Genomic DNA, 113,024 nt, shown 5'->3' with positions numbered 1-113,024 from the left:
GCGCACCAGCGCTTCAGCATGCCGCGGTAGTCGACGCTCTGGAACGCCTTGCTGGTGTTGAGCAGGCCGAGCCCGACGTTGGACGTCCCGTCGCCGACGCCGAACACCCAGCCGTAGCCGGGCAGCAGGCGCTGGCCGTCCCACAGCTCCAGCCACGCCTCCATGAACGCGTCGTCGTGGCGGGGGCTCTGGAAGTAGCGGCGGACCGCGACGCCCATCGGGCGGTCCTCGCGCCGGCGCAGTCCCATGGCGAGCGACAGCCGCGTCGAGTTGCCGTCGGCGGCGACGACGAGCGGCGCGCGGAACTCGATCTCGTCGCCGCCGTACTCGGCGGTGACGCCGACGATGCGGTCGGTGCGCTCGTCCAGGATCGGGCCGGTGACGGTGCAGCCCTGCAGGAGCTTGGCGCCGGCCTTGGCGGCGTGCTCGGCGAGGAGCTGGTCGAGGTCGGTGCGCTTGCGGACGAGCCCGTAGTCGGGGAAGGACGCGAGCTCCGGCCAGGGCAGCTCGACCTTCACGCCGCCGCCGTAGATGCGCAGGCCCTTGTTGCGCCCCCAGCCCGGGTCGTTGACGTCGACGCCCATGCCGATGAGGGCGCGCACGGCCCGCGGGGTGAGGCCGTCGCCGCAGATCTTGTCGCGCGGGAAGGTGGCCTTCTCCAGCAGCTGGACTTCCAGTCCGGCCTGCGCGAGCCAGTAGGCGGTCGACGATCCGGCGGGGCCCGCCCCGACGACGATGGCATCCGCGTGTCGGGTGGAGTCGGTCACGATGGTCCTCTTCGCTCGTTCGCTTGTGAAGTACTTCACAAGGATCCGTTGGGGAGTCTATTCCTTTATCACGACTGGTGGGTACTTCTGGGGCGGTCCGAGTTTGGAGCGGTCCGAGCCCACCGGCCCGTCACCGGGTCGAGGGGGCCTCAGCCGGGCTTGACGGCGTGGTGCAGCGCGGCCACCCCGAACGTGAGATCGCGCCAGCGCACCTCGCCCCAGCCCGCGTCCTGGATCAGCCGCGCCAGCGCCGCCTGGTCCGGCCAGGCCAGCGTCGACTCGGCGAGGTAGCGGTAGGAGTCGGGGTTGGAGCTGACCCGTGCCAGCAGCGGCAGCCCGTACCGCAGATGCGCCCGGTGGCCGAGCGCCAGCACCGCGTTCGGGGGGTGGCTCACCTCGCAGACCAGCAGCCGCCCGCCCGGTCTGGTCACCCTGCGCAGCTCGCGCAGCCCGCGTCCGGTGTCGGCGACGTTGCGCAGCCCGAAGGAGATGGTGACGGCGTCGAAGGAGGCGTCCGCGAAAGGGAGGCGCAGCGCGTCACCCGCCACGAAGCTCAGCCCCCGGACGCCGCCCGGCCGCCCCCGGCCGTGCCGGCGCACCCCGACGCGCAGCATGCCGAGCGAGAAGTCGCACGCCACCGTGTCGGCGCCGGCCTCGGCGAACGGCACCGACGAGGTGCCCGTCCCCGCCGCGAGGTCGAGGACGCGCTCACCCGGCTTCGCCGCCAGCGCCCGGACGACCTCCCGCCGCCACCGCCGGTCCTGTCCGCCGGTCATCAGCGTGTTCAGCAGGTCGTACCGCTCCGCGGTGCCGTCGAACATCGCCGCGACGTCGGCGGGCTGCTTGTCGAGTGAGGCGCGGGTCATGCCCCCACCCTAAGAGGCCCCGCGCACCGCCGGGCGCAAGGGGCTCGCGGGTGTCACTCCGCGCGGGAGCGCGCTGTGTCACTCAGCGCGGGGCCGCGCCGTGTCACTCCGCGCGGGGCGTGTCCCGTCCTCCTTGGTGACCGACTTCTCGAAGCGCTCCCGCTGGGCGCGCACGCCCCGGGTGACGGCGGCCGACATCCGGTCCCGCTGGGCGGACAGCAGCACGTAGCTGACGATCCCGCTGATCAGCAGGGCCAGCATCAGGAGCAGGAAACCGCGGGCCCCGAAGAGCGCGAGCACGCCCGCGGTGGCCGCGAAGATCGCGAGCCGCGCGAGGGTGTAGAGCAGGACGGAACGCATGACCCTTCGAGGGTATCCCCGCGATCCGGCGACCCCGGCCCGGGGTCGCCGCCCGGGGTCACGGAGGCGGCTGTCCCCGACCCAGCACCTCCAGCAGGAGGGCGGGGTCCACGTTGCCGCCGGAGAGGATCGACACGTAGGTCCGGCCTTCCGGAAGCTCCGCGCGGTGGTGAAGGTAGGCGGCGGTGGCCACGGCCCCGGCCGGCTCGGCGATGAGGCGCGCCTCGCGGGCGAGGCGGCGCATCGTCCCGCGGATCTCGTCCTCGGTCACGGTGACGATGCCGTCCACGTACGCGCGCATGTGCGCGAACGGCAGGTCGCCGACCTGCTGGACGCGCAGCGCGTCGGCGATCGTGCGGCCGGTCTCCTCCGCCGTCCAGGCGACCGGGCGCCCGGCGGCCATCGACTCGCGGGCGTCCGCGGCCAGCTCCGGCTCGACGCCGATCACCTTCGCCTCGGGGCGCAGCTCCTTCACCGCCGTGGCGACGCCCGCGAGCAGGCCGCCGCCGCTGACCGGGACGAGCACCACGTCCACGTCCGGGCGGTCCTGGACGATCTCCAGCCCGGTGGTGCCCTGGCCCGCGATGATCCGCGCGTCGTCGTAGGGCGGGATCATCGTGAAGCCGTGCGCGGCCTGGAGCTTGCGGGCGGTCTCGACGCGGGCCTGCGACGTCGGCTCGACGTGGACGACCTCGGCGCCGAGCGCGATGCACGCGTCGACCTTCACGCCCGGGGCGGTGTGCGGCATGACGAGGACGGCCCGGATGCCGAGCGCGCGGGCGGCGTAGGCGACGGCCTGCGCGTGGTTGCCGCTGGAGTGCGTCACGACGCCGCGCTCGCGCTCCCGCGGCTCCAGCGACGCGATGGCGGAGTACGCACCGCGGATCTTGAAGGCGCCGATCGGCTGCAGCGACTCGGCCTTCACGAGCAGCGACGGCGCCTCCGCGCCGTCGTCGGCGGGGGCGGGGTCGCGGGGAAAGGGGACGAGCGGCGTCCGGACGGCGACGCCCGCGATGCGCTCGGCGGCGCGCTCGATATCCGGTGGCGAAACGAGATCCGACATGTCCGGGAGACTACTTCGGGCGCCGTTCCGGACGATCCGCCGGGGACGGCCTTCCGGGACGTGTCTCGGGCGTGACTTGGCAGGTCAAACGGGGTCAGCGTGATCTCTGTGGCCCATGCCGCGATTACCGTTCGTCATCGCGCCAGCTCGGCGAACTACGGTCGGTGATCTTTTGCGAAAACAAGGGAGAAATCGGTCTTGACCCGCCACACTGTAAACAGTCCACCCGCGCCGAGAGCGGGACAAAGGGGGAGAGAAAACGTGGAGAGCACGAGCGAGCGCCTGCTGACCCCTGGGGAGGTCGCCGCCCTCTTCCGGGTCGACCCGAAGACGGTCACCCGGTGGGCCGCCGCGGGCCGGATCAGCAGCATCCGCACTCCGGGAGGCCACCGGCGCTTCCGCGAGTCCGAGGTGCACGCGCTGCTGCGCGGCGAGGAGCCCGTCGCCGAGCATTCGGCCCGCTGACGAGGCCCAGCCGCCCGGATTGCCGCGCCGAAGGCAGTCCCCTCCGCCGGGCGGCCGGGCTCAGTCCTCCCGGTCCCCCGCCTTCCACTCCTCGAACCGGCGCAGCAGCTCAGCGTCCTCGTCCCGCCACCGGCGCCGCCTGTCCTCCAGCTCCTCCTCCGTGAGCGACTCGTCGAGCAGCCGGTCGTAGTCGGGGTCGTCCGGTCCGATCTCGACGTACGCGTCGGCGATGATCCGTCCCTCGCGCGCCTCGTCCCCGGTCTCGTCCCCGTGCCCGCCGGTGTCGGCGAGCACGCTGTGGGGCACCCGGAGCGTGCCGTCGGGGAGCCGGATCACGTACATCGTCGTTCCCCTTCGCTCTGCGCCGCCGCACGGCCTGCCATCGCGGCGTCCTAGATCCCGTACCGGCGGTTGAAGAACAGCATGACCTCCAGGGCCGTCCGGATGTTGCCGGCGAGCATATCCACCAGCGCCGGCCGCTGCCGGGACGAGATCGCGGCGAACGCGTCGGCGAAGAACTCGCGGCGGCCGAGCGCGTCCGGCTGCCGGTGGAACTCGCTCGCGAGGTGCGGGCGGCACTCCTCGTACAGCCTGCGGAAGGCGGGGCTGTCGGAGGTCCACTCGCCGTCGTCGCCGTCGATGTCGTCGAGCGCGTGGCCGACCTCGTGCAGCATCACGTCCGGCGTCGGGGACGGCCGGTCCCCCACGACGATCTTGCGGTCGCCGTACGCGCCGGCGCAGATGTCCCAGGTGGCGCGGCCCGACGGCAGCGGGCGGTCGCGCAGGTGGCCCATGTCGTCCAGCTGCGGGACGCCGCCGGGGCCGACGTAGATGCCGTCCAGCCCGTCCGCGAGCTTCTCCTTCAGCGGCTCCGGCAGCGACGCCAGGCTGTCGACGGCCCCGATCACCTCCGGGGGCGGCGGGCCCTCCCGGACGTCCCACTGCCGGTAGAGGACGCTCTCCAGCACGCCGCAGTGGCGGCGGCCGTCGGCGGCGTGCGGCGTGCCCGGCGGGTACGGCTCCACGCGCAGCCGCTCGTCCTCCAGCTCGAAGTCGCGCCATCGGTAGTCGCCCGCCCGCGGCCGGCCGTGCCCGCGCCGCCCGAACCGGCCGGTCAGCCCGCGCTGCCCGCCCGCCGTGTCGACGGGCGGGGCGGCGTCGGGGCGGTCCCGGCCGAGGGCGTGGTCGTCGTCGCGGCCCGCCTTGCGGAACCGGCCGAACCGGTCGCGCGGCTGGTTGCTGCGCGGCCGCACCTGCCCGGAGTCGGGCGGGGACGACGCGTAGGCGACGTCGTCCGCGGCCGCGTCCGGGCGGTGCCGGCCGCCGCGGAACGCCTCCCGGGGCCTCGGCTCCCGGGTCTTGCGGTGCACGCCTTTGAAGCGCATCGGGCTCCTCTGTCAGCGGGGACCCGCGGGGGTGCCGCACGGCGTCCGCGCGACCGGGTCCCGGAGGAAGGGTAAGCCGGAACCCGACATTCCGTCATCCCGGGGAGTCACGGGACACGGCCGCGCGGCACCCGTCAGGCGTAGGAGTGCAGGCCGGAGAACATGTAGTTCACGCCGAAGAAGTTGAAGAGCAGCGCCGCGAACGCCAGCAGCGACAGGTACGCGGCCTTGCGGCCCCTCCATCCGGCGGTGGCGCGGGCGTGCAGGTAGGCGGCGTAGACGACCCAGGTGATGAAGGACCAGATCTCCTTGGGGTCCCAGCCCCAGTAGCGACCCCACGCCTGGTCGGCCCAGATCGCGCCCATGATGATCGCGGCCGTCCAGATCGGGAACGCGAACATCGTGACCCGCATCGAGAGGCGGTCGAGGCTCTCCACCGACGGGATGCGCGACAGCACGCCGCCCGCGGCGACGCCGCCGCGCGACTCCGCCCGATCCTTGACCAGGTACAGGACGGTGGCGGCGCCCGCCACCGTGAACGAGCCGGTCGCGACGATCGCGGCGGTCACGTGGATGGCGATCCAGTAGGAGTTCAGCGCCGGGCTGACCGGGCCCACCGAGTCGTACAGCCAGATGTTGGCGACGCCGAGCGCGATGGCCGCGGCGGCCATCACGAAAGCGCCGAGGAACCGCGCGTTGTACCGGAGCATCACGACGATGAACGCGGTGACGGCGGCGAACGAGATGGCGGTGAGGAACTCGTACATGTTGCCCCACGGCCACCGGTTCGCGGCCAGCCCGCGGGTCACCAGGACGCCGAGGTGCGCGCCCCAGCCGAGCACGTTCAGCAGGACGGCGAGGCGGACCCAGTCGACCCGGGGACGCTCGGCCGCGTCCTCCTCCGCGTCCGCGTCCATTTCCGCGTCCGCCTTGGCGGGGGCGCCGTCCGGGGCCGCGGCCCCGGCGGAGCCCACCAGCACCTTCGCCCCCGCCTCAGCCGGGACGGCCTCGGCCTCCGCGGCGGCCCCGGCCACCGCGCGGCGGCGGCCGAAGCCCAGGTCGGCGGCGTAGGCGACCAGCGCGATGACGTACATCACCACGGTGGTCAGCATGAGCTTGTCGCTCAGGTTCGCGAGGTCGGCGTTGCTCACCTCGTCACTCCTTCGGTTCGGTCGCCGGCCCGGAGGGGCGGTCGGCGGGCTCGGTCTCGCCGGGCAGGGGGTCGCCGGGCAGGGTGTCGGTCCCGTCTCCTGAACCGGTCCCGTCGTCCGGACCGCGCAGCGCGGCCACGATCTCGTCGAACTCCGGGGTCGGGTTCCCCAGCGTGAGGCCGCCGACCTCCACCACCGTACGCCCGCCCTCTCCGGCGCTCGCACGGACCCACACCCTGCGGCGCCGGACCATGAACGAGGTCGCGACGCCGAGCACCGCGAGGACGGCGGCGATCAGCGCGGGGATGCGTCCCGGGTCGTGGTTGACCGACAGGCTCGTCCACTCCCGGAGCCCGTCGAAGGTGATCGAGCCGGACCCGTCGGGCAGCGTGAACGTCTCCCCCGGCTCCAGCAGCTTCTGGCCGTCCTTGACGGGATGGAGCGTCTTGCCGATGCCCTCCAGCTTGTAGACCGACTGGGGGCTGCCGGAGTCCAGCCCGATGTCGCCCTTGAACGAGGAGATCGTGACGACGGGGCGGATCGGCGCGGGGAACGCCGAGACGATCTGCTTGCCGTCCTCGCTGGCGACCGCGGTCGGCCACAGGATCGCGTAGAAGGCGAGCTGGTCGGGCTGGGCGTCCGGGACCTTGATGACGCCCTCGGACGTCAGGTTCCGCGGCTCCAGTTCCAGGAACGGCACCGAGTCCTGGAACGCCACGTCGCCCTTGGCGTCCCGGACGGTGAACACCGGCGCGTACCCGTGCCCGAGCAGGTACACCTTGGCGCCGCCGACCTCCAGCGGATGGTTCAGCCGCAGGTCGTACCGCTTCTCTCGGCCGTCCGGCGTCGCCCGGTAGCGGATGTGCGCGTCGAACGCGGTGGCCTGGCCGCGCTTGTCGCCCTTGGGCTCGTACTCGGCCTTGAAGTCGTCGAGCGTGACCGTGAACGGGGCGAGCTCGCCGCCCTGGAAGGCCCGTCCGGGCGTGAACTGGTCGTACTGGCTCAGCGAGTTCGCGAACGTCTTGCCCTCGCTGAGCAGGACGTTCCCGCGGTAGCCGAACAGGTTGCCGAGGCCGAGCGCCAACAGCAGGGCGAGCAGCGCCAGGTGGAACAGCAGGTTGCCCGACTCGCCCAGGTAGCCCTTCTCGGCGGACGCCGCGCCGCTGGAGACGTCCACCCGGAACCGGCGCCGGCGCAGGATTTCGCGGGCCTCGGTGAGGACGTCGTCGGGCGCCGCGTCCGTCTCGTAGGTCGCGGACTGCGGCAGCCGCCCCAGGTTGCGCGGAGCCGCCGGGGGCCGCGCCCGCATCGACCTGTAGTGCTTCACGGCGCGCGGGATGACGCAGCCCGCCAGCGACACGAACAGCAGGATGTAGATCGCCGCGAACCAGGGCGCGGCGAACACGTCGAACATCGAGAACCGGTCGAGCCACGGCCCGAGCGTCCTGTGCTCCTCCAGGTAGGCCGCGACCTTCTCGGGGGCCTGCCCGCGCTGCGGCAGGACCGAGCCGGGCACGGCGCCGAGCGCGACCAGGAACAGCAGGATCAGCGCGGTCCGCATCGTGGTGAGCTGCCGCCAGCCCCACCGCAGCCAGCCGAGCGGCCCGATGCCGGAGGGCCGCGGCACCTCCTCCGGCGCCTGCCGCGCGGCCGGAGACCCGGTGGCGGAAGACTCGGTGGCCGGGGCGTCGTGCTCGATCTCAGTCATCTCATATCACCGGTTCGAAGCCGCTGATCCACGACCTCAGCTCGATGGTCAGGTCACCCCACAGGCCGCTCACCAGCAGCACCCCGATGAGGACGAGCATCCCCCCGCCGGTCCGCGTCACCAGGGGGTAGTGGCGCTTCACGGCGCCGAACGCGCCGAGCGCGCGGCGGTAGGCGAGCGCGGTGACGACGAACGGAAGCCCGAGCCCCGCACAGTACGCCAAGGACAGCAGTGCGCCCCGCCCGGCGCTCGCCTCCGTTATGGCGAGGCCCTGGACCGCCCCGAGCGTCGGGCCGATGCACGGCGTCCAGCCCAGCCCGAACAGGACGCCGAGGAGCGGCGCCCCGGCGAGCCCGGCGGCCGGGAGGCGCCCCGACTTCATCGTCCGCTGCAGCCCGGGGACGAGGCCCATGAACGCCAGCCCGAACACGATCGTGACGGCGCCGAGGACGCGGGTGATCGGGTCCTGGTACTCCAGCAGCCACCGGCCGAGCCCGCCGAAGATCACCCCGTAGCTGACGAACACGGCGCTGAACCCCGCGACGAACAGCAGGACGCCGGCGAGGAGCCGCCCGCGCCGCTGCTCGGCCAGGTCGACGCCGGTCATCCCCGTCACGTACGACAGGTAGCCGGGGACGAGCGGCAGGACGCAGGGGGAGGCGAACGAGACCAGCCCGGCGAGGGCCGCCAGCGGCGCCGCCGCCACCAGCGACCCGCTCACGACCGTCTCGCCGAGGGAGCTCACCGCTCTGCGAGGGCCTTGGCGACCAGCGGGTTCAGCTTCGAGTACGTCGTCGCGCCGATGACGCGGGCGGCGACGCGGCCCTGCCGGTCCAGCACCAGCGTGCTCGGGATCGCGCTCGGCGGGACCTCCCGGAACGCCAGCGTGACCTGGCCGTCCGCGTCGAACAGGCTCGGGTAGGTGACCTTGAACTTGCGCTCGAACGCCTGCGCGTTGGGCTTGGAGTCCTTGAAGGCGACGCCGAGGAACTCCACGCCCCTCGCCTTGTTCTCGTCGTAGACGTGCTGGAGGGACGGCGCCTCGCCGCGGCACGGCGCGCACCACGACGCCCAGAAGTTGACGACGACGACCTTGCCCTTGAACTCCGACAGTTCGAACGCCTTGCCGTCGAGGCGCTCCCCGCCGACGTCCCGGACGCTCTTGCGGTCGGCGGGCTTGTACTCCGTCACGTTCCCGTCGCCGGCGATGAAGCGGTTGTCGCCGCCGTCCGGCCCGTTCTCCGCGGCGCCCGTCCCGGCGCAGCCGGCCAGCAGCCCGGACAGCGCGACGGCAGCGGCGGCGGCGCGGAGCGGGGGGTTTCGGCGGGGGTTCAACGGACCCTCCTCCTACTACTACAGGACGTAGTACAACTTACCGGTGCGGTCACGCGCCCGCGACACTGGGGCCCTTCGCGATCCCGGCCGCGGGCTCGCAGTAGGCGACCTCGACCAGCCGGCTGCCCTGGAACGTCAGGCTCGTGAGGCTGGCGAGCGCGCACTCCCGCTTGTTCGGGTGGTGCCAGAGCCGGCGCCGCTCGGCGTGCAGCCGCAGGATCCAGATCGGCAGCTGGTGGCTGACGCACACGGCCTCGTGGCCGCGCGCCGCCTCCCGCGCCCGGATCACGGCGGCGCGCATCCGGGCGGCCAGCTCCCGGTACGGCTCGCCCCACGACGGCCGGAAGGGGTTGACCAGATGCCGCCAGTGCTCGGGGCGGCGCAGCGAGCCGGCCCCGGCGCCGAACGTCAGCCCCTCGAAGTGGTTGTCGGCCTCGATCAGACGATCGTCCACCGTGACGGGCAGGTCCAGCGCGTCGGCCAGCGGCGCGGCCGTCTCCAGCGCCCGCTGCATCGGCGAGGAGAACAGCGCGGCCACGTCCCGGTCGCCGAACCACTTCGCGGCGGCCTTCGCCATGAGGACGCCGTCCTCGCTCAGGCGGTAGCCGGGCAGCCGCCCGTAGAGGATGCCCTCGGGATTGTGCACCTCGCCGTGCCGCAAGAGGTGAACGGTAGTCGTTTCAGTCATCGCGAGGTCAGATTACCCGCGCCACCAGCCGCTCCCGTCCACCGGCCGTGCCCCTGGGACGGGCTCAGCGGCGGCTGGACGCGACGAAGTCGGCGATGCGCTTCGCGGCGCGGTCGAGGTCGGCCTTGGCGGGCCGGCCCTCCTGCACCCCCTGCACGTACCAGTAGGTGAGCGCGGCGGTGCAGATGTCGGCGTTGGCCAGCGGCGCGGTGCAGGAGATCGGCCACGCCACGCCCTTGGTGCCGAGCGTGGACAGCTTGGCCGATACGTACGGGGACGGCGGCGCCTCGCTCGGCGGCTCGGAGACCATCATCGCCAGCACGCCGGGAACCCCGGTCGGGATGTCCTGCCGCCCGGTGACGCCGGAGGTGCAGTCGCCGGCTTCCGCGCGCTCCCGCTCGGCCTGCGGGGAGTCGGGGAAGTACTGGCACAGCGAGCTCCTGATCCCGCCGACCGACCCCTGCCACTCCTGGACGACCAGCGCGGTCCGGACGTCCCCGGCGGTGCTGAGGCCCGAGTTCACGCCCATCGACCCCTCGCACCCGCCGCCCGAGGGGCCGATCACCGGGCCCTGCTGCGTCCAGTAGACGACGGTGTCGCGGGGCATCCGCACCTGGGCGGGGAGCGTCACCTTCGCCGGGCCCGGCGACACGCTGATCGGCCCGCCGCCCGGCCCCGTGACGGGGCAGCTCCGCACGTCCGCCACCGTGGCCGCCGCCCTCGTCACGGTGGGCGTCGGCTCGGGGTCCTGCCGGGTGGCGCGGTCGACGGTGAACGCGGCGGCGCCGACGACCACGACCGTCCCGACGGAGACCGCCGCCAGCCCGGCGCCGCTGCCGAGGAACGCCTTCACCGCGGACGCCCCGGCGACGTTGCCCGCGGTGGACGCCGACGCCGTCCCGGACACCGCGCCCGCGGTGCCCGCCGTGCCGGCCACGGTGCCCGCCGTGCCGACCGCTCCGGCCGCGCCGGGCACCAGCCAGGCGGCGAGCGGGAACAGCACGGCGAGGGCCGCGGCGGACGCGGCGAGGGTCCGGACGCCGCGCGCCTCCCAGTCACCGCCGTACGTCTCGCGGGCGGCGCGTTCGAGGTCGTCGACGAAGGCGGCGGCGCCGTCCGGGCGGTCCTCGGGTGCCTTGGCCATCCCGCGCCGGACCAGGTCGCGGAGCGCCTCCGGCACGTCCTCGACCGGGACGTCACCGGTCAGGTGCGCGCGCATCAGCGCCGCCCGGTCGCCGGTGTAGGGCCGCTCCCCGGTCACGCACTCCACGAACACGCAGGTCGCCGCGTACACGTCGGACGCGGGCGTGGCGACGTGCCGGCTCCACTGCTCGGGCGCCATGTAGTACGGGGTCCCGGCGCCCCCGGCCTCCTCCCCGGCCGGGGTGGCGATGCCGAAGTCGACGAGGCGGCTGCGCCCGTCCGCCGGGACGACGACGTTCGCGGGCTTGTAGTCGCGGTGGACGACGCCGACGGCGTGCGCGGCGGCCAGGCCCAGCAGCGAGCCCTTCAGGACGGCCAGGGACGCCTCCGGGCCGAGCGCCCCGTGCCGCGCCAGCAGCTCCTTGAGGGAGACCCCGTCGACGGCCTCCATGACGATGGCGCTGGTCTCCGGGCCCTCGATGAGCCGGAAGAGCCGCGCGACGTGCGGGCTGTCCGCCTGGCCGAGCATCAGCGCCTCGTGCCGCAGCCGCTCCCGCTCGGCCTCGTCCGCCCCGGCCGGCAGGTACTTGATCGCGACGGGCGTGCCGGACGCCTCGTGCCGGGCGAGCACGACCCGTCCCTGCGCGCCCGACCCGAGCTCCCGCACCTCCGCGAACCCGTCGACCCGCCACTCGCCGTCCACGTGCCCACCGCCGCCGCTCGATCAGGGAAAAACGTCCGATATGACGATCATGCCCCGAATAAGGTTCGGACGGATCAGCCGGGCGCGCCCACCAGCTCCGCGGCATCGGCCGGGACGGCGGCGCGCAGCGCGGTGAGGGCGGCGCGGATCGCGGGACGCCGGGCGGCCTCCTCGCGCCACACCGCGTACACGCGGCGGGACAGCGGTGCGGACAGCGGCACGATCGCCACCCCCGGCGGCACGTCGCAGCGGCCGAGGCGGGGCAGGATCACGTTGCCGAGCCCGGCGGCCACGAGCGACAGCTGCGTCGCGAACTCGTAGGCCATGTGGTCGATGCGGGGTTCGCTGTCGATGGCGCGGAGCGTGCGCAGGAGCCAGTCGCAGCAGATGCTGTCGGGCGAGGAGCTGATCCACGGGTCGCCGGCGAGCTCCTTCAGGTCGATCGTGTCGCGCCCGGCCAGCTCGTGGCCGGACGGCAGCGCCACGTCCGCGACGTCGTCGCAGATGACGCCCTTGTGCAGGCCCTCGGGCAGCGGCAGCGGCTCGTTGTTCCAGTCCTGGACGACGGCCATGTCGAGGTCGCCGCGCAGCACGAGCGGCATGCTCTGCATCGGGTCCTCTTCGCGGAGCAGGACGCGCAGGTCGGGGTGGTCGGTGCGCAGGGTCCGCAGCGCGGCGGGCATGAGCCCGCGGACGGCGGTGGGGAACGCGGCGACGGTGAGCTGCCCGACGACGGAGCCGCGGTGCGCCTCCAGGTCGGCCTGCGCCTGCTCGACCAGCGACAGGATCCGCTCCGCGTGCGCGACGAGCAGTTCGGCCGCGTCGGTGAGGCGGACGCCGCGGCCGTTGCGTTCCAGGAGCTTCTGGCCGGTCTCGCGCTCCAGCTTGGCGAGCTGCTGGGAGACCGCCGAGGTGGTGACGTGCAGGACGTCCGCGGCGGCGCTCACCGAGCCGTAGGTCGCGACGGAGTGCAGGGCGCGCAGCCGTTCCAGATCAAGCATGAAGCAATACTAAAACGAGGTGTCAAGAAGTTCTCGCTTGTCCTAAAGCAAGTGTTTCCTCACGATCGGGATATGAGCTCCCGCCACGTCCTGCTGGCCACCCTGATCGCCGCGCTCTGGGGCTTCAACTTCGTGCCCATCAAGGTGGCGCTGGACGATCTGCCGCCACTGTTGATGGGCGCGGTGCGGTTCACGGCCGCGGCGGTGCCCGCCGTCTTCCTCGTCCGCCGGCCGCCGGTCGCGGCGCGCTGGCTCGTCCTGGTGGGCGTCCCGCTCGGCGTGGGCCAGTTCGGCCTGCTCTTCCTCGGCATGAACCTCGGCATGCCCGCGGGCCTGGCCTCGGTCGTGCTCCAGGTCCAGGCGATCTTCACGGCGCTGTTCGCGTTCCTGCTGCTGCGCGAGCGGCCCGGCGCCCGGCAGATCGCGGGGATGGTCGTGGCGTTCGGCGGCGTGGCGCTGCTCGGCGTGGCGCAGGCGGAGGGCGGCAGCCCGGTGGGCGCGTTCCTGATCAGCCTGGCGGCCGCGGCCAGCTGGGGGCTCGCCAACGTGGCGATGCGCCGGATGAACCAGGCCGCCGGGGAACCGGTCGACGCGTTCGGGTTCATGGTGTGGATGTCGCTCGTCCCGCCCCTCCCGCTCTTCGCGCTGTCGCTGATCTTCGAGGGGCCGGAGGCCGTGCCCGCCGCGGCACGCGACCTGACGCTCCCGGGCGCCGCCTCCATGGCGTTCATCGCCTACGTCTCGACGCTGTTCTGCTTCGGCGTCTGGGGATGGCTGATCCGCCGGTACGAGGCCGGCACGGTCGCCATGTACTCGCTGCTCGTCCCGCCGTTCGGCCTCGCCTCCGCGGCGGTCCTCCTCGGCGAGCACGTGGACGCGGTGCGGCTGGCCGGCGCCGCGCTGATCATCGCGGGGGTCGCGGCGGGCAGCCTCCGCCTGCGGCCCCGCACTCCCGCGGCCGCGGACCTCCCGCCGGCCCCCGGCATCGCTCCGGCACGAACGAGGTGAGACCCATGCACGGAATCCACGCGTCGCTCGTGACGCCGTTCACCCGCTCCGGCGAGGTGGACGCCAAGTCGCTCGAACGCCTCGCCGTCCACTGCCTGGACAACGGCGCGGACGGGCTGGTCGCGCTCGGCACGACCGGCGAGGCCGCCCTGCTGAGCGCCGCCGAGCGGCGGACGGTGCTGGAGGTGTGCCGCGCGGTCTCGCTCGAACACGGAACCCCGCTGACGGTGGGCGCCGGGACGATGGGCACCGAGGACTCGATCCGGCAGGCCCGCGAGCGCGCCCCGCTCGCCGACGCGCTGCTCGTGGTCGTCCCGTACTACCTGCGCCCGTCGGACGAGGGCGTCGTCGACCATTTCGCCGCCGTCGGCGCCGCCGTGGACGTCCCCCTCATCCCCTACAACGTGCCGTACCGGACGGCGAAGCCCCTGGCCGCGGAGGCCCTCCTGCGGATCCTCGACCTCGACTGCGTCGCGGGCATGAAGCACTGCGCGGGAGCGATCGACCAGGACACCCTCGCGGTGCTCGCGTCCCGCCCGGACAAGGCCGTCCTGTGCGGGGACGACGCGTACATCTACCCGATGCTCCAGCTCGGCGCTTCCGGCGGCGTCGCCGCGTGCGCGTGCCTGGCGCCGGCCGCCTACGCCGCGATGGCGGACGCGGCGCGCCACGGGAACGCGGCACGCGCGCTGGCGCTCCACAACGCGCTGCTGCCGATGGCGGTGGCGCTGTTCAGCGAGCCGTCGCCGGCGGTGCTCAAGGCCTGCCTGGCCGAACAGGGCCTGATCGACGACCCCGCGGTGCGCGCACCCCTGCACGCACCGCGTCCCGAGCCGGTCTCCGAAGCGCTGGCGGCATTCCGGGCCGTGCCCCTCTAGGAGGTTGAGGCCGACGCCCGTGCCGCGGCCTTGGCGGCGTGCGGGAGCGCGTCCAGGATCCGCCCCACAGCCTCCTCGTCATGCGCGGACGAGAGGAACCACACCTCGTACGCCGACGGCGGCAGGTACACGCCGCGCTCCAGCGCGGCGTGGAAGAACGCCCCGTAGGCGCCGGAGTCCTGGCGCTGCGCGGCGGCGAAATCGCCCACGACGCCGTCGGTGAAGAAGATCGAGAACAGCGTGCCGGCGGTCTGCAGCGAGTGCGGGACCCCCTCCCGCTCCAGCGCCTCGGACGCGGCCCTCGACACGGTCTCCGCCGCGCGCCCGATCGCGGCGTACACCTCGTCGGTGGCGTGCCGGAGGGTGGCGAGCCCGGCGGCGGTGGCGAGCGGGTTCCCCGACAGGGTGCCGGCCTGGTAGACGGGCCCGGCGGGGGCGAGATGGTCCATGACGTCGGCGCGCCCGCCGAACGCGGCGGCGGGCAGCCCGCCGCCCATCACCTTCCCGAACGTCACCAGGTCGCCCGGCACGCCCTCGATCCCGAACCACCCGGTCCTGGACGCGCGGAACCCGGTGAGCACCTCGTCGATCACCAGCAGCGCGCCGTACCGCTCGCACAGCCGCTTGAGCAGCGCGTTGAACCCGGCGATCGGCGGGACGACGCCCATGTTGCACGGCACCGCCTCGGTGATGACGCAGGCGATGTCGGTGCCGTGCTCGTGGAACGCCGTCTCCACGGCGGCGACGTCGTTGTAGGGCAGGATCAGCGTGTCGGCGGTGGCCGCGCCGGTCACGCCCGGGGTGTCGGGCAGCCCGAACGTGGCGACGCCCGAGCCCGCCGCGGCGAGCAGCGCGTCCACGTGCCCGTGGTAGCACCCCGCGAACTTCACGATCTTGGTGCGGCCGGTGAAGCCGCGGGCCAGCCGGATCGCCGACATCGTCGCCTCGGTCCCGGAGTTGACGAGCCGGACCTTCTCCGCCGGCGTCCGGGCGACGATCTCCTCGGCCAGCGCGACCTCGCCCTCGGTCGGCGCCCCGTAGGAGGTGCCGCGGCCGGCCGCGTCCCGCACGGCCTCCACCACGGCCGGATGGGCGTGCCCGAGGATCAGCGGTCCCCAGGAGCACACCAGGTCGACGTACTCTGTGCCGTCGGCGTCGGTGAGGTACGGGCCCCGCGCGGACGCCACGAAGCGGGGGGTCCCGCCGACGGCTCCGAAGGCCCGCACGGGCGAGTTGACGCCGCCGGGGGTCACCGCGGCGGCGCGGTCGAACAGCTGCCGGGAGCGATCGAAATCAGTCACGGTCGCAGTCTCTCAGTTGCAGTTCGGCGACTTGCCTTGACCTCATGCCGTACGGGCCGATATTCCACCAAGTACGACATCGGAGGGATGGCTTTCACCGTGGTTGACGGCTGGACGGTCCCGGGCTTCACCCACGAGCGGGAGCTGGGTGACGGCGCCGCGGGCCGGGTGGTGCTGGCGGTCGACGATCTCACCAGCACGCGGGTCGCGATCAAGTACCTCGACAGGGCGCTCGGCGCCGACGAGTCCTTTCTGGCGCGGTTCCGGGCGGCGGCCCGGAGCCTGTCCCAGCTCGAGGACCCCAACGTGGTCGACTTCTACGACTTCGTGGAGACCGCGGACGGCACCGCGATCGTGATGCAGTGCGTCGAGGGCGTCAGCCTGCGCCGCGTCCTCGCCGCGCAGGGGCCCACCGGCCCGCTCGCGGCGCTGTCGCTGCTGGGCGGGACGCTCCTCGGGCTCGCCGCGGCGCACGAGCACGACGTGGTGCACGGCTCCATGCGCCCGGCGAACGTGCTCGTGGACGGCGAGGGCAACGCGCGCCTCACCGACTTCGCGACCGCGCCCGCGGGTACCGAGGCGCAGCTCGGTCCGCCGTACGCGGCGCCCGAGCTGTGGGACGGCGCGCCCGCCACCGTCGCCACCGACCTGTACGCGGCCACCGCGATCTTCTACGAGTGCCTCACCGGCCATCCCCCCTACACCGGGCGGAACATGGCGCGGCAGCACCGCGAGGCGCCCGTCCCCGCCGACGAGGTCCCCGGGCCGCTGCGCGAGCTGATCCACCAGGGCCTCGCGAAGGACCCGGAGCGGCGCCCGAAGTCGGCCGCCGACTACCTCGCCGCCCTGGAGGAGGCCGCCGTCTCGGCGTACGGGCCGTCGTGGGAGGCGCAGGGCCGCGGCCGCCTCACCGAGCTCTGCGCGCAGGCCGCGCAGCGGCCGGAGCCGCCGAAGCCGAAGCAGTCCCGCAGCAGCGGCCGCAACGCGATCGTCGCCGGCGGGCAGCCGGGCGGCGGGTCGCGGACGCGCTGGGTCCTCGCCGCCGTCGCCGTCCTGGTGATCGCGGGCGCCGGGGCGGGCGCGGCGGCGGTGCTGAAGAAGGACGACAAGCAGCCGCCCGAGCCGACGCCCGCGCAGAACAGCTCCCCGCAGCCGACGCTGCCGGCCGGCGGCGTCGACCCGGCGCCCCTCGTCGCGCGGATCGACCAGGCCACCGCGCAGGCGCCCGGCGCCGCGTTCAGCTACCGGCAGACGGGCTGCTGCGGCTTCCCCGTCAACGGCCGGGGGACGTTCGGGCTGGCCCAGGGCGGGCAGGCGTCGTACACGCTGACGCTCGCCGGGACGGGCTCGGCCCGCAAGCCCGTGCGGGCCGTCATCGTCCAGGACCGGCTGTACGTGCGCGCCGGCAAGAAGTGGCGGTCCTCGCCGCTCGGCGGGCGCGGCTACGCCGGGGCGGCCGACCAGGTGCGGCAGGGCTCGTCCGTCGGGAACCTGACGGCGCTGCTGCGCGCGGCGACGAAGCTCACCCGGTCCGGTTCGATCTACGAGGGCGAGGCCCCGGCCGCGAAGCTGGCGCAGGCGCCCGGCGTCGGGCCGATGTACGCGCGGATGTCACAGGCGACCGGCGCCCAGCAGATCGCCTTCGCCATCAAGTTCGACTCCGGCTACCGCCCGGTCCGGTTCTGGGTGCGCGCCGGCCCCGAGAAGGGCCGCAACCAGATGCAGCACGGCTCCTACACCAAGTGGGGCCGCAAGCCCGCCGTCAAAGCGCCCCGCTGACGCGAGAGCGCCCCGCTGACCGGCCGGCGGGGCGCTAGGCGTCCTCGCCGTCCTCGCAGGCGTCCGAGAGGACCTCCAGGAGCCGCAGCGGGTCGGGCAGCGGGTCGCGGGACGGCGGGCGCAGCCAGCCCACCTCACGCCCGTACGGGAGGACGGACGGCGCCGCGACGACGTAGCTGTCGCGGCAGTGCCAGCGCATCCCGGGCGTCTCGGTGACATCCTCCGGCAGGGTGTCCAGGTGGCACGACCACCACTCGTCCTCGTCGACGGGGGCGCCGCGCGTCGCGACGAAGAACAGGTGCCGGTCGCCCCCGAACGAAGCGACCGGACCGACGGGGAGGTCGTCCCGCTCGATCCGGTCGAGGGCGATGGTCCCGGCGGCGGCCGGGACGTCGAACACGTCGAATACCCGGCCCGTCGGCAGGATGATGTTGGCCTGCGGGCGCTCCGCCCACCACCGTTTGATCACGTCCGCGTCGACGCTGGCCTGATGGGCCCAGGCCGCCGACACCGGATGCGCGCCCGGGTCCGGACAGCCGATCCGGTCGCACGAACACGCCCGGTCGCCCCCGGCCGGCGAGTGCGCCCCGGGAAAGCAGGGCCAGCCGAGATCCGCGTACTCCCGCGCCGCCGCGGCCATCCGGTCGCGCGCCGCCTTCAGCCGCCTGTTCCCCGAGACCGCCAGCATCTCCGCCCCCCAATACCCAAGGTCGCACGCAGGTTCCTTGGTTATCGATGATGCCCGGCGGCGTGAAGCGCGGACACGGCAACCCCCGGAAAACGACCCTAAGTGACTAGAGGGAGTCCCGGGACAGGTGTGATCAGGAGAGCCTGCGGGCCACCTCCGCGGCCCAGTAGGTGAGGACGATGTCGGCGCCCGCGCGGCGGATCGACAGCAGCGACTCCATGATCGTCCGGTCGCGGTCGATCCAGCCGTTCCCGGCGGCGGCCTCGACCATCGCGTACTCGCCGCTCACCTGGTAGGCGACGACGGGCACGTCCACGGCGTCGCGGACGCGGCGGACGATGTCGAGGTACGGGCCGGCGGGCTTGACCATGACCATGTCGGCGCCCTCGTCGAGGTCGAGGAGCACCTCGCGCAGCGACTCATCGGCGTTCGCCGGGTCCTGCTGGTGGCTGGCGCGGTCACCCGACCGCGGGGCGCACTCGGCGGCCTCGCGGAACGGCCCGTAGAAGGCGGAGGCGTACTTCACCGAGTACCCCATGATCGCGATGTCGGGGTGGCCGGCGCCGTCGAGCGCCGCCCGGATCGCGCCGACCTGGCCGTCCATCATCCCGGACGGGGCGAGCACGGCGGAGCCCGCCTCGGCCTGCGCCCGCGCGATCGACGCGTACCGCTCCAGGGTCGCGTCGTTGTCGATCTCGCCCGCGTCGGTGAGGACGCCGCAGTGCCCGTGGTCGGTGTACTCGTCCAGGCACAGGTCCGAGATGAGCACGGTCGCGTCGCCGAGGTCGGACGCCAGGTCGCGCAGCGCCCGCTGGACGATGCCGTCCGGGTCGTCGGCGGCCGAGCCGGTCGCGTCCTTCACGGCCGGGACGCCGAACAGGATGATGCCGCCGACGCCGGCCTCGACCGCCTCGTGCGCGGCCTTGCGGAGGCTGTCGCGGGTGTGCTGGAACACGCCCGGCATCGACGAGACCGGCTGCGGCTCGGAGATGCCCTCCTTGACGAACATCGGCAGCACGAGGTCGGCCGGGCTGAGCCGGGTCTCGGCGACCAGGCGCCGCATCGCGGGGGTGCGCCGCAGCCGCCGCGGCCGCGCGACGGGGAACTGAGCAGACATGATCCCTCTGGGTTTCCTCGGGTGTGCTATCTCCTGCGCCGGGCCCCCCGGCGCATCTGGCTGGGCTTGCGGAGCGGATCCCCCGCCTCGATCTGGGCCGCCCGCCGCTTGGCACCGTACTCCGCGAGCGCCTCCGCGAGGGCGGATACCGACGGCTTGTCCGCCTCGACGTCCACGCGCAGCCCGTACTCGCGCGCCGTCTTGGCCGTCTGCGGGCCGATCACGGCGATGACCGTGACATTGTGCGGCTTGCCGGCGATCCCGATGAGGTTCTTCACCGTGGAGGACGAGGTGAACAGCACCGCGTCGAACCCGCCGCCCTTGATCGCCTCGCGGATCGGCGCGGGCGGCGGCGCGGCCCGGACGGTCCGGTAGGCGGTCACGTCCTCGCACTCCCAGCCGAGCTCGGTCAGCCGGGCGATGAGCACGTCGGTGGCGATGTCGGCGCGCGGCAGCAGCACCCGGTTGATCGGGTCGAGGTCCTCGTCGTAGGGCGGCCACTCCCGCGCCAGGCCCTCGCCGGACTGCTCGCCGGACGGGGTCAGGTCGGGCTGGACGCCGAACTCGACCAGCGCGGCGGCGGTCTGCTCGCCGACGGCGGCGACCTTGAGGCCGGCGAACGCGCGGGCGTCCAGGCCGTAGTCGGTGAACTTCTCCCGGATCGCCTTCACCGCGTTCGTGGAGGTGAACACGACCCACTCGTAGCGGCCGGTGACGAGGCCCTTCACGGCCCGGTCCATCTGCTGCGGGGTGCGCGGCGGCTCGACGGAGATCGTCGGGACCTCGTCCGGGACGGCCCCGTACCCGCGCAGCTGGTCCGACAGCGACGCGGCCTGCTCCTTCGTCCGCGGCACGAGCACCCGCCAGCCGAACAGCGGCTTGGTCTCGAACCAGGACAGCTTGTCGCGCCAGCTCACCACGTCCCCGACGATGATCAGGGCGGGCGCCTCCATGCCCTTGGTGTCGGACGCGAGCTTCTGCAGCGTGGAGACCACGGTCTCCTGCTCGGTCGTCGTGCCGAGGCTCGTCATCGCGGCCGGGGTGGAGTCGGGGCGCCCGGCGGCGACGAGGCCCTTCGCGACCTCCGCCACCGCGCCCTCGGCGCCGAGGATGACGAGGGTCGCGTCCGGGGCCGCGTAGCGCTCCCAGTCGACGCCGCCCTCGGAGGCGTCCACGATCCGGATCTCGCGGTTCTTGGCGTCCGTCAGCGGGATGCCCGCGTAGCCGGGCACGCCCGTCACCGACGACACGCCGGGCACCACCTCGAACGGGACGCCGGCCTTGGCCAGCGCACCGCCCTCGGCGGCGAAGCTGCACGCCACGCCCGGGTCGCCGCGGAACAGCCGGACCACCCGGCGGCCCGCCTTCGCGGCGCGGGCGGCGAGCTTCACCGGGTCGCCCTCCGCCGTGTCGATGATCTCGGCGTCGGGGCGGCAGTGCGTGAGGATCTCGGCCGGGCAGTGCGCCCGGCTCACGATGACCGTGTCGGCGCGCTCCAGCTCGGCGGCGGCGCGCAGGGTCAGCAGCCCGGGGTCGCCCGGGCCCATGCCGACGATCGCGACCGTGCCCGGGTCGGCCGTCCGGCGGGCGGACGCCGCAACGGCGGCCCGCGTCCGGGCGCCCTTCGCGGCCGTGGCGGTGCTGTCAGCCGTGTGCTTGTCGGTGGGCTTGTCGGTGGTGGTCTTCTCGGCGGCGGTGGACTTCGCGGCGGGGCTCAATCGCGCTCCCCCATCAACTGGTCGGCCCCCTGCGCGAGCAGCCGGGACGCGAGGTCGCGCCCGATCTGCTCTGCGGCGTCCGGGTGGCCGCTTGCGGACAGCCGCACCTGCCGGCTTCCGTCGAACGCCGCGACGGTCGCCGTGAGATGCAGCCTTTCATCTATCTCGGCAGCGTATGTTCCCACGGGCGCGGAGCAGCCCGCCTCCAGCACGGCCAGCACCGTGCGCTCGGCGGTGACGGCCCGCCGGGTCGGCAGGTCGTCGACCGTTCCAAGCAGTTCGCGGAGGTCGTCCCGGTCGGCGCGGCATTCGAGGGCGAGCGAGCCCTGCCCGGGGGCCGGCAGCATATGGTCCGGCTCGAAGACCTCGCCGACCGCGTCCAGCCGGCCGATCCGCTTCAGGCCGGCGTGCGCCAGCACCACGGCGTCCAGCTCGCCGTCGGCGACCTTGCGCAGCCGGGTGTCGGCGTTGCCGCGGATCGGGATGATCTCCAGGTCGGGACGCAGCGCCCGCAGCTGCGCGACGCGGCGCGGCGACCCGGTGCCGATGCGCGCCCCGCGGCGCAGGTCGGCGAGCTTCGCGGGGGCGCACAGGGCGTCGCGCGGGTCGTCGCGGACCGGCGTCGCCGCCAGCGCGATCCCCGGCGTCGCGGACGTCGGAAGGTCCTTCAGCGAGTGCACCGCGAAGTCCACCTCGCCGGAGAGGATCTTGTCGCGGAGCGCGTTGACGAACACGCCGGTCCCGCCGATCTGGGCGAGCAGGGCCTTGGACACATCACCCTGCGTGGTTACCCCGACCAGCTCGACGGCATGCCCCGTCAGCTGCGACAACGCGTCCGCGACGCCCCGGGACTGGGTCATCGCCATCAGGCTCCTGCGGGTGCCCAGCCGGAGCGGGCCCCTGCTCGCCGTACTCACGTCTCGTCTCCTTCACGCCCCGGGACCGTGTCCCGGGCGCTGACCGCCCGGACGCTCGCGGCCTGGGCGTTCACCGTCTCCACGTTCACGCCGTCCGGCGCCGCGGCACTCCCCCGCGGGGGCGCCGGGCTGACGCAGTCGGCCTCCGCGCACCCCGGATCCACCCGGGGCTCCTCCCCGCGCACATCCGTCCCGCGCACATCCGTCCCGCGCACATCCGTCCCGCGCACATCCGTCCCGCGCACGTCCATCTCACGCACGTCCGGCTCGCGCATGTCCGCGCGGGCCACCGCCTCGGGGGCCTTCGGGTCCAGGTCGAACAGCTCGCGCAGCGCGTCGGCGTAGGAGTCGCCGCCCGGCGCCGCCGCCAGCTCCTTGACCCGGACGGTCGGCGCGTGCAGGAGCTTGTCCACGACGCGCCGGACCGTCTGCTCGATCTCCTTGCGGGCCCGGTCGTCCATCCCGGGCACCCGGCCCGTGAGGCGGGACAGCTCGGCCTCGACCACCTCGGCGGCCTTGCTGCGCAGCGCGACGACGGTCGGCGCGACGGCGGCGGCGCGGGCCGCGCTGAGGAACGCCTCGACCTCCTCGCACACGATCCGCCGGACGGCCTCGACCGCCTCCGGGCCGATCGCCTGCGCGGCCTCCTGCGCGGTGCGCAGGTCGTCCAGGCCGGCCAGCTCGACGTCCGGGAGGTCGCCGGCGCTCCGCTCGACGTCGTGCGGCAGCGCCAGGTCGAGGAAGAAGCGGCGCCGGCCGTCCGAGCCGACGCCGCGGGACGTGAGCTGCGCGGTCGTCACCACCAGCCCGGTCGCGCCGGTGCACGACACCACCAGGTCGGCCTCGGCGATCGCCGCGTCCAGGACGGACAGCTCGATCGCGCGGGACGGGACGTCCAGCGACCCGGCGAGGCGCACCGCGTTCTCGTGGGTGCGGTTGGCGACCACGACCTCGCGCGCCCCGGCGCGGCTCAGCGTGGTGGCGGCCAGCGAGCTCATCGATCCGGCGCCGACGACGAGCGCGCGCACGCCGGTGAGCGGCCCGAGGTGCCGGACGGCGATGTCCAGGCCCACGCTGACCAGCGACGCGCCGGCCTTGTCGATGCCGGTCTCGTGGTGGGCGCGCTTGCCGACCCGCAGGGACTGCTGCAGGACGTCGTGCAGGTCGCGGCCGAGCGTGCCCTCGTCCTGGGCGAGCCGGAACGCCTGGCGGATCTGCCCGAGGATCTGGCCCTCGCCGACGACCATCGACTCCAGGCCGCACGCCACCGCGAACACGTGCTGGACGGCGCGCTCCTCGTAGTGCACGTACAGGTGCCGCGACAGGTCGTCCATCGGGACGCCCGAGTGCAGGGCCAGCAGCTCGGAGATCGCCGAGACGCCGCCGTGGAACTTGTCGACGACCGCGTAGATCTCCACCCGGTTGCACGTCGAGACGATCGCGGTCTCGGCGACGTTCGCGCACTCGTGCACCGCGTGCAGCAGCTTGACCAGATCGTCGCCCGCGACCGCCGCACGCTCCAGTACCGCCACGGGCGCGCTCCGGTGGCTGAGGCCCACGACCAGAATGCTCATTTGCCGTCTCCAGCGTCTCCGCTTGCCCGCCTTGCCTCGCTTGCCCGTCCTGCCCGCCTTGCTGCTGTCCGGCTCATAGTTCCACCGTCTCCACGTACTGCGCCGCGCCGGGGGGCTCCTCGGGGCCGGCCAGCGGGGCGACCCCGTCCGGGCCGCCCGCCTTGCGCTGCTCGTGGAACGCGAGGATCTGCAGCTCGATGGAGAGGTCGACCTTGCGCACGTCCACCCCGTCCGGCACCGACAGCACCACCGGGGCGAAGTTCAGGACGCTCGTCACCCCGGCGGCCACGACGCGGTCGCACACGCCCTGGGCGGCGCCCGCCGGGGTCGCGATGACCGCGATGGACACGCCGTGGTCGGCGATGATGTCCTCCAGCCGGTCGATGTGCTCCACCGTCATGCCGGAGATCTCTTGGCCGACGATGGACTCGTCCGCGTCGAGCAGGCCCGCCACGCGGAAGCCGCGGGACGCGAAACCGCCGTAGCCCGCCAGCGCACGGCCCAGGTTACCGACACCGATGATGGCGACGACCCAGTCCTGGGTGAGGCCGAGCTCGCGGGAGATCTGGTAGACGAGGTACTCGACCTCGTAGCCGACGCCGCGCGTCCCGTAGGAGCCGAGGTGGGACAGGTCCTTGCGGAGCTTGGCCGAGTTGACGCCGGCCGCCGCCGCGAGCTCCTCGGAGGAGACGGTCGCGACGCCGCGCTCCTGCAGGCCGGTGAGGGCCCGGAGGTAGACCGGCAGCCGCGCCACGGTGGCTTCGGGGATGCCGCGGCCCGCGCGGTCGCGGTGGCGGTTCTGTCGAGGTGTCACGGCCTGCTCTTCGGGCTCGACGCTGGGAAAGGTCATGGGGATGACCGCCGGCCCTCGGCACGCGCGGGCGGGCGGCGGCCTCACGGCCACGCCCCGGCCGCCCCAGGGCCGTCCACCAGGTTAAGCCTTTGTGAATACACGCACAAAGTCACCCCCCGGTTGTGGGGTCCGCGGGCGTTCCGGCTGATATACGAAAAGCCCGTCTAGCAGGGTCTTCCACCCTAAATCCGGAAAGGCTCGACGGAGCAGGGATGTGACCGACGAGACAAAATTTGTCCTATCGTCCCACGCGCCGTCAGCGGAGCTTCGCGATGGCCGCGCGGAGGCGGGCCTCGTCGACGCGCCAGAAGTCGTGCTGGACGCCGTTGATCAGAGTGACGGGGATCTGCTCCCAGTACTGCTCGGTGTCCCGCTCCGACTTCGTGATGTCGCGCTCCTCCCACGGCACGTCCAGGTCGCGGGCGACGCGCTCGATCACCGCGCGGGCGTCCTCGCACAGGTGGCAGCCGGGCTTGCCGAGCAGCGTGATCATGATCTGCGCCGGCATGTCACCTCCCGGGGAACTCCGGCGCGGGCAGCGGCACCTTGGCCGCGCCGAGCTTCAGCTCGATCACGTTGGTGGCGATCACGTGGGTGCGGGACTCGGCGAGGAAGCGCTGCAGGTGCGGCTGGCGGCGGTGCGCGGCGAACGCCGCCTCGTCCCGGAACAGCTGGTAGAAGATCCGCTGCGTGGGGGCGCCCACCACCTCGTGCGAGGCGAAGATCAGCGTCTCGGGCTCGGCGGCCAGGGCCGCCTTCACCAGGTCGGCGGCGAGCCGGTCGAAGGCGCTCTCGCGCCCGTCCAGCAGCGTGTAGACGGTGATCTGGCCGCACGCGTTCGCCAGCTCCCCGCCGAGCGCGCCCGGCCTGGCGAGACCGGCGAGCGGCGACTGGTCGAGCGCGTTGCCGATCCCGTCGACGGCCGTGGGACCGGCCGGGTTGGGCGCCGGGCTCTCGGGGTAGGCGGGCTGCGCGGGGACCGGGATGCTGGTGTTCTCGGGGAAGCGCAGCTCCTCGGAGGACGGTTCGGGGAAGCGCAGCTCGCCGCGCCGCTGGTCCGGGGGCGGGGTCGGCGCCGGGACGGGCTCCGGCCGGGACGCGGGCGCGTAGCCCTGCTCCTCGTAGCCGGTGGCGGGCTCGTCCTCGTAGTCGTCGTAGCCCTCTTCGTCGTACACCGGGATCGTGCGCATCGCGCCGTACCAGACGAGGCCGGCGGCGGCGCCGAGCGCGATGACGGCGAGCGGCGCGGGCAGGAACCCGCGGGTGCCGCTGACCACCAGCACGCCGGCGAGGGCGACGAGCGCGATCGGGATGAGCAGCTCCGCCGCCTCCTGGTCCTGCTTGCTGGCCAGCCACGCGGTCACACCGGTGCAGCCCGCGAGCGCGAGGACCGCGACGACGTGCGCGCCGTCGATCAGCAGCAGCGGCAGCGCGTCGTAGGTGTCGCCCGGCTTGGGCAGGCTCTTGGACAGCGAGCCCTTGAGCGGGTCGAGGATCAGGATCACGATCGCGACGACCGTGTAGGAGATCGCGAACAGCCAGGCGGCGAACCGGACCTGCACGTACCGCGCGATCAGCTCGATCATGCCGAGCGCGAGCCACACCGGCCCGATCAGCGCCGCGCCGAGCTCCATCACGCGGAACAGCAGGCCGTTGAACCCGGCGAGGAAGCCGACGCCCATGGACAGCAGGGCGAGCGTGAGCCCGACCTGGGTGAACGACCAGGCGATCAGATAGAGCAGCCGGTCCTTGGAGGCGCGCTGAATCAGCAACCCGGTCGCCGCGAGGGCACCAAGGGTCGCCAATAGCGCGAGGAGAGCATCGACCATCGCGCCCCATGGTGCCCGATGCCGGGGGCGGACGGGTAACCGCTCCCGGGAACGCACCATTGCCTTGCGTACCTTTCGGTCTCTAGAGTGGCAGATCACGCCGGAGGTCGCGTACGCCCCGAGGAGAACTGCATGAGCAGCTTGACCCTCGATGCCGGGGTCGTCCCGCTTCCTCGGCCTTCCCGGGGCGGGCTGGTCCGTCCGGCCGGAAGAACCGCGGGCCGCTCCCCCGACCGTGTTGGTGACCGTGCCGGCGACCGTGTTGGTGACCGCGCCGCCGACCGGGCGGGTGACCGTGCCGAGGTCCTGAAGGCGCTGGTGCTGCGGGCGCGGGACGGCGACGCCGAGGCGTTCGGCTCCCTCTACGACCACTACGTCGAGCTCGTCTACCGGTACATCTACTACCGGGTGGGGACGCACTCGCTCACCGAGGACCTGACCAGCGAGACGTTCCTGCGCGCCCTCCGCCGCATCTGCGACTTCCACTGGCAGGGCAAGGACTTCGGCGCCTGGCTGGTGACGATCGCCCGGAACCTCGTCGCCGACCACTTCAAGTCCGGCCGGTACCGGCTGGAGGTCTGCACCGCCGAGCCGGCCGAGCCAGAGCACCACCAGGAAGGGCCGGAGCGGGCCGTCCTGGACGCGATGACCAACCGGACGCTGCTGCTGGCCGTCCGGCAGCTGGGTTCCGAGCAGCAGGAATGCGTGGTGCTGCGGTTCCTGCACGGGCTCACGGTCGCCGAGACCGCCCTGATCATGGACAAGAAGCCGGGCGCGATCAAGGCGCTGCAGTACCGGGCCGTCCGGTCCCTGGCCCGTATGCTCCCGGCCGACCTCCGCGGCTGAGCCCGCCCAGGGGCGCACGCCGGTTTCGGGACACCGGCCCCTTGCGCGACGGCTATTGCATTGTTTATCAATGAACCTTCGGGCCGTAACCCGGCCCGGAGCCCGCTCGTTTTGCGGGCAGGAGCGCGTTCGCGCCTGGAGTCCGCAAGGGAGCGGCCAGTGAGAACCGGGACGTGAAGACGAGGCGGGGAAAGATCGCAGAGCAGGGGAACGTGCTGGGGCGGCTACGGGCGGGCGACCCGAGGCCGGATCCGCGGTTCCGCGCCGTTCTGCGCGAGCGGCTGGTGGCGGCCGCGGGCGACCGGAGTGAGGACGGTCGCAATCACGGCCGTGCGGACGGCCACGGGGAGCCGGTTGACTAGGCTTCGCTCATGCGGCGAATCTGGCAGCGGGACTTCTGGGGCCGCGGCAGGGACGAGGACCACAAGAGCGCCGGAGAGGCCGCCGCCGCGGCGGCCGAACTGGGACCGCTCCCGGCGCCCGACCCCGCGGCGGCGGCGTTCTTCGACGTCGACAACACGATGATGCGCGGCGCGTCCATCTACTACTTCGCGCGCGGGCTCGCCGCCCGCAAGCTGTTCACCATGCGCGACCTCGCCATGTTCGCCTGGGGCCAGGCCGCGTTCCGGCTGCGCGGCACCGAGAACTCCGAGCACATCGGCAGCGCCAAGGAGGCCGCGCTCGCGTTCGTCGCCGGGCAGCGGGTCGACAAGATCGTCAACCTGAGCGAGGAGATCTACGACGAGGTGATGGCCGACCGCATCTGGCACGGCACCCGCTCCCTCGCCCTCCAGCACCTCGACGCGGGCCAGCAGGTGTGGCTCGTCACCGCCACGCCCGTCGAGGTCGCCCGGACGATCGCGCACCGCCTGGGCCTCACCGGTGCGCTCGGCACCGTCGCCGAGACCAGCGACGGCCTCTACACCGGGCGGCTCGTCGGGAACCTGCTGCACGGGCCCGCGAAGGCGGAGGCCGTCCGCGCCCTCGCCCAGCGCGAAGGGCTCGACCTGGCGCGCTGCTCGGCCTACAGCGACTCGATCAACGACCTGCCGATGCTGACCGCCGTCGGCGACCCGCACGCGGTGAACCCCGACGCGGAGCTGCGCGCGCACGCCAGGGACCACGGCTGGCCGATCCACGACTTCCGCACCGGCCGCAAGGTCACGATGGTCGCCCTCCCCGCCGCCGCGGGCGCCGGCGCCATCGCGGGCGGCGTGGCGGCCGGCATCGCCCTCCGCCGCCACTACCGCACGAGCTGACCCGCCCTGACCCGCTCTGAGCCGCCCTGACCCGCCCTGAGCCGCTCCGTCCCGCTCCACCCGGCTCTAGTGTGTCCGTGTGACCGTCGAGCTGAGGCTGTTGTCCCGCGTCGCCTGTCGTGGGCGGGATGTCACGAGTCCTCGGCTGCGGGGTCTTCTCGCGCTGCTCGCGGGTGAGCCGCGCACCGGCGTGTCCGTGGTGCGGCTGGTCGAAGGGTTGTGGCCGGACGGTCGTCCCGAGAACCCGGCCAAAGCCCTCCAGGTCGTCGTCTCGCGGGCGCGGTCCCAGCTCGGCGCCGACGTGATCGCCAGCACGCCCACCGGGTACCGGCTCGGCCTGGACGAGGCCGCCGTGGACACGTCGGCCGTGGTGCTCTCCGCGTCCGCGAGCGCCCGGTGCTCCCGTGACGGCGACCATGCGGGCGCGCTCGCGCACGCCGAGGAAGGGCTCGCGCTGTGGGAGGGGCCGCCGCCGGCCGAGCCGGACGCCGGGGACGATCCGGTGTCCGTCCTGCGGGCGGATCGGGTCTCGACGCACTGGACGCTGATGCGTGCCCGCGCGCTCGCCCTGGCGCGGCTCGGGCGCCACGCGGAGGGGTTCGACGCGCTCACCGGTGTCGTCCGCGAGTACACGCGGGACGAGGAGGTGCTCGCCGAGCTGCTGCGGTGCGAAGTGGCCACGGCGGGTCCTTCGGCCGCGCTGGCCCGGTACGAGTCCTACCGGCGCTCGCTGCGGGACGAGCTGGGCACCGATCCGGGGGCGCCGCTCCAGGACGTCCAGCGGGAGCTGCTGCTGGACGAGGCGCCCGCCGTCCGGCGAGGGGTCGCGCACGAGCCGAACCCGCTGCTCGGCCGCGACGGGGACCTCGCCGCCGTGCTGGGCCTGCTGCGCACGTCCCGCGTCACCTCGATCGTCGGTACGGGTGGTCTGGGCAAGACGCGGCTGGCGAACACCGTCGCGCGGGACGCCCCGCAGCGGGCGGTCCACGTCGTCGCGCTCGCCGGTGTCGCGCGGGACGAGGACGTGGCCGGGGAGGTCGCGTCCGTCCTCGGCGTTGGCGAGTCCCCTCGGGGGCGCGGACGCCTCGGCGGGCCGGCCGACCTGGTCTCCGCGATCGCGGACGTCCTCGGCCCGGAACCGGTGCTGCTCGTCCTGGACAACTGCGAGCACGTCATCGACGGCGCCGCCGGCCTGGCCGGTGCCCTGGTGTCCATGACGCGAGATCTGCGCGTGCTCACCACGAGCCGCGCGCCGCTCGGGCTGTCGTCGGAGTCGGTGTATCCGCTGCCCGCCCTGGACCTGCCGACGGCCGTGGAGCTGTTCCGGCAGCGGGCGCAGGCGGCGCGTCCCGGCGCCGACCTGGCGGACGGGGCCGTCGAGGAGCTGTGCCGCCACCTCGACGGGCTGCCGCTCGCGATCGAGCTGGCGGCGGCGCGCGTCCGGGTCATGTCCGTGCCGGAGATCGCCCGTCGCCTGGACGACCGGTTCGCGCTGCTGCGGGGGAACGCGCGCGACGCGCCGTCCCGGCACCGGACCATGCACGCCGTCGTCGACTGGAGCTGGAACCTGCTCTCCCCCTCGGGACGGGCGGCCATGCGGGCGCTGTCGATCTTCCCCGCCGGGTTCACGGCCGACGCGGCGCGCCACCTGTTGCTCGGTGGCGAAGCCCTGCCGTCCGGTGGCGAAGCCCTGCCGTCCGGTGGCGAAGCCCTGCCGTCCGGTGGCGAAGCCCTGCCGTCCGGTGGCGAAGCCCTGCCGTCCGGTGATGAAGTGTTGGAGGTTTTGGAGGATCTCGTCGACCAGTCATTGCTTGAGGTGGTCGAGGGCGTGCCGGGGACCCGGTTCCGGATGCTGGAGAGCGTCCGCGAGTTCAGCGGGGCCCACCGGGAGGCCGAGGGCGAGACGGAACGCGCGGTCGCCGGGCTGCTCGCGTGGGCTCGCGAGTTCGGGGCGATGCACCACGGGCAGCTCTTCGGCGCCGAGCCGTTCGACTTCGTGGAGCGCGTCCGGGTCGAGCAGGACAACCTGCTGCACGTGCACCGCCACGGGCTCGCCCGGCAGGACGGCGCGGCCGTCGCGGCGGTGGCCGCCGTCCTCGGCGGGATGTGGACGCTGGAATCCGCCTACAGCCGGCTGATCGTCCTGCTGGAGGAGGGGGCGGGGCTGCTGAGCCGGTTCCGACCCGGGCCGGAGGACGTCGAGGTCACCCGGACGGCGCTCGCCCTCAGCGTCCTGATGACGTCCATGCTGAAGGGACCGCGTGCGACGCGCGCTCTCGTCGCGCTGCGGCGTCTCCCGGCACCGCCTCCGACCGACCCCGTCCGGGCCATGGCGCTCATGATGGCCTCGATGCCGGAGATCCTCGGGCCGGACAGTCCCGTTCTCACCGCGATGTGCGCGAGCGACGCCCCCTCGCTCGTCGCCGTCGCGAACTTCGGCGCCGGCTACCTGTACGAGAGGAACGGGGATCTGGACGGCGCGGTCGCGGCCACCGAACGGATGCTCGCAGGGGCCGGTACGTCGCCCGCCCCGTGGCTGCGGCTGCTCGCCCACTCGCGGCTCAGCGAGCTTCTGGCGCAGCTCGACCAGGGCGAGCGTGCCCTGCATCACCTTCACACGTCGCTGGAGCTGATGGAGCGGCACAGGTGGCCTGACACGTTCGGGCTGATGTGGGCGCTCGCCGCCGCGCACATCTCCCTCGGGCAATGCGACGAGGCGGAGCAGTGGCTCGACCGGTCGCTCCTCCAGGGCCCTGGACAGGACGACGAGTACGGCACGGCCACGTTCACTCTCGGTGCGCGCGCGGAGATCGCGATCGCACGCGGCGACGTGGACACCGGGCTGCGGCTGTGGCGGGAAGCGGTGGATCGGCTCTCCCGCGATCCCAACCCGATGGTGGCGTCCGACCTGGACCCGTGGACGCTCGAAGCCCACTGCGTCGCCGTCGTCGCCCACGCCGGGCACGGCCGGCTCGACCTGGTCGAGGACATCGTCGCGGGGCTGCCGGCCAAGCTCGCCGTCCTGCTCTCCGACCGGCAGGAGCCGCTGCCGTCCTTCTTCATGGACCTGCCCGTCTGCGGCGGTCTGCTGCTCGCCCTCGCCGCGGCGGAACTCGCCCGATCCGATGTCGGGTCGGACGGTCGGGCGTGGGCCGCACGCGCGATCGCGCTCGCGGAGCGGCTCCACCACATCCGGGCGTTCCAGCCGACCATGTCGTCCGCGCCCGCTCGCCGCGCCGCCGAGGACGCCGACGGGCCGGCGTATGCCGACGCGGTGTCGGAGTACGCCGGCCTCGGCCGTGAAGAGCTGCGGGACGCGGCCCGCCGACTCATGCGGACCCGCGTCAGCGGGGCGCCTTCCGGTTGAACAGCACCTTCGAGTACACGTAGCCGGCCAGGGCCAGGCCCGAGCACCACGCGAGGGAGAGCATCACGTCGCGCCCGTCCGGCGTCGTCAGGAGCAGGCCCCGCACCGTCTCGATGATCGGCGTGAACGGCTGGTACTCGGCGAACCACCGCACCCCGGCGGGCATCGACTCCGGCGGGACGATCGTGCTGCCGAGGAACGGCATGAACTGGATGATCATCGGCGAGTTGCTCGCGCCCTCCGGGTTCTTCGCCAGCAGCCCCAGCGTGACGGCCACCCAGGTCAGCGCGAACGTGAGCAGCAGCATCAGCCCGATCGCGGCGAGCCAGTCGAGGACGCCGCCGTGCGTCCGGAACCCCATCGCGACCGCGACGGCGATGACCCCCGCCGTGCTGATCACCGTCTGGATCATGCTGCCGACGACGTGCCCGGTCAGCAGCGAGGACCGCGAGATCGCCATCGTCCGGAACCGGTCGACGATGCCCTCGGTCATGTCCATGCAGATGGCGACGGACGTCGCCATGCACCCGGAGGCGATCGCCATCAGGATGATCCCCGGCGACACGTAGTTGATGTAGTCGCCCTTCGCCGCCCCGCCGACGCCCTCGCCGAGCGCGTTGCCGAAGACGCCGACGAAGAGCAGGAGGATCAGGATCGGGACCATCATCCCGGCCAACGTCAGGGATGGGTAGCGGAGCGCGTGCCGCAGGTTGCGGCGCAGCATCGTCGCGGAGTCGGTCGCGGCCTGCGTGAGCGTCGTCATCGCGAACTCACCCTCTCGTCCTGGTTCTCGTGGTCGGTCTCTTGCCCGTGCTCGGTCTGGCCGGTGAGAGCGAGGAAGACGTCGTCCAGATCGGGGGTGTGGACGGAGAGATCGTCCACCTCGATCGACGCGTCCTCCAGGTGGCTGAGCAGCGATCGCAGCGACCGGACGCTGCCGTCACTCGGCACCTGCAAAGCGAGCGCGTCGTGGTCGCGCGTCGTCACGCCGAGCGTCCGCGCCGCTTTGTCCAGCTCGGCCGGATCGGCGAACCGGAGCCGGACGTGCCCGCCCGGGACCAGCCGCTTCAACTCGTCAGCCGTGCCCTCGGCGACCAGCCGGCCTTCGTCCAGTACCGCGATCTTGTCGGCGAGGTGGTCCGCCTCCTCCAGGTACTGGGTGGTGAGGAAGATCGTCACGCCGCCCTGGACCAGCTCCCGGATGATCTCCCACATCGTCCGCCGGCTCCGCGGATCGAGCCCGGTCGTCGGCTCGTCCAGGAAGATGATCTGAGGGTTGCCGATCAGCGTCATCGCGATGTCGAGCCGCCGCCGCATGCCGCCCGAGTACGTGGCGGCCGTCCTGCCCGCCGCGTCCACCAGGTCGAACCGCTCCAGCAGCTCGTCGGCGATCCGGCGGCCGTCGGCCTTGCCGAGGTGGTGCAGGTCCGCCATCAGGATCAGGTTCTCCCGGCCGGTGAGCAGACCGTCGACCGCCGAGTACTGCCCGGTCACCCCGATCGCCCTGCGCACCCCGTCGGGGTCCTTCACCAGATCCCGTCCGGCGATGCGCGCCTCGCCGGCGTCCGCGCGGATCAGTGTGGACAGGATCCGCACCACCGTCGTCTTCCCGGCCCCGTTCGGCCCGAGCAACGAGAAGACCGTCCCGCGCGACACTTCCAGATCGATCCCGTCGAGGACGACCTTCTCCCCGAACGCCTTCCGCAGCCCGGTCGCATGGATGGCCGTCTGCCGTGCTTTCGTTGTCATGCCATGGAGTTTGCATCCTCCAATTTTCAGCGCACTTTCATTCGGGTTTCATCTCTAATCTTGAGAATGAAACCGACATCGAATTTGAGCATCGGAGCGCCATGCATTGTTCGATGTTCGTTCGGCCGTGCGGTGGGGGCGGCGCTGCGTACGGGGCCGCCCCTCCAAAGTCAAGGGCGCCTTCGGCGTCGCTTCGCGATGGGACTCCGTCCCACCCTTGACTTCGGAGCCTCTACGGCCCCTAGGTGCAGCTTTCATCGGGCAGGCTCCGCCTGCCCCTGCCCGACGCGCCGCCCCCACCGCCCTCCAAGAGCCGACAAACCACCAACCCCCAAAGCGAACAATAAGGGCGGAGCGCAAAACCGCCGAGGCCCACACACGCCAATCGCCTGACGGGCGGCATGCGCCTGGAGTCAATGAAGACCGCGCCACAGAGGCAGCAGCCGCCGTCAAACTCCGACGTGTCCGGGGGGTGACAATAATCCAGCCGTCCGCCGGACATTCAAGCCACCGAAATCGCATATCATGAAGTCATGGGCGGGAAAATCGCGGTCGATCTTGAATCGGCGTCCACCATGGAATTGGTGAACGCCGCGTCCGCGATCGCCGCCGAACTCGCCAGGCGCACCCCACCACCATCGGCGCCCGCCTGCATGGAACTCACCGAAACCCTCGCCGCCGCCACCGACATGCACGAAGCCGCCCTCGCCGGACTCATCGGCGTGGTCGACACCGGCCGCGAAGTACAACGGTGGGGCTTCCCCTCCACCCAGTCATGGCTACGCAACCGCCTCGGCATGCGCGACGCCCGCGCCAAGGAACGCCTCACCCTGGCCCGCCAGCACCACCGCCTCCCCCAGGTGGCCGAACAGTGGGCCGCAGGCGAACTGTCGTTCGGCTACGCCGCCACCATCGCAGGCGCCGTCGCCCGCCTGGACGACCACGACTGCGCGACGGCCGAAGAAGTCCTGCTCGACATGGTCGGCAAGGACTTCTCCGCCGGGAAGATCGCCGCCTTCGGCCGCCGCATCCGCGACATCATCACCGAGCGCGACGGCACCGAACCTGCCCCCGACGACACCCGGCGCGGATACGAACGCTCCTGGATCGATTCCACCCGCTCCCTGGACGGCGGCCGCTACATCAAAGGCTGGCTCAACGCCGAAGACGCCGCCATCTGGGACGGCACCCTCGGCCCCCTGGCCAAACCCGCCGGAACCGACGACCACCGCGACCTGGCCGAACGCACGGCGGCAGCGTTGACCTCCGTTCTCTCCCGGCGGCCACCGGGCCACCAAGGTCACCGTCATCTGCGACCTGGACACCCTCACCGGCGGCACCACCCCCGCCCGACTCCCCGACGGCACCCCCATCCCCGCCGAACAAGCCCGCCGCATCGCCCTGTCCGCCGGAGTCTCACCCTTGCTCCTCGGCCAAGGCGGCATCCCGCTCTACCTCGGCCGCACCGAACGCTTCGCCACCCCGGCCCAGCGCCGAGCCCTGGAAGCACTCAACCCCACCTGCGCCGTACACGGCTGCCAAGTCCCCGGCCCCCTGTGCGAAGTCGACCACGTCCACGGCTGGGCCCTCGGAGCCCCCACCGACATCGACCAACTAACCCTCACCTGCGGCTGGCACAACCGCTACAAGGCCACCAACCCCGACAACATCCACATCACCCGAACAACCAACGGCCGCCACATCTACCGCCTCCGCCCCCCAAAACTCCCCGACCTCCCCGACCTCCCCGACCTCCCCGACCGAGAGCCCACCCCCTGGATCATCGACCCCAAGATCACCACCACCTCTCACCCCACCAACACCTCTCATCCCAACACCCTCACCCGACCACCCCCACACCCCCAAGAGCACAACCGCACCCACCGCACCAACCAACCCGGCGCTCCCTAACGCCCCCGCCCCAGCACCGCGCCCCCAATCGAGACGGGGCCGCGACGCGGCCTGCACGAGGGCGCCGACGTCGGGCGCGGGACGCCCGTGGCCCGCACCATGTGCGTCGCCAGCAGCAAAATGCCGCCGCAAGCAGTACCAGGACGTCCCGGCGCTGGCAGGCACCCGCCTCGCGCATCGATCAACCACAGAACCACACTGGCCAGCCTCGGCGATCGCGGCGCATGTCCCCCCGGGGGCACTGACGCCTGCCTGCCCTCACCCACCCGTCACCAGGTGACACACCACGGGCGCGAACGTCCACCGGCGCCTCGGAGCAAGCGGGACGGCGTGGGACGGCGAGGTCGTCTCGGTGAGGCCGTAGATGTCGTGGATGTACTGGCCGAAGATGTCCCGGAACGCCGCGACCGTGCTCGGCGGGATGCTGACAGCGTCCGCCACCAGTGGCCCCCGCACCCCCACCGCCACGGTCCGCCCCGTTGATCGCTAAGAACACTCAGGCGGTCAAATGCGGCCCGTTCGCAGCCGCCCTGCACCTCGTCGGCCTCGTGGACGGGATGACGGCCGTGCTCGCCGAGGATCTGGATGACGGCGACCCGCGCCGGGTGTGCGGCTCCACCGACCATCCAGCGCCGGTCACGCCCGCGATGCGGCGATCCACCTGCGCCGACGAATGCCCCGCCGCCGGTTCGCCCTACTCCCGACCGAGAACCAGGTGGACGGGCCGCAGCAGGCGCACCTGCCGAAGGTCGAGGACGCGCTACCGCGCGCCCTGCGCCGCGTCGACCACCGCGCGCTACCCCGCCGCCTCCACGTCGGCGAGCCGCTCCCCCACACGCAACCGTCAACGCTACGACGAGCGCGCCGTGGGCGGCCGCCACGATCGTTCGACGGCATGACCAAGCTTGTGCCACAGGCGGAAGCGGGCAACGACCTGCACCGCCTGGGGCGCTCCCTGCCGCACACCGCCGGCAAAGCCGCCCCCCGATCCCGGCAGATCACCCCGGGATGGCAGAGCGTAGGGCCAGCCAGGAGGCCAAACATCCCGGACATCGCGGCCATCGCCCAGGTCAACCGGCCGATGGGTCTCCAAATGAATCATGACGGTGCCGCACCAACGCGGATACGCGGATACGAGGTCGCTAACCTTCTAGCTCGTATTAAGACGTCATCTCATTTGGTGAGTCGGCGGTGGCAGATGAGAGTGGCGGCGATGCCGACGAAGGCCAGGAAGTGTTCGGGTTTGCGTTCGTAGCGGCGGTGCAGTCGGCGGCAGCCGCTCAGCCAGGACACCGTCCGTTCCACCACCCAGCGGTAGCGGCCCAGTCGGTCGGAGGACTCGATGCCGCGTCGGGCGATGCGCGGGGTGATGCCCCGCCTGCGTAGCCAACGCCGCAGGTCGGTGTAGTCGTAGCCTTTGTCGCCGTGCAGTTTGGCGGGGCGGCGCCGGCACGGCCCGCGCCGGGAGCGGATCGGCGCGATGCCCCGCACCAGCGGCTCCAGCGGCTCCAGCGGCTCCAGCGGCTCCAGCGGCTCCAGCGCGAGCTTGTCGTGGGTGTTGGCCGCCGAGATCCCGACAGACAGCGGCAGTCCGGCACGATCGACCAGCAGATGGATCTTCGACCCACGTTTGCCGCGGTCGACAGACATCCGATCTTCGTAGTGTGTCAAGCGGCGGCGGCGAGGCGGGGGGCGAAGGCTTGTTGGTCGTTGTAGGGCGTACCAGTTTGGAGGCAGTGGAACAGGCATCCGAGCATGCGGTTGAAGGTGTTGCGCAGGGCGCTGGAGTGGCGGTCGCCGACGTTGCGGCGGTGGTCGTAGTGGGCTCTGGGCCCGGCGGCTTGAAGTGAGGCGAAGGCCCACACATAGCCGGCCGCTGCGAGCCTTTGGTTCTTGACCCTGCGGTGGTGCACCACTGTGGACTTGCCGGACGCGCGGGTGATGGGTGCGGATCCGGCGTAGGCCTTCAGCCGTCTAGCGTCGGCGAAGCGTTCGCGGTCGTCGCCGATCTCGGCCAGGACCCGGGCGCCGGTGAGGTCGGCCAGGCCGGGGAAGCTGGTCACGATCGGGGCGTCGGGATGTTGATGGAAGACCTCGCTGGTGGCCTGGGCGAGTTCATCGGCGGCCTGGCAGGCGGCATCTGTCTGGCGCAGCAGTGCCAGCGTCTGCTTGCCGAAGGCGTTCTCGACCATCGGAAGCTGGCGCATCTGCTCTTCACGGAAGATCGAGTGGAGCCGGTCGGCCCAGGCCTGCAGGTTCCGCTTACGCCCGGCGCGGCGCAGCGCGGTGATGATGCGTGGCTTGGCAAGTTTGGCCGCCTTGGCCGGGGTCGGTGCCAGGGCCAGGACGGCACGGGCTTCGCGGCTGGTCAGCCCGATGTTCTTGACCTGGAAGGCTTTCAGGGCGGCGGGGAGGTACTCGCGCAGCAGGGAACGGAGCTGGTTGGCCAGCTGCTGGCGGCTCCAGACCGCGTCCTGCTGGGCTCGGGCCAGGACCGCGATCGCCTGGACCAGTTCGGAGTCGGCGGGCAGCGGCCGGTGGTGGGCGGCGTCGACCCGCAGGATGTTCGCCAAGGTCATGGCGTCGGCGTGGTCGCTCTTGGACCGGGCGACGGTGTGGCGTTCCCGATAGCGGGCGACGGAGAGCGGGTTGATGGCATAGACCTTGCGGCCAGTGGCTCGCAGGCAGGCGACCAGTAGGCCGCGGCCCGTCTCGATCGCAACAGGGATCGGCTCTTCGGGGGTGTCGCCATGCGCCGCGAACAACTCCAGCAGGGCCTTCCATCCGGCGGCGTCGTCCAGGATGCGCTTGTGTGCGACCAGTTCGCCGTTTTGGTCGAGCAATGCGACGTCGTGGTGTTTCTCGCTCCAGTCGATCCCGCAGGTCACTTTCAAGATCCACCGCTCCTTCGACGGGACTTGGTGCAGGCCGGTGAGCCGTGCAGGGGACACGCCACGCCCTAATGAGAGAGCTCGGGGCTCAACATCCGATCAGCAGTCCGTGACCCCAGCCGACCGCAGGTCCGCCCTCTGCATCAGGGCTCGTGGCCCCCATTCAAGTGAGCGGTGTTCCTGCGGCTGGCTCAGCCCACGATCTTGCTGGTTTCGGAGCCGACTCTGCTGATCGCCGCCCGCCCGGCTCCACTCCGCCAACGTGTCGGCCTGTCGAGGGGAGTCCCATGCTCCTGATTCGGACCAGACATCGACCAACGGTCGGGCCGAGGGGCGGCGATCAGGAGTCATTAGGATTCGGGCCTGTCAGCTCCCCCCTTTGGCGGCGCGGACGCTGACCGAGTCGATCGCGCGCCGCGACCAGTCCAACTCCCTACGCGCGCCCAACTCGTCCAGCACCAGGCGGTGCAGCTTGGCTCACACCCGCGCAGCCGTCCACTCGGCGAAACGCCGGTGCGCAGTAGGGCCCGATGGCCCGAACACCGGCGGCAACTGCTGCCACGTACAGCCCGTGGTCGCCACAAAGATGATCGCCGCCAGCACCTCACGATCCCCGTGCCGACGTCGGCCACCGCCCTGCGGCCGCGTCGGAGCAGGCGGCACCACCCGCTGGAACAGCTCCCACAACTCCTCCGGCACCAACCGCTCCACCATCTCCACGGCCGCAGACTACCGACGCCAAGCCAAATGAGATGACGTCTAAAGGTTGAACGTGATCCGAACCTCCTGCAGAAGGCTGGGGTGCTCGGTACCGAAGGCCGCCGCCGCAGCCCAGAGGGCGTCGAGCGCGGCCTGCAACGGGTCGGATTCGACGGCCCCGAACAGTGCGGGTATGGCGGCGGCCTGCTGGGAGAAGTTGTGGATCTGCCCATGAGGAAGGGTGACCGTCGTACTCGGCACGCGCTCGTCTGCCCATAGCCTCGGCCAGACCTGTTCGAAGTCGTCGAAGGGCGGGGGCAGGTCGCGCCCCTGGTCCATGGCGTGCAGCGCGGGGGCGATCCAATCGATACTCGTGAGACCGGCCACGTCGTAGGCCCGGCGCGCCACCCACCGGGCGACCTCGCGCTGCACCTGCGGATCAGCGGCGGCTATCGCCTCGCCGAGCTCACGGTCGAGCCGCGCCATGGCGCGCGCGTTACCGGACACGCGCCGAAGCCGCTCGCTAGGGAGGTGCCCGCCCCACGAATGTGTCTCGAACCGCAGCTTGGCCCGCTCCCTCTCGCGTTCCTTCTCCAACTCGGCCAGGCGTGCAGCCTCGGCTTGCTCCTCGGGTGTCGGAGCCGGCGGCAGGCCACGCGCGAAGCTGTGCCAATACGCCGCGTGGTCCGTGGTCTGCTTCAGCACGCGGTCGGCCTCGGGCGGGGCGGGCCAGAATTGCAGGAGATAACGGTCGATTTGCGGCTCGTCATCGAGCCTGGTGTCGGCGTCCCTGGCCGCCTGCATGCCGCTCGCGCAGTACCGGACGCGGTAGTCGACCCGATCCAGATCCAGACTCCACGCGGCCTCGCCGGCCCACTGCATCAGCGTCACGTCATCGGTCTCGGGTGTGAACGAGACCTCGACGATCTCCTCCCAGTCCTTGTCGACCGGAGGCGGCTCACTATGCGACTCGACGACGACCCCGACGTCTCCGGTGTGCAACCCGGTGATCAGGTAGAGCGCCCCTGGTGACGCTGCGCCGCACAACCCGTTCTCCTGCCCCAGGAAACAGCCCTGCAGGTCAGATATCAGGTCCGGCGAACTGGTGACGTACAACTGACTGTAGTGAACGTGCACCTCGCCGCTGAACAGTACCTGCATGGCCGCCTCCTCAAGCCCTGAAAGAAGTACCAACACCGAGTCTGTCGCCCTTCACCGACAAACGAGATCTTCAACCTCCGGCACAGCGGCCGAACTACAGCGGCGGCACGCGAGCGGTCGAGCACGCCCGTGCTACACCAGCCCGGATCGACAACGACTGACCTCCCGGCAGATGCCCGGCTAGACGCCGAGAACACCAGGTGGGCACCATCTACGATCGGGCACCATGACGATCTCATCGGGATGCCTGACCTGCGGCAACAATGCACGCCTTAGCTCACTTTCGCCCCGCGAACTCATCGCGGCCGACCAGTACTGGCGGGCAGCGCACGCGTTCGGCACGGGCCTGCCCGGCTGGCTGGTCCTGGTGCCCCTGCGGCACGTGACCACCATCGCCGAGTTGACCGACGCCGAGGCCGCCGTGCTGGGCCAGTGGCAGGTGCGATTGTCACGGGCTCTACATGCCGTCACCGGCTGCACCAAAACCTACGTCGCTCAATTCGCCGAGGCCGAGGGCTTCGCCCACGTCCACTTCCATATCATCGCGCGCATGAACGACTTGGCGGACGAACGGCGCGGGCCCAAGGTATTCACCATGCTCGGCCAACCCGAGGACCGAGACCTCAGCACCGCCCAACGCGACGAAATAGCCATCGAAATCCAGCAGTACCTACAGTCGCCAAAGTAGACGCCCTGATTAATGGTGGCACACCGCCCGCCGCCTGCACATTGCCGAGGCCCAAGTCGCCGAACAATGCGTCGCCGCCGCTCCCACCGACCTCCACAACGGACTAGAGATAGCCATAGCCATTCGCTACCTGTCCCACCACCGCGACGACCTGCGTTGACGGCTAGCGCTCTCCAGCAGGGCTGGCCAACTGCCACTGGCGCGGCCAGGCACCTGATCGATCCCCGACTAGAGATCATTGCCGCAATGCATTTCGCAATGGCGACCTGAAGGGCGTAGTACACCTATCATCTCAATACTACGAGAAGTACCGCGTTCGCCGACCAGCCCACTTGAGAGATCACTGACTTTAATCTCTATTCAGCCCCATTCTCGTCCGATTTAAATCATCCCCCAAAAGGCAGTTGTGGCCTTCGCGAGGCTTGAGTAATACTGTGCCGCGTGGATGATCTCCCAAGGACTCGACGCGTTCACAACAGCAGCCTCCTTTCACTGGTAGTGGAGTTCGCAGCGTCCGGACAACTGGGGCCGGTACGGTGCGGCATGCCTCTGCTGGAGGTCGAGCGGCTCCTTGGCCCGATCGATCCAGACGGCAGATTCCGCCCCTCACCCAAGAAGTTCTTCCACCATCTCTGGGACGACCTCGAACTGATGATCTTCCAAGGCACGGTGCACAACATGGCCGTGCCGCTGCAGAGAACCTCGGTCTCCTTGCCCTTCGCTGTATGCGGCTGGCAGGAGCCACAACCCGCCGATCTTCCCTACGAGCGGGTGATCGCCGAATTGGCCACGACAGGAGTTGCCTGGAAGTCGGCGCCCGAAGTGGTGCTGGACGACGACGCGCTCGGACTGCGTATGGCCGGCACCGACGTCGGGATGCTCTTCGCTCCCGACCTCGACCGCACCGACCATCTGCGCCTGTGGAGGGTGTGGTCCGAGAAAGCCATCGAATGACATCCGAGAAGAATGGTTGCGTCTCTTGCGGACCGCACTCCCACGCGTCTTCCGTGGCCCGGCAATCGGGGCCCTCCGGTCGCAGCGAAAGCCGGCGTCGCGCTTGCCGCCCTCAGCGAGAGTTGTCGCCCACTGCCGAGGGAGTGTCCGTGCCCTGTCTGATCAGCATGACGAGGCGCTCTGCTTGAGTGGCGTCCGTAGCGGTCAGTGCGATCCCGTTGGCCAGGGCCAGTAGTTCCGATGCCTTGAGGTCGGGGCGGACAGCACCGGCGCTTTGCGCCCGGTTCAGTAGTGCGGACGCGGCTGTGTGCATCGAGTCGTGCCAACGGTCGAACAGTGCGGAGCGCTGACCGGCGCGGTCATCGGTGATCGACAGCGCCAGTTCCCGTTTGGTCGCCACGTGTGCGATGAAGTCCTGGAGCCAGCCGAAGAGGGCGTCGCCGGGAGGATCCTCGGCCAGCAGGGACTGGCTCCGGGCGCAGAGCTCGGCCACTTCCCCGGAGTAGACGGCGATGATCAGTTCGCGGCGCGTCGGGAAATGCCGATACATCGTGGCGTTGCCGACACCGGCCCGGCGAGCGATGTCGTCAAGCGGGGCGTCGACGCCGTGCTCGTGGAAGACGTCCCTGGCCGCGGACACGAGCAGGTCGTAGTTGCGCTGAGCGTCCGCGCGAAGACGACGATGGGGTTCCGGACGCTGCGCAGGTCCGGCGCTCGGCGGTGGCATGACCCTCCCTGCGAACTGGGGACTTCCCCAATTACGGTAGCCGAACCCACTGACCGAGGAGTTTCCCACTCACCGCCTCGCTCATCCCCACCAGAGGAGATCCTCATCAGGGAGCAGCAGACACCCCGCACCCCGGACCGGGAGATACACGACGCAGCGTCGAGAGCTACGCCCAAGTCCTGGAAGGCCGGCTCGAAAACGCCCTGAAACTGATCGCCCCCGAGGTCGTCGACCACCGAGGAGGCATAAAAGGCGATCACCGGGGATGGGGCTACGAGGTCCTCAGCATGGAGACGGTCCGCGTCCGCAACGGCCAAATCGTCGAGCACTGGGCCCCGCTCGACACCGACTCGATGAGCAACCAATCGGGGCTGTAAGGAACTCCTGCCGCTGGCGTCCGCCTAACGGGAACCTCGTCCGCTGGCAGGAGACGTTCAACAACCTCACGGGCCACCTGCAGGTCGATTCACCCGCATCAACCCCTGGCGCCGGGTGGAGTCCTGTAGTCCACCGGGTTCAGCGAAGCCCGTGATGTGCCCGGTTCGGCGGGGTCGCGTTACTGGGATCCTCGTGTCTTCGATCATGAGGAGAGCCCCAGATGCCAGAAGTTATCCCCTGAGTTCCGAAGCAAGGTGCTGGACCTGGTTAAGGCCGGCCGTCCGGTAAAGCAGGTTGCCGCGGACCTGCAGATGCCTGGTCAGACCATCTACGTCTGGCTGCGCCAGGACCGCATCGACGCCCGACTGGAGCCGGGGCCGACCTCAGTCGATCACGCCGAACCGGTCGCCGCCCGACGCCGGATCGCCCAGCTAGAGACCGAACTGGCCGCCACTCGCCAGGCTGTGGAGCCCCGAGCTGTCGCGGCGGCGTTCGGGATGGACCCCGAGGGTGTCATGATCTTTTGCTGATCGTGTCGCCCCAGGACGTCTGCTTGACGAGAACTGAGCATCTTCGGGGCATCGGAGTTCACTGGTCAGCCGCGGATGGAACTCCAGAGGGCAGCCGTCTCGGGAGAGAGGCTATAGAGCGCCTCGTCACCGCGCCAATCGACCTGCATCGGCCAGGCAGCGCTGTCGTAGTGCTTTTTCAGGTGGCGAGTGAAGGCGGCCAGGTTCCCGCGCAGCGTGTGGTACTCCATCGGCAGGGCCTCCACCAGGTCCTGCATGTCGTACTGTTTGCCGGGCTCCTGGCAGAGGATGTCGAGAATGCGACTGACCGTGTCGGTATTGCTCAGTTCGGTGCTGGCCAGTCTGGTCAGCTTGTTGGCGTCCCATGCCGCAGGAGCGTCATTCGTTCCGGCGGGCTCGATGTCGGCGCCAGGCTGCTGCTCAAGCTCGGTGAGCAGCCGGTAGACGGCCATGACGTGGCGGGCGGGTACTGCCACTTGAACAAACTCCTGATCGACCGGCGGGGTCATCATCTACCTCATCAGATAGTCCATCTACACTGGTCTCCCCAGCATAGACTCTGCGCTGCCCGGGAACATGTGCGCTTTGCTGAAAGCTTCGTTGGAGGCGATGGCCAGCTGCTCTTCTCCTCGCGCTCAGAACCTGGAACAGCAGGTCGGCGCGGGGGGTGGTCGAGCTCCGTGTATCCCAGCTCATCGATGCAGAGCAGGTCGACGCGGCCGTAACGGGCGATGGTCTTGTTGAGCTGCTTGTTGACGGCGGCCTCGACCAGCTCGTCACCAGCTTGGCGGCCAGGGTGTATTGATCCGGTCTCCGACCGTGGCGGCTTCGGTGCCTAGCGCGATGAGCAGGTGAGATTGCCGGTGCCCGAGGCGCCGATCAGGCATACTCGTTCGCCCCTTCTTCACCCATCAGAGTGTGGATGGTGGCGGGGTCGATGTCGGGGTTGGCTTCGAAGTCGCTCAGCGTGTCCTGGCGGGGAGCGGCGGCGTTCGGAGCGGCGGTCGTCGGCTCGGCCACGAGCGGCTCGGCCCGGAACCCGCGGTAGGTCACCTGGTCGCGGGTGGTGGTCTCGGCGGGCCTTGCGAGCCTCCGGTGCGACCGCGTCGGCGGTGAGCGCGCGGGTCCGCAACGCTGCGGCGATGTGCTTTTGGGTTGTCTGCCGGGTGTGCACGCTGATCTGGCTGCGCCGGTCGACCCGAAGCGAGAAGTGCCGTCTCGCACGCCTCGACCGGTAGCGGCCGTTCGGCGGCGAACAGCTCACCGATCATGCGGGGGCACGACCGGGTCCGCCGAGCCCGTCGGTCAGCCGCCTCGACGAGTCGCTGCAGCACCGGGGTGAGCGTGCGAGTCCGTTCGGCCCGGGCTCGACGGCGCCGGGTCTGCTTGATAGCCACGGACGTCGGTCTCGCTGGGCGGGCAGGGTGCCGCCCGCTTGGCTGCGGTGTGATGCCGCGGGAGTGCAGCCAGCGTTGCAGGACGGCGGGCTACCGCCACCTAATGGGATGGGGTCTAGCGGTTGGGGGTGGGACTGGTGGCTCTTGCGGCTGTGGCTAGGGCTTTGGCGTGGGCTTGCAGGATGCGGTGGTGGACGGGGCAGTCGTCTAGGCGGTCGTGCTCGCAGTCGAGGGCGTGGCGCAGTGCTTTCTGCGCCTGCTGGATCTGGTGGATGCGGTCGTCTAGTTCGCGCAGTTTCGCCGAGGCCGCGTCTCGCCAGTCGGGGGCGGTGCGGCCGGTCGGGCCGACGAGGGCCGCGATTTCCGAGAGACTGAAGCCGGCGCGTTTGAGCAGGTCGATGAGCGCGACCTGTTCGACGGCGTCCTCGTCGTAGATGCGTTTGCCGCCCGCGCGCCTGGTGGCGTGGAGCAGGCCTTTGCGCTCGTAGAACCGCAGGGCCGATGAGGCCAGTCCGGTGCGGGCCCGTAGTTCGGAGATCGACAGCTCGCTCATTGACTTGAACCATAGTTCAACCTGAATGCTTGCCGGGTGGAGATTCAGTACAGGGCGGCTGAAGAGAGCGCGGTGCGCGTCGCCGTGGTGACCGGGGCAGGGCGTGGGATCGGGCTGGCGGCGGTGCGGGCACTGGTCGAAGACGGGTTCGCGGTCGTCGCCGGGAGTCGTACGGTTAGCGACGCACTGCGGGACGCGACACCGGATGCGGTCAAGGTCGATCTGGCCACGGCCGGCGGGCCTGCGCGGCTCGTGCGGTTCGCGGTCGAGCGGCACGGCGGTGTCGATCTGCTGGTCAACAATGTGGCGGGCACCTCGACGCCTGCCGGTGGGTTCCTCGAACTCGACGACGACGCCTGGCGGCATACGTTCGATCTCACGTTGATGGCGGCCGTGCGCGCGACGCGTGCGGCGCTGCCGAGTCTGCTGGACCGCCGCGGCGCGGTGGTCAACATCGGTTCGGTCAACGCGCGGCTGCCACAGCCGCGGTTGGTCGCCCAGTCGGCGGCCAAGGCGGCGCTGGCGAACCTCGGCAGGGCGCTGGCCGAGGAGTTCGGTGGGCGCGGGCTGCGGGTGAACACCATTTCGCCCGGCCCGGTCTGGACGGACGTGTGGACGTCCCCGGGCGGGCCGGGCGATCTGCTCGCCCAGCGCGCGGGTGTCGCGCGGGAGGACTTCGCCGACCGGCTTCCGGCGGTCGTGGGCCTGTCGACCGGGAGGTTCACCGACCCGCAGGAGGTCGCGGCGCTCGTGGTGTTCCTCGCCTCTGGCCGCGTGCCCAACATGAGCGGCTCCGATCTGGTGATCGATGGCGGGATGCTCAAGACGGTCTGAGCGTCCGGTCACCAGGTCAGGGGGAGGGTGTCCAGGCCTAGGACGAGGCTTGCGTGCTCGACGGGTTGTTCGTCCGGCGTGATGCGGTAGTCGGGGATTCGAGCGTGCCATTCGCGCAGGGCTATCTGGAGTTCGAGGCGGGCGAGGTGGGCGCCGAGGCAGCGGTGGGGGCCGGCACCGAAGGCCAGGTGGCGGGTCGGGGGCCGGTCGATGTCGACGGTGGACGGGGCGGACACCGTGCGCGGGTCACGGGCGGCCATGGCGAGCGGGAGCATGACCATGTCCCCGGCCTTCATCGGGCAGCCGTGCATGTCGATGTCGCGGGTGAGTTTGCGCGCGGGGAGGACGAGGGTGTGGACGCGGAGGAACTCCTCGATCGCGTCCGGGATGACGTCCGGCTCGGCGACGAGCCTGGCCCGGTCGGAGTCGTGGCGGGCCAGATGCCAGAAGGTGAAGGACAGCTGGGCGGCGACGGTGTCCAGTCCGGCGAGGAAGAGCAGGATGCACAGTTGCAGGAGCTCGTCGTCGGTGACCGGGCGTCCGTCGACGGCGAAGGTGGTCGCGGCGCTGACCAGGTCCTCGCGCGGTTGGGCCCGGCGGTCCTGGATGAGCTCGGTGAAGCAGTTCGTCAACGCGCCCATGGCCTCGACCCGTCCTGTACCGGAGGGTGGTGGATGCAGGATGGCGTACTCCCACGCCAGGAATTCCTCCAGCCGTTCGGTGGGCAGGCCGAGCAACTCCAGGAAGACGGTCGTTGGGTAGAGGCGGGCGAAATCGGCGACGAAGTCGCAGGAGCCCCGGCTCGCGAGGCCGTCGATCAGCGAGATGCAGTGCTGGGTTATCCGTTTCTCCATCACCGCGGCCGCCACGGGCGAGAACAGGGGGCGCAGCAAACGCCGCCAGGTCGTGTGCAGCGGCGGATCCAGCATGACCGGAATCCACTGGTAGGCGGGGTCGGGATCGATGACGGCGATCGCCCGGCTGGAGAAGGTCTCCGGATCCCGTAACGCGGCGAGGATGTCGTCGTAGCGCGTCAGGACCCAGAATCCGTGTCCGGCATCGCTTCGAAAGGCCGCGTGCTGCTCCCGCAGTTCGTCCAGCTGTGAATGGGCTTCGCCGGCCGCCCTTGCCCCAGCGAACGGGTCGAAGAATACGTGCGGCGCGTTCATGGCGCCTCCATCCTGGTGGCGGGACGAATCCATCTATGATCACACGCGGGCCGTCCCTGGAGCGGCGGCCAGGTAGCCGGGCAGTCAAGGTCGGTGGGACGCCGGGTTGTCGGGCGGGGAGTGACGCTAATGACGCTGCGCTCAGATTTGGCGGCACTGCTGGCTGACGCGGGAATCGTCGACGTGGACATTGGCGAGGCCGCTGAGGACGAGCACGTCCGGTTGGACGCTTATCGCAAGGTCATCGCGGTGATCGCCGCCTCGGGGCGCCGTTTCGACGACCGTGCCGTGGCGGCGATCCTGCGTGACCCCGTCGCGACCGTGTCCAAGACGGCCATTGTCGAACTCGTGGACACGGTCGCGATGGAGACCGCCGACGCGGATGAGTTTCAGCAGTGGGCGGCCGGCCTGGCTTTGTTCGGGAACGATGGCCACGATCGGTTCGTGCGGCGTCGTATCAACGATTGGGCGGTTTACCTGGCCATTCGAGGCGACCGGACGCCGGAGACCGGCTTGTTGATGAGCGTCACCGCCTGGATGCAGCGCATCATTGCCGAAGAGTCCACGGCGCCCTCGGTACTCGGATTTCTCGCCGAGAACGGCAGGACACGAAAGATACGAAACATCGCGAGGCATCGAGCGAGGCACTGCACGGTTCGGCCGTCGCCGTGAACTCGGTCGCTCACTCCGGGTGGTTCGCGGCTATTTCCTGCTCTGACGACACCTTTACCGGTTCCGGCTCGTCGGCCGCCGGCGGCTTCAGGAGGCTGGTCGCCCAGGCTGCCGGGATGGTGAGCACGGTGATGGCCAGGCCGGTGAGGACGACGGACGGGGCGGCGAAGGCGCCGATCGCCAGCCCGCCGGCGAGCGAGCCGCACGCGATGCCCACGTTGGCCGCGGACGCGGGCAGGGCGGACGCCAGCGCGCCGCCGGGGCCGGCGAGGCTCACCACGCGGTACTGGAGCGAGGGCACCATGCCGAAGGAGAACACTCCCCAGGCCGCCAGGACGAGCGCCACCAGCGGTGCGATCGGGCCGACGAGGTAGAGGGCCAGCAGGGAGAACGCGGCGCCGGTGGCGGCGGCGATCGGAGTGCGCGCCGCGTTCGTGTCGGCGAACCTGCCGCCGCCGAACGAGCCCACGGCGGTCGCCACACCGAAGGCCAGGAGGAACACGCTGATCAGCGCGCCGGAGATGCCTGTCTCGTCCTCCAGGAACGGCACGATGTAGGTGAGCGTCGAGTACAGGCCCGTGAACATCAGGAAGGTCACGCCGAGGACGGCCAGCACCCGGGGTGCGAAGGCGTACCTGGCCTGGCCGCCCGCGCCGCCGCCCGTGCTCGGCACCGGCGGGATCAGCGCCAGGGTCGCGACCAGTGCGAGCACGCTGACCGCGACGATGGCCGTGAACGAGCCGCGCCAGCCGAGCGCCTGGCCGGCCAGCGTGCCGAGCGGGACGCCCAGCGCGGCCGAGACCGCGACGCCGGAGACGACCACGGAGATCGCGCGTCCCATGCGTTCCGGCGGGGCCACCGCCATCGCGACGGCGAACGCGACGGCGATGAACAGGCCCTGCAAGGCGCCCGCGGCGGTGCGGGCCGCGAGGAACACGCCGTAGTTCGCGGTCAGGACCGGGACGAGGTTGGCCAGGATGAACAGGACGATCGTGCCGATCAGCGTGAGCCGCTTGTCCAGCCTGATGGTCAGGGCGGTCAGGATCGGACCGCCGGCGGCGAGGCCCAGGGCGTTCGCGGTCACCAGCGCCCCCGCCGCCGGGATGGAGACCCGGAGGTCGGTGGCGATCAGGTTCAGCACGCCGACCACGATCATTTCGGCGCTGCCCGTCACGAACATGCCGAGGAACAGCGTCGCCAGGGCCAGGGTGGTTCCGCGCCGGCTCAGCGTCGGGTGGGGGGTGCTCATGTGCACGTTCCTTGTCTGTGGGTGGAACCCGGCGAGGCCGGATCGCCAGGATGGGTTCAGGACGCGAGCGCGGGTGCCAGGCCGAACGTCGGCACCAGGCTCGGGTCGTTGAACGCCGTGATGCGGGCGACCCGGTCGCCCAGCAGGGTCAGGACCTCGACGCCGTGCGCCTCGTACCGTCCGTCCCTCGCGCGCTCGTAGACCACGACGGCGGGCTGGCCGTTGGCTCCGGCGGGCACCAGCCGGAACCGGTCCCTGCGGAGCACGCGACCGGCCAGGAAGCCGATGACGGCGTCCCGTCCGGTGAACCAGGTCGGGATGGGCGGCATCTCCAGTTCGACGTCGGCCCGCAGCAGGTCCACCAGCGCGGCGGAGTCGGCGCGGGTGAACGCGTCGACGTAGTCGTCGAGCAGCGCTCGCCGGACCGCCTCGTCCGGTTCGGCCAGGTCGTCCTCGACCGGACCGGCCTCGGCGAGGCGGGACCGGGCGCGCCGGAGCGCGCTGTCGACCGCCGCGGTCGTCGTGTCCAGCATCTCGGCGACCTCGGCCGTGCGGAACGCCAGGACGTCGCGCAGCGTCAGCACGGCCCGCTGCCTGGCGGGCAGGAGTTGCAGCGCGGCGATGAAGGCGAGCCGCACGCCGCTGCGTCCGCTCACGATCGCCGCCGGGTCGCCGGTGCCGAGGAGCGCGTCGGGGGCCGGCTGGAGCCAGGCCACCGACGGCTCGCGGGGCGCGACGGCGACGCGGTGGTCGTCCGAGGGGGCGCCGAGTCCCGAGGGAAGCGGGCGGCGGGACCGCGTCTCCAGCGCGGTCAGGCACGCCCTGGTGGCGATCTTGTAGAGCCAGCGCCGCACCGACGAGCGGCCCTCGAACCGGTCGTACGCGCGCCACGCTCGCAGGTAGGTCTCCTGCACCAGGTCCTCGGCGTCGTGGATCGAGCCGAGGATGCGGTAGCAGTGCGCGAGCAGTTCCGGCCGGAACGGCTCGGCCAGCGCGGCGAATTCGGCGTCCACGGCCCCTCCCGGTGTGGCGTCCACTCTAGGATCGGCCGACGGGGCGCGCTCCGGCGCCGCCGACCAGGTATTCCGACGCGCTGCCGGGGTCGCCGGCGATGTCGACCACGGCCTTCGCCACCTGGTCGGGCGTGAGGAGCGGCTGCATGCCTTCGGTGAACGCCTCGGGGGTGACGCTCTGGCGCGCGGCATAGCCGGCGACGGCGAGACGGCCCATGTCCGTGGCCGGGGTCAGCTGCGGGAACAGGGTGACGAACCGGATGTCCGAACCGGCCCGCTTCGTCTCGTCCGCCGCGTAGTTCCGGATGAACCGGATGGCGGCCTTCGCGCTCGCGTACCCGCCGCTCAGCGGCGACCCGCCGAGGGCGGCCCCGCTCGACATGCCGATGACCACGCTGCCCGGGGCCAGCGGTGCCAGCAGCGCCGCCCGGGTCCAGGCGAAGACGTGCCGGGTGTCGGTATGCCAGTTGCGGCTGAAGGTCTCCCACGTCTGCTCATGGACGGGCGCCATGTGCGGCGCGGCGCCCGCGTTGAGGACGAGCAGGCCGGGACGGTGCTCGCGGATCACGTTCTCCGCGAGCGCTTCGCCGGCGGCGTCGGCGGCGAGGGGCGTGAAGCCTTCGCCGAGGTCGTCGCGCACCAGCCGCAGGTCGTGCTCGTCGCGGGCGATGCCGACGACGCCGGTACCGGCGGCGACGAGCGCGGCGGCGATCGCACGCCCGAAGCCGCGGCCGGCTCCGGTGACGACGGCGGTCTGGAAAAGATCGGACATCGGACACTCCGAATCGGTTGTCGGTTCAGTCCGCATCAAGACCGGCCGCCGCCGCGAAATCCGTCGCCGCCACCTAAGTGATGTGCGTCACAGCCTGACCACCTTCCACTCAGCCTTCAGGAAGCGGGTGAGGGATGTGGCGAGAGGGCGGAGCAGCAGGACGGCCATGAGGACGAGGGTCCCCGGAATGCCAAGAACGGAGGCGGCGAGACGGGCCCTCGCCGGCGTGCGCCTCCTCGGTGGCGTGGGCGAGCGCACCGCGCCGGGCCGGACCACCCGCCCCGGGTCAGAAGGGGTACACGGCGGGGTTGACGTAGATCTCCGTGCGTTCGTCGACGGTGCCCGCGGGCAGCCCGTCCTCGGCGATGAGCTGGAACGGCGCGCGGCCCGGCGGAACGTCCCGGAAGCTCTCGATCTGCCCGAGGTCGTCGACGCCGCCGATGATCCGGCCGGAGGCGTCGCGGAAGATGCCCCACACCTTCATGCTCGGCAGCGGCTTGGTGAACCCCGACTCGACGGTGAATCTCAGCGTCGCCTGCGGTTCGGAGGGGAAGTCCCGTTGCGTTCGCACGTCGCTCGCTCGGAGTGCGGTGAACCGGCCTTGTGAACGCTCGGTCGTCCAGACGGACTCGCTGATCTCGACCTCGATGTCGACCACCTTCCCGGGACGGACGAACGGAATCGTGCCGCCCACGCCGTACCGGCTGCCGGGAAGGATCCTCACGTCCGTCAACGTGCGGTCGACTCCTTCGGTCACCGACCGTCCCTGGGCGTCGATGAAGTCCAGGGTGAGCAGCGGAAAAGCGACCGCGCGAGTGTTCAGGTTCTCGAGGATGACGCCGTAGGAAAGCCTCGGGAAGTCACCCTCCTTTTCGATCATGGATAAGCCGCGCTCCACGACGCGTATCTGTCCGTTGTGGCCTGACATCGTGTACGGGGCCTCCGGTGTCGTCGGTGTCGCGGTCGGCGTCTCCGCGACCGGCTCGGACGTACCGCCGCATCCCGCGATCGTGCCGCCCAGGCAGACGACGAGAACCCCCATGGCCGCACGTGGTCGGATCCCAAGCATCGCCTCTCCTCGCATGCCGCTTCGCGTCCGGGTCTCTGACGCGAGCGGCGGAAGGCGGGTTCCGGGACGGCGGGGCCGCCGTCCCGGGCGGTCAGAGGAAGGCGGGGCCGCGGCGGAGGAGCGTCTCGTAGAGCATCTGCTGGATGTTCTCGCGGACGTGGTCGGTGATGTTGAAGACCGTCATGGGGTCGTCGGCGGTGTCCGCGTCGTACTCGTCCAGCGTCATCGGCTCGCCGAACCGGATCACCCACTTGGACGGGAGCGGGACGAGCCCGGCGGGGCCGAGCAGCGGGAACGTCGGGGTGATCGGGAAGTACGGGAGGCCGAGGAGGCGGGCCAGCGGGCGCAGGTCGGCGATCTTGGGGTAGATCTCCTCGGCGCCGACGATGGCGCACGGGACGATCGGCACCCCGGCGCGCAGGGCGGTGCCGACGAAGCCGCCGCGGCCGAAGCGCTGCAGCTTGTAGCGGTCGGCGAACGACTTGCCGACGCCCTTGAAGCCCTCCGGGAAGACGCCGACCAGCTCGCCCTTGGCGAGCAGCCGCGCCGCGTCGGAGTGGCAGGCGAGCGTGTGCCCGGCCTTGCGGGACAGGTGCCCGAGCAGCGGGATCTGGTAGACGAGGTCGGCGCCGAGCAGGCGGACCTGCCGGTCGGCGTGGTCGTGCAGCGCGACCGACAGCATGAGCGCGTCGATCGGGATGGTGCCGGAGTGGTTCGCGACGAGCAGCGCGCCGCCCTCGGGGATGTTGTCGACGCCGTCGAGCTCGACGCGGAACCAGTGCTCGTAGAGGGCGCGGGCGAGCGGCAGGACGACCGCGGCGTTGAACTCGGGGTCGAAGCCGAACTCGTCGACCTCGTACTCGCCGGACAGCCGGCGGCGCAGGAACGCCAGGCCGGAGGCGATGCCGCGCTCCAGCGGGCTTCGCTCGGGCGGGTCCTCGCCGGCGGAGTCCTGGCGGACGGAGGCGAGCCGGATGACCTGCGCGCCCTCCTCGTCCTCTGCCTGGTGGGCGTTCATCATGCCGGCTCCCCTCTCAGGTGCGTCCCAGCAGTCCGGCCAGCCGGCCGTGCCCGTGGCCGAGGCCCTGGGCGGCGGCGAAGTCGGCGAAGGCCGCCTCGGAGCTGTACTTGGGACGCCACGACAGCTCGTTCTCCAGCGCGGTGGTGTCGATGACCCGCCCGTACGTCAGCCAGCGCAGCAGCTCCGGGGAGAAACCGGACAGGCCCGCGAAGCGGCGTCCCATGTCGCCGAGCACCGAGATCGACGGGGACGGCACGGGCAGGTACGGCCGCCCGGCGCGGCGGAGCGCCTGGGAGAGGAGCAGCACGCCGTCCCCGGCGACGTTGAAGCAGCCGGGGTGGTCCTCGGTCGTCATGCGGCGCAGCACCTCGACGCCGTCGTCCTCGTGGACGAACTGGAGCCGCGGGTCGAAGCCCAGCACCGTCGGGACGACCGGCAGGTGCAGGTACCGGGTGAGCGGGGAGTCGACCCCCGGCCCGAGGAAGTTCGCGAACCGCAGCACCGAGACGGCGAGGTCGGAGCGGCGCCGCATCAGGCCGCGGACGTAGCCCTCGACCTCGACGGCGTCCTTGGCGTAGCCGTTCCTCGGCGGCTCGACGGGCTCGTCCCGCTCGGTGAAGACGGCCGGGTCCATCGGCGAGGAGCCGTAGACGGCGGCCGAGGACCGGACGACGAGCTTGCGCATGTCGGGCGAGCGCTGGCAGGCCGCGAGCAGCTGCATCGTCCCGATGACGTTGAGCTCTTTGACCTTGGCCCGCGGGACGGACGAGGAGGTCACGAGGTTGAGGTGCACCACCGTGTCCACCGCCGCCGACGCGATGATCTTCGCGATGCCGGGCGTGCGGATGTCCACCCGGACGAACTCGGTGCGGCCGAGGGACTCGACGGGCGGTACCGTGTCGACCCCGATGACGCGCTCGATGCCCGGGTCGGCCTGCAGGGCGTTCGCGACCCGCGCCCCCAGGAAACGGGAGACGCCCGTGACGAGGACGACACGGGCCGCGGCGGCGGGCATGGAGGACACTGTGCGCCCCACCCCTTACGGCTGAACGGCCGGCGTGATCACTTCTTGTTGCGGCGCTGGATGCGCGTCTTCTTCAGAAGCTTGCGGTGCTTCTTCTTGGCCATCCTCTTGCGACGCTTCTTGATGACAGAGCCCACGGGACCTCGCTCGGCGTATCGGGTGATGTGCAGGAGACGGGCGTGCCGCAGGCGAGCATGATGGCTCTTGGAGAAGCGCGCACGGTCCGCCGACCAAGACTACCGCTCCACCGGTGGAGATCATGCCGCGGCCTGCCCCGCGGTCATGGGCACGGCCGCAGACGCAGCCGTGGACGCAGCCGTGGAGACAGCCGTGGGCACAGCGGTACGGACGGCGGCCGGCACCGCGACTCGCACGGCGCCGGGCACCGTTCCGTCCGGGCGGGCGTGGCCGCCGGCCATCGCCCGTCCGCTCGGTGTCCGGACCGTTCTGCCGGTCCTCGTCCTGCTTCCCCAGCTTCGGGCCGGTCCCTCGGGACCCGCCCGACGCCCCCTGCACGGCCGGGTATGGAGTTCGCGGCGAGGTCATGCCCCGCCCCTACCCGTTATCCGGCTTCGATGTACGCGTCGCGCAGGTAATCGTGAACGGCCTGCTCGGGAACCCGGAACGAGCGTCCCACGCGGATCGCGGGAAGCTCGCCCGAGTGGACGAGACGGTAGACGGTCATCTTGGACACCCGCATCACCGCCGCCACTTCGGCGACGGTCAGGAACCTGACCTCGCTCAGAGGTCGCTCGCCTGAGGTCATCGGACGCCCTCTTCCACACGTGCCGCGCACCGGCCCTTCGGGTGACTTTGATCACGCACGTGTACTTCCTCCAGCGTAAATCGCGTATCGGCAGTCGCAAGAGGGGAGTTCCGCACATTTCTGTATCCGACCTGACCGGGTGGATACAGTCCTGATGCTCTACACAGCGTGGACCTGACGGGACAACGCGTGGCACGACGAACGCTTGTCAACCGGAACCCCCTGTTGACCTGCGGTTCCGCAGTACCCGCAGGCTCCCGGCAAGCCCATGCGCCCCGTTACGGCCGCCCTGTCACACGGAGTGACAGGGCGCACGGCGCCGGAGCCGGCCGGATCGGGGCGCGCCCGGGGGTCAGCCGACGGCGCTCCGGCGTGCGCGATCAAGGATGTAGGCGGTCAGCGGCTCGTAGTGGTGCGCGGAGACGCCGTCGTCGAGCGGGACGACGACGTCGATCTTGCCCTCGGCGGCGCCGGCGAACAGCGCCGGGTCGTTACAGTCCGCGAACCCGACGGTGTCGATGCCCGCCTGGCCGGCGGCGCCGGCCCAGCCGTGATCGGCGATGGCCAGATCCGGCCAGATATCGGGTTTAGCTTCCGTGTCGTCCTCAGAACCGATATCAGCGAGCTCCCGGAGCATGGCCTCCATCGGGTGCGGGTCGTGCGTGTGGTGCGTCCGGAGGTCGCTCCCCTCCAGCATCGCGACGCCGGGGTCGGCGTAGACGATGCGGCGCAGGTCCGAGCCGCCGTAGCCGGTCTCGATCTCGTACGTCCAGCCGGCCGCGGGCGTCAGGATCCGGCAGCCCGCCTCGATCAGCTCCCGCGCGACCGCCTGGTACAGCGGCGTCAGCGTGGCCGGATGGCCGGTCGCGACGACCACGTTCTCCCGGCGGCGGGCGGCGAGGCCGATGCGGTCGCCCATCGCCTCCAGCATGTCGAGCGTGATGTCGGGGTCGATGGTGTCGTCGCCGTACAGGTGGTGGGGATCGGGGTCGACGCCGCAGCGCTCGACCATCATCTCCAGCACGGTCTGCTCCGTCCACGACGGCTTCAGCTCCAGGCCGAGCTGGTAGTAGGGGTTGCCGGCGGCCATCCGCCGGTAGTGCAGCAGGTTGTTCTGGCGCGGCGTGGCCACGTCGCCGGCGATCATCGTCCGGACGAGGTGGGCGCGCAGCTCGTCCCGGGTGGGCGCGGACCTCATCGGCGGCTCACTCGTCCGTCATCGGGTCGAGGCCGTGCTCGGGGAACACCGCCCGCCGCGTCGCCAGCACCGCCTGGTCGACCGGGTTCCCCGGGTCGTAGCCGTCGCCCCACCTGCTGACCTCCACCACGTCGGTTCCGTCCGTCATCCTGCGCGGGGCGACCTCCTCCGTCCGGAGCCGGACGAACTCGCGCCAGTCCTCCGGGGTCGCGGTCCGCGGGGAGATCGGCTCGCCCGCGGCCTCGGCCAGCAGGTGCGTCCACGCCCGCGGGACGACCTGGACCAGCTCGTAGCCGCCGCCCCCGGTGAGCATCCAGCGGCCGCCGGCGGTCTCGTGGGCGAGCCGGTGCAGCCACGCGTAGGCCGTGCGCTGCCCGTCGACGCTGAGCGTCAGGTGCGCGAGCGGGTCGAGCGCGTGGCCGTCGGCGCCCTGCTGGGTGACGAGCACCTCCGGGCGGAACCGGCGCAGCAGCGGCGGGATGATCGCGTCGAACGCCCGCAGCCAGTGCCGGTCGCCGCAGCCGGGCGGCAGCGAGATGTTGACGGAGGTGCCGTCCGCGCCCGTCTCGTCGGGGAAGCCGGTTCCCGGGAACAGCGTCCGCGGCGACTCGTGCAGGCTGATCGTCAGGACGCGGGGGTCGTTGTAGAAGGCCTCCTGGACGCCGTCGCCGTGGTGGACGTCGACGTCGACGTAGGCGACGCGCTCGGCGCCGTTCTCCAGCAGCCACGCGATGGCGATGGCCGGGTCGTTGTAGACGCAGAACCCGCTGGCGGCGCCGCTCAGCGCGTGGTGCAGGCCGCCGGCGATGTTCGCGGCATGCTCGGAGCGTCCCGTCCAGACCGCCTCGGCGGCGGCGACCGAGGCGCCGGTGACCAGGGCGGACGCCTCGTGCATGCCGAGGAAGACCGGGTTGTCGGCGGTGCCGAGGCCGTACCGCGGGTCGGGCAGCCCGGTGGCGCCGGCGTGCTTGACGGCGGCGATGTAGGGCTCCTCGTGGACGAGCCTGAGCAGCTTGTCGTCGGCGGACGCGAACCCGGAGACCGTCACGTTCGGGCGGTCGAGGACGCCGAGCTCCCGGGCCAGCGCCATCGTCAGCTCGACCCGGACGGGGTTCAGGGGATGCCCGGAACCGAAGTCGTAGGAGATGAGCCGCTCGTCCCAGAAGACGTGGAGCCCGCAGTTCTCCGGGCCGGGGGGCGGGGACGGATCGGCACTGCTCATGACCTCACGGTATCGCGCGGGTCACGTGACCTGGCCCACACACAACCCGCACCGCCCCTTTACCGGACCCGGTTCCCGCAACACGCCTGTGACGTGAATTACACGCCGGAAACGGGCATACCGATATCAGGCAGAAATCTCCTATAGGGGGGTAAATGGACGGGCCGAGCGTGCGCAGCCGCGCGATAAGCAACGCGCTTCGCCTGGGCGTTCGTCCGTTCCTGAACTACCTCCCCGGCCCCGGCAGCATCCGCACCGCGCGCTCGACCGTGGACGTCGCGGCGCTGCTGATGCGGCACGGCTCCCGTGTCCGGTTCGACTCGCTGGACGAGCCGCCGCCCGAGGAGGCCGCTGACCGCCCGGTCAGGGGCGAGTGGGTGATCTCCCGGGACGTCGCCGAGGACGACGTGCGGGGCGCCGTCCTCTACCTGCACGGCGGCGGCTACGTCGCCTGCTCGCCGCGCACGCACCGTCCGATCACGTCGCGGCTCGCGCTCGACACGGGCCTGCCCGTCGTCGCCGCCCGGTACCGGCTCGCGCCCGAGCACCAGTTCCCCGCCCCGCTGGAGGACGCCCTCGCCGCCTACCGGTGGCTGCTTGCCCGCGGCGTCCCGGCGGCCGGCATCGTGCTCGCGGGCGACTCGGCCGGCGGGCACCTCGCCGCCGTGCTGGCCGGCGAGATCTGCCGGCTGGGCCTGCCGAAACCGGCCGGCCTGCTCCTGTTCTCCCCCTGGGTGGACCTCACCTGCGAGCTGTCCATCCAGGCGCAGGCCCGCGCGCACGACCCGTACATCAGCGCCGCGTCGGCGCGCCGTGTCGCGCGTCTCGTCGTGGGGCCGGCCGGATTCGACGACCCGCGGCTGGCCCTGCTCTCCTGCGCCTGGGACGGCATCCCGCCCGTCCTCATCCAGGTCGGCGGCGCCGAGGTCCTGCGCACCGAGGCCGAGGCGTTCGCGGAGGCCCTGCAGAGCGCGGGGGCCGACTGCGAACTGGAGATCTGGAACGGGCAGATGCACGTCTTCCAGATCCTCAACCGCGTCCTGCCGGAGGCGGGCGACGCGATGCGCTCCGCCGCCCGCTTCGTCGGGCACGTGACCTCCACCGCGTCCCCGGGGAACACGGCCGCGGCCTAGCGTCCGCGGGTGTCGCGCTTCCGCAGGTTCGCGGCGAGGAGGGCCGCGGCGTGGTCGGCCATGAACCGGGGGACGCGCAGCTTGATCAGCGTGCGGTGCAGGGCGGACGCGGGGAAGGGCAGGTCGTCCGGACGTGCGCGCCGCTCTTCCATCCCCCACCCCCCGGTATCTCAAGATCAACTAAATGATAGGCCGACCGGGCCCGGACCGCCGGGCATTTCATGATCCTTTCCATCGGCCGGGCCGGACGAAGGCCGCGTCCCGGGTCATTCGGCGCGCAGGGCGGTCACCGGGTCGAGGCGGCCGGCGCGGCGGGCCGGGACGACGCCGAAGAACACCCCGACGGCCGCGGACACCGCGAACGCGACCACCGGGGACCACCAGGTGATCGCGGCCGGCACCGGCGACACCGCGGAGATCGTCACGGCGGCCCCGATGCCGAGGGCGATGCCGGCGAGGCCGCCGAGGGTCGTCAGCAGGACCGCCTCCACGAGGAACTGGGCGAGGATGTCGCGCTGCCGGGCGCCGAGGGCCTTGCGCAGGCCGATCTCCCGCGTCCGCTCCCGGACCCCGACGAGCATGATGTTGGAGACCCCCACCCCGCCGACGAGCAGCGAGATCGCGGCGATGGCGGCCAGCACGCCGGTGAGCGCGCCGAGGACGGTGCCGATCGTGCCGAGCAGCTGCGTCTGCGTGATCGCGGAGAACCGCTCGCCCCGGTACCGGGTCTCCAGCGCGTCCACGATCTCGCGCTGGAGGCGCGGGACGGCGTCCTTGCTGGGCGCGCGGACGGCGATGAAGTCGACCCGGTCCACGCCGAAGAGCCGCTGCGCCGTGGTGATCGGCAGGTGCGCCTCGGAGTCGCGGGTCTGCCCGAACGTCGAGCCGATCTCCGCGAGGACGCCGACGACGCGGAACCGGGTGCCGCCCGCGATCGAGACCTGCCGCCCGACCGGGTCGACGTCGCCGAACAGCCGACGGGCGAGGTCGGACCCGAGGACGACGACGCGGCGGCGCGTCTCCACGTCGGTGCGGCTCAGGTATCGGCCGCGGCGCAGCGGCCGGTCGAAGACGTTGCCGTAGTGGTCGTTCGTCCCGACGATGCTGGCGAACATCTCCTCGTGGCCGGCCCGGACCGTCTCGCCGGAGTTGAGGGCGACCGCGATGGCGTTCTCGTCGCCGGTGACGCGGCCGAGGTAGCCGACGTCGTCGAGCCGCATCCGGCTGATCGTGGGCGCCGAGCCGAAGCTCAGCTCGCCGGGCGCGACGAAGATGATGTTGGAGCCGAGGCCCTCGATCTCGGTCCGCACGAGGTCGCGGGCGCCGCTGCCGATCGCGACCAGCACGACGACCGCGGCGACGCCGACGACGACCCCGAACATGGTCAGGACGCTGCGGAGCCGGTTGACGCGCAGCGCGTCCGCCGCGATCCGGAACGACTCCACCGGCCTCATCGGACGTCGCGCTCGATGCGGCCGTCGCGGATGTGGACCTGGCGGCGCGCCCGCTCGGCGATGTCCGGCTCGTGGGTGACGAGGACGACGGCGACGCCGCGCTCGGAGTTGAGCCGGTCGAGCAGGTCCATGACGTCGTGGCCGGTGCGGGTGTCGAGGTTGCCGGTCGGCTCGTCCGCCAGGACGACGCCCGGGTCTCCGACGAGGGCGCGGGCGATCGCGACGCGCTGCTGCTCGCCGCCGGACAGCTGGCCGGGGCGGTGCCCGAGCCGGTGGTCGAGGCCGACGGTGGCGAGGGCCGCGGTGGCGCGGTGGCGCCGCTCGCTCCGCGGCACGCCCCGGTAGACCAGCGGAAGCGCCACGTTGTCGAGCGCGCTCGTGCGGGCCAGGAGGTGGAACGACTGGAAGACGAAACCCACGCGGGCGTTGCGCAGTTCGGCGAGTTCGCCGTCCGAGAGGCGGGAGGCGTCCCTCCCGGAGATGCGCAGCGTTCCGGTCGTCGGGCGGTCCAGGCAGCCGAGCAGGTGCATCAGCGTCGACTTCCCTGAGCCGGACGGTCCGAGGATGGCGACGAACTCGCCCTCGTCTATCCGCAGGCTCACCCCGTGCAGGGCGGTGACGTCGACGCCTTCCATGCGGTACGTGCGGGTGACGTCCACCGCCTCCAGCGCCGCCTCGCTCACCGGCCGAGTTCCTGGCCCTGCTTGACGGAGTCGGCACCGCGGACCACGATGCTCTCCCCTTCGCGGAGGCCGCGCGTTATCTGGACGGTCGCGTCCCCCTCCGCGCCCAAGCCGACCACGCGTCGCTGGGCCCTCCCGTCCGACACCGCCCAGACGACCGATTCGCGCCCGCTGGTGACGATGGCGGACGACGGCACCGACAGGACGTTCCGGACGTCCCGCACCTTCAGGTTCACCACGGCGCTCATGCCCGGCTTCGGCCGCGGGGCCGTCCCGCCGCCCGCGAGGGCTCCACGCCCGAGCGCCAGGGTGACCTTGTAGGTGACGCCGCCGCCGCTGGACTCTTTGGGCGTGACGCCGACCCCGGTCACCTCGGCCTCGTAGGTGCCGCCCTCGACGGCGTCGAACTCGGCCTCGGCCTCCACGCCCTTGGCGACCTGGAGGACGTCCGTCTCGTCCACGTCGGCGGTGAGCGCGAGCGTGGAGACGTCCGTGACCGTGATGACGGCGTCGCCGCCGGAAACGGGCGCGCCGGCCGCGATGGCGGACGCGTCCTTGGCGGCGCCGCCGCCGAGGTTCCCCAGCCCGGTGAGGCCGCCCGCCTGCGACCGCGCGCCCTGCGGGAGCCGGTCGAGGACGTCGCCGAGGCCGGGCGCGCCGCCCGCGGGGCCGCCGAGCCCGGCGATCCCGTCGAAGGGCGCCTTGATCGTCAGGGCGTCCACCGTGCGCCGGGCGGTCCGCACCGCCGCCCGCGTCTGCACCCGCTGCGCCGCCGTGATGGACGAGATCGTCGCGCCCACGCTGCCCAGCCCGGCGTTGAGCCGCGCCACCGCGGTGCGGGCCGCGGCCGACGCCGTCCGGTACTGGCCCTCCGCCCTGGTGATCCCGGCGAGGACGAGCGCGCGCTCCTTCAGGTCCGGGATCCGGAGGGCGATCTTGCGGGCGGCGGCGAACCCGTCCCGGGCGGTCCGGTCCGTCCTGCGCTGGAACTCCGACAGGTCGAGGGCTTCGGGGACGCCGCCCCCGGCCGAGGCCGACCGGTCGGCTTCGAGGGCCTGGGCGAGCTGCTCCCGCGCGCCCGGCGAGCTGATCTTGGCGAGGACGTCGCCCTCGTCCACCGGGTCGCCGTCCGCGACGTACAGCCGCGCGATCGTCCCCTCGGCGGGCGAGCGGAGCACGGCCGTGGCGCGGGCCGACACGGTCGCGGGCGCCTCCACGACCTCGGACACGTCGGCGCGCTCGACCCTGCCGAGCCGGATCCCGCCGTCCCCGCCACCGCCGGTGCAGGCGCTGAGGACGCCCGCGAGCAGCGCGCCGGCCGCGAGCACGGGGACATAACGCCGGGACGCCACGGGGGCATGGTAAGACGATCATCGGACGGATCGGCACGATCGCGCATGAATCGGCCCGATGAGGCCAGTCGTGCGTGTGGGAGCTATGGGGCTCGCTTCAGAAGCTGCCGGCGGGCTCGCGTTCGTAGACCTCGTCGTCCTCGCGGCGCCGGCCGCGTTTCACGGTGAAGAACCCGACCAGCGCGGCCAGGGCGGCGCCGCCCTCACCGGCGAGGCTGACCGTCTTCTCCATGTACCAGACGGGCTCGTACATGTCCGGCAGCGGGCCGAGCGCGCCCATGTCGACGTAGTAGTACAGGACGAGGGCGCCGACCGCGCTCGCCGCGACGAGGAACGCCAGCGCGTAGGACCAGCGGGTCGCGTAGGTGAGGATGATGACGGCGACCACGCCGGCCACCGCGGCCTGGATGCGGAAGAGCAGGTCCCCGTCGATGGACCCGCCCTGGACGAAGGCCATGTCGGGCGCGAACTTCCAGTGCACGATCGCGTCGGCCGCCAGCCCGGCGGCGACGATCAGGCGGAGTATGAGTCCCATATCTCTAACACGAACGGGACCCCGGGGGCGGATCAATGTTCAAAGATGAACTTTCGCCGGTTCTCCGCGCCCGGTTCTCCGCCCGGTTCTCCGCGCCCGGTTCTCCGCCCGGCTCTTCACCCGGTTCTCCGCGCCCGGACGCGGATCAACCGCCCGCGAGCTCCCGCCCCCGGTTCCGGGCGGCCTCGATCGCCTCCAGGACGGCGGCGCGGACCCCGTGCCGCTCCAGCTCCCGGATCGCCGAGATCGTCGTCCCGCCGGGGGACGTGACGGCCTCGCGCAGCAGCACCGGGTGCTCGCCGGAGTCGCGGAGCATGACCGCGGCGCCCACGGCCGACTGGATCACCATCTCCAGCGCGGCGGCGCGCGGCATGCCGAGCAGGATGCCCGCGTCCACCATGGCCTCGACGAGGTAGTAGAAGTACGCGGGCCCGCTGCCGGACAGGGCCGTCGCGCCGTCCTGCAGCGACTCGGGGATGCGCAGCACCTTGCCGACGGGCGACAGCAGCTCCTCCGCCAGCTTCAGGTGCTCCTCGCCGGCGTGCGACCCGGCCGAGATGACGCTCATCGCCTCGTCCACGTGCACGGGCGTGTTCGACATGACGCGGACGACGGGCACGCCCTCCGGCAGCCGCGCCTCGACGAACCCGGTCGTGATCCCGGCCGCCATCGAGATCACCAGCCGTCCCGGCGGGACGTGCGGGCCGACCTCGTCCAGCAGGACGCCCATGTCCTGCGGCTTCACCGCGAGGACCAGCGTCCCGGCCTTCGCGGCGGCCTCCGCGTTCGGCAGGATCTCGATGCCGTACCGCTCGCGCAGCAGCGCCCCGCGCTCCTCCCGGCGCGCGGTCGCCACCAGCTCGGACGGGCGGCGGCCGGCCCGGAGCACCCCGGACAGCAGCGCCTCGCCCATCTTCCCGGCACCCAGAATCGCGATCATCGGCCACCCTCGGATCTCATCTCAGCGACGCGCCCAGCCTAGTCCCGGGCCGGACCGCTTCGAGGCACGCCCTCGGAGGAACGCCTGGTCAGGACCGTCCGGCGAGGGAGCGCATGAAGAAGCGCAGGTTGGCGGGCCGCTCGGCGAGCCGGCGCATGAAGTACTGGTACCACTCGCGGCCGTAGGCGACGTAGACGCGGACCTGCGCGCCCTGCGCGGCCAGCCTGCGCTGCTCCTGCGGACGGATCCCGTAGAGCATCTGGTACTCGAACGTGGAGGCGTCGCGCTCGTGCAGGTCGGACAGCGCGCCCGCGATCTCGATGAGCCGCGGGTCGTGCGTCGCGAGCATCGGATAGCCCTTGCCGGCCATCAAGACCTTCATGCAGCGCACGTACGACCTGTCGACCTCTTCCTTGTCGGTGAAGGCGACCGCCGCCGGTGCCGCATACGCGCCCTTGCACAGCCGCACACGCGAACCCTCGTAGGCCAGTTCCGTGCAGTGTTCCTCAGCGCGGCGCAGGTAGGCCTGGACGACCGCACCCACGTCCGGGAAGTCCCTCCGCAGGTCTTGGACGATCCCCAGCGTCGCATCGACGGTCGTGTGCTCCTCCATGTCGAGGGTGACCGTCGTACTGGACGAACGAGCGGCCTCGCAGACCCGGCGGGCGTTCTCCAAGGCGAGGTCTTCGTCGAGCGTCTGCCCCACCGCGGAGAGCTTCATCGACACCTCGGCGCGCGTGCCGAGCCCGGCGTCACCCAGCCGTTCCAGAAGCTCGACGTAATGCGTGGCGTTCGCCTCCGCGCGGCCCTTGTCGTGGGTGTCCTCCCCCAGGACGTCCAGGGTGACGAGCAGCCCTTCGCCGCTCAGATCCTCCGTGACGCGCAGCGCGTCCTCGATCGTCTCCCCGGCGACGAACCGGCGGACGACGTCGGCGGTGAACGGCGCGGTCTCCACGACCCGGCGCGCGCCGTCACTGCGCGACGCGGCGAGCAACGCCTGACGAAGCACTGTGCGAACCCCTTGTCCGTGCGCGTACCGTCCCAGGTTAAGCCCGGGACGGCCCGGCGATCACGACACCGTGCCGAGGCTGTTCCCCGCGCCGTGCTGCTTGACGTACTCGGCCATCCGCGCGCTCTTGACGGCGTCGAACAGCGCCTTCGCCTTCGTCCCGTCCAGGAACACCACGCTCTGCTTGGCGCGCATTCCCGTGCCCTTGTTCGGCAGTGTCATGAACATGACGTCCGACGCGCGGACGCTGCGCATGCTCAGCGCCAGCGAGCGCAGGTCGCCCGCCGACACGCCCTCGTCCACGCTGATCGACTTGGTGAGCGCGGACAGGAACCGGTCGAGCTTGAGCGGGTTGGTGAGCGTCCCGCGGTCGGCGGCCTGCTTGGCGAGCGCGCCGAGGAACGCCTGCTGCCGCTTGATCCGGTCGAAGTCGCCGTTCGGCAGGTTGTAGCGCTGCCGGACGAACAGCAGCGCCTCCTCGCCGTCGAGCTTCTGCCGGCCCGCCTCCCACTGCTTCTTGCGCGCCGGGTCGTAGACGCTCTGCTTGATGTTGACGGTGACGCCGCCGAGCGCGTCCGTCATCGACTTGAACCCCTCGAAGTCGATGGCGCCGAAGTGGTCGACTCGGATCCCGGTGAGGCTCTCCATCGTCTCGATCAGCAGCTTCGGCCCGCCGAACGAGAACGCCGCGTTGATCTTCTGCCGGCCGTAGCCGGGGATCTCCACCCACGAGTCCCGCGGGAACGAGATGATGTAGGCCTTCTTCCGGTCCGCCGGCAGGTGCAGCAGCATGATCGTGTCGGTGCGCTGCTGCCCCGGCTTCCAGACCTGGTTCCCCTCGCCGGTGGTGGCCTCCGCCCGCGAGTCCGACCCGACCAGCAGCCAGTTCTCGGTGCCGGCGACGTTCGGCCCCGGCCGCTTCGACCCGTCGTCGGGCATCACGCCCTTGATCCGGTCGATGTTGCCGTTGTAGGACGACTGCCGCTGCCACACCAGGCCGCCGAGCCCCGCCACGATCAGCGCCAGGAACACGCCCACCGCGATGAGGATCCGCGGCCACCGCCGCTTGCGCGCGGTCTCCGTCCCGTCCCCGCCGCCCCAGAAGGCGTTCTCGGCATCGCTCCCCGGGGCGGGCGGTGCCTCGGTGGCCTGTGCCCCCGGAGCCGCCTCGGGCCGCTCCGACGCCTGCGAACCGGAAAGATCAGGGGAGGTCATGGCGCGAAGCTACCAGCCTGAACGACCAGGGATGGCCCACTTAGCCCCACCTGTCCGATTAAGGCGGACCTCTTCTCTCCATGTAAACCTCACCCCCACCTCACGGGTCGTCAGGCTGTGCGGCGGCGGAGGGTCACCGCTCCCAGCAGGAGGGCCACCAGGACGAAGGCGGCGATCACGCTGACGTCGACGGTGAGTGTGGTGGTGAAGTCGGGGTCGGCGCTGATCTCCCGCATGCCTTCGACCGCGTACGAGAGGGGCAGGACGTCGGAGATGGCCTGGAGCCAGCCCGCCATGTTCTCGCGCGGGATGATCAGGCCGCAGAGCAGCAGCTGCGGCAGGACGAACGCCGGCATGAACTGGACGGCCTGGAACTCGGTGCGGGCGAACGCGCTGGCGAACAGGCCGAGCGCCATGCCGAGCAGGGCGTCCAGCAGGGAGACGAGGACGAGCGAGCCGAGCGAGCCGTTCAGGTCGAGGTCGAGCCAGGTGAGCGAGACGGCGAGCACGACGGCGACCTGGACGAGCGCGAGGAGCCCGAACGCGAGGGCGTAGCCGAGCAGCAGGTCCAGCTTGCCGAGCGGCATGGTCATCAGCCGTTCGAGGGTGCCGCTGGTCCGTTCGCGGAGGGTGGCGACGCTGGCCACGACGAACATGACGATGAACGGGAACAGGCCGAGCAGCATGGGCCCGATCCGGTCGAAGACCTCCGGCTGGTCGAACACGTACCGCAACAGGATCATCAGCAGCGTCGGGACGGCGATGAGCAGCGCGAGCGTGCGGTGGTCGTGCTTGAGCTGCGCCAGGATGCGGCGCATCGTGGCGAGGGTGATGGCGGCGCTCATGCGGTGCTCCCGGCCTTCTCGGTGATCAGGTGGAGGAACGCCTCCTCGAGGTCGGGCGTCCCGGTGCGCGAGCGCAGCCCGTCCGGCGTCCCGTCGGCGAGGATCATGCCCTCGCGCATCAGCAGGAGCCGGTCGGTGCGTCCCGCCTCGTCCATGACGTGGCTGGACACGACGAGGGTGGCGCCGCGGTCGGCCAGCTCGCGGAACAGCTCCCACAGCTCCTGGCGGAGCACCGGGTCGAGGCCGACGGTCGGCTCGTCCAGGACGAGCAGTTCGGGCGAGCCGAGCAGAGCGACGGCGAGGTTGACGCGGCTGAGCTGCCCGCCGGACAGCGTCGCCGCCGTCTGGTCGCGGCTGCGGCCGAGGCCGACCTCGTCGATGACGCGGTCGACGTCGGAGCGCGGGGCCCGCAGGACGGACGCGAAGTAGCGCAGGTTCTCGGTGACGGTCAGGTCGGCGTAGACGGCGGGGGTCTGCGTGGAGTACCCGACCCGGCGCCGCAGGCCGGGTGATCCGGCGGGTTCGCCGAGGACGGCCACCGTCCCGCTCCGGACGATCTGGACGCCGACGAGCGCCCTCATCAGGGTGGTCTTCCCGCAGCCGCTCGGCCCGAGCAGTCCCACGATCGAGCCGCGCGGGACGTCGAAGGAGAGCCCGTGCAGCACCTCCCTGCCGCCGCGGACGACCCGCAGGTCCCGCACGTTCACCGCCGGCTCGGCCTTTCCCGCCGGACTAGAACTCATCATGTGTTGAATTTATGCCCGCGGAGGGGCCCGGTCAAGGGTGTTCCGGAGGTTCAGGACGTGAGGTACCGCTGGAGGGTCGGCGCCACCAGCTCGATCAGCTCGTCCTCGGTCGCGGACGCCAGCGGCTCGACGCGCAGCACGTACCGCAGGATCATCAGCCCGATCATCTGCCCGGCCGCCGCCTGGATCCCGAGCGACGGCGCGGCCGTGACCTGCTTGGCCCGCCCGAACAGCGCGCTCGTGACGAACTCCCGCAGCAGCGCCGCCGCCCGCTCGTTCGTCATCGCCGAGCGGAGCATCGCCAGCATCGGCGCGCGGCGGTCGGCGTCCCCCCACACGCTCAGGAAGGTGCGCACCATCGTCTCGCCGAGCCGGTCCCGGGGGGCGGCGAGGATCTGGGGCAGCACGACGGCCGGGTCCACCGGGAAGCGCATCGCCTCGATGAACACGCCCTCCTTGTTGCCGAAGAAGTGGTGGACGAGGGCCGGGTCGACCCCGGCGGCGCGGGCGATGGCGCGCAGCGACGCGCCGTCGTACCCCTTCTCGGCGAACAGGTCGCGGGCCTCGGCCAGGATCTTCTCGCGGGTCTCGGTCGGGCCGGGCCGGCGCCCCGGCCCCCGCGTCCGGCCCCGGACGGGTCCGGCGGCGTCCGTCACCGCCGCACGCCCCGGCGGGTGATCTCCCCGGCCGAGGTGACCTCCCAGGTGTGGTCGGCCGCGGCGAGGTGCAGGCGCGCGAACGCCAGGGCCTCGGCGAGGTCCTCCATCCGCTCGGCCCGGTTCGACGCGCGCCGCGTGTTGACCTCCAGGACGATGTGCCCCCGGAAACCGCCCTCGGCGAGGTTCTCCAGCATGGGCCCGCACGGCTGGTTGCCGCGCCCCGGGACGAGGTGCTCGTCCTTGTTCATGACGCCGACGCCGTCGGCGAGGTGGACGTGCCGCAGCCGGTCGCCGAGGCTCCCCGCCATGTCGATGGCGTCGGACCCCGAGACGGCGGTGTGCGACAGGTCGAGCGTCACGTACGGGTAGTCCTGGTCGACGGGGTTCCAGTCGGGCAGGTACATGCCCGCCTCGGCGCCGCGCGCCTTCAGCGGGAACATGTTCTCGACCGCGAACAGCACGTCCGTCTCGTCCTGCATGCGGGCGAGGCCGTCGACGAACTCCTTGGCGTAGTCGCGCTGCCAGCGGAACGGCGGGTGGACGACGACGACCTCCGCCCCCAGTTCCTCGGCGACGTCCTTCGAACGGACCAGCTTGCCCCACGGGTCGCGTCCCCAGACCCGCTGGGTGAGCAGCAGGCAGGGCGCGTGGATCGACTTGATCGGCACCTGGTGGTAGTCCGACAGCCGGCGCAGGACGTTCAGGTCCTGCGACGAGGCGTCCGTGGAGACCATCACCTCGATGCCGTCGTACCCCAGCAGCGCGGCGATCTCGAACGCGCTCGGTACCTTCTCCGGGTAGACCGACGCGGTGGAGAGCGTGATCGGCGCGTCCGGCACGCGGAGCGCGGGTGAAGAGGCACCGTTGTACTGCGGGGTCAAGGCTTCCTCGCCAGGAAAGATCGCTCGGCAGTTGTCATCAGAGACGGGTATGCAAAGGAAAGCCTATGCGGCGACGGCCGTGATGAAACACTCGCCCGGAGTGATCTGGCTTGCCCCGCCCGCCGCGCCGCTACGCTCTGTCCCCGTGGCCGAGATCGCGCCGGGCGCCGTGCCGAGCCCCAACATCTGGAACTCCCCCCAGGTCTACGAACTGGAGAACCGCGCCGTCGACCCCGACGGAGTGCTGGCCGCCGCGATGCGCGCGATCCGGCCGTGGCAGGGCGCCGACGTCCTCGACGTCGGCTGCGGCACCGGCTACCACCTGCCGTTCTTCGCCGCGGACGCGCAGCGGGTGGTCGGCGTCGAACCGCACGCAGGCCTCGCCGAGGTGGCCGCGCGCCGCACCCGGAACCTGCGCAACGTGACCGTCCGCGTCGGCGCCGCCCAGTCGCTGCCGCTCGCGGACGCGTCGATCGACGTCGTCCACGCCCGGTGGGCGTACTTCTTCGGCCCGGGATGCGAGCCGGGGCTGGTCGAACTGAACCGGGTCGTCCGGCGCGGCGGCGCGGTCTTCGTCATCGACAACGACGCGACCCGCTCCACGTTCGGCCGCTGGTTCCAGCGCAGCCTCCCGAAGTACGATCCCGCCGAGGTCGAGCGGTTCTGGACGCGGCACGGCTTCACCCGACAACCCCTGATGATCCGGTGGTCGTTCCAGAACAGGGACGACTTCGCCGCGGTGCTCCGCATCGAGTTCCCACCCGATCTCGCCGATGTCTGCCTGCGCGAACATGCCGAACTCGAGGTGGACTATGCCGTCAATTTGTGGTGGCGTTGCCTCTGAGTTACTGACGAGTCGGAGGGACGGACCATGGGCCGCGCCGCCAAGACGAGCCTTGTCACCTCTGGGGCGACGCCCGCCCAGGCCCGCGGCAGAACGCTCCTGAACATCCTCGCCGTCACCGCCCTCGGCACGGCGGGCGCGGGCGCGGGGCTGGTCGCCCAGCGGCGCGCCATGCGCCGCCTCCAACTCCGGCCGGACCCCTTCGCCGGCGAGCCGTTCGGCTCCCTGCGCGGCCGTCCCGTCCCCGTCCGCGCCGACGACGGGACACGCCTGTACGCCGAGGTCGACGGCGCGGACCGCACCGACCTCGCCGTCGTCTTCTCCCACGGCTGGACGCTCACCCAGGACTCCTGGCACTTCCAGCGCAAGGCCCTGCGCGGCCTCGGCCGGCTCGTCTTCTGGGACCATCGCGGCCACGGCCGCTCCGACGGCGGCGCCCGCGACGGCTACGCCGTCCCCCGCGTCGCCCGCGACCTCGCCGCCGTCATCGACGCGACCGTCCCCGCCGGCACGCCGATCGTCCTCGTCGGCCACTCCATGGGCGGCATGACCATCCTGCGCTACGCCGACGAGAACCCCGGCCTGCTCGGCCGCAGGATCCTCGCGACCGGGCTGCTCTGCACGTCGCCCGGCGGCCTCGGCGAGGTCACGCTCGGCATGCCCGCGCTGATCGCGCGCACCACCCACCGCCTCCTCCCCCGCGCGCTCGGCGCGCTCGGCGCGGGCTCCGGCGCCGTCGAGCGGGTCCGCCACCTCGGCCGCGACGCCGCCACCCTGGTCGAGGACCTCGTCGCCTTCGGCCCCGACGCCAGCCCCGCCGCGGTCGCCTTCGCCGAGCAGATGATGACCGAGACCCGCCTGGACGCCTTCGCCGACTTCTTCCGCTCGATGATCACCACCGAGCCGATCAGCGACTGCGCGTCCCTCCACGGCGCCGACTCCCTCGTCATCGGCGCCGAGCACGACCGGCTCACCCCGGTCGAGCACAGCCTGAAGATCGCGTCCTGCGTCCCGTCCGCGCGCCTGGAGGTCGTCCCCGGCGCCGGCCACATGGCCATGCTCGAACGCCCCGGCACCGTCTCCGACCACCTCGGCGACCTGATCGAAAGAGCCCGCAAAGAAGCCTGACCCCGAACACGACCGGCGCGGGGCCGGCACTGTCACTGCCGGGCTCTACGCTTCCGTCGCATGGCGAAGGCTAAGACCGCGAAGGCGGCCTACCGGTGCTCGGAGTGCGGGTGGCAGACCTCGAAATGGGTGGGGCGTTGCGGGGAGTGCCAGACGTGGGGGACGGTCACCGAGGCGGCGTCGGCGACGCCCGCGCGGGTGGTGTCGGCGGGGCCGGTCAGTGCGCCGGCGCGTCCGATCGGGAAGGTGGACGTCCGGTCGGCGCAGACGCGGCCGACCGGCCTGGACGAGCTGGACCGGGTGCTCGGCGGCGGCATCGTGCCCGGCGCGGTCCTGCTGCTGGCGGGCGAGCCCGGCATCGGGAAGTCGACGCTGCTGCTGGAGGTCGCCGCGCTGGCCTCGACGGCGGACGGGGGCGGGGCGGCGAAGAACGTCCTGTACGTGACGGGTGAGGAGTCGGCCGAGCAGGTGCGGCTGCGCGCCGACCGGGTCGGGGCGATCACCGACGACCTGTACCTGGCGGCGGAGACGGAGCTGTCCGCGATCCTGGGGCATGTCGACGCCGTCGAGCCGGCGCTGCTCGTGGTCGACTCCATCCAGACGATCGGGACGTCCGAGGCCGACGGGGCGCCCGGCGGGGTCACGCAGGTCCGCGAGGTCGCGGCCAACCTGATCAGGGTGGCGAAGGAGCGCGGCATCACGGTCGTGCTGGTCGGGCACGTCACCAAGGACGGCGCGATCGCCGGGCCGCGGCTCCTGGAGCACCTGGTCGACGTCGTCCTGTACTTCGAGGGCGACCGGCACTCCCGCCTCCGCATGATCCGCGCGGTCAAGAACCGGTACGGGCCGACGGACGAACTGGGCTGCTTCGACCTGTCGGAGGTCGGCATCGTGGGCCTGCCCGATCCGAGCGGCCTGTTCCTCACCCGCCGCGAGGAGCCCGTCCCGGGGACGTGCGTGACGGTGACCCTGGAGGGGCGGCGGCCGCTGGTGGCGGAGGTGCAGTCGCTCGTCGCGAAGTCGCACCTGCCGGCGCCGCGGCGCGCCACGTCCGGGCTGGACACGTCCCGCGTCGCGATGGTCCTCGCGGTGCTCGCGCAGCGCTGCAAGATCTCGATGCACGAGCAGGACGTGTACGTCTCGACGGTCGGCGGCGTGCGGCTCACCGAGACGTCGGTCGACCTGGCGCTCGCCCTGGCGGTCGCGGGTTCCACGGTCGAGCAGTCGCTGTCGGGCAGCCTGATCGCGCTCGGCGAGGTCGGCCTCGCCGGGGAGGTGCGGGTCGTGCCGGGCGTCCAGCGGCGGCTCGGCGAGGCGGCGCGGCTCGGGTTCAAGCACGCCGTCGTCCCGCGCGGGTCGCTCGATCTCGCGGACGGGTCCCCGCTGAAACGCGCGGATCCGCAGCTCACCAGCTACGAGGGCATGAAGGTGATGGAAGTGGACAGCCTGCAGCAGGCGCTCCAGGTGGCGTTTACGGCGCCCTGACAGGAGTCACGCCAGAGTATTACTCCACACAACGCACGCTTGCGACCTGGGGAGGAACCAGGACGCGGCCCGCCTCGGTAAACTGACGCCGTCCAGCGACCTCCGGGGGTCAGGTGCCATCACACGACAAGGGTCATGACGAACGACGCCGCGCCACGTTGGCCGCGGTGGCTCCGGGCACCCAGATCCGCGACGGACTCGAACGGATCCTGCGGGGCCACACCGGCGGCCTGATCGTGCTCGGCTACGACAAGACGGTCGAGGAACTGTGCTCGGGCGGCTTCGAGCTCGACGTCCAGTTCTCCGCCACGCGGCTGCGCGAGCTCGCGAAGATGGACGGCGCGATCGTCCTCGACGACAGCCACAGCCGCATCGTCCGCGCCGCCGTCCATCTCGTGCCCGACTCGACCATCCCCACCGAGGAGTCCGGCACCCGCCACCGCACCGCGGAGCGCGTCGCCCGCCAGACCGTCTACCCGGTCATCTCGGTGAGCCAGTCGATGCACATCATCGCGCTGTATCTCGACGGCATCCGCTACGTGCTGGAGGATTCGGCGGCGATCCTGTCCAAGGCGAACCAGGCCCTGGCGACGCTCGAACGGTACAAGCTGCGGCTGGACGAGGTGTCCGGGACGCTCTCCGCGCTGGAGATCGAGGATCTCGTCACCGTGCGGGACGTCAGCGCCGTCGTGCAGCGGCTGGAGATGGTGCGCCGCATCGCCGACGAGATCGAGGGCTACGTCGTCGAGCTCGGCACCGACGGCCGGCTCCTCTCGCTCCAGCTCGACGAGCTGGTCTCCGGCGTGGACGCCGACCGCGAGCTGATCGTCCGCGACTACCCGTCCGACGACACCCGGGCCCGCGGCGTGGACGCCATCCTGTCCGCGCTGGACACGCTGTCGGCGACGGAGCTGCTCGACCTGTCCACGGTGGCCGAGGTGATGGGCTTCGCCGGCCCCGACGCCCTCGACCTGCCCGTCAGCCCGAAGGGCTTCCGCCTTCTCGCGAAGGTGCCGCGCCTGCCGAGCATGGTCGTCGAGCGCCTCGTCGAGCACTTCGGCGGCCTGCAGAAACTCCTCGCCGCCAGCATCGACGATCTCCAGGCGGTCGGCGGCGTGGGCGAGTCCCGCGCCCGCAGCGTCCGCGAGGGCCTGTCCCGCCTGGCCGAATCGTCGATCCTGGAACGCTATGTGTAGTTTTGCTTTTTTCGCCCCCTTCGGGCCTAGCGGCCCTGCCGTGTCCATTGCAGCGCCCTCCTCCTTCGGGCCTTGACCGCCCTGCTGTGTCCATTGCAGCGCCCTCCTCCTTCGGGCCTGGAGGCCCTGCTGTGTCCATTGCAGCGCCCTCCTCCTTCGGGCCTGGAGGCCCTGCTGTGTCCATTGCAGCGCCCTCCTCCTTCGGGCCTAGCGGCCCTCCATCGTCGGGCACCGCGCGCGATCGCTGGCATCGCTCCGGCTCGCTGCGCGATCAGGGTCTCGCTTCGCTCGCCCCTGCCTTCGGACGCGATCGCGACCATTGAGGTTGTCGCGTGGATGCGGCGCCGGCTGAGGTCAGCGCACTAGCGAGTCCAGGCAGCCCCACACCTACGGGTCAATCAATCATTCCGGCACGCTCCAACGACTCACTTCGCGACCTTGCTACCGCTTCACCCGCCTCGCCTTCGAACGCCATCGCGACCATTGAGGTTGTCGCGTGGTGGCAGGGTGGGCGGTCATGGGTCAGCGGAGGCGGAAGATCTGTTTCTTGGCGTCTGTGTCCTTCAGGGCGGCCACGTAGGTGCCGGGGCGGGCCGGGGTGGCGCCCTTGCAGCCGCGTCCGCGGTCCCAGGTGACGTTGTCGACGTACGGGACGCCGCGCTGAAGGATCTTCTTGGGTGCCTCACCGTGGCGGCATTTGGCGGACGACCAGATCCTGTCCGAGCCGGACGTGATGCGGACGTCCAGGGAGCCGGTGTCGAACGTGCAGGCGCCCTTGCCCGCGTTGACGACCGTGATGCGGAACTCGGGCCGCCGCGGGCCCGCGAAGGTGTCCCCGGCGGCCGACATGGTGACCACGAGGTCATCGTCGTCGCAGGGGCCGCCGTCGGCCGGTTCCGCGGCGGGCGTGGTGGTCGTGGTCACGGTCACCGTGGGCATCGCGCTCGGCGGCGGTGGAGGACTCGCGCTGCCCATCGCGCCCGCCTTCTGGACGGGCTCGCCTTCGCCGGTGCCGCCGGAGCACGCCCAGGCCAGCAGGCCGACGGCGCCGAGGACGCCCGCGAGGGCCGCCGCGCGGCGGCGCCAGTATCGATCGGCCCCGGATCCGCTCCAGTCACGTTCAGTGTTCGCCCCCATGCGGTCAGTATGCAATCAGCGCTAGGGAAAGAGGGGACGACCCGCCGCGTGCCACAATGGCGGCGCACATGAACCTGAACTCCGTGTACACCGCTCCGATCCTCGACTGGTACGAGGCGAATGCCCGGGACCTCCCGTGGCGGGCGCCGGACGCGACGCCCTGGGGCGTCCTCGTCAGCGAGATCATGCTCCAGCAGACGCCGGTCGCCCGCGTCCTTCCGGTGTGGGACGCCTGGATGACGCGCTGGCCGGACCCCGCGGCGCTGGCCGCGGAACCGTCCGGGGAGGCCGTTCGGGCCTGGGGACGCCTCGGCTACCCGCGCCGCGCCCTGCGCCTCCACGAGAGCGCCCGCGCGATCACCGAGCGGCACGGCGGCGAGGTGCCGTCCTCGCACGCCGACCTGCTGGCGCTGCCCGGCATCGGCGCCTACACGGCCGCGGCGGTCGCCAGCTTCGCGTTCGGGCAGCGGCACGCCGTCCTCGACACCAACGTCCGGCGCGTCCTGGCCCGCCTCCTGTCGGGGGACGAGTACCCGCCGAAGTCGCAGACCAGGGCCGAGGTCGAGCTGGCCGAGGGCCTGCTGCCGGCCGACCCCGCCACCGCCGCCCGCTGGGCCGTCGCCGTCATGGAGCTGGGCGCGCTGGTCTGCACGGCGCGCACACCACGCTGCGTCGACTGCCCGGTGCTCGATCGCTGCGTCTGGCAGCGCGCGGGCCGCCCCGCCTACGACGGGCCGCCGCGCCGCGGACAGACCTACGCCGGCACCGACCGCCAATGCCGCGGCCGCATCCTCGCCGTCCTCCGCGACGCCGAAGGCCCGGTCGCGAAACCAGCCCTCGACGTCGTCTGGGCCGACGACGTCCAACGAGAACGGGCCCTGGACGCCCTGATAGCGGACGGCCTGGTGGACCCCCTGGAAGACGGCCGCTACGCCCTCCCCGGCTGAGTCACGGCAGAGCAATACCCGACCGCCGGGCCTGCAGTTCGGAGCGGATGAGTTCGAGAAGCCGCCCCACCCAGTTGCGGCCCGTCTCGCCGTGGGTGACCCAATGGTCGGAGTCGACTCCGCCGTACCCTAGCGGCGAGTCACCCGTCCCAAGCAAAACCTCCGCCAGACGGGGGTGCTGGTCGTACTTGGCACGCAGAAGGCCTGCCATGACGGCCGTGCGGGCCTGCGCCCAGTTAGCGACGCGCGGCGCCTCTTCCGCCATTTTCCTCGCGTCGTAGGGCCGCTCGGCCAGACGGATCCACTCCCGCACCCCAGAATCGACCGTGGACAGCGCCCAGTAGGCGTGCGTCACCGACGGATAAACAACGTCTCCGACCTCGATCGGCGCCGGGTAATCGTTCTGCAGAGCATCGATTCCCACATCCTCGGGCCACCCTTTCGGAAACACACGCCCGCCAAAGTGAATCGTCCCACCCACAGGTTCCGACGGATCGTCGGCGGGACGCTTCGAGTCATACTCCGTCCGCTCACGGTCACGGTCGGCAAAGTACTGCAACGCCCATTCACGCATGGCTTCACTGACGACACCATCCTCGAACCAGCCTCCAACCGGGGCCTCACCGATATCGGTGCAGAGATAGACCAGCGGACGATCCTTGTTGTCCATGTCGCCCAGGGAGTAGTGGCGCCTGTGCTCAGGAATCGCCAGGTAGGCGTCCCGGAGCGCGCACCGGTCGACCTCGTCCCGCGTCTCCAGGTACCGGTCCAGCGCCGCGAGACACCGACCTATGGAGTCGGGACGCCCGTTCAGCTTCTCAATGTCGTCGGCCACCTCAGCCAGCAGCATTTCCGGAGTAAGACCGAACATAGGCTCCGCGGCCTTCCAGCGCCCCAACCCGAACGCACTGATCTCCCCACCCTCGGGAACCTCAGCAACCACCCAGCCACATTCGAGCTTCTCCCGCAGACCATCCAGATCAACCCATTCCCAACAGTGAATGGCCCCATCTGCATAAACAAGCAGGTTCGTAAGATGATAAGAAAAGTTGTGAATAAAAACGGGGCGAGCAACGCCCTTAATGCGCCGACCATCCTCGACGCGATGAATACGATTCAACACAGCACTCACGCACTCCTCCAGGGCCGCCAGCCAATCAGCTGAACTTCAACCATCTCAACGTCCAATCATGCACGTACCAAGCACCCCCAGCACACGCGGCCAGGGCAGACGCTTGGCAGCCGGGGCAGACGTTGCGGCCAGGGCAGACGTTGGCGGCCAGGGCAGGCGCTCACCGCCCGGCAAATCCTTGCGGCCGGGGTAGGCGGTTGGCAGCCAGCGCAAATGCTTGGCGGCCAGGGCAGACGTTGGTGGCCGGGGCAGGGCTCACCGCCCGGCAAATGCTTGGTGGCCGGGGTAGGCGGTTGGCGGCCGAATCATGGTTGCGGTGGGCCGCTTGGTGGACGCGAATATTGGTTGGCCGACCCGGTCGGCGGGCCCGTACCGTACGGCCGTGCGTGATCTGCTGACTCTGCCCAAGGCCCACCTGCACGTCCATCTGGAAAGCACCGTGCGCTGGTCGACGCTCCGCGAGATCGGCAGGGCCAATCAGGTGCAGGTGCCCGACGAGGCAGGCGCGTTCGGGGACTTCGCCTCCTTCTTCGCGCAGAACGACCTCGTCCGCGCTTGCCTTCGACGGCCCGCCGACTTCCGGCGGATCGCCTACGAGTTCTGCGAGGACGAGGCCGCCGAAGGCACCCGCTACGCCGAGGTCTCCTTCACGGCCGCCGCGCACGGTGAGCGCCTCGGCGACCTCGATATGCCTCTCACGGCCGTTCTGGAAGGCCTGGAGGCCGGTCAGGAGGCCTTCGGGATCGAGTGCCGCCTCATCCTCGACCACTCCCGCCGCCGGTCCGTCGAGCGCGCCTGGCGGACCGTCGACCTGGCCCGCCGCCACGACCGCGTGGTCGCCGTTGGGCTTGCCGGCGACGAGGCCCACCCCGCGGACCCGTTCACCGAGGTCTTCGCCGCCGCCCGCGACTCCGGCCTCCACGTCGTCCACCACGCGGGCGAGGGCGAAGGCCCCGCCAGCATCCGGGAGGCGCTCGGCCCCGGCCGCACCGAGCGCCTGGGCCACGGCATCCGCGTCCTGGACGACCCCGACCTCGTGGCAGAGGTACGGGAGCGCCGCATCCCGCTCGAAGTGTGCCCGTCCTCCAACGTCGCCCTGGGCTTCGCCCCGACCCTCGAAGCCCACCCGCTGCCCCGCCTCCGCGAAGCGGGCCTGATCGTCACCCTCAACACCGATATCCCCGCCTTGATCGGCACCCCGCTCACCGCCGAGTACACACGGGTCCGCGACGCCTTCAACTATGACGACGCGATCCTCGCCGATCTGGCCCATGCGGCCGCCGACGCCTCCTTCGCCCCGTCATCGACCAAGACTCGCCTCCACACGGAGATCGACGCCTGGCTGGCCACCTCTGCCTGACATTCCCGGCCCGGCCGCACGAGAGGCCGGGGCGGTACGTCAGAGCCTGGTCAGGTGGCCGGTGCGGATCTCACGGAGGAAGGGATCGGTGTCGTCCTGCCACTGGTGCGGCGTGCGGACCACCGGATGGACCGGGAGGCCCAGCCGGGCGGCCGCCTCCTGGGCCGCGTCGAAGGCGAGGTCGGGGCCGATCTCGCCGATCGCCAGAACCTCGACGTCGGTGGGTGGGGTGCCGGGGACGCCGTCGTAGCGCTCCGCCCACGCGCCGAACAGGTAGATCTCGCGGACCGCGGGAAACCGCCCGAACTCCTCCGCCACCACCGCGGCGGGTCCAAAGGTCAGCATCAGGAGGCGGGCGAGCGGCTCGTACAGCGGGCTGCTCGTGTCGCGCGTCACCACCCGTCCGGCCATGGTGCGGCGCAGCACGAGGAGGCCTGCCCGCGCCAGCCTCTCCACCTCGCGCATCACGGATGCCAGGTCGGTGCGGAGCATCACCGCGAGGTCGAGCATGGAGATCTCGCGGCCGGGCCCCAGCAGCAGGCGCGCGAGCAACTCGCCCTGCAGCCGCGACCGGAAGATGGGGAACTGCTCCGGCGCACGGGCCCGCACATCCCGCCGGAACGCGTCCGCCACCCGCGCCTCGCCCGCCGGCATGCGCGCCTTCCGCCGCCGAAACTCCGCCGCCGCCCCGACCGCACTCGATCGCATGTTCGAACACTATTCCTCGCCTCCGACATCTCAGGGGGTCCACTGAGATGCTCCAGGACGACGGAGAAGCCAGGCGCTAGAACCCCATTCTGTGGAAAACGCTCCGCTGCCAAGCCCTCTCCGCGGTCCCAGAAACGCCTGCGCCGCTCGACGACGCCACGTACGGGCTAGCCGTCTAGGACCGGGCGGCGAGGAGAACAGGCGGTCCACGGCCGATCGCGCCCGGTACCGCAGAGGCCACCCCGCCCGCACAGCCCCCGCGCATGCGAGAGGCCCGCGGCGGATTTCTCCGCTGCGGGCCTCTGGCGGGACGTCAGTCCTTGTTGAAGTTGACCGCGCCCTCGATGGGGGGCGGGCTGTCCGGGACGGTCGACGGCTTCGGCACGCCCTTGAAGGTGAACTTGGCGTTCTCCACCGAGTCCTTGTTCTCGGGGTCGAAGCCCTCCGTGCCGACGATCACGATCTGGCCGGGCTTGAGCTCGTTGTACAGGATCTTCTCGGACAGGCTGTCCTCGATCTCCCGCTGGATCGTGCGGCGCAGCGGCCGGGCGCCGAGGACCGGGTCGTAGCCCCGCAGGGCCAGCAGGTCCTTGGCCTCCTGCCGCAGCTCGATGCCCATGTCGCGGTCGCGCAGCCGCTCGTCCACCTTGGCGATCATCAGGTCGACGATCTGGATGATCTCCTTCGGGGTGAGCTGGTGGAACACCACCGTGTCGTCGACGCGGTTCAGGAACTCGGGGCGGAAGTGCTGCTTGAGCTCCTCCGACACCTTCGCCTTCATCCGCTCGTACGAGCCCTGCTCGTCGTTCTGGCGGGCGAAGCCCATCGAGACGCCCTTGGAGATGTCCTTGGACCCCAGGTTCGTCGTCATGATGATGACGGTGTTCTTGAAGTCCACGACGCGGCCCTGCGCGTCGGTGAGGCGGCCGTCCTCCAGGATCTGCAGGAGCGAGTTGAAGATGTCCTGGTGGGCCTTCTCGATCTCGTCGAACAGGACGACCGAGAACGGCTTGCGGCGCACCTTCTCGGTTAGCTGGCCGCCCTCCTCGTACCCGACGTAGCCGGGCGGGGAGCCGAACAGCCGCGAGACGGTGTGCTTCTCCATGAACTCGGACATGTCGAGCTGGATCAGCGCGTCCTCGTCCCCGAACAGGAACTCGGCGAGCGTCTTGGACAGCTCGGTCTTACCGACGCCGGACGGGCCGGCGAAGATGAACGAGCCGCCGGGACGCTTCGGGTCCTTCAGGCCGGCGCGGGTGCGGCGGATCGACTGGGAGAGCGCCTTGATGGCGTCCTCCTGGCCGATGACGCGCTTGTGGAGCTCGTCCTCCATGCGCAGCAGCCGGGTCGACTCCTCCTCGGTCAGCTTGAAGACCGGGATGCCGGTGGCGGTGGCGAGGACCTCGGCGATCAGCTCGTCGGTGACCTCGGCGACGACGTCCATGTCGCCGGCCTTCCACTCCTTCTCCCGCTGCGCCTTCTGGCCGAGCAGCTGCTTCTCGGAGTCGCGCAGCGCCGCGGCCTTCTCGAAGTCCTGCGCGTCGATCGCGGACTCCTTGTCGCGCCGGACGTCGGCGATCTTCTCGTCGTACTCGCGCAGGTCCGGCGGCGCGGTCATGCGGCGGATGCGCATCCGCGAGCCGGCCTCGTCGATCAGGTCGATCGCCTTGTCGGGCAGGAACCGGTCGCTGATGTAGCGGTCGGCGAGCTGCGCGGCGGCGACGAGCGCGCTGTCGGTGATCGACACGCGGTGGTGCGCCTCGTAGCGGTCCCGCAGGCCCTTGAGGATCTCGATCGTGTGGGACAGCGACGGCTCGGCGACCTGGATCGGCTGGAAGCGGCGCTCCAGCGCGGCGTCCTTCTCCAGATGCTTGCGGTACTCGTCCAGCGTGGTCGCGCCGATGGTCTGCAGCTCGCCGCGCGCCAGCATCGGCTTGAGGATGGACGCGGCGTCGATCGCGCCCTCGGCGGCGCCCGCGCCGACGAGCGTGTGCAGCTCGTCGATGAACAGGATGATGTCGCCGCGGGTGCGGATCTCCTTCAGCACCTTCTTGAGGCGTTCCTCGAAGTCGCCACGGTACCGGGAGCCGGCGACCAGCGCGCCGAGGTCAAGGGTGTAGAGCTGCTTGTCCTTGAGCGTCTCGGGCACCTCGCCCTTGACGATCTTCTGCGCGAGGCCCTCGACGACGGCGGTCTTGCCGACGCCGGGCTCGCCCACGAGGACGGGGTTGTTCTTGGTGCGGCGGGACAGCACCTGCATGACCCGCTCGATCTCCTTGTCCCGCCCGATGACCGGGTCGAGCTTGCCCTCCCGCGCGGCCTGCGTCAGGTTGCGGCCGAACTGGTCGAGCACAAGGGAGGTGGACGGAGCCGACTCCGAGGGACCGCCGGAGGCGGCCGGCTCCTTGCCCTGGTAGCCGTGCAGCAACTGGATGACCTGCTGGCGGACCCGGTTCAGGTCGGCGCCGAGCTTCACCAACACCTGGGCGGCGACGCCCTCACCCTCGCGGATCAGCCCGAGCAGGATGTGCTCGGTGCCGATGTAGTTGTGGCCGAGCTGCAACGCCTCGCGCAGCGACAGCTCAAGGACCTTCTTGGCACGCGGAGTGAACGGGATGTGGCCCGACGGCGCCTGCTGGCCCTGGCCGATGATCTCCTCGACCTGCTGGCGGACCGCCTCAAGGCTGATCCCCAGGCTCTCCAAGGCCTTGGCAGCGACGCCCTCACCCTCGTGGATCAGACCCAGGAGGATGTGCTCGGTGCCGATGTAGTTGTGGTTGAGCATCCTGGCCTCTTCCTGAGCCAGGACGACAACGCGCCGCGCGCGGTCGGTGAACCTCTCGAACATCTCGTCGCTCCTCACAGAGCGGTTGGGCAGAGTCCGGAACGTCCGGAACTGTCCTTCCGCATGCTAGCCCGCCCCGAGGAGGCCGCCCGGTGCACTCCCACCAGGAGACGTTCCCCAGCTATGCGCTGTTCAGTCTCATCCAACTACCGCATCGGTGCGTCATGTTCCCGCTACGCCCCAAGCGAACGGGGGGCTTTTCGCAGGTAGGCCAAGGCGCGGGCCGAGAGTGCCGAATGGGGATGGTGTTTCCACCCGCGCGCCCTGTGTACCTCACCGCGGGCGCGCCGAACCGCACCCGCGCTACGCCACAAGCGAACGGCCCGTCTCACGATCGGAGACGGGCCGCGGAGGACGGGCGGGTCAGTTGGCCGCCTCGTACTGCTCGATCACGTGGGCGGGGATCCGGCCGCGCTCATTCACCTTGATGCCATTGTTCTTGGCCCAGGCACGGATCTCCGCACTGCGCTCCCGGCTGGACGCGCCCCGCTGCCGGCGGCGGCGCGAGGGCGTGCCCGCCTTACGGGACTTCTCGACGAACGGCTGCAGCGATTCCCGCAGCTTCGTCGCGTTGGCGCCACTGAGGTCGATCTCGTAGGAGGCGCCGTCGATCGAGAACGCTACGGTCTCGTCCGCCTCGCCACCGTCGAGGTCGTCGACGAGAAGCACCTGAACCTTCTGTGCCATGGGGACAGACCTTTCGGCTGGAGCAAACTTCAATCGGTTGACAAAGATATACCGAGAACTTCGCCGATGACAATTCCAACACTCACGATGAACCGGCGCGGACGCGAAGTCGCCGTACCGGCCATGAACCGGCACTGGCGGCGAAGTCGCGTTGCCACGCACCGGCCGTAATCAGGGTCGTCGTTTCCGGTGCGGGCCGGACGGCGGGCGGGCCGCTCCGGCGGGCCCGGCCCCAAGAATTCCCGGCGCGGGCGGACCGGTCCGAGGTTTTGGGACGTGACCCGCGTCACGGCTCGCCGCGCTGACCTGGGCGGTCGTTCGCGGATTGGCTCGGGTTTGCGGAGGGCGCCACCGCCGTTGGCGTTTAACCCTGACGTAACGGCACTAAGCACGCCACCCGGTGGTAATGCGCCGGTGGCGCGCCGTGGCTGATCAGGCTCTGACCGGCCGATGTGGAGGGATAACGAGGAACGAGCCGCCGTCGAAATCTGTTGCCATGTCGTGGTCGCGGGAAGTTGCGGACCGGGATCCACCGCGCGGAACCCGGCCTGCCGTGGTTCATCTGGAATCGGGAGATCAAGGCACAATCCCACCGCCCGTCCCACTTCTTCGACCGGGCACCAAGACCCGGCGTCGCCACACCCCGGTCCCGCTCCCCCCTCACGACGGGCATGTCACGCGAAAGGTCCGTTCAGAGTGAGACGGCGTCCCATCCGAAGTAAGTCCACTACCGCCTAACAAGCGGCACGTGGGGCGTTCCCGCAACGGTGCGCACGGCAACTTCCAAACGGAGGGAGCGTCCGGGACGAGACACATCCCGCTTCGATTCGGGTCCGTAACCGGAACGAGCCCGCGGGACGGCCGGGCAAGATCTTCCAGGCGCTTCGGAGAGGCCGTCAGAAGGCCGGGGAATCGGAGTCCGGGCGTTTCACCACGAGCGTCCCCGCGAGCCTGTCATGGACGGCCTGGCGGCGCGTGCCTTCGAACAGCATCCCCGCGTTCCCGACCCAGAAGATGCTCGCGAGCAGACCGAGAACGGGAATCGGGCGCAGCGCGATCGGCAGCGAATAGACCGCGGCACGGACAACGGCATGCATAACGTCCAGGCGCGCGCCGGCGGGCACGCTCTCCCCGGACGGGACGCCGCCTCCTTCGGCCGGGCCTTCGCCTCCCGACGAGGCCGCCGTGGGCACGAATCCGGGCACGGACGCGGGGATCAAAGGCGCCGGGCCGGGCTCCGCGTCGCCCGCACCCCCTGGCGGGCCCTGATCGGCCTCCTGGGGCGTCGCGGCGACGACTTCGATGCCGGCGACGCGCTTGCCGAGCGTCCGCCCCCAGAGGGCGAGCTGGACGGCCTCGTACACCAGCATGCATCCGGCGAGGGCGGGTGGAGCGACGGCGTCCACCGTGGGGCCGGAGACGAACGCGCGCACGACGAGGATCACGGGGACGCCGACGACGAGCGTGTCGACGACACGCGCCAGGAGGCGCTGGCCTGGCTCGGCGAGCGGGGCCGCCATCGCGGTCTTACTCCGCGTACTCGGAGTACTCGTCGTATCCGACCCGCTCATCGATGACGAGCGTGCCGGCGAAGCGGTCGTGCAGTGACTGGTGCAGGGGCTGGTCCCAGATCGCCCACAGGTAGGCCATCAGCGCACCCGCCCAGACCAGCACCATCCCGTATGCGGCGTAGTCCCACACCATCACCGCCAACACGAGGAAGAAGAAGACACCGAGCTGGTAGCCGATGTGGGTGATACCGGCCCGCCAAACCGCCTGCGTCGTCGTCAGGGGGCTACCCGCCGGACGCGCCTGGACGATTCCCAGCCCCAGGACGCGCTTTCCGAGCGTCCGTCCCCACATGGACAGTTGGACGGCCTCGTAGATGAACGGCAACAGCGACAGGACGCAGAACAGGGTGAAGATGATGGGCCAGTTCCACACACCCCCCTCGTCCTCGGTTTTACTGCCCGGCTTGCCCAGGCCGAAAGCACCGATCGTCACCGGCAGGACGAGCGCGAAGCCGAACACCGCGACGAGCGCGTTGTCCATGATCCGTGCGCCCGCGCGCCGGTAAATGGGGGCCAGCGCCAGGTCGCCGCCGCCATGGGCGCCGTACTCGTCGTAGGGGGCCTCGTAAGTCTGCTGGTCCCACTGCTGCTGGGGCTGCTGCTGCCACTGCTGTTGCTGCGGCTGTTGCCACTGCTGCTGGGGTTGCTGCCTCTGGGGACTCTGGTACGGGGGCGGGGGGCCGTACGAACCCTGGCCCTGCTGGGGCCGGTAAGGCCGCCCGCGGTGAGGGGAATCGCTCATTTGGGTCAGTCCTCCAGGCGAAGCAACATCCGGGTGTTGCCCAACGTATTCGGCTTGACCCGGTCGAGGTCCAAGAACTCTGCCACGCCATCGTCGTAGGAGCGGAGAAGTTCTTCGTACACCTCCGGCGCGACCGGAGTTCCCAGTATCTGCTCGAAGCCGTGGCGGGCAAAGAAGTCCACCTCGAAGGTAAGGCAGAACACCCTCCGGACGCCGAGTTCTCTGGCGGTCTGGAGAAGGCGCGTCACGATCCGGTGCCCGATTCCGCGTCCGCCGCATCCCTTGTCCACGGCGACCGAGCGGACCTCCGCCAGGTCCTCCCACATCACGTGCAGGGCGCCGCAGCCGATGATGCGTCCCGGTGCCCCGTGCTGGACGTCCTCGGCGACCCAGAACTCCTGTACGTCCTCGTACAGCTTGACGGTCGTCTTCTTCAGCAGGCGGCGCCCCGATCCGGCGTACAGATCGACCAGCCTGCGAATTTCCTGGACGTCGGCGGTGCGGGCCCGCCGGATCACGACTTCCACAAGCAAGCGAGATTATCCAACGCCGCGACCGGCCGCCGACCACGGGTGCCGAACCGGTGGATCCACCGGGCGCCACCTCGGCGACCTGGGATTTCGCATGTTCCGGTTGGCATCCAATGCGGGTTCCGTTAGTGTCCTTCGCTGACATCGGCCGACCGCAGAACGGAGGCCGAACCGCCGAGTCCGCGGGCCGCATCCAGCGCCCCGGGGAGCCGGGGACCCACTTTCGGAGCGTTCGGGGGATCGCCCCTGGGCTGACGCCGTCAGGGGTGAATCCGCAGTGCACGGCAGACGTCCGCGCGCTCGCGGAGGGGCTGCTCCGGCCCCAACCCGTCAGCTAACCCGGTAGGCGGATGAGGAGAGGAGAATTCGTGCAGCGATCGCGGTCTGCTTCCCTTTCGCGATTTCGCGGCCGCGCGGCCGCGGTGGCCGGCGCGCTCATCGCCGTCTCGGCCGCTCCGCACGCGATCACCCCGCAGAAGATCGCCGTAGCCCACGCCGATCCCGAGCCGTCCACCAAGGAGCTCCGGGCCAAGGCGCTCAAGCTCGCCGACCAGCTGGAGCAGCTGACCGAGCAGTACAACGGGCTGAGGGTCAAGCTCTCCCAGTCGCAGCGCGCGGCCAAGGTGGCCACCGAGAACGCCGAGCGGCAGGAGAAGTCGCTGGAGGAGCTCAGGCAGAAGGTCGGCGCCCTCGCCGCGACGAGCTACATGCAGGGCGGCTCCGACCCCACGGTCTCCTTCGTCGCCTCCCAAGACCCGCAGGCCGTCCTCGACCAGGCCGCGACCCTCCACTACTTCGCCAAGCAGGACAGCACCCAGGTGCTCGGCCTGATGCAGGCCATGCAGTCCGCCCAGCGCGCCCGCAAGTCCGCCGAGGCGCGCGCCAAGCAGGTCAAGGAGCTGCGGACGCAGCTGGAGTCGCAGCGCAAGAAGGTCACCGAGACCTACGAGAAGGTCCGCAGCAAGCTCGTCGACAAGGACCCCACCCAGCTCGCCAAGCTCCCCGTCGTCGGCACAGGCAAGGCCGCGCAGGCGCTCCGGTACGCGATGGGCAAGATCGGCCGCCCCTACGTGTGGGGCGCCGCGGGCCCGAGCACGTTCGACTGCTCCGGGCTGACGATGTGGGCCTACAAGCAGGTCGGCATCAACCTGCCGCACTACACCGGCAGCCAGTGGAACGCCGGCACTCACGTGTCGCGCGGCCAGCTGCAGGCGGGCGACCTCGTGTTCTTCTACTCCGACCTGCACCACATGGGCATGTACGTCGGCGACGGCAAGATGCTGCACGCTCCCCAGACCGGCGACGTCGTCAAGATCGCCCCCATGGCCGGACGGCCCTTCGCCGGCGGTGTCCGGGTCGCCTGACCCGGTCGCGGGCCCCCACCACCGGCGGCCGAAGGCCATCGGCACCCGAACACCGTCCGCGGCGACGCCTCCTGCAGGGACCTACCTGTCAGGGTTCCGGCGCCGCCGCCGCGGGGTCGGACGGGATTCGAACGTGCCGCCTGATTTCTTGATGACGCTGTGTTCCTTGATGACGCTGGTCGCCGATGCGCTCGCCGTCCCCAGACGAGCGCAAGGGGGTTCGGCTAGATGAGCTGCCTCCGGGCCGCCCACACCACGGCCTCGATAGGGGTGTTGACCTCCAGCCGGTCGCAGATCGTCCGCAACCGGCGCCGCAAGGTCCGTGCGCTCAACTCCAGCTTGCGTGCCGCCACATCGGCGGTGACACCGCTGGCGATCTGGGCGAGCAGCCGGATCTCTTCTTCGCTCAGCCCGAAATCGTCGGTGCCACGACGTGCGAGTGTGGCTGTTTCCACTCCGTCCTCCCTCGTCCGTGGTGATGACCGCGGGGATGCAGCCGTCCGCTGCACAGGCACGGGTTTCGATCTGTACGCGCGTTGGGTTGCCGGGTCCGGAGCCCTTCCGGACTTAGATCATCGGGTTCCTTTGCTGTCTCGCGAGCTTGGCCGGAGGTGGCCGCCTGGCCGATTGCGGGGGTGTACGGGGGAACTCCGGGTGACGATTCAGTCGTTGGCCTGCCGAGGGAGACGGGATGAGGTCGCCAGCCATCCGCACCCGCCCCTTCTCGTCGAAGTCACCGGATCTCCTGCTGAACGAAGATCGTGAATCGTTTCAAGCTACGCTTCGGCTCGGAACGCTAGGCGGCCGGATCCGGCCCGTCAAGCGTCGAACGATGGCACGATGCGCACGTTTGGCCACGGTCCGTGACCGTGCATTCGGCGCGACGCCGTGAAAAACTCCACTACCTGGGAGAACTCCCACGGAGCGGGACGAGGAGCGAGTTGCCACAGACCAGTATTCGCGAAGTCGCGAGGCGGGCTGGAGTCTCAGTTGGGACCGTTTCGAATGTCCTAAACCGGCCAGACCTCGTGGCCGAAGCTACCCGTGACCGCGTTCGCGCGGCGATCGAGGAGCTCGGATTCGTCCGGAACGAGTCCGCGCGGCGGCTCCGCCGCGGCCCGGAACGGACCGCGGGCGAGTTCCACGACCAGCCGCGCCGCGCCTTCGGCATCGTCGTCGAAGACCTCACCAACCCGTACGCGACCGACGTCGCGCGCGGCGCCGAGGCCGCGCTCAACGCGGCTGGCCACGACGCCCTCTGGCTGTCCAGCGACCATTCCGCCGCCAAGGAGCGCCGGTCGCTGGACCTCCTGGTCGAGCAGCGCGCCGCGGGCGTCCTGATCATCCCGGTCGGGATGGGTTCGGGGGACATCTCCCGGCTGCGCGCGGCCGGCATGAGCGTGGTGCTGATCGACCGCGCGTCGTCCGACACGTGCTACGCCCAGGTCGACCATGTCGCGGGCGGCGAGATCGCCGCCGCGTACCTGCTCGGCATCGGCCGCGAGCGCGTCGCGTTCGTGACCGGCGTCCCGGAGCCGCAGCCCTGCGTCGAACGCCGCGACGGCGCGGCCCGCACGATCGTCGAGGCGGGCCTGGGCAAGCCGAGAACCCTGGTCAAGGACGCCCTCAGCCCGACCGAGGGGCAGGCGGCGGCGCACCAGATCATGGCCATGTCACCGCGGCCCGACGGCGTGTTCTGCGCCAACGACCTGCTGGCCATCGGGCTGATCAACGAGCTGACCCGGCTCGGGGTCCGCGTCCCCGAGGACGTCGCCGTGATCGGCTACGACGACATCGAGCTGGCGGCGAGCGCCGCCGTCCCGCTGACCACCGTCCGCCAGCCGCGCCGCGAGCTCGGCTGGGAGGCGGCCGAGCTGGCGATGGCCGAGATCGGCGAGGGCGCGTCCCACCAGCACCGGCAGGTCGTCCAGCGGCCCGAACTCGTGATCCGGGAAAGCGCTTAGCGGATTCCACACCCCGATTCCACACCCCGATTCCACGCCCCGATTCCACGCCCTGTACCCGCTGCCCGTCATCGTGGTCAGCGAGATGCTCGGCGTCCCCGCGGCGGACCGCGACCTGTTCAAGGGCTGGTCGGACAGCCTCGCGCGGGGCCTGGACCCCGACTTCCCGCTGCCCGCGTCCGAGATCGCCCCGCGGGACGAGGCGCGCGAGGAGTTCGCGGCGTACTCCCGGAAACTGGCCGCCGCGCGCCGGGCCGAGCCCCCGGGACGACCTCCTGAGCGCCCTTGTGAGCGTCTCTGACGGCGGAGACGCCCTTTCCGAGGAGGAACTCCTCGCGACGTGCGTCCTGCTGCTTGTGGCGGGCCATGAGACGACCGTGAACCTCATCGGGAACGGCGCCCTGGCACTGCTGCGCGACCCGGCGCAGTTGGAGCTCTTCCGTGAGCGGCTCGGGAACGTCCAGGCGGCCGTGGAGGAACTGCTGCGCTACGACCCGCCGGTCCAGCTCACGCTCCGGTCAGCCCTGGACGACGTGGAGCCGGACGGGACACTCGTGAAGCGCGGCGAGTTCGTCCTGCTGCTGACCGGCGCCGCCAACCGCGACCCGTCCGTTTTCGACGATCCGGACCGGCTCGACCTGACGCGCTACAGCGAGGGGCGCGACATACCGAAGCACCTGTCGTTCGGGCACGGCATCCACTTCTGTCTCGGTGCGCCACTGGCCCGGCTGGAGGGCCAGATCGCGCTCGGGAAACCGTTCGAGCGCGACGTGGCCCTCACTTCCGGCGAGCTCGTCTACCGGGACAACCTCGTCCTGCGCGGGCTACGTGACCTTCCGGTCACTATTCGGGCCGGTCACTATTCGGGCTTGACCAGCGGGAACAGGATCGTCTCCCGGATCCCCTTGCCGGTGAACGCCATGATCATCCGGTCGATGCCGGCGCCCATCCCGCCGGTGGGCGGCATCGCGTACTCCAGGGCGCGCAGGAAGTCCTCGTCCAGCTGCATGGCCTCGGGGTCGCCGCCCGCGGCGAGCAGCGACTGCTCGGTGAGGCGGCGGCGCTGCTCGATCGGGTCGATCAGCTCGGAGTAGGCGGTGCCGAGCTCCGTCCCGAACCCGATGAGGTCCCACTTCTCGGTGAGGAGGGGCTCTTCCCGGTGCTGGCGGGTCAGCGGCGACGTCTCGACCGGGTAGTCCATGACGAACGTCGGCTGGACGAGGGTGTGCTCGACCAGCTCCTCGAAGATCTCCTGGACGAGCCTGCCCTGCCCCCACTTCGGGTCCCAGGAGATCTCGCGGGCGTCCGCGAGCTTGCGCACGGCCTCGATCGGCGTGTGCGGGGTGATCTCCTCGCCGAGCGCCTCCGACACCGACCCGTACAGCGTGATCCGCGGCCATTCGGGCAGCCCGAGGTCGATCTCGGCGCCGTCGTGGACGACCACCGTGGTGCCCAGCGCGGCCACGACGGCCTTCTGGTACATCCGCTGGGTCAGGTCGGCCATGTCGTTGTAGTCGAGGTACGTCCCGTAGGCCTCCAGCATCGTGAACTCCGGGTTGTGCGTGGAGTCCGCGCCCTCGTTCCGGAAGTTCCGGTTGATCTCGAAGACCTTCTCGATCCCGCCGACGACGAGCCGCTTGAGGTACAGCTCGATCGCGATGCGCAGGTAGAGGTCCATGTCGTAGGCGTTGATGTGGTTCGTGAACGGACGCGCCGCCGCACCGCCGTGGATCGGCTGCAGCATCGGCGTCTCGACTTCCAGGTAGCCCTCGTCGTGCCAGAAGTCGCGGACGGCGCGCACGGTGGCGCTGCGGATGCGCGCCATGTTCCGCGCCTCGTCGTTGACGATCAGGTCGACGTACCGCTGCCGGACCCGGGCCTCCGGGTCGGTCAGCCCGGCGTGCTTCTCCGGGAGGGGCCGCAGGCACTTGGACGTGATCGCGAACCGGTCCGCCATGATCGACAGCTCGCCGCGGCGGGACGTGATGATCTCGCCCTCGACGCCGATGTGGTCGCCGAGGTCGACCTCGCGCTTCCAGAAGTCGAGCTGCTCCTGCCCGACCTTCGCCAGCGACAGCATGATCTGGAGGTCGCCGGATCCGTCCCGGATGGTGGCGAAGCAGAGCTTCCCGGTGTTGCGGATCAGCATGACGCGCCCGGTGACGCCGGCCTTCTCGCCCGTCTCGGTGCCCGGCTCCAGATCGCCGTGTTTCTCGCGGATCTCGGCGATCGTCGCCGTGCGCGGGAAGGTCACCGGGTAGGGGTCGATCCCGCTCTCGCGGAGCCGGTCGAGCTTCTCCCGGCGCACACGCATCTGCTCCGGGAGCTCGTCGAAGGTCTCGTCACTCACATCGCAAGGCTATCCAGGCCGTCCGGTGCGCCGCGAACGACTTGCGCCCGATCGGCCGGGTGTCGCGGCGGACGTCAGGGGGTGTTGCGCTCGTAGATGAGGCGCAGGCCGATCAGGGTGAGCCACGGCTCGAACACGTCGATGCTGCGGGACTCCTCCAGCACGAGCGGGGCGAGCCCGCCGGTGGCGATGACCGTGACCTCCTCGGGCTCCTCGGCGAGCTCCTCGGACATGCGCTCGACGATGCCGTCGACCTGCCCGGCGAAGCCGAAGATGATCCCGGACTGGAGCGCCTCGACGGTGTTCTTGGCGATCACGCTGCGCGGCCGGACCAGCTCGATCTTGTGGAGCTGCGCGCCGCGCGAGGACAGCGCGTCGATCGAGATCTCGATGCCGGGGGCGATCGCGCCGCCGACGTACTCGCCCTTGGCGGAGACGGCGTCGAACGTCGTGGCGGTGCCGAAGTCGACGACGAGCGCCGGGCCGCCGTGGGTGTGGACGGCGGCGAGCGCGTTCACGATGCGGTCGGCGCCGACCTCCTTGGGGTTGTCCATCCGGACGGGGACGCCCGTCTTGACGCCCGGCTCCACGATCACCGCGGGCACGTCGCCGTAGTAGCGGCGGCACATCTCCCGCATCTCGTGCAGGACGGACGGGACCGTGGAGCACAGCGCGATGCCGCTGATGTCGGTCTCCGCCAGCAGCGGGCTCTGCTGGACGAGACCCTGCAGGACCACCGCGATCTCGTCGGCGGTCCGGCGGGGGTCGGTGTTGATCCTCCAGTGCTCGATCACCTCGTCGCCTTCGAACAGGCCGAGGACGGTCTGGGTGTTGCCGACGTCGATGGTGAGCAGCATGGCGTCCGGTCCCCGCTGGTCAGGAGAAGTCAAGGCCGATGTCGAACACGTGCGCCGAATGCGTCAGCGCGCCGACGGCAAGGTAGTCCACCCCGGTCACGGCGACGTCTCGGGCCCGCTCCAGGGTAAGGCCACCGCTGGCCTCGAACTCCGCCCGCCCCGCGCCGAGGCGCACCGCCTCGGCCATCTCGGCGTCGGTCATGTTATCCAGCAGGATGCTCGACGCGCCCACCGCGAGCGCCTCCTCGACCTGCGCGAGCGTGTCGCACTCCACCTGGACGTGCAGGGACGGGTACACCGCGCGGATCGCCTCGTACGCCTTGGTGACGCTCCCGGCCGCCGCGACGTGGTTGTCCTTGATGAGCGCGGCGTCGTGCAGGCCCATCCTGTGGTTGACGCCGCCGCCGCACCTCACGGCGTACTTCTGCAGGGCGCGCAGGCCGGGCAGGGTCTTGCGCGTGTCGCGGACCCTGGCCTTGGTGCCTTCCATGGCGTCGGCCCACTGCCGGGTGGCCGTCGCGATCCCGGACAGGTGGGTGAGCAGGTTCAGGGCCGTCCTCTCCGCCCGCAGCAGGGCCCTGGTGGTCCCGCTGACCGAGATGAGGACCTGACCGGGGACGACCCGGTCCCCGTCCTCGACCTTCGCCTCGTACGCCACGTCCAGCGCCTCGAACACGGCGCACGCCACCGGGACGCCCGCGACGACGCCGTCCTGCCGCGCCCGGAGGTCCCCGGCCGCGGTGTCCTCCGGTGCGAAGATCGGCATGCTGGTGACGTCGACCTCGCCGTCCTCGGCCAGCGCCGTCCGGACGAGGTTGTCCACATCCTGTGGATCGAGCCCGGCGGCGCTGAGCGCCTGCGAGAGTTCCGGTGTCATGAGCGCTTTCCTTCCACAGGTTCGTAGGTGGTCGTCAGGGTGTTCCCCTCCAACCGGGTGACGAGGTGGCCGCGCCACGTCCCGTCCGCGCGCTCGGGGAAGTCCTGCCGCCAGTGGCTCCCGCGCGTCTCCTCCCGCCGCCGCGCCGCCGCCACGATCGCGGACGCGACGGTGTGCAGGTTGGTGGCCTCCCAGGCCTCCACCCCCGGTTCGGCGTGCCCGCCGCCGAGCGCGTCAAGCTCCACCGCCGCCCTCTCCAGCCCGTCGGCTCCCCGCAGCACACCCGCGTAGGAGGTCATCACGCGCTGGATCTCATCCCGCAGCCCGCCCGCGAGCAGCCCGCCCCCGGCCGGCAAGCCCTGCCCCACGAAGACTCCCTGCCCAAGGGAAACATCCTGCTCAAGGGAGACTCTCTGCCCCACCGAAACGTCCTGCTCAAGGGAGACCCCCTGCCCAACGGAAACGTGCTCAAGGGAGACGTCCGGCCCCACCGAGACCTCCCGCCCCACCGAGACGTCCCGCCCAAGGGAGACGTCCCGCTCAACGGAGACGGCGTGTGTCATGCCCGCCTCACCGTCGGCCACGGTCGGACGACCGGCAGGGTCGCCACCGCCGTGGAGATCCTCCACGAAGGCGTCGGCGATCCGGGCGGCGAAGACGAGCCCTTCGAGAAGGGAGTTGGACGCGAGGCGGTTGGCGCCGTGGACGCCCGTGCACGCGACTTCGCCGCAGGCGTAGAGGCCCGGGACGGACGTGCGGCCGTGCAGGTCCGTGCGGACGCCGCCGCTGGCGTAGTGCGCGGCCGGGACGACGGGGATCGGCTCCGTCACCGGGTCGATGCCGTGGTGCCTGCACGCGGCGAGGATGGTCGGGAACCGGTGCTCCCACACCGCCGCGCCGAGGTGCCGCCCGTCGAGGAGCATGCAGGACGCGCCCGTCTCGGCCATCCGGTTCATGATCCCCTTGGCGACGACGTCGCGCGGGGCGAGTTCGGCGAGCTCGTGGCGTCCGATCATGAAGCGCTCGCCGCCGTGGTCGACGAGGTGCGCCCCCTCCCCCCGCACGGCCTCGGAGATCAGCGGCTGCTGCCCCGTCGCGCCGCGGCCGAGCCACAGCACCGTCGGGTGGAACTGGACGAACTCCAGGTCGGTCGCCTCGGCCCCGGCGCGGAGCGCGAGCGCGACACCGTCGCCGGTCGACACCTCCGGGTTCGTCGTCGCGGAGAACACCTGCCCGAGCCCGCCGGTCGCGAGCACCACGGCACGGGACCGTACGGCGCCGACACCACCCGGCTGCCCCTCGCCCATGACGTGCAGGGTGACGCCGGCCGCGCGACCGGCGGCGTCCTTCAGCAGGTCGAGGACCAGCGCGTGCTCGATCACTTCGACGCCGGAGTCCTTGAGCGCGGCGAGGAGAGCCCGGCTGATTTCGGCCCCTGTCGCGTCCCCGCCGGCGTGCGCGATGCGTCGCCGGTGGTGGCCGCCCTCCCGGGTCAGCGCGAGGTCGCCGCCGGAGCGGTCGAACGCGGTGCCGAGCTCGATCAGCCCGCGGACCGCGTCCGGGCCCTCGGTGACGAGCGCCCGGACGGCGTCCTCGTCGCACAGCCCGACCCCGGCGGTCAGGGTGTCGGCCAGGTGCTCCAGCGGGGTGTCGTCCGGGTCCAGCGCGGCGGCGATCCCGCCCTGCGCCCAGCGGGTCGACCCCGCGTCCAGCAGGGCCTTGGTGACGAGCAGCACCCGCCCGTGCGGGCGGCACCGCAGCGCGGCGACCAGCCCGGCGATGCCGGACCCGATCACGACGACGTCGGTCTCTCGGGTCCAGCCGGGTGCGGGGGCGTGGAGAACGGAAGGGATCACGAGCCCTCCTCCGGGGTCGGTTCTCGTCATTATGACCCTAACCCCGAACCGCGCCCGCGCCCGCCCCCCTCTAACCGCCAGAACACCCGCCGAAGCGCACCCCCGCACACCACTGCGCTGGGACCTAACCCCTCCCCGAAGGCACGCACCTAACGTTCACCAGCGACGGCCAGCACACCCCAAGACGCCAGGCGGTCTTGCAAAGGACACCGCACAGAGAACCAACCCCCTCCCCGAAGGGACGCACCCAGCGTTCACCAGCGACGGCCAGCACACCCCAAGACGCCGGGCGGTCTTGCAAAGGACACCACTGCGCAGGGAACCCCCGAAGGCACGCACCCAGCGTTCACCGGCGTGCAGCTCACCCCAGGCGCTGGGGCTGTCTCGGAAAGGGGGAGGTGTCAGTTGTGGATGAGGTCGCCGCGGGTGGTGTTCGTGCCGGGGACGGGCTCGGCGGGGTCGTCGCCCAGGGAGATGATCTTGTTCGAGCGGTCGACGTGCACGACCGAAGGGGTGAAGTCGCGGGCCTCGGCGTCGGTCATCTGGGCGTAGCTGATGATGATGACCAGGTCGCCGGGCTGGACGAGGCGGGCGGCGGCGCCGTTGATGCCGATGACGCCGGAGTCGCGCTCGCCGGCGATCAGGTAGGTCTCCAGGCGGGCGCCGTTGTTGATGTCGACGACGGAGACCTGCTCGCCGGGGAGGAGGTCCGCGGCGTCCATCAGGTCCTGGTCGATGGTCAGCGAGCCGACGTAGTGCAGGTCGGCCTGCGTGACCGTCGCTCGGTGGATCTTCGACTTGAACATCGTCCGGAACATCAGCGCTCCTTGCCGAAATGGAGGGACACGTTGTCGATCAGGTGGGTGGCGCCGACGCGGCCGGCGACGGCGAGGACGGCCGGGCCGGTGTGGGAGGACGCGACCGGGGCGAAGGTCGAGGGGTCGACCAGGACCAGGTAGTCGAGCTCCAGCGGCGGGTCGGCCGCGCCGGCCTTGTCGAGGACGGTGCCGGCGGCGGCCAGCACCGCGTCCGGGCCGGCGGGGGCGGCGTCCGCGCCGGCGCGCAGGGCGCGCGACAGGGCCAGGGCCGTCCGGCGCTCGGCGGCGGAGAGGTACCGATTGCGGCTCGACAGCGCCAGGCCGTCCGGCTCGCGGACGGTCGCGCCGCCCACGATCCGGACGGGGACGTCCAGGTCGGCGACCATCCGGCGGATCATCGCGAGCTGCTGCGCGTCCTTCTCCCCGAAGATCGCCACGTCGGGCCGGACGAGGTTGAGCAGCTTCAGCACGACCGTGAGCATCCCGTCGAAGTGGCCGGGGCGCGCGGCGCCCTCCACGACCTCGCCCATGGGGCCCGACCTGACGGTGACCTGCGGCTCGTCCGGGTACATGACGTCGCGATCGGGCGCGAATACGAGGTCGACGCCTTCGGCGGCGCAGGCCTCGACGTCGGTGGCGAACGTCCGCGGGTAGCGGTCGAAGTCCTCGCCGGGGCCGAACTGGAGCGGGTTGACGAAGATGCTGACCGCGACCGAGTCCGCCAGGCCCCGGGCCTGCCGGATCAGGGAGCGGTGCCCCTCGTGCAGCGCCCCCATGGTCGGGACGAACGCGAGCGTGCCCCCGGCCTGGGAACGGGCCTCGGCAAGCTCCTCCCGCGTCCTCGCGATGATCACCAAACCTCCCTGGGTCAGTCGGCCAGCGCTTCGAGGAGCCGTTCGGCGTCCTCGGGCTTGAGCAGTCCGGCGCCGAGCGCCCGGTCGGCGGTGAGGCGGGCGAGCGCGACGTAGGCGCGGCGGCTCTCCGGCGACACCGTGGCCAGCTCGGCGACGTGGCCGGCGACCGTCCCGGCGTCGCCGCGGGCGACCGGGCCGGTGAGGCCGTCGATGCCGAGGCGCAGGCCGTTGTCGAGCGCGGCGCCGAGGAGCGGGCCGAGCATCCGGCCGGGTTCGGCCACGCCGGCGCGGGCCAACAGGTCCATCGACTCGACGACCAGCGTGACCAGGTGGTTCGCGCCCCCGGCGAGCGCCGCGTGGTAGAGCGGGCGGGCCTCTTCGGTGATCCAGACGGGCTCGCCGCCCATCTCCAGGACGAGCGCCTCGGCGACCGGGCGCAGCGGCTCGGGCGAGGTGACGCCGAACGAGATGCCGGTGAGCCGGTTCACGTCGTCCGGGCGCCCGGTGAAGGTCATCACGGGGTGCAGGGCCAGCGGCAGGGCGCCCGCGCGGGTGAGCGGGTCGAGGACGGCGGTTCCGTACCGTCCGCTGGTGTGCATGACGAGCTTGCCCGTGACCGGGACGCCCGCCGGGACCAGGCCGCCGGCCAGCTCGGGCAGCGCGTCGTCCGGGACGGTCAGCAGCACCAGGTCGGCGGCGGCGACCACGTCCTGCGGCGGGGCGGTGGCCGCGCCGGGGAGGCGTTCCTCGACGCGCGCCCGGGACCGCTCGGAGACGGCCGCCGCGGCGACCACGCGGTGGCCCGCGCGGGACAGCGCGGCGCCGAGCGCCGTGCCGACGCGGCCGGCGCCGACGACGCCGACCGCGAGCCGCGCGGGCCTGTCCGCAGGTGTCTCCTCGCTCTTCCGGGGGGTGCGGGGGGACTTCCCCCCGGAAGAGCCCGGCCCGTTTCCGGGCGTGCCGGAAGAGGGCGTGACCTCTGGGTCCATCGGTTTCGTTCCAGTCCTCAGGTAGGTACCGGACGTGCGCGCACCAGGGTACCCGCGGGACCCGGCCGCGCGGTCCGGTGGGTGACGATCGTCACCCCGCCCCCCATTCAGTCATGCGCGAGGGACTCCACGACGGACGCCTTCGCGGCGCGTCGCGCCGGCATGACCGCGGCGATCATGCCGGCCGCGCCGGCCAGGACGACGAACCCGATCACCTGGACGTAGGGCAGCGCGAAGATCGAGTCGACCGCCATCGCGTTCGTCGCGGCCCATCCGAACCCGATGCCGAGCACGACCCCTGTGAACGCGCCGATCACGGCCATGACGAGCGCCTCGACCGACAGCATGCGGCGGAGCTGGCGCTTGGTGAGGCCGAGGGCGCGCAGCAGCGCCGACTCCCGCGTCCGCTCCACGACCGACAGGGTCAGCGTGTTCGCGATGCCGAACAGCGCGATGACGATCGCCAGGCCGAGCAGCCCGCCGAAGATCATCAGCACCATGTCGATCGCCTTGCTCATCGACTCCTCGAACTCGGCGGACGACACCACCTTCGCGGCCGGGTAGGGCCGCGCGGCGTCCTCCACCGCCCTGCGGGCCTGGGACGCGGGGATCTCGTCGCGGGTCTTGACGTAGATCCCGACGGGGTCCCGGACGCCGAAGTACCGGATGAAGTCCGCCTCCGGGATCATGATCCCGTCGAGGCTCGATCCCGCCCCGTACACGGCGGTGATCTTCACCGGGACGGTGCCGCTGGGCGTCCGGACCTGGACGGTCTGGCCGAGCCCCCGGCCGGACACCTTGGCCGTCGCCTCGTCCACCATCGCGGTGCCCGGCTTCTGCGCGCCGGCGAGCGTGCCCTGCTTCATGTCGGGCTTGAGGATCGTGCCGAGCGCGGAGGGGGTGATCGTGGAGATGTCGCCGTCGTCGCCGGCGACCGTGGTCTCCTCGCGGCGCTCCTCCACGACGTCGGTGACCTCGGGCCGCGTGCGCAGCGACTCGGCGAGCGCGTGCGGGACGGTCCCGTCGAAGTCCTGCGTCCGGATCTGGAACTGGACGGGGAACTGCTCCTCCAGCTTGGACGACGCCGTCGCCTTGCCGCTCGCGGCGACCACCGCGAACAGGCTCATCAGCCCGACGCCGACGGTCAGCGCGATCGTGGTGGTGGCGGTGCGGCGGGGCGCGCGCTGCGCGTTGGAGACCGCGAGCCGTCCCGGGACGCCGCCGAGCCGGCCCGGGACCGCGCCCGTGAGCCGTCCGAGCGGGCGGACGAGCGCCGGCATCGCCGCGATCACGGCGAGGAAGAACACGCCGCCGGCGAACGCGACCACGTACATCGCGGTCTCGCCCTTCTCCATGACGACCGAGCCGAGCGTCCCGAGGGCGAGCCCGGCGGCGCCGAGCACGGCGGCGACCCCGGTGCGGATCCAGCCGAGCCGGAACCGGCCGCTGCCCGGCTCCAGGTCGGCGCGCAGCGCGGCGACCGGCGCGACGCGGGTGGCGGCGCGGGCCGGCAGCAGCGCGGACAGGACGGTCACCACGACCCCGATCAGCAGGCCGATGACGATCGTGCGGACCGCCAGGGACGGCCCGGCGACGGCCACGGCGGCGTTCAGCCGGTTGACCGCGACCAGCGCGCCCTCGCCGAGGCCGACGCCGGCGACGAGGCCGAGCAGCGAGCCGACCAGGCCGACGGCGAAGGACTCCGCGAGGACGCCGCCGAACACCTGCCGGCGGGTCGCGCCGACGCAGCGCAGCAGCGCCATCTCCCGCATCCGCTGCGCGATCAGGATCGAGAACGTGTTGTAGATGACGAGGGCGGACACGAGCATCGCGACCAGCCCGAAGATCAGCAGCCCGCTTCGGATGATCTTGGTGTCGGCGCCGGCCGCCTTCGCCAGCCGCGCGCCGAGCTCCTCGCCCGTGAACACGTCGTAGGAGCCGCCCGCGGCGGCCTTCACCGCGGCCTTGTTCCCGCCCGTGATGTCGAGCTCGCGGTAGGTCTTCTCACCGGTCATCCGCATCGCGGTCGCGGGGTCGAAGCCCACGGCGCCGCGGAAGCTCGCCTCCTGGTCGATGCCGAAGTCGACCAGGCCGGCGACCCGGAACCGGTGCGGTCGTTCCTTCCCGTCCAGGACGGTGACGGTGTCGCCGACGCCGAAGCCCTCCCGCTTGGCGAGCTTGGTGTCCAGGACGGCCTCGCCGCCTCCGGAGGGCGGCCGTCCCTTGTCGACGTCGTAGCGCAGCAGCCGTCCCGACGGCACGGACATGCCGACGGTCGGGAAGTCGCCGACGGCCTTGCCGTCCCTGCCGACCAGTGCCGCGTCGCCCTGCACGACCCCCTGCGCGTCCGTCACGCCGGGCAGCGCCCTGACCTTGCCGAGCAGGTCGGCCGGGACGCCCTCGTCGGGGTCGTCGCTCTTGGGGACGACCGCGAGGTCCACCTTGTCGGCCGACTTCGCGAACGTCTTGGAGATGCCCTTGTCCATCGTGTCCGTGAGGACGAACGTCCCCGAGATGAACCCGACGCCGAGGGTGATCGCGACCGCCGTCAGCAGCAGCCGCAGCTTGTGGGCCCGCAGGCCCGCCAGAGTCGTCCGCAGCATCTCAGGCCCCCAGGCTCTTGAGCCGGTCCAGGACGGCGGCCGGGGTCGGCTGGACGATCTCGGAGACGATCTGCCCGTCGCGCAGGAACACCACCCGGTCCGCGTACGACGCGGCCACCGGGTCGTGGGTGACCATCACGATCGTCTGCCCCATCTCACGGACCGAGGTGCGCAGGAACCCCAGCACCTCGGCGCCCGCGCGGGAGTCGAGGTTGCCGGTCGGCTCGTCCGCGAAGATCACCTCGGGCCGGGCGACGATCGCGCGGGCGCACGCGACGCGCTGCTGTTGCCCGCCCGACAGCTCGCTCGGCCGGTGCCCGAGCCGGTCGCGGAGCCCGAGCGTGTCGACGACGTGGCCGAACCACGCCCGGTCCGGCTTGCGGCCGGCCAGCTCCATCGGGAGCAGGATGTTCTGCTCGGCGGTGAGCGTCGGCAGCAGGTTGAACGCCTGGAACACGAACCCGACGCGGTCGCGGCGCAGCAGCGTCAGCCGCCGGTCGCCCATCCCGGTGATCTCGGCGTCGCCCAGCACGATCCGCCCGCCGGTGACCGTGTCCAGCCCGGCCAGGCAGTGCATCAGCGTCGACTTCCCGGACCCGGACGGGCCCATGATCGCGGTGAACGCGCTCCGGGCGAACCCGACGCTGACCCCGCGCAGCGCGTGCACGGCCGCGTCCCCGGACCCGTACACCTTCGACACGCCCTCGGCGGTGACGGCCGGCAGGACCGCGGCGGCCGGGGCTCCCCCGGGCTGTTCGGCGAACGTGCTGGTCACGGTGACTCCTTCGTGGTCGTGGATGATCGTGCTCCACGCTAGGAATCCGCGGCGTCCCTGCCATCGCCCCGGCGTCCACGGTCCGCGTCACTCTCACGGCTATCCGCGGCGCCTCCGTACGACTTGAGTCGTACGGCCGGGTCCACCCGGCCTCCGACCGCCCCTGCTCCGGGCGGGCACGCGAAAGCGCCGGAGACCCCGCGGGGCTCCGGCGCTCTTCGGTCACGGGCTCGGCGCCCGCACGCGCGATCGTCAGTTGTGGACGGACGCGCCGCCCTTGCAGCCCGCCTGGGCGCCGCCGATCACGGCCACGGCGTTGCCGCAGACGTCGATCGGGATGGAGATCGGCGCGATCACCTGGGTCCCGTTCAGCAGGCCGACGTTGGGGCCGGTCGAGTTGTCGTTGAACGAGCCGTGGTGCTTCTTGCCGTGGTCGCCACCGTAGACGGCGGCGTAGGCGGGCGTCGCGGCCAGAGCGGAGCCGGCGACGGCGAGGCCGAGGATGCCGGTGGCGGCAAGCTTCTTGATCACGAGTGTCCTCCCGTACGTGGGCCAAGAGACCCGATATGACTGGTGCCGACGTCCGCCATGTGGACGGCGTCGCGTACGGTAGTTACCCAGCTACTCTTAGGTAGACCAATCCCCCACGTCACGATGAATGCAAAAAGTCGCCATCGAGTGACCGGCTCGTTACGTTGAGTGACCCCTTTGGCCGCTTTTGACCAGGCCTGTCTCGTAGGCGAACACGACCGCCTGGACCCGGTCCCGCAGGTTCAGTTTCATCAGAATCCGCCCCATGTGAGTCTTCACCGTCGCCTCGGAGACGTACAGCTTCCCCGCGATCTCCGCGTTCGACATCCCGCGCGCGACGAGCCGCAGCACCTCGCCCTCCCGGTCGGTCAGGCTCTCCAGCGCGCCGCTCGCGCCCTGCCCCGAGTCCGGCAGGTGCACGGCGAACCGGTCCAGCAGCCGCTTGGTCGTGCTCGGCGCCACCACCGCGTCCCCCGAGTGCACCGCCTTGATCGCCTCGATGAGCTGCGCCGGGCCCGCGTCCTTCAGCAGGAACCCGCCCGCGCCGGCCTTGATCGCCGCGAACGCGTACTCGTCCAGGTCGAACGTCGTCAGGATCACCACCTTCGGCCCGGACGCCGCCACCACCCGCCGCGTCGCCTCGATCCCGTCCATCCGCGGCATCCGGACGTCCATGAGCACGACGTCGGCCCGCGTGCCGCGCAGCAGCTCCAGGGCCTGCACCCCGTCCCCGGCCTCACCGGCGACCTCGATGTCGGGCTGCGCGTCCAGCACCATCCGGAACCCGGCCCGCACCAGCTCCTGGTCGTCCACGAGCACGACCCGGATCGGCGGCGCCGGCTCGGCGTCCACCACGTTCACTCCGACCTCCCGCGGACAAAGCCCACACATACCGTCATGCCGACATCCTGGAGTACGCGGCCCCCCTCGCGCTCGTCATGCCGCGACCTCCTCGCGGACCGGGATCGACGCGACCACCTCGAACCCGCCACCGGCGCGCGGGCCCATGCGGACGCTGCCCCCGTACACGGCGACCCGTTCCCGCATGCCGGCGAGACCGTGACCCCGCCCGTCGTTGGACGCCGCCGCGCCACGGCCGTCGTCCTCCACGCGGATCTCCAGCGCGTCCTCGGCGTACCGGAGCCGGACCGACACGTTCACCCGCGGGCCCCCGTGCTTGAGCGTGTTGGTCAGCGCCTCCTGGACGATGCGGTAGACCGTGAGCTGGCGGCCCTCCGACATCGCCGCCCGCGTCCCCTCGACCTCGTAGCTCACCGTCAGCCCGGACGCCCGGACCTGCTCGACCAGATCGTCCAGCTGCGCGACCCCCGGCTGCGGCGCGAACGCCCCGGCGTCGTCGGTCTCGCGCAGGACGCCGAGGAGCCGCCGCATCTCCGCCAGCGCCATCCGCCCCGTCGAGGAGATCGTGTCGAGCGCCTGCCGGGCCCGTCCCACATCGGTCTCGATCGCGTAGGCCGCGCCGTCCGCCTGCACCACGATCACGCTGACGTTGTGCGCCACCACGTCGTGCAGCTCCCGGGCGATCCGCGCGCGCTCGGCCGCCATGGCCATCCTGACCTCGTTGTCGCGTTCGAGCTCCAGCCGCGCGGCACGCTCCTCCACCGAACGCAGGTACGCGCGCCGCGTCCGCATGTGCAGGCCGAGGATGTACACGCCCGCCACCATGACCGTCAGCATGATGAACGTGAACCTGCGGTCCTGGGCGCCACTCGGATACCGGACGGTGGCCATGACCGAGCCCGCCTCGACGACCAGCACCGCGGCGACCCCCCACCGGAAGGTGTAGTTCGCGGTGATCGTGTACAACACCATCAGCACGGCCAGGTTCGCCGGAACCGGGATCACTCCCAGCAGGCACTGCACGCCCGAGACCAGCACGACCGTGACGAACACCGCGCGCGGGAACGTCCGGCGCAGCACGAGCGGAGCGATCAGCCCGGCCGACAGCAGCAGGTACCTGACCGGCCCCAGACCGGAGGTCCCACCCAGCAACGACGGCAGGGTGAAGGCCACCACCGGAAGCGCGAAGAACGCGTCGACGAGCGGCTTCTTGCGCCGCAGCCACTCCCATGCCCTCGCCACCATGCCGACAGAGTACGTAGGCGCGGATCCGTCCGGGATCAGCCGCAGGTCGGACGCGCGTCCACCGCGAGGATGGCGGTCCGGAGGGCGCCGCCCACGGTAACGTCGCAGTCGTGGCGTCGTTGGTTTCCGGATGGCAGACGTGGCGGACCGCGATGGAGCGGGCGCTGTACGGGGAGGACGGCTTCTACCGGCGCGGCGAACGCCCCGCCGAGCACTTCCGCACCTCGGTGCACGCCTCGCCGCGCTTCGCCGCCGCCATCACCCGCCTCCTCGTCGACGTCGACGACCTGCTCGGCCGCCCCGACCGGCTCGACCTGGTCGACATCGGCGCCGGATCCGGGCACCTGCTGAAGAACATCCTGGCCTGCGCGCCCGCCGACCTCGCCTCCCGGCTCGCCCCGGTCGCGGTGGAGATCGCGCCCCGTCCCGCCGAGATACCGTCCGACATCGTGTGGCGCCCGGACCTGCCCGCCCGCATCACCGGCCTCGCCGTCGCGAACGAGTGGCTCGACAACGTGCCGCTGGACGTGGTGGAGCACACCCCCGACGGCGTCCGGACCGTGCTGGTCGACCCGTCCACGGGCACCGAACGCCCCGGCCCGCCGCCGTCGGACAAGGACAGCGACTGGCTGCAACGCTGGTGGCCGCTCCGCGAACCGGGCGACCGCGCCGAGATCGGCCATCCGCGCTGCGCCGCCTGGGCCTCGGTGGTGCGACGGCTCTCGCGGGGCCTCGCGATCGCGGTCGACTACTCCCATTCACGGGAGACGCGCCCGGTGTACGGGACGCTCGCCGGCTATCGGGACGGCGCGACCGTCCCCGCCGTCCCGGACGGATCATGCGACGTCACCGCCCACGTCGCCCTCGACGCCTGCGCCGCCGAGGGCGAACGCGCCGGCGCGACGTCCAGCCTCCTGACCACCCAGCGGGACGCCCTGCGTGCCCTGGGCCTGTCCGGCACACGCCCGCCCCTGGACCTGGCACACCGCGACCCACGCGCCTACGTCGCCGCCCTCTGCCACGCAGGCGAAGACGCCGAACTGACCGACCCTTCCGGCCTGGGCGGCTTCGGCTGGCTGGCCCAGTCCGTTGACATCCCCATCCCACCCGTCCTCCCCCAGCCCCCACCCCACCCTTAAGTCACCCCTGGGAAGCGAACAACGGACGAGGAACAACCACCCTCACCCCCGTGCCTCAACACCCGCCGCGCCGGCAGCCTCGGCGGCACCGCTACTGCATCGCCTGGGGTGCGGCAGCCCACAAGAAGCCTTCAACTCGCCCACCACGCAGCACCCCGTCACCTGCGGCGCCACCAGGGCGTATCTCAAGTGACCTCCACCGTCGTGCGAGCCCCGCTTCGCTCGGTTGAAGCGGGTCCGGATGCGGGGCTGAGAGGGCATTTCGCCGAGCGATTCCGTGCTCGCAGATGATCTGTCACAGGCCGAGTCGCCCACGCGCGCCGTGATCGGAACATCAAGACACGTCCTAAAGCATCACCTCGAACGCAGCAGCCAACGAGAAACAAACCGCCTTCAGCCCCTGACCAACTGCCAGCGCCAGGTCGCCCGCAGCGTCAGCGGCGGCGCCTTCGACACGGGCATGGTCACAAAGCACCCACGCGCGCCCGTCCCGGCCGAACCACAGCGTCCGCCCCTCGCGGCCCCTAGCCCCGCCTTCGCGGCACTGGTGATCCCGCGCCGGTTCGACGGCAGGGGGCGACGGCGAAGCGCCCCCACAGAGCGCTCCAGCCGTCCAACGGCCACTGCAGCGCCCACACCATCGCCGTTGGCCGGAGACGCCCTACCCCGTCCAGCCCATCGGCTTCAGGTGCAACCCGGACGGAGACCGCCACCCAACTCCGTCGCCGCTACGCCGCCCGCTTCACCAACCGCGCCCGGCTATCCCAGGTCGCCCAAACGACCCGGCTGGCGCCGCCACCCTCATGGACGGGGCAGCGGGCTCCACGAAACGGCGCCGACACTCAGGCAGAGCCTGACCAACAGGGGCACGGTCAACACACCACGTGAAGGGCTTCCAAGCCCCGCAGGACGTAGCCCGGCTTCCAGGTCGGCTCTTCAGACAGCCGAAGGTCAGGCGCCGCGCGGAGCAACGCGCCGAAGGACTCGGCGAGCTCGATGCGTGCCAGGGGCGCACCGAGGCAGTAGTGGATGCCGAGCCCGAAGGTGATGTGCGGATTGGGGTCGCGTCCCAGGTCAAGACGGTCCGGCTCGGCGAACACGTCGGGGTCACGGTTGGCGGACGCGAAGTGCAACGCCACCTCGGCACCGCGTGGAATGCCGACACCGGCGACCGTGATGTCCTCCAACACCCACCGCTCGAACATCGGCGCCGGGGTCTCATAGCGCAGCAGTTCCTCGACGGCCATTGGGGTGAGGTCCGGATGGGCCCGAAGCCGTTCCAGTTCGCCCGGGTTGCGGAACAGCGACCACCAGCCGTTGCCGGTCGCGTTCACCGTCGCCTCGTGCCCGGCGTTGAGCAGCAGGACGCAGGTGCCGATCAGCTCGTCCTCGGTGAGCCGGTCGCCCTCGTCCACGACCTGGGCGAGGGCGGTGATGAGATCGTCGCGGGGCTCGTCCCGGCGGGTGCGGGCGAGGGCGCGCAGGTAGTCGGAGAACTCGACGGCGGCGCGGACGGCGGTCCGCTGCGCCTCCTCGGGCGGGTTCAACTCGTACATGCCGCAGATGTCGGCCGACCAGGGGCGCAGCAGGTGGCGGTCCTCGGCGGGGACGCCGAGCATCTCGGCGATCACGTTCACCGGCAGCGGCTCGGCGACCTCGGCGAGCAGGTCACCGCCGCCCTTGTCCGTGAGGGCTCCGACCAGTTCGCCGGCGAGGCGCCTGATCGTCGGACGCAGGCCCTCGACCATCCTCGCCGTGAACGCCTTGGACACCAGACGGCGCAGCCTCGTGTGCGTGGGCGGTTCCACGTCCAGCATCCCGGCGCGGATGAGATCCCAGAACGGCTTCAGGAAGTCGGCTTCCGGGGCCTGGCCGAACTCCTCATGGCTGGCGATATGGAGGTACGAGCGGCCGAGCCGCCGGTCCCGCAACAGCGCGTTGACGTCTTCGTAACGGCTGATCACCCACTGACCGGTGGGCTCGTGAAAGAACACGGGACGCTCGGCACGAAGCCGTTCGAAAACCGGATACGGGTCCGCCACGAACGCGGGGGACCAGGGGTCATAGTCCGAATCGCTCATGATCTGACGATTTTCGCATCACGGACTTATCCGCAGCAAAGCCACGCAACGGAACCGAACAAGACACCCCCCGTCACCCTCGACCGCCCCAGACCCACCACCACGCACTCCGGCCACCGCTTGGCCATCCGCCCACAACCCACAACGCCCCCCGGCCACAGGCACCAACCCCCCACGCGTGTCGGAGATCACCACCCATCCCCGTCATCGCCTCCCCCGAACAGCAGCCAGCGTCGACCACGGTGCACCCTCAACGTCAACGAGCCCATGGCTCGTCTCCAAGGACCGCTGATGGCGTCGCGCCCCAAGGTCTGAGAGCCGGGCAAGCAGGCCGGTACCGCGTTCTACTTGAATGTTGCGTCCAGTGCAGGAGGGCCCCGTGGTGGAAGCGCAGGTCCACCTAGCCACACGAAACATCGCGGCCTCCCGCCCGCCCATGACGGCGATGGCCGGAAGCCGGGACGTCGCGAGCCATCGCGGCATCGGCGGCCTCGTCTGGTTCGACCCGCGCCCTTGGGCTCGCCACGGAGAGCGGCTTTTCTCTACCGGCGCCGGTTTGGTCAGGGTGGTGGTGCGATCCCACGACGCCCGCCGCCCCGCACACCACCGTCGGCAGACGCACCGCAGCAGCATTTGCCTGCGCGACGCCTCGCTGCCGAGCGGGCGCTGTCCCGGCCCGGCTCGGCGGCGTCCCGGGACGGCTCGCTGTCGCCAACGCCGTCCCGGGACGAAGGCGAGGCGGAGCCCCCGTTGCCGGCGGCTCGGACACCGGCCGCCGCGGCGTCCATGCCATGGTTGCTCCCACTACTAGGCGGACGTCCGCGGCGGCCGGCGCGTTTGCGCTAACCCATGACCCCGGGGTACCTGGCCTCCTTACGACCGCTGCCCTCGCGTTCTTCTCGTCCTCCTGATGTCGTGGGGCTGGACGGGACGTGGACGGGCCGAGTCAGCAGGGCTGGGCAGAGCGGGCTCATCGGTTGACTCGTGGTGCGGTCAGTTGAAGCCGAAGGTTGGTGCGAGCGGCCTCTGGCGGAAGAGGGAGGCTGGGACAGCGTCAGCGATCGCCTTGTAGCCTGCCGGGTTCAGGTGCAGATGGTCGCCGACGTCGTAGGACGGCAGGAGCCTCCTCGGGGTTGAAGGATCGCGGGTTGCGCGGTCGAAGTCGATCACGGCATCGAAGCGGTGACTGGTGCGGATCCACGTGTTGACCCTCCGGCGGGCCTCCTCGCGGTAGCCGTCGGGATCGTCGTAACCGGTGTTGCCCCCGAACGGTGTGAGCGTCGCGCCGTAGACGCGGATGCCCTGCGCGTGTGCGCGGACGATGATCTGGTCGTAGGCCATGATGAGGTCGTCGGCCACCTGCTTCTGAGCGGCCGGAGTGGGCTCGGCGGTGCCGATGTCGTTCACCCCCTCGAAGACGACCAGCCATTCGACGCCGCTCTGGGCCAGCACGTCACGGTCCAGGCGGGCGAGGGCGTTGGGACCGAGCCCGTCATTGAGGACCCGGTTGCCGCCCGCCGCCTGGTTGACGATGGCGATGCCGCTGGTGGACGTGTGGGACTGAAGACGGTCGAGGAGCTGGTCCGGCCAGCGGTCGTTCATGTTCGTCGTGGAACCCCGTCCGTCGGTGAGGGAGTCCCCGAGGACGGCTGCCGCCGCAGTGGAGGGCTTGGCCCAAACTTCGAGGCCGCTGAGGAAGTACCAGTGGTCGGTGGACGTCGCGCCAGGCATGTCGGCGTCCGTGGTGTGGTCCCCGGCCAGCATGTACGACGTGGTCCTGGACCCGGGGTGGGAAGTGATGTCTGTGGAGGCCTGGCCGTCCGCCAGGTAGACGGTCACCGTCAGAATCGACCGCGGCGCCACCGGGAAGGTCAGCGGATCGGACACCATCTGCGCGCCGACGGGGATGGTCAGTGCGGACCGGCCATGGAAGGTCACCGGCCGGGACGTCCCCGGCTCTATCGCGCTAACCCCCGCCTTCCCACCGTCCGGCAGAGCGACCGACACCCTGGTGATCGGGAGCGCCGCGCCGCCGAACGCGTTGGAGAACCGCAAACGTACATTCCGGCCGCCGACCGAGACGCGAATTGTCTGACGCAGGGTCGCGTCCTCGAAGACCCCGTAGTCCTGGGTGAACGGGGGCGGTGGCATGTTGCCGGGCTCCGTCAGCTGCGGCATCGAGACCCAGCTGTCGACCCAGTGTCCGCTGATCTTCGGGGCGGCCGGCCCGCCCGCAGCGCGAGGCGCGCCATCCGCACCCGTAACGGGAACCGTGAACGAAGCCGCGACGAGCGCCGCCGTGAGCATCACGGCAGCCGTCGCCCAACCGACCGGAGACAGCGCGTTCACACACCGCAGGAACGCGCCCGCCCTCGCCACCGGGCGCCGGACGTGGACATACGGGAAACGTCTCACCACAGCCCTCCGATCACTCCACCCATCGAAAAGTTTCGAAGCTTTTCGAGTTCTTGTCGAACGTACGCCGACCTGATCAACCCGTCAAGAACACACCTCTGGATCGCCGGTTCCGCGCGGAGACGGTCGTTGACATGACCAATGAAGATGAACGATCTCGCACGGCGCGCGCCATGCGCTTCTTCTGCCAAGGCCCCTTCCGCCCCCACTCGCGACACCACGCCGCCGAGCCCGCCCAGCAGGTCAATGACGAGCGCGTTGAGCGGTCTTACATGTGATCAGTTGCGGAAACCCCCGTCCAGGGAGTGCCGTCCTGCCGACTATCTGTGGGCGCACGATCGTCGGAAGGTGCCGCTGCAACCAAGCCAGCGCACCCCCGAACCCGCAGGCAACCGTTGACCACAGACCAGCAGCGGCCACGCCACGAGGCCTCCGGCACTTTCGAAACATTTGCGACGATCGTCCATCGCTGGCCGAGCATTGTGGAGCTGGATGGTCCGGTTGGGCGTGTTCGGTTCGAGCTCTAGGCACGGCTCGCAAAGGCGCCGGATGCCGAGTTCAGTTCATGGTCAGCTGCCACCTCCGTGATGCTCTCCGGATTACAGGCCGCCGCGAGTGGCCGTCCAAGTACCGGCGCCGGCTGGACGGCTGCATCGCGTACACCTTTCAACATGGACGTTCACGATCCGGCACAACCCCGCACTGACCTTCTGGATCAAGGCGTCCACCCACACGAACGCATACGGCCCACCCTCGAGCGGCGGTTGCGAAGCGCAGCCACCTGGACATCCAGCACCACTGGGGGCGACGGGCGTCGATGCCGATGGGCACGCGAGATCCTCCGGATCACGGTGGCCTCGGCCGAGGACGGTGCCGGGTGGGTGGCGTTCATGCGCGAGCTGGTCGCTCCGCGGCCTGACCGGTTTCCAGCTGCTGGTCATCTCCGACGCCCACCCCGGGGCCTGGTCGTAGCGGTCGAGTCGCCCCGCCCGGGGCCGGCTGGCAGCGGTGCCGGACCCGCCCCCCTGCACAACCTGCTCCCCCGAGTTCTTTAAGTCCGCCCAGCTATGGGTGGCCACGCTGGTGCGCACCATCTTCGACCAGCCCGCCGCCGAAGGCGTCTACACCCCAGCACGCCCGCGTGGTCGCTTGGCTGGAGATCGAGCACCCGGACGCGGCCGAGCACCTGGATGCCACCCCCGACGACCTGTCGGCCGTCACGACGATGGACATCACCCGCGCAGCCGACGGGTTCGCGTGTCTTGATTCGGCCTAGTTCTGTCATGACAGCTCCTTCCAAGCGATCGCGTTCCGATCCCCTCGTTACCGGCGAGGCGCCCTACTGGTGGCGCCGCGTCCGGTGGACGCCTAGGTGTCGGCCCGCCCTCCCCCCTCGGGCGGGCCGACGGATTTCATCGTCGTTCTTGCGGGCCGGACACGGCACTAGAACGCGGTTCTGTGGAAAAGTCAGGAGTAGTTGATCAAGCTGATGTCCGAGAGGGGTGTCACAGCGCACCGCACCGTGTTCTCGTCATAGGGCCCGGTGGTGGCTTCCCGTCGAGGTTTGCACAGGTCACCAGGTCATTGGCGAGGGCAGCGTCAACTGCGGCCTTCTCCGCCGCTCCATGCCGTCGAACCAGAGCGCGTCTGTGGATAGGGCATCCGTGCCGAGCGACCAAGCCCGCCGCACCACCTCGATAGCTGGCCCCTTCGGACGTCGGGTTCCGGGCGGACCTGATGCGGGATGCCGTCGTCCCGCTCGACCTGCCCTTTCACCTTGGGTGGCTGTTGAACGAGGAGAGCGCGTTTTGCTGTCGCAGGTCATCCGGTCGTTCAGCCAGCCGTGATTCCGCTCGGGCCGCTGGGAGTCAGGACACAGGCACGCCGCCAGGCGCGCCGGTCAGTCTGGCCGCTCAATCCGGGCCGGTGATCGGCGCGAGCGTCTCACCCTCGGAGCCGTCCCGTAAGGCTTGGAACGTGTTGGCACCCTGTTGATCCAGGCCAGGCTGGGTTGGGTCAGTGGGGGCTGCCCTGGAGTTCTTCCCGCAGGGTGCGCTGGACGTAGGCCATGGCCTCCTGAGCGGCAGGATCGGCGAAACGGCTGCCCAGTTCTTCGGGCGGGACGTCCTCGACCCGCTCATGCAGCCACCACAGATGTCCCTGCGGGTGACGCACACGGGCCACGCGCTCGCCGAACGCGAGCAGGGTCGGGCGGGTCACCACACGCGCACCGGCCGCGACGGCCTTTTCGACGGTCGAGGCCACGTCATCGACATAAATGCGCAGGTGAGCGGGGGTCGACGGCCAGTCTGCCTTGGCGTCGAACAGCATGATGACGCTGTCCCCGAGCTCGACCTCGACATGACCGATGTCGCCATCGGGATCCAGCACCCGCGAGCCCGGCGTCTCCACCCCCTCGAACGCCGACGCGAGGAACCGCACCTCCGAATCGGTATCGCGGCTGATCACCCACGCGTTGACGCGTGCGTAGCGGTCTGGAACCGGGACTTCTGCCGCCATTCGGCGATCATGCCAACGACCCCCGACAACGGAGCCGTCCATGACAAGCCAGGGCATCGCCCCGTGCCGGCGATCGTTGGTCAGCGGGCCCAGCGGGTGGGGTCTCCGCCGCCGGCGCGGCGGGCCGCGGAGGCGCGGCCGGCGGTGGAGTCGACGATCGCCCGTGCCTCGCCCAGATCGCGGTCCGTCGCGGCGACCTGGACCGGGCCGGGGGGCGCGTCGACGTGGACGGTGGCCAGGCCGAGCAGGCGCTGGAAGACGTTCGCCGTCAGCCGGACGCTCTGCGCACGCGCGTGGGCGATCACGTCCGTGCGGCGGCACGGCCATCCGTGCCGGGTCACGAAGACGACGTCGTCGGTGCCGGCGCCTTCCGCTCGGTCGATGGCCACGGCCTTCGAGGACGCGGGGACGAGCGGGACGGCGTCGACGTTCGTCCCTGGGAAGACCTGGGAGACGAGGTGCAGGGCGACGTGGCGTGGCGCGACGGGCAGCAGGGTCGACGACAATGCCTGGCGTTCGCCCGCGTAGCCGGCGACGGTTACGTCGACGCGGGCCCAGCCGAGACTGCGCCAGAGCACCGGTTCGACGATGCTGACGGCCTGGACGCGGCCCGGTGGCAGCGTCTGCATCCGGGTCTCCAGCAGTCCGTAGCGGAGGCGGATTCCGTCCGGGGACATGGCGACCGTGAAGTTGGCGTACATCACCAGGGGCGCGACGACGGCCCGGATGAGCCCGAGCAGGACGGGGATGGTGACGGCCAGGATCCCGCCTTCGACGTACAGGACGAAGAAGATGAGGGACGCGATGAAGAGCAGCACCGTCCCCAGTACGGGAAGCCGCACGACCAGCGAACCGAGCAGCGAACCGAACGGGACGCGCCACAGGTGCCGTTCGGGCGCTTCTGGTGTGTGGCCTGGCAGCCCCGCGGCGCGCGCTAGGAGTTCGGCTCGTAGCTGCTGCGCCGAGTGCCGTCCCAGGTAACGGAGCGCGATCTCGCTCTTCTCGCCTCCCGCCAGTTCCACCCGGACTTCCGCCAGAGCGAAGACTCGCGTCACCAGGGGGCGGACCAGATCGATGGCCTGGATGCGCGAGAGGGGGATGCGACGCTTGTTCTTCCGCAGAATCCCGGTTTCGACGACGAGGTCGTCGTTGTCGACGTGGAAACGCACGGACAGCCAGGTCCAGAGACCCGTCACCACCGCGACCACGCCCATGGGGACGGTCACGATGATGAACCGGAGCAGGACCTCCGGCGTGAGCGCCAGGGTCACGCCGCTGTCCGTCTGGGTGAGCAGCAGGGGGAAGCCCAGAAGGACGAAGTAGATGATGAGGAAGATGAAGGCGCGCAGCGGGGCCGTCGCCCAGTGGAGCCTGTGCGTGCCCTCGGAGAACCTGATCGGTGGGCGCTGTGCCTGCGGGGGACCGTAGGGAGGACGAGGCGGACCGTACGGTCCGGGCGGGCCGGACGGGGGACGCGGCGGGCCGTAGGGGCCGGGATGGCCTTGAGGGCCGTACGGGCCAGGCGGTCCGGGGCGCCCAGGTGGTCCGGGCGGCCCAGGTGGTCCAGGTGGTCCGGGCGGACCGGGTGGCCTTGGCGGACCGTAGGGGCCGCTCATAGGCCCATGCTCCGCTCTTCGCCCTTCTGCGCCAAACGGTCGCGCAGCTGGGCGGCTTCTGCCGTGGGCAGTCCCGGGATGGTCGCGTCCGTCGCGGCCGCCGCGGTGTGCATCCGGACGGTGGCGATC

The 113,024-nt window shown here is 71.3% G+C and carries 108 protein-coding genes, 4 pseudogenes and 1 riboswitch (2 of these 113 running past the window's edge); of the genes and pseudogenes, 29 read left to right on the top strand and 83 right to left on the bottom strand.

Going from position 1 to position 113,024, the window contains the following annotated elements; translation table 11 throughout:
* The 4 genes from K8Z49_RS33875 to K8Z49_RS33860 form a co-directional block, all read right to left on the bottom strand.
* On the bottom strand, nt 1–767 hold the 5' portion of the coding sequence (locus tag K8Z49_RS33875; protein ID WP_024935753.1) for a geranylgeranyl reductase family protein. 490 nt of this gene lie to the left of the window's left edge; the window shows 767 of its 1,257 coding nt (coding positions 1–767); its start codon is at nt 765–767; the stop codon falls past the left edge of the window.
* A gap of 149 nt (nt 768–916) precedes the next feature.
* A complete protein-coding gene (locus K8Z49_RS33870) occupies nt 917–1,633 on the bottom strand; it encodes a demethylmenaquinone methyltransferase (RefSeq protein WP_021593179.1) in 717 nt (238 codons plus the stop codon).
* A 78-nt stretch (nt 1,634–1,711) separates the two neighbouring features.
* Nucleotides 1,712–1,993, bottom strand: coding sequence for a DUF4229 domain-containing protein (locus tag K8Z49_RS33865; protein ID WP_021593178.1), 282 nt, complete (start codon nt 1,991–1,993; stop codon nt 1,712–1,714).
* Between the two features lie 58 nt (nt 1,994–2,051).
* The gene (locus K8Z49_RS33860) at nt 2,052–3,056 is read right to left on the bottom strand and encodes a threonine/serine dehydratase (RefSeq protein WP_412516112.1); all 1,005 of its coding nucleotides are present in this window, start codon (nt 3,054–3,056) and stop codon (nt 2,052–2,054) included.
* A 261-nt stretch (nt 3,057–3,317) separates the two neighbouring features.
* Here K8Z49_RS33860 and K8Z49_RS33855 point away from each other — a divergent pair, with 261 nt between their 5' ends.
* Entirely contained in the window at nt 3,318–3,521 is a 204-nt protein-coding gene (locus tag K8Z49_RS33855) for a BldC family transcriptional regulator (protein WP_021593176.1), read from the top strand.
* A 60-nt stretch (nt 3,522–3,581) separates the two neighbouring features.
* Here K8Z49_RS33855 and K8Z49_RS33850 read toward each other — a convergent pair whose 3' ends face one another.
* The 9 genes from K8Z49_RS33850 to K8Z49_RS33810 all read right to left on the bottom strand — a co-directional run bounded on the left by K8Z49_RS33850 (nt 3,582) and on the right by K8Z49_RS33810 (nt 12,635).
* Nucleotides 3,582–3,863: a hypothetical protein gene (locus K8Z49_RS33850; protein ID WP_021593175.1), complete on the bottom strand. Its 282-nt coding sequence runs from the start codon at nt 3,861–3,863 to the stop codon at nt 3,582–3,584.
* Between the two features lie 50 nt (nt 3,864–3,913).
* The gene (locus K8Z49_RS33845; protein WP_024935752.1) at nt 3,914–4,906 is read right to left on the bottom strand and encodes a hypothetical protein; all 993 of its coding nucleotides are present in this window, start codon (nt 4,904–4,906) and stop codon (nt 3,914–3,916) included.
* Between the two features lie 134 nt (nt 4,907–5,040).
* Nucleotides 5,041–6,057: a c-type cytochrome biogenesis protein CcsB gene (gene ccsB, locus K8Z49_RS33840; RefSeq protein WP_412516111.1), complete on the bottom strand. Its 1,017-nt coding sequence runs from the start codon at nt 6,055–6,057 to the stop codon at nt 5,041–5,043.
* Nucleotides 6,058–6,061: 4 nt separating this feature from the next.
* Complete coding sequence (locus tag K8Z49_RS33835; RefSeq protein WP_412516110.1) at nt 6,062–7,765, bottom strand: cytochrome c biogenesis protein ResB; 1,704 nt, start codon at nt 7,763–7,765, stop codon at nt 6,062–6,064.
* Nucleotide 7,766: 1 nt separating this feature from the next.
* Complete coding sequence (locus K8Z49_RS33830; RefSeq protein ID WP_412516109.1) at nt 7,767–8,510, bottom strand: cytochrome c biogenesis CcdA family protein; 744 nt, start codon at nt 8,508–8,510, stop codon at nt 7,767–7,769.
* Nucleotides 8,507–9,100: a TlpA family protein disulfide reductase gene (locus K8Z49_RS33825; RefSeq protein WP_075021028.1), complete on the bottom strand. Its 594-nt coding sequence runs from the start codon at nt 9,098–9,100 to the stop codon at nt 8,507–8,509. Before K8Z49_RS33825 ends, K8Z49_RS33830 begins: the two co-directional genes overlap by 4 nt.
* A gap of 49 nt (nt 9,101–9,149) precedes the next feature.
* The gene (locus tag K8Z49_RS33820) at nt 9,150–9,788 is read right to left on the bottom strand and encodes a histidine phosphatase family protein (RefSeq protein WP_024935751.1); all 639 of its coding nucleotides are present in this window, start codon (nt 9,786–9,788) and stop codon (nt 9,150–9,152) included.
* A 64-nt stretch (nt 9,789–9,852) separates the two neighbouring features.
* The gene (locus K8Z49_RS33815) at nt 9,853–11,634 is read right to left on the bottom strand and encodes a serine/threonine-protein kinase (RefSeq protein WP_412516108.1); all 1,782 of its coding nucleotides are present in this window, start codon (nt 11,632–11,634) and stop codon (nt 9,853–9,855) included.
* 74 nt (nt 11,635–11,708) lie between these two features.
* Nucleotides 11,709–12,635 carry a LysR family transcriptional regulator gene (locus tag K8Z49_RS33810; protein WP_021591651.1) on the bottom strand — a complete coding sequence of 309 codons (927 nt, stop codon included), beginning with the start codon at nt 12,633–12,635 and terminating at the stop codon, nt 11,709–11,711.
* Between the two features lie 72 nt (nt 12,636–12,707).
* Between K8Z49_RS33810 and K8Z49_RS33805 the strand changes: the two genes are divergently transcribed.
* Both K8Z49_RS33805 and K8Z49_RS33800 read left to right on the top strand, forming a co-directional pair.
* Nucleotides 12,708–13,643, top strand: a complete 936-nt coding sequence (locus tag K8Z49_RS33805; RefSeq protein ID WP_111832450.1) for an EamA family transporter — start codon at nt 12,708–12,710, stop codon at nt 13,641–13,643.
* Nucleotides 13,644–13,648: 5 nt separating this feature from the next.
* The gene (locus K8Z49_RS33800) at nt 13,649–14,521 is read left to right on the top strand and encodes a dihydrodipicolinate synthase family protein (protein WP_111832451.1); all 873 of its coding nucleotides are present in this window, start codon (nt 13,649–13,651) and stop codon (nt 14,519–14,521) included.
* On the opposite strand, the gene hemL is transcribed toward K8Z49_RS33800, so the two are convergent.
* Nucleotides 14,518–15,822 (bottom strand): glutamate-1-semialdehyde 2,1-aminomutase, encoded by a 1,305-nt coding sequence (gene hemL / locus K8Z49_RS33795; RefSeq protein ID WP_021591654.1) that lies wholly within the window; start codon nt 15,820–15,822, stop codon nt 14,518–14,520. The genes K8Z49_RS33800 and hemL overlap by 4 nt on opposite strands.
* Before the next feature lie 87 nt (nt 15,823–15,909).
* On the opposite strand from hemL, the gene K8Z49_RS33790 reads away from it, so the two are divergent.
* Nucleotides 15,910–17,601 (top strand): serine/threonine-protein kinase, encoded by a 1,692-nt coding sequence (locus K8Z49_RS33790; protein WP_075021032.1) that lies wholly within the window; start codon nt 15,910–15,912, stop codon nt 17,599–17,601.
* Between the two features lie 34 nt (nt 17,602–17,635).
* Here K8Z49_RS33790 and K8Z49_RS33785 read toward each other — a convergent pair whose 3' ends face one another.
* From K8Z49_RS33785 to K8Z49_RS33750, 8 genes are all read right to left on the bottom strand, one after another.
* Nucleotides 17,636–18,289 carry a bifunctional DNA primase/polymerase gene (locus K8Z49_RS33785; RefSeq protein WP_021591656.1) on the bottom strand — a complete coding sequence of 218 codons (654 nt, stop codon included), beginning with the start codon at nt 18,287–18,289 and terminating at the stop codon, nt 17,636–17,638.
* A 133-nt stretch (nt 18,290–18,422) separates the two neighbouring features.
* Nucleotides 18,423–19,406 (bottom strand): porphobilinogen synthase, encoded by a 984-nt coding sequence (gene hemB, locus K8Z49_RS33780; RefSeq protein ID WP_021591657.1) that lies wholly within the window; start codon nt 19,404–19,406, stop codon nt 18,423–18,425.
* A 26-nt stretch (nt 19,407–19,432) separates the two neighbouring features.
* Nucleotides 19,433–20,962, bottom strand: coding sequence for a uroporphyrinogen-III synthase (locus K8Z49_RS33775; RefSeq protein WP_268746429.1), 1,530 nt, complete (start codon nt 20,960–20,962; stop codon nt 19,433–19,435).
* Nucleotides 20,963–21,120: 158 nt separating this feature from the next.
* Nucleotides 21,121–21,990, bottom strand: a complete 870-nt coding sequence (hemC, locus tag K8Z49_RS33770) for a hydroxymethylbilane synthase (protein WP_235206463.1) — start codon at nt 21,988–21,990, stop codon at nt 21,121–21,123.
* A gap of 47 nt (nt 21,991–22,037) precedes the next feature.
* Nucleotides 22,038–23,615 carry a glutamyl-tRNA reductase gene (locus tag K8Z49_RS33765; protein ID WP_412516107.1) on the bottom strand — a complete coding sequence of 526 codons (1,578 nt, stop codon included), beginning with the start codon at nt 23,613–23,615 and terminating at the stop codon, nt 22,038–22,040.
* A 73-nt stretch (nt 23,616–23,688) separates the two neighbouring features.
* Nucleotides 23,689–24,429, bottom strand: a complete 741-nt coding sequence (locus K8Z49_RS33760; protein ID WP_024935749.1) for a redox-sensing transcriptional repressor Rex — start codon at nt 24,427–24,429, stop codon at nt 23,689–23,691.
* Between the two features lie 295 nt (nt 24,430–24,724).
* Nucleotides 24,725–24,976: a glutaredoxin family protein gene (locus K8Z49_RS33755; RefSeq protein WP_021591662.1), complete on the bottom strand. Its 252-nt coding sequence runs from the start codon at nt 24,974–24,976 to the stop codon at nt 24,725–24,727.
* Between the two features lies 1 nt (nt 24,977).
* Nucleotides 24,978–26,297: a putative quinol monooxygenase gene (locus K8Z49_RS33750; RefSeq protein ID WP_075021035.1), complete on the bottom strand. Its 1,320-nt coding sequence runs from the start codon at nt 26,295–26,297 to the stop codon at nt 24,978–24,980.
* Between the two features lie 132 nt (nt 26,298–26,429).
* Between K8Z49_RS33750 and K8Z49_RS33745 the strand changes: the two genes are divergently transcribed.
* The 3 genes from K8Z49_RS33745 (at nt 26,430) to K8Z49_RS33735 (ending at nt 31,769) form a co-directional block, all read left to right on the top strand.
* Complete coding sequence (locus K8Z49_RS33745) at nt 26,430–27,143, top strand: sigma-70 family RNA polymerase sigma factor (RefSeq protein WP_024935747.1); 714 nt, start codon at nt 26,430–26,432, stop codon at nt 27,141–27,143.
* Nucleotides 27,144–27,514: 371 nt separating this feature from the next.
* Nucleotides 27,515–28,402: an HAD family hydrolase gene (locus K8Z49_RS33740; protein WP_021591667.1), complete on the top strand. Its 888-nt coding sequence runs from the start codon at nt 27,515–27,517 to the stop codon at nt 28,400–28,402.
* A gap of 79 nt (nt 28,403–28,481) precedes the next feature.
* Entirely contained in the window at nt 28,482–31,769 is a 3,288-nt protein-coding gene (locus K8Z49_RS33735) for an ATP-binding protein (protein WP_412516106.1), read from the top strand.
* On the opposite strand, the gene K8Z49_RS33730 is transcribed toward K8Z49_RS33735, so the two are convergent.
* The 3 genes from K8Z49_RS33730 to K8Z49_RS33720 form a co-directional block, all read right to left on the bottom strand.
* Nucleotides 31,747–32,532, bottom strand: a complete 786-nt coding sequence (locus tag K8Z49_RS33730) for an ABC transporter permease (RefSeq protein ID WP_412516105.1) — start codon at nt 32,530–32,532, stop codon at nt 31,747–31,749. The two genes, K8Z49_RS33735 and K8Z49_RS33730, sit on opposite strands and share 23 nt — an antisense overlap.
* Entirely contained in the window at nt 32,529–33,518 is a 990-nt protein-coding gene (locus K8Z49_RS33725; RefSeq protein WP_412516104.1) for an ATP-binding cassette domain-containing protein, read from the bottom strand. The genes K8Z49_RS33730 and K8Z49_RS33725 overlap by 4 nt, the downstream gene beginning before the upstream one ends.
* 523 nt (nt 33,519–34,041) lie before the next feature.
* Entirely contained in the window at nt 34,042–34,209 is a 168-nt protein-coding gene (locus tag K8Z49_RS33720; protein WP_412521338.1) for a hypothetical protein, read from the bottom strand.
* Here K8Z49_RS33720 and K8Z49_RS33715 point away from each other — a divergent pair.
* Both K8Z49_RS33715 and K8Z49_RS33710 read left to right on the top strand, forming a co-directional pair.
* A pseudogene (locus K8Z49_RS33715) lies at nt 34,172–34,732 on the top strand (DUF222 domain-containing protein); the annotation flags it as partial. The gene K8Z49_RS33720 and the pseudogene K8Z49_RS33715 overlap by 38 nt on opposite strands.
* A 94-nt stretch (nt 34,733–34,826) precedes the next feature.
* The gene (locus tag K8Z49_RS33710; RefSeq protein WP_412521220.1) at nt 34,827–35,429 is read left to right on the top strand and encodes a DUF222 domain-containing protein; all 603 of its coding nucleotides are present in this window, start codon (nt 34,827–34,829) and stop codon (nt 35,427–35,429) included.
* A gap of 258 nt (nt 35,430–35,687) precedes the next feature.
* Here K8Z49_RS33710 and K8Z49_RS33705 read toward each other — a convergent pair whose 3' ends face one another.
* The gene (locus K8Z49_RS33705) at nt 35,688–35,870 is read right to left on the bottom strand and encodes a hypothetical protein (RefSeq protein ID WP_412516103.1); all 183 of its coding nucleotides are present in this window, start codon (nt 35,868–35,870) and stop codon (nt 35,688–35,690) included.
* Nucleotides 35,871–35,908: 38 nt separating this feature from the next.
* Here K8Z49_RS33705 and K8Z49_RS33700 point away from each other — a divergent pair, with 38 nt between their 5' ends.
* On the top strand, nt 35,909–36,328 hold the full coding sequence (locus K8Z49_RS33700) for a hypothetical protein (protein WP_412516102.1): 420 nt from the start codon (nt 35,909–35,911) through the stop codon (nt 36,326–36,328).
* 274 nt (nt 36,329–36,602) lie between these two features.
* On the opposite strand, the pseudogene K8Z49_RS33695 reads toward K8Z49_RS33700, so the two are convergent.
* The 4 genes and pseudogenes from K8Z49_RS33695 to K8Z49_RS33680 form a co-directional block, all read right to left on the bottom strand.
* Nucleotides 36,603–37,070 (bottom strand): annotated as a pseudogene (locus K8Z49_RS33695) (IS5 family transposase); the annotation flags it as partial.
* Nucleotides 37,071–37,096: 26 nt separating this feature from the next.
* On the bottom strand, nt 37,097–38,323 hold the full coding sequence (locus K8Z49_RS33690) for an IS110 family transposase (protein WP_412516101.1): 1,227 nt from the start codon (nt 38,321–38,323) through the stop codon (nt 37,097–37,099).
* Nucleotides 38,324–38,666: 343 nt separating this feature from the next.
* Nucleotides 38,667–39,040, bottom strand: a pseudogene (locus K8Z49_RS33685) (transposase); the annotation flags it as partial.
* 39 nt (nt 39,041–39,079) lie between these two features.
* Nucleotides 39,080–40,180: a hypothetical protein gene (locus K8Z49_RS33680; RefSeq protein ID WP_412516100.1), complete on the bottom strand. Its 1,101-nt coding sequence runs from the start codon at nt 40,178–40,180 to the stop codon at nt 39,080–39,082.
* A 226-nt stretch (nt 40,181–40,406) separates the two neighbouring features.
* Here K8Z49_RS33680 and K8Z49_RS33675 point away from each other — a divergent pair, with 226 nt between their 5' ends.
* Entirely contained in the window at nt 40,407–40,868 is a 462-nt protein-coding gene (locus K8Z49_RS33675; RefSeq protein WP_075021041.1) for an HIT family protein, read from the top strand.
* Between the two features lie 543 nt (nt 40,869–41,411).
* Nucleotides 41,412–41,822: a hypothetical protein gene (locus tag K8Z49_RS33670; protein WP_075021042.1), complete on the top strand. Its 411-nt coding sequence runs from the start codon at nt 41,412–41,414 to the stop codon at nt 41,820–41,822.
* Nucleotides 41,823–41,934: 112 nt separating this feature from the next.
* Here the strand turns inward: K8Z49_RS33670 and K8Z49_RS33665 are convergent, their stop codons facing one another.
* The gene (locus K8Z49_RS33665; RefSeq protein ID WP_412516099.1) at nt 41,935–42,549 is read right to left on the bottom strand and encodes a TetR/AcrR family transcriptional regulator; all 615 of its coding nucleotides are present in this window, start codon (nt 42,547–42,549) and stop codon (nt 41,935–41,937) included.
* Between the two features lie 533 nt (nt 42,550–43,082).
* Here K8Z49_RS33665 and K8Z49_RS33660 point away from each other — a divergent pair.
* Entirely contained in the window at nt 43,083–43,457 is a 375-nt protein-coding gene (locus K8Z49_RS33660) for a transposase (protein WP_412516098.1), read from the top strand.
* 65 nt (nt 43,458–43,522) lie between these two features.
* On the opposite strand, the gene K8Z49_RS33655 is transcribed toward K8Z49_RS33660, so the two are convergent.
* The gene (locus K8Z49_RS33655) at nt 43,523–43,969 is read right to left on the bottom strand and encodes a hypothetical protein (protein WP_412516097.1); all 447 of its coding nucleotides are present in this window, start codon (nt 43,967–43,969) and stop codon (nt 43,523–43,525) included.
* 155 nt (nt 43,970–44,124) lie between these two features.
* Between K8Z49_RS33655 and K8Z49_RS33650 the strand changes: the two genes are divergently transcribed.
* Nucleotides 44,125–44,262: a hypothetical protein gene (locus K8Z49_RS33650; RefSeq protein ID WP_412516096.1), complete on the top strand. Its 138-nt coding sequence runs from the start codon at nt 44,125–44,127 to the stop codon at nt 44,260–44,262.
* A gap of 74 nt (nt 44,263–44,336) precedes the next feature.
* On the opposite strand, the gene K8Z49_RS33645 is transcribed toward K8Z49_RS33650, so the two are convergent.
* Together K8Z49_RS33645 and K8Z49_RS33640 are read right to left on the bottom strand one after the other, a co-directional pair.
* Entirely contained in the window at nt 44,337–44,510 is a 174-nt protein-coding gene (locus tag K8Z49_RS33645; protein WP_412516095.1) for a hypothetical protein, read from the bottom strand.
* A gap of 459 nt (nt 44,511–44,969) precedes the next feature.
* Nucleotides 44,970–45,407 (bottom strand): MerR family transcriptional regulator, encoded by a 438-nt coding sequence (locus tag K8Z49_RS33640; RefSeq protein WP_021591683.1) that lies wholly within the window; start codon nt 45,405–45,407, stop codon nt 44,970–44,972.
* 36 nt (nt 45,408–45,443) lie between these two features.
* Here K8Z49_RS33640 and K8Z49_RS33635 point away from each other — a divergent pair, with 36 nt between their 5' ends.
* Nucleotides 45,444–46,241 carry an SDR family NAD(P)-dependent oxidoreductase gene (locus K8Z49_RS33635; protein WP_412516094.1) on the top strand — a complete coding sequence of 266 codons (798 nt, stop codon included), beginning with the start codon at nt 45,444–45,446 and terminating at the stop codon, nt 46,239–46,241.
* An 8-nt stretch (nt 46,242–46,249) separates the two neighbouring features.
* On the opposite strand, the gene K8Z49_RS33630 is transcribed toward K8Z49_RS33635, so the two are convergent.
* A complete protein-coding gene (locus tag K8Z49_RS33630; RefSeq protein WP_075021047.1) occupies nt 46,250–47,410 on the bottom strand; it encodes a cytochrome P450 in 1,161 nt (386 codons plus the stop codon).
* A 129-nt stretch (nt 47,411–47,539) separates the two neighbouring features.
* Between K8Z49_RS33630 and K8Z49_RS33625 the strand changes: the two genes are divergently transcribed.
* Nucleotides 47,540–48,082 (top strand): hypothetical protein, encoded by a 543-nt coding sequence (locus tag K8Z49_RS33625; RefSeq protein WP_111832458.1) that lies wholly within the window; start codon nt 47,540–47,542, stop codon nt 48,080–48,082.
* A 10-nt stretch (nt 48,083–48,092) separates the two neighbouring features.
* On the opposite strand, the gene K8Z49_RS33620 is transcribed toward K8Z49_RS33625, so the two are convergent.
* From K8Z49_RS33620 to K8Z49_RS33575, 10 genes are all read right to left on the bottom strand, one after another.
* A complete protein-coding gene (locus tag K8Z49_RS33620; protein ID WP_412516093.1) occupies nt 48,093–49,331 on the bottom strand; it encodes an MFS transporter in 1,239 nt (412 codons plus the stop codon).
* A 56-nt stretch (nt 49,332–49,387) separates the two neighbouring features.
* On the bottom strand, nt 49,388–50,344 hold the full coding sequence (locus K8Z49_RS33615; RefSeq protein WP_244938771.1) for a sigma-70 family RNA polymerase sigma factor: 957 nt from the start codon (nt 50,342–50,344) through the stop codon (nt 49,388–49,390).
* 25 nt (nt 50,345–50,369) lie between these two features.
* Nucleotides 50,370–51,116, bottom strand: coding sequence for an SDR family oxidoreductase (locus K8Z49_RS33610; RefSeq protein WP_021591689.1), 747 nt, complete (start codon nt 51,114–51,116; stop codon nt 50,370–50,372).
* 286 nt (nt 51,117–51,402) lie between these two features.
* Nucleotides 51,403–52,185 carry a hypothetical protein gene (locus tag K8Z49_RS33605; RefSeq protein WP_412516092.1) on the bottom strand — a complete coding sequence of 261 codons (783 nt, stop codon included), beginning with the start codon at nt 52,183–52,185 and terminating at the stop codon, nt 51,403–51,405.
* Between the two features lie 91 nt (nt 52,186–52,276).
* A complete protein-coding gene (locus K8Z49_RS33600; protein ID WP_177287688.1) occupies nt 52,277–53,206 on the bottom strand; it encodes a lysophospholipid acyltransferase family protein in 930 nt (309 codons plus the stop codon).
* Between the two features lie 13 nt (nt 53,207–53,219).
* Nucleotides 53,220–54,221 (bottom strand): NAD-dependent epimerase/dehydratase family protein, encoded by a 1,002-nt coding sequence (locus K8Z49_RS33595; RefSeq protein WP_021591692.1) that lies wholly within the window; start codon nt 54,219–54,221, stop codon nt 53,220–53,222.
* 47 nt (nt 54,222–54,268) lie between these two features.
* Entirely contained in the window at nt 54,269–54,367 is a 99-nt protein-coding gene (locus K8Z49_RS33590) for a 30S ribosomal protein bS22 (RefSeq protein WP_018654693.1), read from the bottom strand.
* 425 nt (nt 54,368–54,792) lie between these two features.
* Nucleotides 54,793–54,996: a helix-turn-helix domain-containing protein gene (locus K8Z49_RS33585; protein ID WP_021591693.1), complete on the bottom strand. Its 204-nt coding sequence runs from the start codon at nt 54,994–54,996 to the stop codon at nt 54,793–54,795.
* 352 nt (nt 54,997–55,348) lie between these two features.
* Nucleotides 55,349–56,194, bottom strand: a complete 846-nt coding sequence (locus tag K8Z49_RS33580; protein WP_075021053.1) for a phosphatase — start codon at nt 56,192–56,194, stop codon at nt 55,349–55,351.
* Between the two features lie 7 nt (nt 56,195–56,201).
* Nucleotides 56,202–57,416 carry an acetoin utilization protein AcuC gene (locus K8Z49_RS33575; protein WP_412516091.1) on the bottom strand — a complete coding sequence of 405 codons (1,215 nt, stop codon included), beginning with the start codon at nt 57,414–57,416 and terminating at the stop codon, nt 56,202–56,204.
* A gap of 155 nt (nt 57,417–57,571) precedes the next feature.
* Between K8Z49_RS33575 and K8Z49_RS33570 the strand changes: the two genes are divergently transcribed.
* Complete coding sequence (locus tag K8Z49_RS33570; protein WP_021591696.1) at nt 57,572–58,549, top strand: alpha/beta hydrolase; 978 nt, start codon at nt 57,572–57,574, stop codon at nt 58,547–58,549.
* Here K8Z49_RS33570 and K8Z49_RS33565 read toward each other — a convergent pair.
* The 12 genes from K8Z49_RS33565 to K8Z49_RS33510 form a co-directional block, all read right to left on the bottom strand.
* Complete coding sequence (locus K8Z49_RS33565) at nt 58,546–58,701, bottom strand: hypothetical protein (protein WP_021591697.1); 156 nt, start codon at nt 58,699–58,701, stop codon at nt 58,546–58,548. The genes K8Z49_RS33570 and K8Z49_RS33565 overlap by 4 nt on opposite strands.
* Nucleotides 58,702–58,815: 114 nt before the next feature.
* A complete protein-coding gene (locus K8Z49_RS33560; RefSeq protein WP_075021056.1) occupies nt 58,816–60,003 on the bottom strand; it encodes an ABC transporter permease in 1,188 nt (395 codons plus the stop codon).
* A complete protein-coding gene (locus tag K8Z49_RS33555) occupies nt 60,000–60,686 on the bottom strand; it encodes an ABC transporter ATP-binding protein (protein WP_412516090.1) in 687 nt (228 codons plus the stop codon). Before K8Z49_RS33555 ends, K8Z49_RS33560 begins: the two co-directional genes overlap by 4 nt.
* Nucleotides 60,683–62,038 carry an efflux RND transporter periplasmic adaptor subunit gene (locus tag K8Z49_RS33550; RefSeq protein WP_412516089.1) on the bottom strand — a complete coding sequence of 452 codons (1,356 nt, stop codon included), beginning with the start codon at nt 62,036–62,038 and terminating at the stop codon, nt 60,683–60,685. Before K8Z49_RS33550 ends, K8Z49_RS33555 begins: the two co-directional genes overlap by 4 nt.
* Before the next feature lie 97 nt (nt 62,039–62,135).
* On the bottom strand, nt 62,136–62,573 hold the full coding sequence (locus K8Z49_RS33545; RefSeq protein WP_021591702.1) for a hypothetical protein: 438 nt from the start codon (nt 62,571–62,573) through the stop codon (nt 62,136–62,138).
* A gap of 145 nt (nt 62,574–62,718) precedes the next feature.
* The gene (gene proC / locus K8Z49_RS33540; RefSeq protein ID WP_021591703.1) at nt 62,719–63,513 is read right to left on the bottom strand and encodes a pyrroline-5-carboxylate reductase; all 795 of its coding nucleotides are present in this window, start codon (nt 63,511–63,513) and stop codon (nt 62,719–62,721) included.
* 88 nt (nt 63,514–63,601) lie between these two features.
* Nucleotides 63,602–64,522 (bottom strand): proline dehydrogenase family protein, encoded by a 921-nt coding sequence (locus K8Z49_RS33535; RefSeq protein ID WP_024935734.1) that lies wholly within the window; start codon nt 64,520–64,522, stop codon nt 63,602–63,604.
* 60 nt (nt 64,523–64,582) lie between these two features.
* A complete protein-coding gene (locus K8Z49_RS33530; RefSeq protein WP_412516088.1) occupies nt 64,583–65,737 on the bottom strand; it encodes an LCP family protein in 1,155 nt (384 codons plus the stop codon).
* A gap of 110 nt (nt 65,738–65,847) precedes the next feature.
* The gene (locus tag K8Z49_RS33525) at nt 65,848–66,582 is read right to left on the bottom strand and encodes an ABC transporter permease (protein ID WP_021591706.1); all 735 of its coding nucleotides are present in this window, start codon (nt 66,580–66,582) and stop codon (nt 65,848–65,850) included.
* Complete coding sequence (locus K8Z49_RS33520) at nt 66,579–67,328, bottom strand: ABC transporter ATP-binding protein (RefSeq protein ID WP_200871890.1); 750 nt, start codon at nt 67,326–67,328, stop codon at nt 66,579–66,581. Before K8Z49_RS33520 ends, K8Z49_RS33525 begins: the two co-directional genes overlap by 4 nt.
* A gap of 50 nt (nt 67,329–67,378) precedes the next feature.
* A complete protein-coding gene (locus K8Z49_RS33515; RefSeq protein ID WP_021591708.1) occupies nt 67,379–67,984 on the bottom strand; it encodes a TetR family transcriptional regulator in 606 nt (201 codons plus the stop codon).
* A complete protein-coding gene (locus tag K8Z49_RS33510; RefSeq protein ID WP_021591709.1) occupies nt 67,981–68,868 on the bottom strand; it encodes a sugar phosphate isomerase/epimerase family protein in 888 nt (295 codons plus the stop codon). The genes K8Z49_RS33515 and K8Z49_RS33510 overlap by 4 nt, the downstream gene beginning before the upstream one ends.
* Nucleotides 68,869–69,013: 145 nt before the next feature.
* Between K8Z49_RS33510 and K8Z49_RS33505 the strand changes: the two genes are divergently transcribed.
* The 4 genes from K8Z49_RS33505 to disA all read left to right on the top strand — a co-directional run bounded on the left by K8Z49_RS33505 (nt 69,014) and on the right by disA (nt 73,521).
* On the top strand, nt 69,014–69,712 hold the full coding sequence (locus K8Z49_RS33505) for a class I SAM-dependent methyltransferase (protein WP_412516087.1): 699 nt from the start codon (nt 69,014–69,016) through the stop codon (nt 69,710–69,712).
* Between the two features lie 27 nt (nt 69,713–69,739).
* Nucleotides 69,740–70,840, top strand: coding sequence for an alpha/beta fold hydrolase (locus tag K8Z49_RS33500; protein WP_412516086.1), 1,101 nt, complete (start codon nt 69,740–69,742; stop codon nt 70,838–70,840).
* A 60-nt stretch (nt 70,841–70,900) separates the two neighbouring features.
* Complete coding sequence (gene radA, locus K8Z49_RS33495; RefSeq protein WP_024935732.1) at nt 70,901–72,325, top strand: DNA repair protein RadA; 1,425 nt, start codon at nt 70,901–70,903, stop codon at nt 72,323–72,325.
* A gap of 113 nt (nt 72,326–72,438) precedes the next feature.
* Nucleotides 72,439–73,521 (top strand): DNA integrity scanning diadenylate cyclase DisA, encoded by a 1,083-nt coding sequence (gene disA, locus K8Z49_RS33490; RefSeq protein WP_024935731.1) that lies wholly within the window; start codon nt 72,439–72,441, stop codon nt 73,519–73,521.
* 522 nt (nt 73,522–74,043) lie between these two features.
* Here disA and K8Z49_RS33485 read toward each other — a convergent pair.
* Nucleotides 74,044–74,658 carry a hypothetical protein gene (locus K8Z49_RS33485; RefSeq protein ID WP_412516085.1) on the bottom strand — a complete coding sequence of 205 codons (615 nt, stop codon included), beginning with the start codon at nt 74,656–74,658 and terminating at the stop codon, nt 74,044–74,046.
* 68 nt (nt 74,659–74,726) lie between these two features.
* On the opposite strand from K8Z49_RS33485, the gene K8Z49_RS33480 reads away from it, so the two are divergent.
* Nucleotides 74,727–75,605, top strand: a complete 879-nt coding sequence (locus K8Z49_RS33480; protein ID WP_412516084.1) for an A/G-specific adenine glycosylase — start codon at nt 74,727–74,729, stop codon at nt 75,603–75,605.
* A 1-nt stretch (nt 75,606) separates the two neighbouring features.
* On the opposite strand, the gene K8Z49_RS33475 is transcribed toward K8Z49_RS33480, so the two are convergent.
* The gene (locus K8Z49_RS33475) at nt 75,607–76,737 is read right to left on the bottom strand and encodes an NADAR family protein (RefSeq protein WP_412516083.1); all 1,131 of its coding nucleotides are present in this window, start codon (nt 76,735–76,737) and stop codon (nt 75,607–75,609) included.
* Between the two features lie 382 nt (nt 76,738–77,119).
* Between K8Z49_RS33475 and add the strand changes: the two genes are divergently transcribed.
* Nucleotides 77,120–78,097, top strand: a complete 978-nt coding sequence (add, locus tag K8Z49_RS33470; RefSeq protein WP_412516082.1) for an adenosine deaminase — start codon at nt 77,120–77,122, stop codon at nt 78,095–78,097.
* 39 nt (nt 78,098–78,136) lie between these two features.
* Here add and K8Z49_RS33465 read toward each other — a convergent pair whose 3' ends face one another.
* From K8Z49_RS33465 to K8Z49_RS33440, 6 genes are all read right to left on the bottom strand, one after another.
* Entirely contained in the window at nt 78,137–78,805 is a 669-nt protein-coding gene (locus K8Z49_RS33465) for an ArsR family transcriptional regulator (protein WP_143118397.1), read from the bottom strand.
* A gap of 313 nt (nt 78,806–79,118) precedes the next feature.
* The gene (locus K8Z49_RS33460) at nt 79,119–81,653 is read right to left on the bottom strand and encodes an ATP-dependent Clp protease ATP-binding subunit (RefSeq protein WP_075021060.1); all 2,535 of its coding nucleotides are present in this window, start codon (nt 81,651–81,653) and stop codon (nt 79,119–79,121) included.
* Between the two features lie 360 nt (nt 81,654–82,013).
* Nucleotides 82,014–82,337 carry a histone-like nucleoid-structuring protein Lsr2 gene (locus K8Z49_RS33455; RefSeq protein ID WP_024936089.1) on the bottom strand — a complete coding sequence of 108 codons (324 nt, stop codon included), beginning with the start codon at nt 82,335–82,337 and terminating at the stop codon, nt 82,014–82,016.
* A gap of 896 nt (nt 82,338–83,233) precedes the next feature.
* Complete coding sequence (locus K8Z49_RS33450; RefSeq protein ID WP_021591721.1) at nt 83,234–83,857, bottom strand: RDD family protein; 624 nt, start codon at nt 83,855–83,857, stop codon at nt 83,234–83,236.
* Nucleotides 83,858–83,864: 7 nt separating this feature from the next.
* A complete protein-coding gene (locus K8Z49_RS33445) occupies nt 83,865–84,650 on the bottom strand; it encodes an RDD family protein (RefSeq protein WP_021591722.1) in 786 nt (261 codons plus the stop codon).
* Between the two features lie 5 nt (nt 84,651–84,655).
* The gene (locus K8Z49_RS33440; protein ID WP_372506291.1) at nt 84,656–85,177 is read right to left on the bottom strand and encodes an amino-acid N-acetyltransferase; all 522 of its coding nucleotides are present in this window, start codon (nt 85,175–85,177) and stop codon (nt 84,656–84,658) included.
* A gap of 178 nt (nt 85,178–85,355) precedes the next feature.
* Nucleotides 85,356–85,545: riboswitch (cyclic di-AMP (ydaO/yuaA leader) on the top strand.
* A gap of 3 nt (nt 85,546–85,548) precedes the next feature.
* On the opposite strand from K8Z49_RS33440, the gene K8Z49_RS33435 reads away from it, so the two are divergent.
* Nucleotides 85,549–86,544 carry an NlpC/P60 family protein gene (locus tag K8Z49_RS33435; protein WP_412516081.1) on the top strand — a complete coding sequence of 332 codons (996 nt, stop codon included), beginning with the start codon at nt 85,549–85,551 and terminating at the stop codon, nt 86,542–86,544.
* A 224-nt stretch (nt 86,545–86,768) separates the two neighbouring features.
* Here the strand turns inward: K8Z49_RS33435 and K8Z49_RS33430 are convergent, their stop codons facing one another.
* A complete protein-coding gene (locus K8Z49_RS33430) occupies nt 86,769–86,999 on the bottom strand; it encodes a LuxR C-terminal-related transcriptional regulator (protein WP_021591725.1) in 231 nt (76 codons plus the stop codon).
* A 408-nt stretch (nt 87,000–87,407) separates the two neighbouring features.
* On the opposite strand from K8Z49_RS33430, the gene K8Z49_RS33425 reads away from it, so the two are divergent.
* The 3 genes and pseudogenes from K8Z49_RS33425 to K8Z49_RS33415 form a co-directional block, all read left to right on the top strand.
* Nucleotides 87,408–88,508: a LacI family DNA-binding transcriptional regulator gene (locus tag K8Z49_RS33425; protein WP_338059716.1), complete on the top strand. Its 1,101-nt coding sequence runs from the start codon at nt 87,408–87,410 to the stop codon at nt 88,506–88,508.
* 73 nt (nt 88,509–88,581) lie between these two features.
* Complete coding sequence (locus K8Z49_RS33420) at nt 88,582–88,809, top strand: hypothetical protein (RefSeq protein ID WP_412516080.1); 228 nt, start codon at nt 88,582–88,584, stop codon at nt 88,807–88,809.
* Nucleotides 88,796–89,203: pseudogene (locus K8Z49_RS33415) on the top strand (cytochrome P450); the annotation flags it as partial. The gene K8Z49_RS33420 and the pseudogene K8Z49_RS33415, both read left to right, overlap by 14 nt.
* Nucleotides 89,204–89,367: 164 nt before the next feature.
* Here the strand turns inward: K8Z49_RS33415 and lysX are convergent.
* The 12 genes from lysX to K8Z49_RS33355 all read right to left on the bottom strand — a co-directional run bounded on the left by lysX (nt 89,368) and on the right by K8Z49_RS33355 (nt 103,124).
* Nucleotides 89,368–90,822 (bottom strand): bifunctional lysylphosphatidylglycerol synthetase/lysine--tRNA ligase LysX, encoded by a 1,455-nt coding sequence (gene lysX / locus K8Z49_RS33410; protein ID WP_412521218.1) that lies wholly within the window; start codon nt 90,820–90,822, stop codon nt 89,368–89,370.
* A gap of 110 nt (nt 90,823–90,932) precedes the next feature.
* Nucleotides 90,933–91,715, bottom strand: a complete 783-nt coding sequence (locus K8Z49_RS33405) for a type III pantothenate kinase (protein ID WP_021591730.1) — start codon at nt 91,713–91,715, stop codon at nt 90,933–90,935.
* Between the two features lie 19 nt (nt 91,716–91,734).
* Nucleotides 91,735–92,592, bottom strand: coding sequence for a carboxylating nicotinate-nucleotide diphosphorylase (gene nadC, locus K8Z49_RS33400; protein ID WP_075021065.1), 858 nt, complete (start codon nt 92,590–92,592; stop codon nt 91,735–91,737).
* The gene (locus K8Z49_RS33395; RefSeq protein ID WP_412516079.1) at nt 92,589–94,448 is read right to left on the bottom strand and encodes an L-aspartate oxidase; all 1,860 of its coding nucleotides are present in this window, start codon (nt 94,446–94,448) and stop codon (nt 92,589–92,591) included. Before K8Z49_RS33395 ends, nadC begins: the two co-directional genes overlap by 4 nt.
* Nucleotides 94,449–94,849: 401 nt before the next feature.
* The gene (gene panD, locus K8Z49_RS33390) at nt 94,850–95,266 is read right to left on the bottom strand and encodes an aspartate 1-decarboxylase (RefSeq protein ID WP_412516078.1); all 417 of its coding nucleotides are present in this window, start codon (nt 95,264–95,266) and stop codon (nt 94,850–94,852) included.
* Nucleotides 95,266–96,120 (bottom strand): pantoate--beta-alanine ligase, encoded by an 855-nt coding sequence (gene panC, locus K8Z49_RS33385; RefSeq protein ID WP_412516077.1) that lies wholly within the window; start codon nt 96,118–96,120, stop codon nt 95,266–95,268. The genes panD and panC overlap by 1 nt, the downstream gene beginning before the upstream one ends.
* Before the next feature lie 14 nt (nt 96,121–96,134).
* A complete protein-coding gene (locus K8Z49_RS33380; protein ID WP_412516076.1) occupies nt 96,135–97,109 on the bottom strand; it encodes a Rossmann-like and DUF2520 domain-containing protein in 975 nt (324 codons plus the stop codon).
* Nucleotides 97,110–97,216: 107 nt separating this feature from the next.
* Nucleotides 97,217–99,712: an ABC transporter permease gene (locus K8Z49_RS33375; protein ID WP_412516075.1), complete on the bottom strand. Its 2,496-nt coding sequence runs from the start codon at nt 99,710–99,712 to the stop codon at nt 97,217–97,219.
* A gap of 1 nt (nt 99,713) precedes the next feature.
* Nucleotides 99,714–100,487: an ABC transporter ATP-binding protein gene (locus K8Z49_RS33370; protein ID WP_021592915.1), complete on the bottom strand. Its 774-nt coding sequence runs from the start codon at nt 100,485–100,487 to the stop codon at nt 99,714–99,716.
* A 252-nt stretch (nt 100,488–100,739) separates the two neighbouring features.
* Nucleotides 100,740–101,018 (bottom strand): chaplin family protein, encoded by a 279-nt coding sequence (locus K8Z49_RS33365; protein WP_021592914.1) that lies wholly within the window; start codon nt 101,016–101,018, stop codon nt 100,740–100,742.
* A gap of 159 nt (nt 101,019–101,177) precedes the next feature.
* On the bottom strand, nt 101,178–101,837 hold the full coding sequence (locus K8Z49_RS33360) for a response regulator transcription factor (protein ID WP_308208044.1): 660 nt from the start codon (nt 101,835–101,837) through the stop codon (nt 101,178–101,180).
* Between the two features lie 117 nt (nt 101,838–101,954).
* Complete coding sequence (locus tag K8Z49_RS33355; protein WP_021592912.1) at nt 101,955–103,124, bottom strand: sensor histidine kinase; 1,170 nt, start codon at nt 103,122–103,124, stop codon at nt 101,955–101,957.
* 110 nt (nt 103,125–103,234) lie between these two features.
* On the opposite strand from K8Z49_RS33355, the gene K8Z49_RS33350 reads away from it, so the two are divergent.
* A complete protein-coding gene (locus K8Z49_RS33350; RefSeq protein ID WP_412516074.1) occupies nt 103,235–104,263 on the top strand; it encodes an SAM-dependent methyltransferase in 1,029 nt (342 codons plus the stop codon).
* 872 nt (nt 104,264–105,135) lie between these two features.
* On the opposite strand, the gene K8Z49_RS33345 is transcribed toward K8Z49_RS33350, so the two are convergent.
* Nucleotides 105,136–106,344 (bottom strand): cytochrome P450, encoded by a 1,209-nt coding sequence (locus K8Z49_RS33345; RefSeq protein WP_412516073.1) that lies wholly within the window; start codon nt 106,342–106,344, stop codon nt 105,136–105,138.
* Nucleotides 106,345–107,337: 993 nt separating this feature from the next.
* The gene (locus K8Z49_RS33340; protein WP_412516072.1) at nt 107,338–108,693 is read right to left on the bottom strand and encodes an SGNH/GDSL hydrolase family protein; all 1,356 of its coding nucleotides are present in this window, start codon (nt 108,691–108,693) and stop codon (nt 107,338–107,340) included.
* A 1,207-nt stretch (nt 108,694–109,900) separates the two neighbouring features.
* Here K8Z49_RS33340 and K8Z49_RS33335 point away from each other — a divergent pair.
* Nucleotides 109,901–110,035: a hypothetical protein gene (locus K8Z49_RS33335; protein WP_412516071.1), complete on the top strand. Its 135-nt coding sequence runs from the start codon at nt 109,901–109,903 to the stop codon at nt 110,033–110,035.
* A 740-nt stretch (nt 110,036–110,775) separates the two neighbouring features.
* Here K8Z49_RS33335 and K8Z49_RS33330 read toward each other — a convergent pair.
* From K8Z49_RS33330 to K8Z49_RS33320, 3 genes are all read right to left on the bottom strand, one after another.
* Nucleotides 110,776–111,279 carry a VOC family protein gene (locus tag K8Z49_RS33330; RefSeq protein ID WP_412516070.1) on the bottom strand — a complete coding sequence of 168 codons (504 nt, stop codon included), beginning with the start codon at nt 111,277–111,279 and terminating at the stop codon, nt 110,776–110,778.
* A gap of 80 nt (nt 111,280–111,359) precedes the next feature.
* A complete protein-coding gene (locus K8Z49_RS33325) occupies nt 111,360–112,550 on the bottom strand; it encodes a PH domain-containing protein (protein ID WP_021592905.1) in 1,191 nt (396 codons plus the stop codon).
* A 341-nt stretch (nt 112,551–112,891) separates the two neighbouring features.
* A protein-coding gene (locus K8Z49_RS33320) for a PH domain-containing protein (RefSeq protein ID WP_412516069.1) crosses the window boundary here: on the bottom strand, nt 112,892–113,024 show its end. The gene runs 368 nt beyond the window's last position; only the last 133 of its 501 coding nucleotides appear in the window; the start codon falls outside the window, past its right edge; its stop codon occupies nt 112,892–112,894.

Source organism: Actinomadura madurae, from assembly GCF_047130825.1.
Classification (GTDB): domain Bacteria; phylum Actinomycetota; class Actinomycetes; order Streptosporangiales; family Streptosporangiaceae; genus Spirillospora; species Spirillospora madurae.
This window is presented reverse-complemented; position numbering and strand designations above follow the sequence as displayed.

Excerpts from the sequence above, each read along its gene's own strand:
- K8Z49_RS33560 (WP_075021056.1), bottom strand. The coding sequence starts at position 60,003 with ATGAGGCCGGTGGAGTCGTTCCGGATCGCGGCGGACGCGCTGCGCGTC.
- K8Z49_RS33460 (WP_075021060.1), bottom strand. The coding sequence starts at position 81,653 with ATGTTCGAGAGGTTCACCGACCGCGCGCGGCGCGTTGTCGTCCTGGCT.
- K8Z49_RS33640 (WP_021591683.1), bottom strand. The coding sequence starts at position 45,407 with ATGAGCGAGCTGTCGATCTCCGAACTACGGGCCCGCACCGGACTGGCC.
- K8Z49_RS33730 (WP_412516105.1), bottom strand. The coding sequence starts at position 32,532 with ATGACGACGCTCACGCAGGCCGCGACCGACTCCGCGACGATGCTGCGC.
- K8Z49_RS33655 (WP_412516097.1), bottom strand. The coding sequence starts at position 43,969 with ATGATGACCCCGCCGGTCGATCAGGAGTTTGTTCAAGTGGCAGTACCC.
- K8Z49_RS33850 (WP_021593175.1), bottom strand. The coding sequence starts at position 3,863 with ATGTACGTGATCCGGCTCCCCGACGGCACGCTCCGGGTGCCCCACAGC.
- hemB (WP_021591657.1), bottom strand. The coding sequence starts at position 19,406 with ATGTCTGCTCAGTTCCCCGTCGCGCGGCCGCGGCGGCTGCGGCGCACC.
- K8Z49_RS33600 (WP_177287688.1), bottom strand. The coding sequence starts at position 53,206 with ATGATGAACGCCCACCAGGCAGAGGACGAGGAGGGCGCGCAGGTCATC.
- K8Z49_RS33530 (WP_412516088.1), bottom strand. The coding sequence starts at position 65,737 with ATGACCTCCCCTGATCTTTCCGGTTCGCAGGCGTCGGAGCGGCCCGAG.
- K8Z49_RS33500 (WP_412516086.1), top strand. The coding sequence starts at position 69,740 with ATGGGCCGCGCCGCCAAGACGAGCCTTGTCACCTCTGGGGCGACGCCC.
- K8Z49_RS33865 (WP_021593178.1), bottom strand. The coding sequence starts at position 1,993 with ATGCGTTCCGTCCTGCTCTACACCCTCGCGCGGCTCGCGATCTTCGCG.
- K8Z49_RS33720 (WP_412521338.1), bottom strand. The coding sequence starts at position 34,209 with ATGTCGGTGGCGGCGGCGAGGGTTTCGGTGAGTTCCATGCAGGCGGGC.
- K8Z49_RS33620 (WP_412516093.1), bottom strand. The coding sequence starts at position 49,331 with ATGAGCACCCCCCACCCGACGCTGAGCCGGCGCGGAACCACCCTGGCC.
- K8Z49_RS33610 (WP_021591689.1), bottom strand. The coding sequence starts at position 51,116 with ATGTCCGATCTTTTCCAGACCGCCGTCGTCACCGGAGCCGGCCGCGGC.
- K8Z49_RS33330 (WP_412516070.1), bottom strand. The coding sequence starts at position 111,279 with ATGGCGGCAGAAGTCCCGGTTCCAGACCGCTACGCACGCGTCAACGCG.
- K8Z49_RS33800 (WP_111832451.1), top strand. The coding sequence starts at position 13,649 with ATGCACGGAATCCACGCGTCGCTCGTGACGCCGTTCACCCGCTCCGGC.
- K8Z49_RS33675 (WP_075021041.1), top strand. The coding sequence starts at position 40,407 with ATGACGATCTCATCGGGATGCCTGACCTGCGGCAACAATGCACGCCTT.
- K8Z49_RS33670 (WP_075021042.1), top strand. The coding sequence starts at position 41,412 with ATGCCTCTGCTGGAGGTCGAGCGGCTCCTTGGCCCGATCGATCCAGAC.
- hemC (WP_235206463.1), bottom strand. The coding sequence starts at position 21,990 with ATGGCGATGACCCAGTCCCGGGGCGTCGCGGACGCGTTGTCGCAGCTG.
- K8Z49_RS33485 (WP_412516085.1), bottom strand. The coding sequence starts at position 74,658 with ATGGGGGCGAACACTGAACGTGACTGGAGCGGATCCGGGGCCGATCGA.
- K8Z49_RS33405 (WP_021591730.1), bottom strand. The coding sequence starts at position 91,715 with ATGCTGCTCACCATCGACGTCGGCAACACCCAGACCGTCCTCGGCCTG.
- K8Z49_RS33345 (WP_412516073.1), bottom strand. The coding sequence starts at position 106,344 with ATGAGCGATTCGGACTATGACCCCTGGTCCCCCGCGTTCGTGGCGGAC.
- K8Z49_RS33520 (WP_200871890.1), bottom strand. The coding sequence starts at position 67,328 with ATGATGAGTTCTAGTCCGGCGGGAAAGGCCGAGCCGGCGGTGAACGTG.
- K8Z49_RS33565 (WP_021591697.1), bottom strand. The coding sequence starts at position 58,701 with ATGGAAGAGCGGCGCGCACGTCCGGACGACCTGCCCTTCCCCGCGTCC.
- K8Z49_RS33625 (WP_111832458.1), top strand. The coding sequence starts at position 47,540 with ATGACGCTGCGCTCAGATTTGGCGGCACTGCTGGCTGACGCGGGAATC.
- radA (WP_024935732.1), top strand. The coding sequence starts at position 70,901 with ATGGCGAAGGCTAAGACCGCGAAGGCGGCCTACCGGTGCTCGGAGTGC.
- K8Z49_RS33455 (WP_024936089.1), bottom strand. The coding sequence starts at position 82,337 with ATGGCACAGAAGGTTCAGGTGCTTCTCGTCGACGACCTCGACGGTGGC.
- K8Z49_RS33585 (WP_021591693.1), bottom strand. The coding sequence starts at position 54,996 with ATGACCTCAGGCGAGCGACCTCTGAGCGAGGTCAGGTTCCTGACCGTC.
- K8Z49_RS33380 (WP_412516076.1), bottom strand. The coding sequence starts at position 97,109 with ATGGACCCAGAGGTCACGCCCTCTTCCGGCACGCCCGGAAACGGGCCG.
- K8Z49_RS33545 (WP_021591702.1), bottom strand. The coding sequence starts at position 62,573 with ATGGGACTCATACTCCGCCTGATCGTCGCCGCCGGGCTGGCGGCCGAC.
- K8Z49_RS33525 (WP_021591706.1), bottom strand. The coding sequence starts at position 66,582 with ATGAGCGCCGCCATCACCCTCGCCACGATGCGCCGCATCCTGGCGCAG.
- K8Z49_RS33630 (WP_075021047.1), bottom strand. The coding sequence starts at position 47,410 with ATGAACGCGCCGCACGTATTCTTCGACCCGTTCGCTGGGGCAAGGGCG.
- nadC (WP_075021065.1), bottom strand. The coding sequence starts at position 92,592 with ATGACACCGGAACTCTCGCAGGCGCTCAGCGCCGCCGGGCTCGATCCA.
- K8Z49_RS33765 (WP_412516107.1), bottom strand. The coding sequence starts at position 23,615 with ATGAGCATTCTGGTCGTGGGCCTCAGCCACCGGAGCGCGCCCGTGGCG.
- K8Z49_RS33445 (WP_021591722.1), bottom strand. The coding sequence starts at position 84,650 with ATGAGCGATTCCCCTCACCGCGGGCGGCCTTACCGGCCCCAGCAGGGC.
- K8Z49_RS33725 (WP_412516104.1), bottom strand. The coding sequence starts at position 33,518 with ATGACAACGAAAGCACGGCAGACGGCCATCCATGCGACCGGGCTGCGG.
- K8Z49_RS33805 (WP_111832450.1), top strand. The coding sequence starts at position 12,708 with ATGAGCTCCCGCCACGTCCTGCTGGCCACCCTGATCGCCGCGCTCTGG.
- K8Z49_RS33785 (WP_021591656.1), bottom strand. The coding sequence starts at position 18,289 with ATGCTGGCGGTCTCGGGGAACAGGCGGCTGAAGGCGGCGCGCGACCGG.
- K8Z49_RS33860 (WP_412516112.1), bottom strand. The coding sequence starts at position 3,056 with ATGTCGGATCTCGTTTCGCCACCGGATATCGAGCGCGCCGCCGAGCGC.
- K8Z49_RS33595 (WP_021591692.1), bottom strand. The coding sequence starts at position 54,221 with ATGCCCGCCGCCGCGGCCCGTGTCGTCCTCGTCACGGGCGTCTCCCGT.
- K8Z49_RS33755 (WP_021591662.1), bottom strand. The coding sequence starts at position 24,976 with ATGCCGGCGCAGATCATGATCACGCTGCTCGGCAAGCCCGGCTGCCAC.
- K8Z49_RS33375 (WP_412516075.1), bottom strand. The coding sequence starts at position 99,712 with ATGCTGCGGACGACTCTGGCGGGCCTGCGGGCCCACAAGCTGCGGCTG.
- K8Z49_RS33750 (WP_075021035.1), bottom strand. The coding sequence starts at position 26,297 with ATGGTCGATGCTCTCCTCGCGCTATTGGCGACCCTTGGTGCCCTCGCG.
- K8Z49_RS33665 (WP_412516099.1), bottom strand. The coding sequence starts at position 42,549 with ATGCCACCGCCGAGCGCCGGACCTGCGCAGCGTCCGGAACCCCATCGT.
- K8Z49_RS33790 (WP_075021032.1), top strand. The coding sequence starts at position 15,910 with ATGGCTTTCACCGTGGTTGACGGCTGGACGGTCCCGGGCTTCACCCAC.
- K8Z49_RS33355 (WP_021592912.1), bottom strand. The coding sequence starts at position 103,124 with ATGGTGGCGAGGGCATGGGAGTGGCTGCGGCGCAAGAAGCCGCTCGTC.
- proC (WP_021591703.1), bottom strand. The coding sequence starts at position 63,513 with ATGATCGCGATTCTGGGTGCCGGGAAGATGGGCGAGGCGCTGCTGTCC.
- K8Z49_RS33835 (WP_412516110.1), bottom strand. The coding sequence starts at position 7,765 with ATGACTGAGATCGAGCACGACGCCCCGGCCACCGAGTCTTCCGCCACC.
- panD (WP_412516078.1), bottom strand. The coding sequence starts at position 95,266 with ATGTTCCGGACGATGTTCAAGTCGAAGATCCACCGAGCGACGGTCACG.
- K8Z49_RS33870 (WP_021593179.1), bottom strand. The coding sequence starts at position 1,633 with ATGACCCGCGCCTCACTCGACAAGCAGCCCGCCGACGTCGCGGCGATG.
- lysX (WP_412521218.1), bottom strand. The coding sequence starts at position 90,822 with ATGCGTGTGCGCCGGGAGAAGCTCGACCGGCTCCGCGAGAGCGGGATC.
- K8Z49_RS33575 (WP_412516091.1), bottom strand. The coding sequence starts at position 57,416 with ATGAGCAGTGCCGATCCGTCCCCGCCCCCCGGCCCGGAGAACTGCGGG.
- K8Z49_RS33605 (WP_412516092.1), bottom strand. The coding sequence starts at position 52,185 with ATGCTTGGGATCCGACCACGTGCGGCCATGGGGGTTCTCGTCGTCTGC.
- K8Z49_RS33570 (WP_021591696.1), top strand. The coding sequence starts at position 57,572 with ATGGACGGGCCGAGCGTGCGCAGCCGCGCGATAAGCAACGCGCTTCGC.
- K8Z49_RS33820 (WP_024935751.1), bottom strand. The coding sequence starts at position 9,788 with ATGACTGAAACGACTACCGTTCACCTCTTGCGGCACGGCGAGGTGCAC.
- K8Z49_RS33480 (WP_412516084.1), top strand. The coding sequence starts at position 74,727 with ATGAACCTGAACTCCGTGTACACCGCTCCGATCCTCGACTGGTACGAG.
- K8Z49_RS33465 (WP_143118397.1), bottom strand. The coding sequence starts at position 78,805 with ATGCGATCGAGTGCGGTCGGGGCGGCGGCGGAGTTTCGGCGGCGGAAG.
- K8Z49_RS33745 (WP_024935747.1), top strand. The coding sequence starts at position 26,430 with ATGAGCAGCTTGACCCTCGATGCCGGGGTCGTCCCGCTTCCTCGGCCT.
- K8Z49_RS33680 (WP_412516100.1), bottom strand. The coding sequence starts at position 40,180 with ATGCAGGTACTGTTCAGCGGCGAGGTGCACGTTCACTACAGTCAGTTG.
- K8Z49_RS33450 (WP_021591721.1), bottom strand. The coding sequence starts at position 83,857 with ATGGCGGCCCCGCTCGCCGAGCCAGGCCAGCGCCTCCTGGCGCGTGTC.
- K8Z49_RS33810 (WP_021591651.1), bottom strand. The coding sequence starts at position 12,635 with ATGCTTGATCTGGAACGGCTGCGCGCCCTGCACTCCGTCGCGACCTAC.
- K8Z49_RS33740 (WP_021591667.1), top strand. The coding sequence starts at position 27,515 with ATGCGGCGAATCTGGCAGCGGGACTTCTGGGGCCGCGGCAGGGACGAG.
- K8Z49_RS33845 (WP_024935752.1), bottom strand. The coding sequence starts at position 4,906 with ATGCGCTTCAAAGGCGTGCACCGCAAGACCCGGGAGCCGAGGCCCCGG.
- K8Z49_RS33580 (WP_075021053.1), bottom strand. The coding sequence starts at position 56,194 with ATGAGGTCCGCGCCCACCCGGGACGAGCTGCGCGCCCACCTCGTCCGG.